We start from the raw sequence: 112731 nt of genomic DNA on the forward strand, positions 1-112731 counted from the left end.
CCAGCCACGCCCGTAGTCCGACCGGCGGGTCTCCGACCAGCCGACCTAACCCAACCCCACCGATGAAAGGGACATCAACTCGCAGAACGCACTCTGAGAGCCCAGGAAGAAGTGGGCCAGCAGCAGACCGGACGCGGTCAACATGACTAGGTTCCCTGCGGCCACGGGACGCCGGGCCAGCACTGCCAGGCGCACCAGCGGCACCATCGTGACGCGCTCGATCAGGACGAACACCACCAACAGCACGACGCCTGCGGCGAGGGCGAGCAGCGTCACCGTGTCGCCCCAGCCGGTGTCGCCTGCCCGCACCAGCCCGTAGATCAGTGAGCCGACGGCGAGGGCGGCGGTCACCGCGCCCGGCACGTCGATCTGGGTCGCGTGGCGGGTGGAACGGCCGGAGGGGACCACCATCGGCAGGGTCACGGCGACCAGGATGCCGACGGGTACGTTGATGAAGAACACCCATTCCCAGCCGGGTCCGGCGGTGAACACCCCGCCGAGCAGCACGCCGATGGCCGCGCCCGCGCCGCCGATGGCCGCCCAGACGCCGAGCGCGCGGTTGCGGTCCGGGCCGTGGAAGGTCGTGGTCACGATCGACAGGGCCGCGGGTGACAACATTGCCGCACCGATGCCCTGCGCGGCACGCGCGGCAACGAGCATGGCCGCATCACCGGCCAGCCCGGAGACGAGCGAGGCGAGGGTGAACACCGCCAGCCCGGCCAGGAACACGCGCCTGCGGCCGAGCGCGTCGGCCATGCGCCCGCCGAGCAGCATCAGCCCGCCGAAGCACAGCGTGTAAGCGGTAATCACCCAGGTCAGCGCGGTCCGGTCCAGGTCGAGCCGGTCGGCGATTACCGGGAGCGCGACGTTCACCACCGTCACGTCCAGGATCACCATGAACTGGGCCAGGCACAGTAGGAGCAGCACCAACCAGCGCCGAGACGTTCGCTGCCCGTCGGCTGCCGCCAGGTGGTACCTGGCATGTGGGGTCTGATTCATCAATCCTCCTAAACTGAACATATGTGTTCGACTTAGGGTATGGTCGAGCTTGCGATAAGTCGAACAGCAGTGTCTAGATAAGGTGTGGTGAGGCAGATGGCCAGCGGACGACGGGCCGACCATGGCATGCGGGAGCTGGCAACCGGCGGTGCTCCAGCAGGATGGGTACTCGCTGCACGACGACGGCCCCGAGGAGGCTCACCCTCTGCTGGCCCGCTCCTGGCGGCCGATCATGCGTAGCGATCCGGCGTTGGGCACGGACACCATCGTCGTGCTGCTGCCGGCAGGGCTGATCTTCCTGGGGGCATTGGTGCTAGGCGTCTGGAAGTACTGGCAGATGGTCCACTCGGAACAGCACGTGGCCCACCCCTATGTGGACATCGCTCACAGGGCTGCGCTGCTCTATTCGTTCGCGACGCTGCTGATCGCGGTGTTCGTCGAGCTGAGTGGCTGGCCGCCGGTGGTGAATCTCGTCGCGGCCGGCGTCGTAATCCTGTTCTTCGTCGCGGCGATCGCGACCTACATCTACCATGGCTGGCGCCAGGACACCGACAACCAGCTTCGCCATCCCGTCCGCGGTACGGCTGCCTTCATGTCCGCACTGATCGTCGGCGAGATCGGCGGCGTCACCGTCCTGTTGGCCGGATTCGTCCAGGCGCAACTGTTGTGAACCACCATGCCGGGAGGTGCTCGATGCTCGACGTGGTGGTCGTTGGAGTCGGGTTGGCGGGCCTCGCGGCAGTTGATGCGCTGAGGCGGATCTACGCCTCCTCTTCGTCGTCGTCCTCGTCGCCTGCGGCGTCCGGGTCGCGCAGCTGCCGGCGCCCGCCCGGCAGCTGCGGCAGCGCGAACGAGTACTTCCCATAGACGTTCTTATCTGGACATTCGCTTGGGATGACCTTGGAGTTTCCCCTCTTTGACGCGTCTTCGTCGCATACGTTGGCCCACATCCCTGCTGCCGCAAGGCGAGGAGGCCGAGATGCGGGTCGTCAAGGAGCGGGATGGCAGGATCGTCCGCCGGGTTCGGCCGGTCAACGATGAGGGAGAGCCGGTGGGGCCGGTCTGCCGGCTTCTGGATCACCTTCGGGACAGGGAGTTCTCGCCGAACACTCTGAGCGCGTACGCGTACGACCTGAAGTACCTGTTCACCTTCCTCGATCAGGGAGCTTGGACTGGCAGGACTTCCGGGCGCCCTCGCGATAGGCCGCATCCAGGCCAGCCAAGTGAGTGGCCAGCAGCGCGCCGGGGTCCTCGGGCAGGCCCCGGGGCGGTCAGCACCGGTGTTTTGACCGCAGCCCACTCCGCACCCTCCAGCAGGTGCGCGTTCAGATTACGCCAGCGCAGCGAGGTCTCCGCGTAGATCTCCCGGCGTTTGAGATGCCGGTGGAACTGCTCCAGTACGCAGAAGGTGTAGGCGTTCTTGTCCACCGCGCCACCCGGATCGGCCGGGTGGCCGAACACCAGGCGTTTCCACGGCCCGGTCACCACCTGCGCGTGCATGGTCTTGGTGGTCCATTTGCGGCTGGAGTCCAGCTGGGCGGCCAGGCAGCGCATCGCCCGTAACACCTCGATCCCCTCGGCGTTCGCGCCGAAGGCGATGATGGTCGGCAGCAGCTTCACAAACCCGCTGACCGTGGCGATCCGCCCGGTTATCTCCGCTCGCCAGCCGCCGTCGTCCTCGGCGTCCGGCGGCGGCACTATGCCGGTCACCGTGGCCACCGCCGCCCGCAACTCCGCGCGGGGAATGACCATGTCGATCGCGTCCCACACCTCGGCCAGCCGGATCTCCTCACCCCAGCCGGTAGCCTCCAGTAACACCTCCACCGCCACCACCAGCCGGGCCGAGGCCTTGGCCAGCTTGGGCGCCCGGCGCACCGTGCCCTTGTCGGCCGCCCGCTGCGCCTTGCCCAGCAGTTCGGTGACCATCAGCAGGTCCAGCAGTTCAAGGCCGTCATCGACCGTCTTGGCCTCCAGATGGCGCACCGTGGCCAGCAGCGTGGCCAGCTTGCGCGCCTCGGGGTGGCGCTTGAGCTGTGAGGGCTTGGCGCCCCTATGCCGTAGCGGGCCGGCTCCGCCAGCCGTCGGCGCGGCATCTGCGTGCCCAGCTCGATTTTCCCGAACCCCGCCTGGCAGATCTCCCTGACCAGCTTCAGCGTCTTGACCATCTCCGGGCCCGAGGCTCGCGCCGGCCTGGTGCGCCAGCGCTCCAGATCCGACATCCGCATCCCCGGTCGGATCTCCGGCACCATCATCAGCACCTGGCGCTGCTCGGGCGTCGGCACCTCGTTCAAGGCGTCCCACAGCCGCGCAATCGCCTGTTCGCGTACGTGGGCGATCAGGCGCGTCAGCGTCGAGATGCCCGGCCGCAGCACATCGCGCTCGGCCAGCCATTTCACCGCCGTGGAAGATCGCGGTGCGCCCTTCCTCGAACATCCACGCCCGCGCGTCCACCCACGCGGTCAGCTCGTCTTCGACCTCGGCGAAGTCCCGCAGTCCAAAGACACGCCGAATCTCCCACGTGTGGTCCAGACGAGTCTTCTCCCGCTCGGTGTAGTGCTTCACGCACAACGGATCGGCGATCTCCAGCTGTTCGGCGACGAAGTCCATGACTTCCGTTGGCACGTCCAGCGGATCGGTGAGAAACGTGCGCAAGAAACGCACCGTCCCGAGCTGCAAGGCAAACCCGAGTTTCAGGTGGCCCCCGCGCCGTTTGGCGATCAGGGCCTTGTCTGCGTCATCGAGGAAGAAGACCCTCTCCAATTCGTCCCGCGACGGAGGACCGTCGAACGGCTACGACGTCGTCATTCAAGAACTCCACAGGCACGGCCCACAAGGTAGGGCCAGACATAATTAATTTTCCGGAGAGTCCTCGAATCGTTACACAGCGTTCAATCGGCGCGCCTGTTGAAGACCAATTTAGGTGTGCGATGGAACGAAATCCGGCGTTACCGCTTCAGGGAACGCAGGCTGTGAGTACGGCCTGGACCAGGTCGACCACTCGCTAACGCCGGATTTCGTTCCACTGTTCTCCGGCCCCCATGTCACGGTGGCGTGCCCGCTGTGCCACTCAATCGTGATCACCCAAGACGGTGCGACGCTCAGGTGCGCCACGGATGCACGATGAGCCGGGTCACGATTGCTGGAACGGGTAGCTGCTGCTCGTGATGCGGTCAGAAGATCAGGTTCAGTGCGGCCTCGCGCCGGAAGGCGGGGGCGGTATGAGGGTTGCCGGCGTTGAACGGCGGTTGGGGGTCGTATTCGATCGCGAGCTGCACGGTCCGCGCCGTCTCCTCATCCTGCGCCTCGGCGAGGAAGGTCAGCGCCATGTCGATGCCGGAGGAGATTCCAGCGGCTGTCACGATCTTGCCGTCGAATACGACGCGTTCCTTGACGTGTTCGGCGCCGACGGCGGGAAGCTGCTCGGCCCAGCCCCAGTGGCTGGTGGCTTTACGACCGGCCAGCACACCGGCCGCGCCGAGGACGAAGGAGCCGCTGCAGACCGAGGTGGTCCATCGGGTGTGCTCGTGCGCGGCGCGGATCCAGGACAACAGTTGCTGGTCGCCCGTGGCGGCCAGGGTCCCGGGGCCTCCGGGTACCAGGATCACGTCCGGCCGGGGCAGGTCGGCGAAGGAGGCGGTAGCGGTGATCGCGAGGCTGGCTTTGTCGTCGATGACTGGGCCGGGTACGGCGGCCACGAAGGTGACCGTCCAGCCCGGCGCGAAGGCCAGAACGGTGTAGGGGCCGACCGCGTCCAGGGCGGTGAACCGGGGGTAGAGAGGGATGGCGACGTGCATGGTCAGTTCTCCTGTGTCTGGAACCGGCGGCGGTAGTCGCCGGGTGAGATCCGCCAGTGTCGGCGGAAGACGCGGTAGAGGGTTTCCGGCGTACCGAGCCCGGATAGGCTCGCGATGCGGTCGAGCGGATGGCCGGTGCTCTCCAGCAGTCGGCGAGCGGCGTCGGCGCGGCTGCGCTCGACGTATCGGCCGGGAGAGACTCCGGTCTGGTTGGTGAAGATCCGCGAGAAGTGGCGCTCGCTCATCCCTGCGCGCCGGGCCAGTGCCGGCACGCTCAGGTCATCGGCGGGGTTGGCGTCGATGAAGGCTTGGAGTTCGCGCAGCGGCTCGGTGCGCGGTGTGCCGGCCCTCATTGGGGTGCTGAACTGGTCTTGCCCGCCCGGCCGGTGCAGGTACACCACGAGCCCGCGGGCGACTTTCCGGGCCAGCGCGTGGCCGTGGTCCTCGGCCACCAGCGCGAGCGTGAGGTCGATTCCGGCGGTGACTCCGGCCGAGGTCCAGACCTCCCCGTCCCGGATGTAGATCGGATTGGCGTCCACCGTGGTAGCCGGGTAACGGCGGCCGAGGTCGGCGGCCGCCATCCAGTGCGTGGTCGCCCGTCGGCCATTCAGCAGCCCGGCCTCAGCCAGCAGGAAGGCTCCGGTGCAGACCGACGCGACCCGGCGGCTCACACGCGCCAGCCGGGCGATCTGCTCAACCAGCTCCCGATCATCCACGCAGTCCGGGACCTTCAGGCCGCCCAGCACCAGCAGCGTGTCGACCGGCCCCTCGACCTCGCGCAGGGCTATTGCCGCGTCGATCACGATCCCGCCGTGAGCCGCCACGGCGCCGGCGCGCACCGCGGCCACCTCCACCCGGTAGCCGCCCTCCGGGGCGAACAAGCTCGCGGTCTCGAACACGTCCACTGGCCCGGCCAGATCAAGGAGCTGGAACCCCTCGAAGATCACCACAACCACTCGTCGCCGCATGACATTCATCCTGGTCAGTGACATGGATGGCGTCAATGACACAGATATTGCAAATTAGGCCATGAACAGGTTGCCGATCGGCGCTCAGGTGACGGCTATCCCGGGAAGTGACAGCTATCCCGGGAAGTGACAGCTACCGCCGAGCGTAAAACGATCATGAAACCTTAAAACGCAAGCACGTACTTGGTCGGGGCCGCATTGGACCCGTTGGTAAGAATCGCGCCACATGACCTAAACGAGAGGCATAGCCGCAGCAGCTCATGATGTGCAGTTGCGGGACGCCGCCAAGAGCGGGTTCGGTCCGGACATTCGGGGTGAGTCTGGCGCGCAGCAACGTGATCACGATGCGTCGTGCGTTTGCGCAGCCGCCTGGGCCGGTTACTGCATCAGCTCGGTATGCGGATGCTCCGGCGCTGCCGGGCAGAGGTAGAGCTGCTGGTTGTAGCCGCGGCCGATCTGGACCGCGGCCGGGTTACTCGGGTCGGGGTAGGCCGGGTTCGCGGCCGAGGGGGAAAGCGCAGGCAGGTGATCGCACGGGAGTGGCCTGCGCCGGATGCGGGGCACCCCTCGTGCTCACGTGCTGCGGTGGTCACAGGGGTGCGCTCGCGCGGAGGCGGGCGTGGCGGGCGGGTGAGTGTCGTGAGTATCCAATCAACGGACCGCCCGGCATCCTGAAGCCCGGCCGACGGGTTTGCCCCGTCGCGCCGGGCATGTCAGACGGTTCGCAGTGCCTCGGTAGGTTGCATGCGGGCCGCGCGGATGGCGGGCAGCAGCCCGGCGGTGGCGCCAATGGCGACGGCCGCGCCCAGCCCGCCGGCCCAGGTCAGCGGGGGTATCACGGTGGCCCAGTTGTTGATGTGGGTGTAGATGGTGGTGGCCAGGGCACCGAGGGCCACGCCGGCGAGGCCGCCGAGCGCGCCCAGCAGGATCGCCTCCGACAGGAACTGCAGGCGAATGTCTGCTCTGGTCGCTCCGAGGGAGCGGCGCAGGCCGATCTCGGAGCGGCGTTCCAGGACCGAGATGACCATGGTGTTGGCGACGCCGATGCCGCCGACGAGCAGTGCGACCGCGCCCAGGCCCAGGAACAGGCCGTTGAACGCGGATTGGGCGGCCGCGCGGGCCACCAGGGCGGCGGAGGGCTGGCTGACGTTGACCTCGCCGGGATTGCGCGGGTTGGTGGTGGCGGCCAGTACCTTCCGCACGCTGGGCACGTGTTCGGTGGCCGCCCGCACGTAGATCGTGGTCGGATGGCCGTCGAAGCGCAGGTATTTTTCGGCGGCCGGATAGCCGACCAGTACCGCGGAGTCGATCTCCGGCGTCAGCTTCGCCGGGTTGAGGATCCCGGCGACGTAGAACCATTGCCCGCCGACCCAGATGCGCATCCCCTGGTGGATCTTCGCGATGCCGAGACGCCGGGCAGCGTCGGCGCCGAGGACGGCGACCGGTTGCCGGGCGGTGGCGGCGTTGAGATAGGCGCCTTGGGCCAGGCTGGTGCGCACCGCGGCGGGCAGGTCCAGGCTGGCCGCGTTGACGCTCAGCGAGTTGGTGTTGAAGGCGGGGATGTAGGGGTTGCGGAAGGCGTTGGCCGTGGTTTTACCGGTGTGTTCGACCTTCTCGACCGGGCCGATTCTGGCGATCATCCCCGGCGCGTCACCGGGCAGCTTCGCATTGTCGCCGCCCATGGTCTGGCCGGGGGTGACGGTGAGCAGGTTGGTGCCCAGCTTGTCGATCTCGGCCAGCAACCCGGCCTGGGAGGAGGCCGACAAGCCCAGCACGGCCACCATCGCCGCGACGCCGATGGCGATGCCGAGCGCCGACAGGGCCGCTCGCATCCGCCGGGTCCGCAGCCCCAGGCTGGCCACCCGCGCCAGGTCGGCCGAATACATCACGGCTCCCGCCCATCGGCGACGAGGTGCCCGTCCAGCATCTCGATGCGGCGGGGCAGCCTCGCGGCCAGCTCCCGGTCATGCGTGATCATGATGATAGTGGCGCCTTCGGCGTTGAGCTTCTTCAGCAGGGTGAAGATCGCGGCTCCGGAAACGCTGTCGAGGTTACCGGTGGGCTCGTCGGCCAGCACGATCGCCGGGTTGCCGACCAGCGCGCGGGCGATCGCGACCCGCTGCCGCTCACCGCCCGACAACTGGGGGGGACGGTGGTCCAAGCGATGCCCCAGCCCGACCCGCTCCAACGCCTCGGACGCCGCCTGCAGCCTGGCGCGATATCTGACACCGGTGTACAGCATGCCGTCGGCCACGTTCTCCACAGCCGTGGCGTGCTGGGCCAGGAAGAACTGCTGGAAGACGAACCCGATCCGCATCGCCCGCAGTCTGGCCAAGGCCCGGTCGGACATGCTCGCCACGTCGTCGCCGACGATGCGCACCGTGCCCAAGGTGGGCCGATCCAGCGTACCCATGATCTGCAGCAGCGTCGATTTGCCCGACCCGGACGGCCCCACGACGCCGACCAGTTCGCCGGCCTCGACGGTGAAGCTGACCTCCTGAAGCGCCACCACCGGTGTCGCGCCAGGATAGACCTTGCTCACCCGGTCCAGTTCCAGAACACTCCTCATGACGCAGGCACCACGATGCGCTGACCTTCGGCCAGGCCGTCGCCGGTGACCTCGACCCTGCCCTCGCTGTCGTCGAACAGCCCCGTCGTCACACCCACCAGCCGATGCTCGCCACCGGCGTCCACGACCTCGACCGCGTAGCCGCCACCGGCCAGCGCGAGCAGCGAATTCACCGGCACCGACAGCACGTCCTCGGCGGTGCCGGTGACGATCGAGACCTGTACCGGCGCCTTATCCAGGCTGCCGGTCTGCTTCGGCCTGGTCGGCCGGATCTTCACCTCGATCGTGGTCCCGCTGTCGGAGGTGGTGGCGACCTTGCCGACCTCGGAGACCACGCCCGGCGCTGTCTTGCCGTCGGGCAGCGTGATGATCACTTTGTCGCCGACGGCCACCTGGCTCTGCCGGCCGGCGTTCAGCTCGACGGTAACCTGCCGTGCCGTCGAGGATGCCTCAAGCACCACGGTCCCGGCCGCCGTCTGCGCGCCGCTGACCGCGTTCACCTTCAGCACCCGGATCGTCTTGGCCGGCACGAACACCGCCTGGCCGAGTGCAAGGTTCCCCGACTCTTCCAGTCCGGCCCTGTCCTGCAGGTCCCGAAGAGCGTTGTAGGTGGCCCTGCCGAAGTAGTCGGATCCGGGGTCGAGCTGGTCCTTGGTGGCGTGGCCGAGCGTCACCAGCGCGGCGTTCAGCTGCTGAACGTCGGCGCCGTCGGCGCCCCACGACAGCGACCGGTAGATGGGAACCGCACCGTGGAGCAGCACCACGGGCTTGCCGTCCACCCGGTAGAGCACATTGCCCGCGGTGACGACCTGGCCCACGGCGGGCAGCTTGGTCACCGTACCGGCAGCCCTGTTGACGATCTGGTGGTTGCCCGCGTAGCCGAGCGTGCCGTTTTGCAGGGTACGGGCCGACAATGTGCCCTTGGTCACCTGTGCCAGCCCGGTCCTGGCCGGGCTCTGGGCGGTGGTGCTCGCAGTGGGCGCGGCGAACGGGTCGGCGCGCAAGACCCAGCCACCCCCGGCCACCAGTGCGCCGGCCGCCACCAGCGCGGCCACCCAGCGCATCGCACTCAACTGCCGCCGCCGGTCTTGCCGGGGGTCATGTTCCGGATGCTCTGCGGCTGGTATTGCTTACAGGATTCCTCGGCCTTCTTGAACTGCGGCGTGTTCGGGTCGTCGTTGAGCTTGAAACCGCCACCTGCGTCAGGGTCGGGGAACGACGGCACGCCGTTGTCACGCATGCACGCGGCGTACTTGAGCTTGTCCGCCGTGGACCACGTCGCGTTGGGGTCGTTCTGCGGGGGCGGAGCGGGCATGAACTCCTTGCAGGCCTCGGCGGCCTTCTTGAACGCCGGGGAGTTGAGATCGATCCCCTCTCCCATGCCCTTGCCCGGCTCCGGGTCCTTGAAGTCCGGCAACCCGTTGTCGCGGACACACTGGGCGAAGGCCACCGGATCGGCCTTGGAACCGCCCTGCGGGGCGGCGGCGGACGCCGGACCGGCCTGCGGCGCTAGGGAGGCCACCGTCCTGCCGGGTTCCTGGCTGTCCCCGCAGGCCACGCCGGCCAGCGCGAGGGCGGCCAGCGCGAGAACCGGTGCGACGGCCCGCGCGGTGCTCTTGCGTGAGCACTTCCGCCTGGCCACGCTCTGGCCGAGAGTGCTTGCCATGTCGTTCTCCATCGTGTGCGGGTGAGTATTGGCCCGGTCGCCGAGACGGCGCGTGCGGTGGCCGTCCCGGCGACCGGGTGAGGGCAGCGTCGGCTACTTCGCGGGTACAGGGGTGCCGTCGCAGCCGCGGTCGATGCGGCCCGTGGTGAAGTACGACACGAGCTCGGCGGCGCAGTCCGGCACGCGCAGGACGGACCCGTGCACGTCGTCGGCGACGGTGAAGACCGTGCCGCCAACGGCGGCGTGCATCTGCTTGGTCCACTCATACAGGGAGACGGCTTCGTAGCGATGTCCGGCCAGCACCAGCGACCCGCCGCGACGCTGCACCTTGATCTTCTGCACCGGCAGCGGCCAGCCCGCGCATTGGGCGGAGAACCTACTGGCCCGCCCGGTGACCGGGTTGCGCTCAAGTCGCCGCTGGTAGGTGGCCCAGGCATCGGAGAAGTTGAGCCGGCTGGGGTCCTCGTTGCAGAAGACGGCCTGGCCCGCGGTCGCGTTGAACCGCTCCGGCGCGCCGGCCGGCGGGCGCTGCAGAGTGCCCTGCCCGAGAAGTCCCCTCAGGGCCGGCGGCGCGGTGTCACTCTCGTCCCGCATCTCCTTGAACGCCTGGGCGACCTGCGGCCAGTCCGGTGCGCTCTGGATGGCCAGCATGGAGACCGTGGCACCATCGGCCACCATCTCCCAGTCGCTATAGCGCCTCGGCTGCTCGTCATAGGCGCGACCGAGCGCCAGCACCGTGGCCCGCACCTGCTTCGCGGTGCTGCCGAGGCCGTAGGTCCCGTTGCGCTCGGCGATCCAGGCCGCCATCCGCGGGAAGTGACGCTCGGTGCCCGCCGCGTGGCCGTCCTCGAAGTCGTCGAGCCGGAAGTTCACCGGCGCCACGCTGTCCAGGAACATGCGTCCGACGCTGTGCGGGAACGTGCTGCGGTAGACCGCGCCCAGCCAGGTGCCCCAGGAGATGCCCAGGAAACTGAGCTTGCGCTCGCCCAGTGCGATCCGCACCCGATCAAGGTCACGGGCCGCGTTCTGGGTGGTGAGCTGGCCGAGGAAGGCGGGATCGAAATCCCCGCACGCCTTGTTCGCCGCGGCCCCGGACTCGTGGACGAGCTTGGCCGTCTCCTCGGGCAGCGGCCCCGGCTGGGGCGGCACGCCCTGGCCCTGGGGGGCCGGGCAGTCGACCTTGGTGCTGTAACCGACCCCGCGGGGATCGAAGCCGATCAGGTCGTAGCGGTCGTTGAGCTTGGCGTTCGTCTGGTTCATCGAGGCGATCTGGAGCGGGAATAGGTAACCGGAGGCGCCTGGCCCGCCCGGGTTGAGCGCCAGGCTGCCCAGCCGGTGCTTGCGGTCGATGGCCTTGACCCGGGTGATCGCGATGGTGATCTGCCGTCCGCCTGGTTTGCGGTAGTCCAGTGGAACGCTGACGGTTCCGCACTCCATCCGGCCCAGCAGCGCACGGAACGTCCGCCGTTGCTCATCAGTGACGGCAAGGCTACGGATCACCTCGTCGGAATAGGCGGGACACGACCGCCACGTGACCGATGCCAGCGCCTGCCCGCTGTCAGCCGTCGCGGCGGGCGAGCCCGCGATCAGCGCGGTCAAGGTGACGGCACTCGCGGCTGCGGCGGCAACCGCGCGGCCGGTCAGAAGTCCATGTTCAGTCATGTGGCCCACCTTGGTGGCGGCGATCGTGCACCCGCGTCCGCCTCCAGCCACACGTGGGCATCTGTCTTGAGACGTATACGGGCGTCGCCGAATCAGACTTGCGGCAGACGCGGGCGCATCGGTCCTGACCATAAGCTCACAGGACTATGACGCCTCTTCGCGCGTGGTCACGCTCACCGATGCTGCAGGACGCGGCGCCGGCCGCGGTGCTGCTCGCGATCTGCGTGCTGGTCAACGCCCCGAACGCGATCGTGGGCAACACGGCGGGTACCCCCGTCGCCGCTGGACAGGACGGACAACTCGCCCTGTGGTGGGCGGCGACGGCGCTCGCCGCCGGCGGCGTCGTGCTGCGCAGGCGCTGGCCGCTGCCGATGCTCGTCGTCTGCGTGCTGTCCGCCGGGGTGCACGTGGCGCAGGCCGCACCTCTCATGATCATCGATCTGAGCGTGCTGGTTCTGCTCTACACGGTGGCCTCCCGTTACGCGTGGGTCATCTCGCTGGCGGCCCTGACTTGCCTGTTGCTTGTGGCCGCCGGATGGAGCCTGTACGGCCCGCTACCCGGCCCATCCGAGGTACTTTCCATGGGCCCCGGCCTTGGCACCCCATCCGGCCCGAAAGAGGTCATGAGGGTCCATCGCCAGGCCTCGGCCGATGCCTGGAGCGGCCTGTCCGTACTCGGCTCGGCCCTGGTCGCCTCCTGGGCCATCGGCTCCGGCGCCCGCAGCCGCCGCGCCTACCTCGACGAGCTGCACGCACACGCCCGAGACCTCGAACGCGAACGCGACCAGCAGGCCGCGCTCGCGGTAGCCGCCGAACGCGCCCGGATTAGCCGCGAACTGCACGACGTCGTGGCCCACGGCCTGTCCCTCATGGTGATCCAGGCCCAAGGCGGCGCCGCCGCGCTCGACAACACCCCGGCCGATACCCGGACCGCGCTGGAGACGATCGTCACCACCGGCCGTGACTCCCTCGCCGACATGCGACACGTGCTCGCCGCGGTCGACGAGGTGGACGATGCCTGGCATCCGCAGCCCGGCCTGGCGCACCTGCCCGCCCTGCTCACGCAGGTCAACAGGGCAGGCACGCCGGTACGGCTGCGCGTCGAGGGCTCCCCCGTGACCCTGCCCGCCACCATGGACCTGTCGGCCTACCGCATCGTGCAGGAAGCCTTGACCAACACCATGAAACACGCCGGAACGGGCGCCGCCGCCAGCGTCGTCCTCACCTACCACTACGCGGAGATCGGCATCGAGATCAGCGACAACGGCCGCGCCCGGACCGGGGACGCTGGCGCAGGTAACACCGGCGCAGGTAACGGGCTGCGAGGCATGCGCGAGCGCGTCAAACTGCTCGGCGGCACGTTCACCGCAGGCCCGAAGCCCCGAGGCGGGTTCACCGTACGGGCGGCGCTCCCGATCCAGGGACACGCCACATGATCGACATACTGCTCGCCGACGACCAAGCCCTCGTCCGTACCGGCTTCCGCATGATCCTCGACAACGCCGACGACATGCAGGTCGTCGGCGAGGCAGGCGACGGCGCGCAGGCCGCGGAGATGGCCGTCCAACTCCAGCCCGACATCGTGCTCATGGACGTCCGGATGCCCGAGGTCGACGGCGTCGAAGCGACCCGCCGCATATGCACCGGCACCAGCCGGATCCGGGTGCTGATCCTGACGACCTTCGACCTCGACGAGTACGTCTACGCCGCCCTCCACGCCGGCGCCAGCGGATTCCTCCTCAAGGACACCCTCGCGCCCGACCTGCTCTCGGCCATCCGCGTGGTCGCACGCGGCGATGCGGTCGTCGCGCCCAGCGTGACCCGCCGGCTCCTCGAACGATATGTCGGCATCGGCGTCGCCCAGGCCATACCCGCTGCCAGCCTCGACGTCCTGACCGAACGCGAACGCGAGGTGCTGAGCCTCATCGCCCGCGGCCTGTCCAACACCGAGATCGCCGAGTGCCTCTTCCTGTCCGAGGGCACCGTCAAAACCCACGTCAGCCGCGTGCTGGCCAAACTCGGCCTACGCGACCGTGTCCAAGCCGTGGTCTTCGCCTACGAAAGCGGCCTGGTACGCACCGGAGCCACCTAACGATCATGGGTCGCGAAGTTCTGGGCGTATGCGACCGGCCCAGTCGGTCAAGCCGCCACACCAAGCGGCCCATTCGCCGGCGGCAACGCCACCATCCTCTGGCTCTACCACGTCCTCAGCCCCCTGCAATGCCTCACCAGCCCCGGCCTGACCAGCCAGAACGGCACCCTGGTCGCCCAGATCACCCTCAGCTGAGGGCCCGCCCACGCGCGCGCCAAGAGCACGTCGCCGCCACCCGACTGTGGCGTGAGTGTGGCTTCGAGGCGGGTGGTGTCTGCGGTGCGCGGGGCCGACGATAACAGGGTGAGCACCGCGAGTGAGGAGCTTCAAGGAGCCGCGACCGCGACCGCCCGGCCCGTTCCGGGCGGGCTGCCGCCGGGACGGGCCGTGGGTCGGCGATGGCCCGCTATGAGCTGCCGGCCCCGCATCTGCATGAGGGCGTGCCGCTGGCCCGGCTGGCGGCGGGGCAGGGCGAGAGCGGTGTCACCTACAGGACGTTGCAGCGCTGGCTGGCGGCCTACCGGCAGGGTGAGCTGTAGGCGCTGGCCGGGCCGGCCGAAAGGACAAGGGGTTGCGCCGGTTCACCTACTGGACGGTGCATAAGATCGTCAGCTCGCTGAACCCGGCGCTGGTCACCCTCGGCGTGCAGGGCGCCAAGAAGTACCGCGAGCCTATGAGCTGGTCTACCGGCGCGAGGCCGCCAAGCCCAACGAGATCTGGCAGGCCGACCACACCGAGCTGGACATCTGGGTGATCGACGACAACAACAGCCCCGCCCGGCCGTGGCTGACCGTGATCGAGGATGACCACTCCCGCGCGATCGCCGGATACGCCGTCAACCTGGAAGCGCCCTCGGCGCTGAGCACCGCGCTGGCCTTGCGGCACGCGATCTGGCGCAAGAACGAACCGTCCTGGCACGTGTGCGGCCCCGTCGGTCCTGCACCTCGACCACGGCGCCGACTTCACCTCCGCCCACCTGCAGCAGGTGATGGCCGACCTGAAGGTCACGCCCGTCTTCAAGGGCCAGCCACACGGCCACGGCAAGATCGAGCGGCTGATCGGCACCGTCAACCAGATGTGCCTGGCCCACCTGCCCGGCTACGCGCCGCGCGGCACCTGCGACCGGGCCGGGCAAGCCACGCTAACCCTGCCCCAACTGGACGCCGCGATCGGCCGGTTCTTCCATCAGGTCTACAACCAGCGGCCCCATTCGGAGACCAAGACAGCGCCGCAGGCACGCTGGGAGGCCGGCGCATTCATCCCGCGCATGCCCGGCTCACTCGAGCAGCTGGACCTGCTGCTGCTCACGGTCGCCAAGCCCCGCAAGATCCACACCGATGGGATCCACTTCCTGTCCTTGCGCTACTGCCGCCCACACCGAACCGCTGCCCGCCGCCTACCCCACGCCAGCGCCGCCAACTGGCACAGCCTGGCCCAGCCCGCCACTGACGACACCGTGGCCGCCGCCCAGCCCGGCGATCCCTGCCCCGAGCCGCCGCCAGGCGCGGACACCACCCCTACCCGCCGTGACGGTCCGCGACTTAAACGCTACTGGAATGAGTGATCCGTTCCCCGCCCGGACACACACCACGCGTGGACTTAACAGAGGACAGCGACTCAGGCGACACCCCCGATCCACCCCCTGATCCCCTCGACCAGCCCTACCCCGAAGACGCCGACCTTCCGCCCGGCCAGCCGCGCGACCAGCCGGCCGGCGAGCCGGCACCCGGCGGCCACGCTTCCCGCCTGGACATCAGCGACCGGCCGCCACCGCCCCACCGGCCCGGCCCGGACGGCAACGGGCACGCGACAGCAGGGGCCGCCGCCGCCCCCATCATGATCACCAAAGAACACCGGATGTTCGTCGAATTCGCCGACGCCGTACGCCGCGGACGCTACGTCGGTCTCTGCTTCGGAGCCCGGGCGTCGGAAAGACACCATCGGCCCGCCACTACTCCCCATGGGATCGGCTCGCCCACCACCTCGACGGCATCCGCCCCGCCGGCTCCGACGACGGCGACACCTCAGCCGCGCACCTTCTGGCAGCCCGCGCCGTCATGTACAAGCCCAAGGTCCACAACACCCCACACCATCTCGACAAAGAGATCTCCTTCCTGTGCTACCGGCTCGGCTGGAACGTGGAGATCATGCTCACTCCGGCCGCGGCGTCGACGAGCACGGCATGCTCAACGCCAGTACTCACGCCGAGCTCCTCATCGTGGACGAAGCCGACAGGCTCCGGGTCGCGCCACTGGAGCAACTACGCGACCACCACGACCGGACCGGCATCGGGCTGATCCTGATCGGGATGCCGGGCATAGAAATACGGCTCTCGCGCTACTCCCGCGTCGGATTCATCCACCGCTACAAGCCCATGTCCGCGAACGAGCAGGCCTTCGTCCTGGGCCGCTCATGGCCTCATCTACGCCTCGACGACATCAACGACTACGCCACCATTGAAGCCGTCACCGCCATCACCCGCATCACCAGCGGCAACTTCCGGCTCACCGTGCGCCTCATCGGGCAGATCGAGCGAATCATGAAGATCAACGATATGTTCGTCGTCACCAAGGAGATCGTCGACGCCGCCCGGCAGAACCTCGTCATCGGCTCGATGTGAGATCACACCAGCCACAAGCGGAGATCCACGACCAACGATCATGAGCTGAGGCTACTGCCTGGCCCCCGTTTCCGGGCCAGGCAGCGGCCTGTTCAGAACACTCAGGACCAACCACCCCAGCCAAGCCGACCACGACAAACACCGATCCAAGAATCACGACCCCAAGCGATCCAAGTCACACGCAGGCGGCCGCCGATCGTCACCGTACTCGTACACCGCCGCGCGCTTCGACCGCGTCCTGCACCCGTCCGCGCCTACCATCGGGGGCGATCGGCGGTCGTCGCGGGACTTTCGTCCCTGACCCGCCGGGCGGGGACGCGGGCAGGCTGAAGACATGAAACTCGACTCGGCCGGCCTGCAGGTGCTCACCCATGAGGAGTGCATGCGCCTGCTGCCCGCACGCCCGATCGGGCGGATCGTCTTCACCGACCGCGCGCTGCCGGCCGTGCAGCCGGTCAACTTCTGCCTGGACGGCCAGGACATCGTCATCCGGGCGGCGGCCGGCTCCAAGCTGGCGGCCGCCACCCGCTGCTCGGTCGTGGCTTTCGAGGTCGACGACTTCGACGCCGACGCGCGCAGCGGCTGGTCGGTCACCGTCGTCGGGTACGCCCGCGTCGCCGACGACCCGGAGGAGATCGCCCGGCTGGAACGACTGCCGCTGACGCCGTGGGCGCCGGGCCGTGACCACTTCATCGTCATCACCGCGGTGGAGGCCACCGGCCGGCGCGTCCAGCAGCCCTTCGCCGGTGCTCCGAGCCCGGTGGACAAGTCACCATCAGCTCATCAGGAGGTGAACCGATCATGACCGGTGGACGCGTGATCATGGAAGCGCCGCTCGTCGACGCCGAACTGCTGACGCTGAAGAAGCGGGTCGACAGCCTCGAGGAGCAGGTACGCACGCTGACGGCCGCGAACCTGGCCCTCGTGCGCAGCATGGAGAATCTGCAGCGGATCTCACCGGCCGCGGCCGGTTGAGCGTCTACGTGGTGCCGGCGAGCTCGTCTCACACCTACACGACGAGCTCGCCAAGGTCTGGAATGCTGCCGAGGTCGGTGATTAGGGTGATGGCGACGTCCGGCGGACTCGCCCGATCGATCAGCCCCTGTCATCGGCGGCCGGGGACGACACGCGCGTCCGGCCCGGGATAGACAAGAGACTCGTGCCCGTTGTCCAGCCAGCGCACCTGGTAGGGGGGCGAGCCGTCGGCGTGCTCCACGCCCACGACGAAGCCCTCCCGACGGACGTTGGCGCCGTACGTACCCTCCACGATCAGCCGATCCCCCACAGTCGCTTTCATGACGACCCCTCATCTCCTCGTTCAGGTGAGTCGGCGGGCGCGGACAGGCCGCAGCCGCCCGCGCCCGTCAGGCGTCAGTGCTCGACGGTGATCCGCCGGCCCTCGGCCTTCTTCTCCTCGGTCAGCCCCACGCTGACCTCCAGGACGCCGCCCTGGTAGACGGCCTTGACGTCATCGGTCTTGGCCGTGGCGGGCAGCGTCACCGTCCGCGACAGCGCCCCGTAGGCGAACTCGGAGCGGTGCGGCTCGGCCGACTGGCGGGTCTTCTCCGCCCGGATGTGGAGCATGCCGCCGTCCACGGTGACCTCGACGTCCTTGTCGGGGTCGATCCCGGGCAGCTCGGCACGCAGCACGTACCGGCCGTCGGCGATGTAGTCCTCGACCCGGACGATCTGGCCGAAGGGGCGGAACCCGAACATCGGGCTCTCCATCCACTCCAGCAGCTCCGGGAACGGGAACCTGATGTCCCTCCGCTCAGGCAGGTTCATCGCAGCCTCCTTCCGTGGGACCCCGGTCCCACACCTCCAGGCCACACCCGGGGGAATCCCGTCCCCAGAGGAGAAGGCCCTCGTACCGGCGGGACCATCGTCACTTTCGCCGGGGGCCGGGCGCGGGACTTTCGTCCCTGGTGCCCGCGACGGCGATGACCTGGGCTTGAGGTGTGGAACCGGCGGAAGGGAGGCCACCATGGACTGGCCCCTCGCGATCGTCCTCGTAGCGGTGATCATCGCCGTCATGATGATCATCACCTCGCTCATCGCCCGGCCGAAGCAGTAGCCCCATGGCCGGACGGGCGCACGGGAGCTCCGGCTCCCGCGCGCCCCCTCTTCCGGACTCTCCGCACACACCACCGCCGGCGCGCCCGCGCCGCGACGACCCCGAAGGAGGAGCGCGATGTACGTCACCGTCAACGAGGTCATGACCCGCGAGGTCGTCTCGGTCCACGAGCACACGCCGTTCAAGGACATCGCCGAAGCGCTCATCGAACGCGGCATCGGCTCCGTCCCGGTGGTCGACGACGCCGGCCGCGTCCTCGGCGTCGTCTCCGAGGCCGACCTGCTGTGCAAGGAGCAGTTCCGGGAGCTCTACTACCAGGAGGGCTACCGGCCACCCCTGAAGACCCGGCTGCGCCACCGCCTGTCCCCGGACAGCGCCGGCCGGCGCCGCAAGGCCGCCGGCGACACCGCCTCCGAGCTGATGACCGCCCCCGCCGTCACCGTCCCCGCCACCACCTCGGTCGTACGGGCCGCCCGGACGATGGACGAGCACGGCGTCAAGCGTCTCGTCGTCACCGGCGAAGACGGCGCCCTGCGCGGCATCGTAAGCCGCCGTGACCTGCTGAAGGTCTTCGCCCGCTCCGACGAGGACATCGCCCGCACCATCCGCGAGGACGTGCTGGAACGTTCGCTCTGGATCGAGACCCTCGGCATCAGGGTGACGGTCGTCGGCGGCGTCGTGACGCTCACCGGCTGGATGGACCGCCGCAGCGACGCCAGGATCGCCGTCCGGATGACCGGCCGGGTGGACGGCGTGGTCGACGTCATCGACCAGCTCAGCTGGAAGCACGACGACACACGTTGAGGCACGCGACGAAACGGAAGCCGGCACCGTCCCGTTCCTGCGCGAGCTCGCGAACGTCCGGTGCACCTGTGACCTTCGGCCCGCCCGCGACGACCTTCGTCCCTCCCCCAGCCACCGCCCCTCGCGTGAGGCTGGAGTCAGGACGACAAGAGAGGGGCGTCACCATGACCGTCACCAAGGAAGACGTCAAGGTCCGCGGCACCGAGCTCGCCCGCAAGCTCAAGACGGCCCTGCACGAAGGCAACGTGCACCGGATCATCATCAAGGACTCGCACGGGCACACCGTGATGGAGATCCCGCTGACGGCGGGGGCCGTGGCGTTCGTCGCCGCCCCGTTCCTCACCGTGCTCGCCGGCCTGGCCGCCGTCGCCGCCGAGTGGACCTTCCGCATCGAACGGCAGCTCCAGGACGCGGAGAACACCGGCGCCTCCCCCACCATCGAGTCCGTCCCGAACGACGCGAGCAAGGCGCCGGCGGCCTGAGCCCCCCATCCTGATCCTCAGCGGCCATCCGTCACGTCGGGCACCAGCGTCTCCACCCGCGGCAGCCGCCGGTAGCCGCTGGACTCGGGCCGCGCCGGGATCTCCAGCGGCGGGCGCCGCACCTCCCGGTACGGGATCGTGGACAGCAGGTGGGAGATCATGTTGATCCTGGCCCGCCGCTTGTCCTCGCTCTCCACCTCGTACCAGGGCGCCTCGGGGATGTGGGTGTGGATCATCATCTCGTCCTTGGCGCGGGAGTACTCCTCCCAGCGGGTGATCGACTCCAGATCCATCGCGGACAACTTCCAGCGCCGCATCGGATCGTCCAGCCGGGCCCGGAAGCGGCGTTCCTGCTCGGCGTCGCTGACCGAGAACCAGTACTTGCGCAGCAGGATCCCGTCCTCCACGAGCAGCCGCTCGAAGATCGGGCACTGGTGCAGGAACCGGGTGTGCTCCTCCTGCGTGCAGAACCCCATCACCCGCTCGACCCCGGCCCGGTTGTACCAGCTCCGGTCGAACAGCACGATCTCCCCCGCGGCCGGCAGGTGCTCGACGTACCGCTGGAAGTACCACTGCGTCCGCTCCCGCTCGGTCGGCGCGGGCAGGGCGACGATCCTGGCCATGCGCGGATTGAGGTATTCGGCCACCCGTTTGATCGTGCTGCCCTTGCCCGCCGCGTCCCGTCCCTCGAAGACGATCACCACGCGGCGGCCCTCCGCCCGCACCCACTCCTGGACCTTCACCAGCTCCGCCTGCAAGCGGAACAGCCGCTTCTCGTACGGCTTGCGCCGCAGCCTGTCAGCGCCCACCACACCACCTCCCTCCCCTCCAGTGTGACGCCGGCCGACCAGCAGGAGAACGATCGATCGCCCCGTTGATCCCGCTCACTCCAGCAGATCGGTCAGCGGACGCCGGGGCAGGCCCCGGCCGTCGTCGAAGGCGACGCCGAACCGCATGAGCATCTGGGGATACCGGCCGGAGAAGAGCTCCTGGCGCAGGAACTCGCGCAGCAGGTCCGTCTCCAATGCCTGCGTGTGGAAGGCGGCGCTGACCCCGTGCGCGGACGCGTGCAGCAAGACCCGCTGCAGCGCCTGTCCCGTGGCGATCCACTCCTCGCGGCTGTCACCCGGCGTGGTCAGGACGGCGACGACGCCGGTCGCCGTCTCGCCGGCCTCACCCTCGACGCCCCAGTCGTGCCGCCAGGAGTAGTGACGCTGGGGGAAGTCCGGCTCCGTCGGCACGTGCTCGCGGGGATAGCTCCGCGCGGGCACCCCGTCGGCACGGGTGCTGCCCGGCGGCCGGGCCCATCGGATGAGCTCCAGGCTGAACCGCTCGTCCTGCGCCTGCACGCCCTGCGCGGCCTGGGTCAGCGCGGCCAGGACGTTCACCGCCGCGGACGAGCGGACCGGCGTCAACGTGGCGCCTTCGGCCATGGCCGCCTTGGCCAGCGACTCGACGAACCGGTCGGGCAGCGGCACGTCGGCGAACCCGGCCCGGTGGGTGTGACGCCGCTCGATCTCGCCGCCGAGCACCCAGGTCGGCTCGTCGGCCTCGGCCTCCACGCCCGGCCTGATCGTCGCCAGCAGCCCCGGACGGTCGGGATCGGGCAGGATCCGCACCACGGGCTCGTAGCCTTCACAACGCATCGCGGTGCGCATGGTGAACAGGGCGGCGCCGCAACTGATCAGCAGTTCCCGGCCGGCGGCGTCGCCGATCGGCAGTTTCCTGGCGGTGTCGGCTCTCAGGCCGATCTCCTCCCCGGAGACGGCGAAGGTCCAGGGCTGGGTGTTGTGCACGGACGGAGCCCAGCGGGCGGCCTCCACCGCCGCGTCCAGTGCCTGCTTGGGCGAGCGGGTGCTCATGGGCCACCTCCAGAAGGCGATGCCTCCAGCGCATCACATCGCGGGCGTCCGGTGAAGCACCCCGCTCCTGCGCTTGCCAAGCCTTGTCCGGCCGTGACGAAGGACGTCGGTCGTCGGGGAAGAGGACCTTAGCCCCTGCCCGATCACCGCCCCACGAGGGAGCCTGTGAACTGGACGGATAAGGAGGAGACGCCATGAAGGCACTCGTCTATCACGGACCTGGCCACCGCTCCTGGCAGGACGTTCCAGACCCGCGAATCACCGCCTCCACGGACGCGATCGTCCGCGTGGACGCGGTCACGATCTGCGGCACCGACCTGCACATCCTCAAGGGAGACGTGCCGGCCGTGGAGCCGGGCCGGATCCTCGGGCACGAGGCGGTCGGCACGGTGACCGCCGTGGGCAGCGCGGTCGGCACGGTCAAGGAGGGCGACCGGGTGCTCGTGTCCTGCATCACCGCCTGCGGGCGCTGCCGCTACTGCCGCACCGGCATGTACGGCCAGTGCCTGGGCGGCGGCGGCTGGATCCTCGGTCACCGCATCGACGGCACCCAGGCCGAGTACGTACGGGTGCCGTTCGCCGACACCTCCGTGCACCCGCTGCCCGACGCCGTGCCGGATGAGACGGCCCTCATGCTGGCCGACATCCTGCCCACCGCGTACGAGGTCGGCGTGCTGAACGGCCGCGTCCGGCCCGGCGACACCGTCGTGGTCGTGGGCGCGGGCCCGATCGGGCTGGCCGCGATCACGACGGCGCGGTTGTTCACGCCGAGCCACATCGTCGCCGTCGACCCCGCGCCGGCCCGGCTGGAGGCCGCCAAGCGGCTGGGCGCGGACGTGCTCGTCGGTGCCGGGGACGATCCCGCCGCCGCGATCGCCGAGCTCACCCGCGACCTGGGGGCCGACGTCGCCATCGAGGCGGTCGGCGTCCCGGAGACCTTCGAGCTGTGCACCCGCCTGGTACGCCCGGGAGGGCACGTGGCGAACGTCGGCGTGCACGGGGCACCCGCGACGCTGCATCTCGAGGACCTGTGGATCCGCAACGTGACCATCACCACGGGCTTGGTCGACACCCACTCCACACCGGCCCTCCTGGACATGATCGCCGCCGGACGGCTCGACCCGGCCGCCTTCATCACGCACCGCTTCGACCTGGACCACATGGACGAGGCCTACCGGACGTTCTCCGACCCGGTGGCGACCGGAGCGCTCAAGGTCGTCCTGACCAGACAGTGAGCCGGGCGGCGCGCAGGGCGGGCCCGCCGGCGCCGACCACGAACGGGAGCCGCACCATGCCCGAGGGATACGACGTACTGCTGCGCGACGGCGGCATGGCCCATGTCCGCCCGTTGCGTCCCGACGATCGCGACGCGTTGCACGAGCTGGTGGACCGCTCGTCGGAGCGCTCGGCCTACCTGCGCTTCTTCACCGGCGGCCGGAGCACCGCCCACACCTACATGAACCGCGTCACCAGCCCCGCCTACCACGGCCACGCGCTCGTCGCCGTCATGCGCGAGCGGCTGGTCGCGGTCGCGGAGTACATCCCGATCGACGGCGGCCGCGCCGACCTGGCCATCCTCATCGACGACGCCGTGCACGGCCACGGGCTCGGCACGCTGCTGCTGGAGCACGTCGCCCTGGACGCGGCCGAGCACGGCGTGCGCGAGCTGGTGGCCGACGTGCTGGCCGAGAACCGCCCGATGCTGCGGGTGCTGCGCGATCTCGGCCTGGACGTCACCCAGCGCAACGAGGGCGGCACGCTGCACGTCACCATCTCCGCCGAGCCGACGGCCAGGCTGCGGGAGGTCATCGAGGCCCGCGACCACGAAGCCGGGCGCGCCTCCCTCGCCCGCGTGCTCACCCCGCGCTCGGTGGCGGTCATCGGCGCCTCCCGCGACGCACGCGCCGTCGGGCACCAGGTGCTGCGCAACCTGATCGACGGGGGCTTCCCCGGGCCGATCCATCCGGTCAACCCCAAGGCCGCCGAGGTGGCCGGCCTGGCCTGCCACGACAAGGTGCCCAGCGGGGTGGATCTGGCCGTCGTGGCGGTGCCCGCCCGGCACGTGCCGGCCGTGGCCCGCGACTGCGCGGACGCGGGCGTGGCCGGGCTCGTAGTCCTGACGTCGGGGTTCGCCGAGACCGGGCGGCGCGACGCGGAGGCGGAGCTGCTGAAGATCTGCCGTACGGCCGGGATGCGGCTCATCGGCCCGAACTGCCTGGGCGTGGTCAACACCGGGGCCCGGCTGAACGCCAGCTTCCTGCCGCACCGACCCGTCCAAGGCCGGGTGGCGCTGATGTCGCAGTCGGGCGCCGTGGCCGCCGCGCTGCTGGACCGGCTGGAGGTCTCCTCGTTCGTCTCGGTCGGCAACAAGGCCGACGTCAGCGGCAACGACCTGCTCGAATACTGGGAGGACGACCCGGGCACCGACGTGATCGCCCTGTATCTCGAGTCGTTCGGCAATCCGCGCAAGTTCGCCAGGATCGCCCGCCGGGTGGCCGCGCGTAAACCGGTCCTGCTGGTCAAGAGCGGCCGCGGTGACGCCGGCGGCCGGGCCGTGCGCTCGCACACCGCCGCCGCGGCCACCCCCGACGTGGCGGTGGACGCGCTCACCCGCGCGGCCGGGGTCATCCGGCTCGACAGCGTGCACGAGCTCATCGACGCCGCCAAACTCCTGGCCGCCCAGCCGCTGCCCGAGGGCCCCCGGGTCGCCGTCGTCGGCAACTCGGGCGGGCCCCAGGCGATGGCCGCCGACGCCTGCGAGAGCCACGGCCTGAGCGTTCCCGAACTGCCACCCGGCCTGCTCGACGCCCGCGCCGCCGCCGCTCTGGGCAACCCGGTCGATCTCACCGCGGACGCCACCGCCGCCGAGATCGGCGCCGCCGTACGGGCGCTCGCCGGCTCGTCCGAGGTGGACGCGGTGCTCGTCGTCTACACGCCGCCGTTCGGCTCCGGGCTGGAGGAGACCCGCCGAGCCATCGCGGAGGCGGCGAAGGGGGCGCCCAAGCCGGTGCTGGCCTGCGTCGCCGGGCATGACGGGCTGATCGACGGGCGCGTCCCCAGCTACGCCTTCCCCGAGCAGGCTGTCCAGGCTCTCGCGCACGCCGTACGGGACGCGGCGTGGCGGCGCTCGGCGGCCCGGCCGGCGGCCGTCTCCGTACCGGCGGATGCCGAGGCGGCACGGCAGATCGTCCGGGATGCGCTGAAGGAGCAGCCGGACGGCGGCTGGCTCCCCCCAGAAGCGGCCGTCTCTCTGCTGCGCTGCTACGGCGTGAACGTGACCGAGTCGATCGAGGCGCACAGCGCCGAGGCCGCCGCCGAGGCGGCCGCGCGCGTCGGGCTGCCGGCCGTGCTCAAGGCCGTCGGTCCCGTGCACAAGAGCGAGGTCGGCGGCGTCCGGCTCGGCCTGCAGACCACCGACGAGGTACGCCAGGCTTATCACGACATGTCAGCCCGCATCGGCGCGGAGATGACCGGCGCCCTCGTCCAGCGCCTGGCGCCCGGCGGCGTCGAGATCATCGTCGGCGGCGTCAACTACCCGGCCTTCGGGCCGCTGGTCATGGTCGGCATGGGCGGCGTGCTGGCCGACCTGCTGGCCGACCGCGCCTTCCGGGTCCCGCCGATCGCCGACCCGGCCGCGATGCTCGCCGAACTGCGGTGCGCGCCGCTGCTGCACGGCTACCGCGGCGCACCCGCCGTGGACGCCGAGGCCCTCCAGGACCAGCTCGTCCGCGTCGGGCAACTGCTCGACGACCTGCCGCAGGTGGCCGAACTGGACCTCAACCCCGTCATCGTCTCCCCGGACGGCGCGCTCGCGGTGGACGCCCGTATCAGGGTCCTCTCCTGTCAACCGCCGCCGTCGCCCCTGCTGCGGCGCCTGCGCTGACGGCCCCGCCACCGACCATGAAGACCGACGACAGCACTCAGGAAGCCCGATCACCATGCTCGTACGCGAAGTCATGACCAGCCCGGCCGTCACCGTCCGCGACACCGACCCGGTGCGGCGAGCGGTGCGGGTCCTGCACGGCCACAACATCACCGCGGCTCCCGTCGTGGACGGCTCCGGCCGCCTCGCCGGTGTCGTCAGCGAGCTGGACCTGCTGCGCGGCGAGTTCGAGCCCGATCCCCGCGCCACAGTACGCCCCGTACCGGCGGCCGAGGCGCCGCTGCCCCGGCGGGTCATGGAGGTCATGACCAGGGGCGTCGCCACGGTCACCGAGACCACGGACGTCACCGCCGCCATCGACCTCATGGTGGGCAAGCGGATCAAGAGCCTGCCCGTGCTGCGCGGCCACGAGATCGTCGGCATGATCAGCCGCCGCGACCTGCTGGCCATGCTCGCCCGTCCCGACGAGGACCTGCGTCAGGCGGTCGTGGACGCGCTGCGCGAGCACTACCCCGCCGGGCCCGGCTGGGACGTCGCCGTCCACGACGGCGTGGCCGAGCTGAGCGGACCGTCCGACGAGCACGCGGGCCGCGTCGCCGACGTGCTCACCCGCACGGTGCCCGGCATCGTCCGGGTGCGGCACGTCAGGAGGACGCCGTGACGACCGCCGCCGGGAGGAAGCCCGGCGACCTCGCCGATCCGCCCCTGTGGGGCGGCGCCTGATCCTTTGCCGAACGCAAAGCCGCCGCCACGATCGATCAGACCTCGACCTGCACAGATATGAGTGCAGCAGGTAAGGGGAGGTGGGCCGCGATGGCCGGACCGATCGTGGTGGGGGTGGACGGCTCGGATCCGTCCCACGCGGCAGTGGAGTGGGCCGCCGCCGATGCCAGGGACAGACGGCTGCCCCTGAAGATCCTGCATGTGTGCGAGCAGTGGCGGGACGACCTCGACGGCAGGAAGTACTGCGCCGGCGTGCTGGAGGCGGCCGCCGGCCGGGCCCGGGAGATCGACGCCGGTATCGCGGTGGAAACGGAGTTGACCGGGGGCAACGTCGTGGACACCCTGATCGCCCGGTCGGCGTCCGCCGACTCGACGGTGCTCGGGAGCCGGGGCATGGGCGGGTTCGCGGGGCTGCTGCTCGGCTCGGTGACCATGGGGGTCGCGGGGCACGCCCAAGGCCCGGTCGTCGTCGTCCGCTCCCCCACCGCCACCAGGCACGATCAGATCGTGGTCGGCGACGACGGCTCCGACACCGCGCGGGAGGCGATGCTCTACTCCGTCGAGCAGGCCCGTGCCCGCCGGGCGCGGATCGTCGCCCTGCACGCCTGGCAGCAGCCGCTCGTCTCCGCCTACGGAGTCGAGATCGCCGGCCTGCTCGCGGAGGCCTTCGAGGAGGAGTGCCACGCCGCGCGGGAGCGGGTCGCCGCCTGGCGCGAGCAGCACCCCGACGTCGAGATCACCGGCCGGCAGGTCGCCGAGCATCCGGTTCCTGCCCTCGCCGACGCCTCCGCCTCGGCCGACCTGGTCGTGGTGGGATCGCGCGGGCTGGGCGGGTTCGCCTCCGCCGTACTCGGGTCGGTCGGTCACGGTCTGCTGCACCACGCCGAATGTCCGGTCGCCGTGGTCCGGCCGCGACAGGCTCGGTGAACGGTGGCGTGCTCGGAAGGACGTGCTCTTGTGTGCCCCGCGGCCTGTGCTCCCGCTGCCTGTGCCCCCGCGGCGTATGCCTCCGCGGCGGGTGCCCCGCGGCCGTCCTAGGCGCGCACCACCGCGACCGGGCAGGCGGCGTGGTGCAGCGTGCCGCGGCTGACCGAGCCGAGCAGGGCCGAGCCCAGTGTGCCGCGCCCGTGCGAGCCCACCACCACCAGGTCCGCCCGCTCGGACGCCTCGGTCAGGGCCTGCACCGGGTGCGCCTGGGGGACGTCCTCGACGACCGTCACCTGCGGATAGTCCTGCGCGAAGATCGCCACCCGGTCGCGGACGACCTGACGCCGCGCCGCGCGGATCTCGTCCAGGTCGTACGTGACCCCCGGGACGTACGCGTGCACAGGAAGCTGCCAGCCGTGCACCACCCGCAGCCTGGCGCCGCGCAGTTTCGCCTGTTCGAAGGCGTAGGCCAGCGCGGGCTCGCACTCCGGTGAGTCGTCCACGCCCACCACGATCTCCCCGTACGGCGCGGGCCGGCGCTCGCCGCGCACCACGACGACGGGACAGTGGACGTGTCCGGCCACGTGCGTGCTCACCGAGCCCAGCAGCGTGCCGGCGAAGCCGCCCAGTCCGCGGCTGCCGACGACGACCTCGGTGGCGTCCTTCGCCTGGTCCTCCAGGACCACGGCCGGGACGCCCTCGACGTCGAGCGTGGTGACCTCCACACCCGGCTGGCGGTCGTGGGCGACTTCCCGCGCGTCGCGCAGCACCTGCCGTCCGTTCCGCAGCAGGGTGTCGGGCATGTCCTCGATGGGGAACTTGCCGACCTGGTACCAGGAGCGGTCCACGGCGTGCATCACCCGCAGCGGCTCCCGCATCCGCAGGGCGTCGTCTGCGGCCCACTCGACGGCGGCCCGCGAGGGCACGGAGCCGTCCACACCCACGATGATCATTTCTCCTCCTTCGCACGTGCTCTTCACGTCGCAGGTGGTCACGCCATCCGCTGGGCCATCTCGGCCAGCCGGTTGGCGTAGCCCCACTCGTTGTCGTACCAGCCGAAGACCTTGACCAGGTCGCCGCTCGCCTGGGTGAGGGCGGAGTCGAACACGCACGAGGCCGGGTTGCCGATGATGTCGCGCGAGACCAGCGGGTCGGTGCTGTAACGCAGGATGTCCCGCAAGCCGCCCGCGGCAGCCGCGGCGAAGGCGTCGTTGACCTCCTCTACGGTGGCGGGGCGGCCGAGCCGGACGGACAGATCGGTGATCGAGCCGTCCTCCACCGGCACCCGGATGGCGACGCCGTCCAGGCGTCCGTCCAGCTCGGGCAGGACCTGGCCGACCATGCGGGCGGCACCGGTCGTGGTGGGCACGATGTTGACGGCGGCCGAACGGGCCCGGCGCGGGTCCTTGTGCGGGGCGTCCAGCAACATCTGGTCGCCGGTGTAGGCGTGGATGGTCGTCATGAAGCCGCGTACCAGGCCGAACCGCTCGTGCAGCACCTTGACCATCGGAGCCACGCAGTTCGTGGTGCAGGAGGCGAGCGAGACGATCTCGTACCGGGCCGGGTCGTGGACCGCGTCGTTGACACCGGGCACGATCGTGGCGTCCAGTCCCTTGCCCGGAGCCGACAGCAGCACCCGGCGCGCGCCGGCCTTCAGGTGCGCGGCCAGCGCCTCCCGCGTACGGAAGCGGCCGGTGGCGTCGATGACCAGCTCCACGCCGTGGCCCGCCCAGTCGATCTCGGCGGGGTCGCGGTGCGCGGTGACGGCGATGGTCCTGCCGCCGACCTCCAGCGCGCCCGGGGAGGCGGTGACGGGCAGGTCCAGCGGCCCGTACGTGGAGTCGTACTTGAGCAGGTGGGCCAGTGCGGCCGCGTCGGTGATGTCGTTGACGGCGACGATCTCCAGGCCGCTTTCAGAGCCGGCTTGGAGCGTACGGCGCAGGACGGCCCGGCCGATCCTGCCGAAACCATTGATACCGATTCTCATGCCCTCATCGTCCGGCGGCACCGGCGGGCCCGGCAGAGTCGAGCGTCCCCACCGGAGAGGACCTTCGGCCCGCCGAGTGAGCGCGCCAGGTGAGCCCGCCGGATGAGCGGGCCTGGGTGAGCGGCGAGCCGCTCAGGGCCGGAGGTCGGCTGGGCGAAGGTCGAAAGGCCCTGTCTGCGGTCGTCTGCGCTGGGTAGCGTCACCGACATGGCCGCTCTCGACCTGACCAGGCTGCGGGCCGTGATCTTCGACACCGATGGCGTCGTCACCGACACGGCCCGGGTGCACGCCGCCGCGTGGAAGCACGTGTTCGACCGTTTCCTGCGCGGCCGTTCCGCCCCGTTCGACATCCGTGAGGACTACCTGCGCCATGTGGACGGCCGGCCGCGGCTCGACGGGATCCGCACCTTCCTGGCCTCGCGTGGCATCACGCTGCCCGAGGGCGGTCCCGGCGACGAGCCGGGCGCGCCCACCGTGCACGGGCTGAGCATCGCCAAGGACTCGCTGTTCGTCCGGCAGGTCACCGAGGACGGCGTCGCCGCCTTCCCCTCGACCGTCGCCCTGGTGCACGAGCTGCGGCGGCGCGGCTGCCGGACCGCGGTGGTGTCGGCCAGCCGCCACTGCCGCCTGGTCGTCGGCTCCGCGGCCCTGATCCACCTGTTCGACGTCGTGGTCGACGGCGAAGACTCGGCGCGACTCGGCCTGCCGGGCAAGCCCGACCCGGCCCTGTTCCTCGAGGCCGCGCGACGGCTGGAGGTGCCCCCGTCCGAGGCGGTGGTCGTGGAGGACGCACTCCCCGGTGTGGAGGCCGGGCGCAGGGGCGGGTTCGGGCTGGTCGTCGGAGTCGACCGGACCGAATCGCAGGCGGCGGAGCTGCGACACGCGGGAGCCGACTTCGTGGTGCCGGACCTGGCCGACCTGGACGTGGCCGGACGTGTTCCGGTGGGTTCACGGTGAACGCCTGGACGCTCGTCTACGAGGGGTTCGACCCCGCCTCGGAGGGCCTGCGCGAGGCGCTGTGCACGCTCGGGAACGGCCGCTGGGCCACGCGCGGCGCCACGCCCGACGGCCTGGCCCGCACGCCCGGCACCTATCGGGCGGGCTGCTACGACCGGCTTGCCTCGCAGGTGGCGGGCCGGACGGTGGAGAACGAGGACCTGGTCAACCTGCCCGACTGGCTGCCGCTGACCTTCGCCACGCCGGGTTCGGACTGGTTCCGCCCGGACACAGCCGACCTGCCGGACTACCGTCAGGAGCTCGACCTGCGGCGCGGCCTGCTGCTGCGTACGCTGAGCTGGCGTGACGACGCCGGCCGCGTCACCCTGGTCCGGCAGCGCCGCCTGGTGTCCATGGCCGATCCTGCGCTGGCCGCGCTGGAGACCACGTTCACCGCCGAGAACTGGTCCGGCCCGCTCCGCGTCCGGGCCGGCCTGGACGGCCGGGTGACCAACCGCGGCGTCGCCCGCTACCGTGACCTGCGCGGCGACCACCTGACCCGCCACACCACCGGCACCGCGACCGGCGCCGACGCCGACGCCGACGCCGACGCCGACGCGGGCGCGGGCGCGGGCGCCGAGCTGACCTGGCTGACGGCGGAGACCCGCTCGTCCCGCATCACGGTGGCGCTGGCGGCGCGCGTGACCGCCCCGGTCCCCGGCTCGGTGTCGGCCGAGCCCGACCGGATCCACACCGATCTGGAGCTGGAACTGGCCGTGGGCGAGCCGGCGACGGTCTCGAAGATCGTCGCGCTGGTGACGTCCCGCGATCCGGCCATCCACGACCCGCTCACGACCGCCCGGCGGCGCGTCCAGGTGGCGCCCGGCTTCGATGAGCTGCTGGCCGCGCACGAGGCGGCGTGGGAGCGGCTGTGGGAGCGGGCCCGGCTGGACGTGGACGGGCCCGAACTGTCGCGGATCGTACATTGGCACGTCTTCCACCTGCTGCAGACGCTCAGCCCGCACACCGCCGACCTGGACGCCGGCGTACCCGCCCGCGGCCTGCACGGCGAGGCGTACCGAGGTCACGTGTTCTGGGACGAGCTGTTCGTGCTGCCCTGGCTGAACCTGCGCTTCCCCGAGATCTCGCTCGGCTCGCTGCGCTACCGCTGGCGGCGCCTGCCGGAGGCACGGGCGGCGGCGCGGGAGGCCGGGTTCGAGGGGGCGATGTTCCCCTGGCAGAGCGGCAGCGACGGCCGCGAGGAGACGCAGACGTTCCACCTCAACCCGGAGTCGGGCCGCTGGCTGCCGGACGTCTCCCACCTGCAGCGCCACGCCGGGCTGGCCATCGCCTACAACGTGTGGCAGTACCACCTGGTCACCGGCTCCATGCCGCCGTGGTGCGCCGAACTGCTCACCGACATCGCCCGCTTCTTCGCCTCACTGACCGTGCTCGACCCGCGCTCCGGCCGGTACGAGATCCGCGGCGTCATGGGCCCGGACGAATACCACACCGCCTACCCCGGCGCGCCGGCCCCCGGCCTGGACAACAACGCCTACACCAACGTCATGACCGTGTGGCTGCTCTCCCGCGCCCTCGACCTCGGCGTGGCCGGCCCTCAGGAGGCGACCCGCTGGACGGACATCACCCGGCGCATGCGGGTCGACTTCCACGACGGCGTCATCAGCCAGTTCACCGGCTACGCCGGCCTCGAAGAACTCGACTGGGGCCGCTACCGGGGCGTGCGCCGCCTGGATCGGGCGCTGGAGGCGGACGGCGACGACGTCAACCGGTACAAGGCCTCCAAGCAGGCCGACACGCTGATGCTGTTCTACCTGCTGACCGCCGGCGAGCTCACCGACATCCTGCACCGGCTCGGCTACTCCGCCGACGCCGGGCTGATCCCCCGTACGATCTCCTACTACCTGGACCGCACCAGTCACGGCTCCACCCTCAGCGCCGTCGTGCACGCCTGGGTCCTGGCCCGCTCCGACCGGGCCCGCTCCTGGCAGTTCTTCCGCGAGGCGCTGCTCAGCGACGTCCGCGACGTCCAGGGCGGCACCACCGCCGAGGGCATCCACCTGGGCGCCATGGCCGGCACGCTGGACATGCTGCAGCGCTGCTACCTGGGCCTGGAGCCACGGCCTGACGGCCTGCGCCTCGACCCGCTCCTGCCCGAGCGGCTCGGGTCGCTGTCCTTGACGATCCTCTTCCGTGGCCGCCGGCTCGCCATCGAGACCGGCCACGAACATACCCGCGTCGACGGCATCGTCCTGCCGCGCGGCGCCGACACCACGATTCCTTGGAGGACAACGCCCATGACCGGCGGCAACGGCGACTTCGCACGTCGCATCCACCACCTCCGCGACCGGCTCGGCCTCACGCTCGACCAGGTCGCGGACCGCGCCGACATGTCGTCGGGATACATCCATCATCTGGAGACCCACCTGGGCACTCCCGACCGGGGCACGGTGACCAGGCTGGCCAGGGCGCTGGAGACCACCGTCGAGGACCTGCTGGGCGGAGGGCACGACCGTCCTCCGGGCCAGGGCCCGGCGATGGACGAACCCGTCCTGGAGGTGCTGCCGACCGAGGAGTGCCTGCGCCTGATCGCGCCGGGCGGAATCGGCCGGGTGGCGTTCAGCGGCTCGCACGGGCCGACGGTGCTGCCCGTCAACTACAAGTACCATGACGGCGCCGTCGTCTTCCGCACCGCCCGCGGCGGCCCGATGGACCAGGACCTGCGCACCGGCCTGGAAGGGGTGGACGTCAAGATCGCCTTCCAGGTGGACCGGATCGACGAGGTCCGGCGAGCCGGCTGGAGCGTCCTCATCCAGGGGGCCGCCCATCACCTGCCGGACGACGAGGTGGCCAAGGTGGCGGAGGCCGGCGTCACCCCGTGGGCGGGCGGCGAACGCCACCTGTACATCCGCATCGTCCCGCAGCAGGTGACCGGCCGCCGCATCCACGGCCTGTGATGGAAGCAGCGAAGCCGACTGCCCGGGCTCAGTTTTCGCCGCTCGTCTCGCTTCGTACCACGACCAAGGGACATGGGGATCGGTGCAGCAGCGCATGGCTGACCGAGCCGAGCAGCATCCCGGTGAAGGTGCCGTGCCCGTGCGAGCCCACCATGAGCAGGTCGGCGCCTGCGGCCGCTTCGCGCAACACCGCCACCGGGTGGCCGTGGACGACGTCCGCGGTGACCGGTATATGGGGGTGATGCTCTCGATGTTCTGCGAGGATCTCCTTCAGGACGTGCGACTGATCGTGTTCTTCCTCGGGCACGGTGGGTTCGAACCCGCTCAGGTGGGGCCAGTTCCAGGCGAGCACCGCGTGCAACACCGTGCCGCGCAGCTCGGCCTCGGTGAAGGCCGCCTCCAGCACGCGATGTGCTTGTGGTGAGCTGTCCACGCCCACAACGATCTCGGGCCTTTCCCAGGGCAGGGCCCGAAGGACCACGAAGCCGCGCAGGTCATCGCTGCGCCGCACGATCGACACGTCCAGGCCCAGGACCTGCCCGGCCCAGGTGACCAGCCGTCCGGCGTAGCCGCCGTCGGCCCAGACCAGAGCGATCGTGGAGAACTTCTGGCGCAGCAGCGCCAGCACCGGAGGCGCGCCGTCGCGGTCCTGCACCGACGCGGCGGTGACCATCACGCACAACAGCAGCCCGAGCGTGTCGACCACGACGTGCCGTTTCTGCCCCTTCAGTTTCTTGCCCGCGTCGTAGCCGCGGCCGCCGCGCCGACGGTCTCGGCCGCCCGGACCGTCTGGGAGTCCACGCAGCCGGCAGCCGGCAGCTCACTGCGTCCGGCCAGAACGCGCAGACGACCACGCAGCCGCCCGGCCAGCCGTTCGGGCAGACCACACCGGGACCAACGCAGGAAGAACGCATAGATCGCCTTGTGCGGCGGGAAGTCGACCGGCAGGGCCCGCCACTCGAACCCGTACCGGGTCACGTAGTCGATCGCGTCCAGTGTCGCGCGCAGGTCATGCACCATCGGCCGGCCTGTCACCGTGACCAGCTCGGCCATCATGCCTCGCGCCTCGGGCTCCAGCACCTGCCCTTCGATGTCGGTGAGATCCGACGGGTATGCCGGTTTCCGATCGCGACATGCGCATCCCGATGAGGCACAACCGCTGGCGTTCACGGCTGCGGACGTGTAGACAGACAACCACGGGCTCCTGGCCGCTGAGCTGCTTAGACAACACCTCAGCTACCGGGAGCCCGCTCCCGTTCACCGGTCAACGGCCCAATGATGACCGCACCCCAACACTCTCCTGACTCGAGCCTCACCACCAAAGTCCTTCGTCAGCAGGCTCTGAGACCTTGTGCGCCAATGTCTGTTCTCCCAACCGGCAGCGGGACGACCGCTCGGCCGCGCACTTGTCCTCCCGCCGTGGCTCTATCGCCCGCGCCAACTGCCGAACTGGACCGGCTGCGCCATCAGGTGCTCCAAGAAGCCCGGATCGAGGCCGCCGCGATCCTCGCCCAGGCCCGCATCGACGCCGAGCAGCTCATCGCCTCTGCGCAGCTCATCGCCTCGGACACGCTGCAGCGTGCGCGGAGCCGGCAATTGCCGCGGCAGCAGGCCATAACAGGCCGGCCGGGCCAGAGCACGCAGTCGGCACCCGCACCCGCTGGCGGTGACGGCGGTGACGGCCCCGCGGCTATCATGGTGCTCAACGACCGCTGGCGCATCTACGCCCCCTTGAACGCCGACGCCAGCGCCATGGCCACCCTGTACAAGGCCTACGACCTCGCCGACCCCGCCACCACCGTCGTCGCCAAGGTGTTCCACCAGGCCAACAACGACCCCCAACGATTCCGCACCTTCCTGCGGGAAGTGCGCGGGATGCGCCTGCACCACCCGCACGTCGGACGGACCCTCGACTCCGGCCAGGACCGCAGATCCCAGGCGGTCTACCTCATCTCGCCCCTCTACCAGCCAGGCAGTCTCCACCTCCACCTCCACGGCAGGCCAAGCGCCGAGGTCTCGCTGACATGGAGCCTGCAGATCCTGGACCAGGTATTGGCCGGGCTGCAGGCCGCCGCCGCGAGCGACATCATCCACCTGGACATCAAGCCGCAGAACATCGTCCTGGACGGCCCCGCCACCATCAGGATCATCGACTGGGGCATGTCCCAGCTGCACCAGGCCGGCAAGAGCGTCTCCACGGTGTCCCCCGGCGGCACCAAGTGGTTCGCCAGCCCCGAGCAACTCGGCGTCACCGACGCCGCCCCCAGCACCCTGTCCGACCTGTACGGCGTCGGCGCCCTGACCTACTGGCTGCTGACAGGCCTGGCGCCGCTGCGACGCGAGCTCGAAACCGCCGTCGGCACCGACGCCGACCTGCTGCAGGTCCGCCACCTGATGCAAGCCGGAACCCGCCCTGAACGCGCCGACCGCCTCACCCCGGACGTGCCCGAACACCTGGGCCGGCTCATCGACCAGTGGCTCAGCTACACCCCTGCCGACCGCATCCCGCACGGACTGGATCCGACCGCAGCGCTCGACTGGGCGCGCACGGCCTTGGGCTCCTTGAGCGTGCAGAGATATCAGCGCTAGGAGGCGGACCGGCGCAGGTCTGCTCTGGCGATCCGCTCGACGAAGATCGGAACGAAGTCACGGATCGGCCGCCCATCGAAACGGTGGTGGGCCGCCACCACCGCAGAACGTACCCGTTCAGCCGAATGGCTGAGGGCGAAGGCTCCGGCCAACCGCGCCTCGAGTTCATCCACCGCCAGGAGTTCACGTCCGGCGACATCGATATCCATGTGCTCTCCCACGAAGGTGGCTGGAGGTCGTATCTTGCCGAGCACCGCGGAGCGGAGCCTGCTCACCGCCGTCTGACTAATCCTCGTTGTGTGTCGTCCGCGGCGGGTTGGCCGTGGCCTGCCGGCGCAGGTCGATGATCGGTTGCAGGAGCCACAGCCAGCAGGTCGCCAGCGCCGCCGCGGCGCCGAACACGATGGCCAGCCAGTTGCCGAGCACGACCTCGGCCACCAGGGCCATCGCGGCGGTGATCGCGACCGCCAAGGCTACGGCGCCGGCCAGGCCCAGCTCGTTGGCGCGATGCACGATCTTCTCCTTCAGCCCGGTACGAAACAGCAACCGGTGCTGAACAGCGGGCGTGATGAAACAGACCGAGGCGGTCGCCGCCCCCGTCAACGCGATGAAGAACAGCCAATGGCCCGAGGTGTCCACCTTGGCGAAGCCACTCTGAAACGGCATCGCCAGCAAAAAGGCGAACAGCACCTGCACCCCGGTCACCATGACCCGCAGCCCCTGCAGGAGTTCGGACAATTCCCGGTCGATGCGTTCCTTGTGGCTCTCGTCGGCGCTGCTCTCCTCGGCCGTCCCGGCCGAGGAGCCGCCATCGGTGGGAAGGCGACTTTGGCTCTCCTGATGAGGTAACGCCATCGGTCTGATACCTCCGTGAGTTATCGTGGCACGGCCACAGGGGGTGGATCCATCGCTCGTGTTCCCGCTCGCAGCCTCCTGAGCGCCTGTGGCCTACCGGCGGGAACCCGCGCCTCCGTGTGGGAGTGTCAGGGGTGGTCGAGCGGCTGCCCGAGCCCGGAGGGACCACTGATCACCGCCGATGAGGTCGTCGAACAAGGCGTGATAGTGCGTCATGGCCTGCCGCAGTTCCTTGATCGACACCCAACCGTTCATGGCGCGCCCGCTGACCTCGTGGGCTTGGCGGTAATGCTCCAGGGTGTGGCTGTGTCGCAGCGACAGGTCGGACGCCTGCTGCGCGAAGTCCTCAGTGCTGTATCCGCACTTGGCCATGACGGCTCTTACCAGTAGATCGGCCTCGTTGACAGCGGGACTCGGCTCGTTCACGAAACGCTCCTGCACCGCGGCCCACCTGTCGGCATAGCCGCGGCGCGATTCGGGATCGAGCGGCTGGATGTCGAGTGGGCCTGATCGCGTTCGATGGGCTCGCAGCTCACGCTCGGCCGCCCTGCGCTCGCCCGCGGCGGCAACCGTGCGCTCGTAGGCGGGGCCGAACCGCTCGCGAAGGCGACCCCGACGCCTCCGCAACAAGAAGAAACCCACGGTCGGCACCACCACCATCACCCCGACGATGACGGCCACCCACATCACGACCTCGGTAGACACGACCGCCTCCGCCCGATATTGCCAGCGCATCCCCATCCGAAGACAGGTAACCGGATACCGCCAGTCAACGCCGCCTGCCCGCAGACGGCCAGAGGCGTTCGCAGCAAAGCTCATCGCGGGAACTGATCGCCGCTCACGATCCTCGAGAGGATGAACCACTGCCCGCCTGGTTCATCAACCACACGTTCAGCCGTCGGCGGCGCCGGTCTGCTCGGGCGGCCCAGGCTTGTGCAGGCGCAAGCGGGAGTGGCCGTCGGGATGATCGAGCAGGACCTCGCCGCACAACCGGCGGACCACGCACAGGCCGAACCCGCGCGGCCTGCCAGGGGTTCCCGGTTCAGATGGTCGGCGGTCAGGGTGCCGGCGTCGCCAGGTCCTGTTCGGGGGTCAGTGCGATGGAACGGGGAGATCATAAAGAACGGGTCGCTCACCAGGCCGACTTCCCAGCCGACTTCGAGCGCGATGCTCAGCGCCAAAGCGGTCCATCCCACGGCCGCTCCGGCCCGCCGGAACAGTCCGAATGCCGCCACGGTGAGCCCTGCCATCACCCAGATGCCGGGCAGGATGACCGTGGTGAGGGCCAGGCCGCCGGCGAAGTCCCCGTCGCCGAGGCCCAGCGCGAGACCGGCGATCACCAGCACGGCGACGGGCACCGTGACGGCGAACACCAGGTGGCTGAGCGCCCAGCGCGCCCTGCTCACCGGACCGGACAGGAAGAGTTCGGTGGCCTCCGCACCACGCAGGCGCAGCACCGTCATGATCGCGTACATGGAGACCGAGTACACCGCCAGCTCGTACACGACGAGCTTGAAAAAGATCTCCGCGGGATCACCGGTTCCGGTTCGTCCGGCCCAGAAGTCCAGCGCTCCGCTCTGACCGAACGTCTCGACGGCGCTCTGCCCGCCCAGCCCGATCCCGGCGCCGATATCCCGGCGCGCTGACAGCGCGTAAGCGACCCAGACCAGGGCTGCGACGAACGCCGCCACCGGCAGGAACACCTACCACTGCTCGCCGCCGAAGGCGCGAGCGCGCAAGAACCAGCCGTTCGGCACCAGCCGGCCCAGCCAGTGCAGGCTCGGACCGCCCAGGTCGCTGAGGCCACGGATGAGGTACGCCGCGAAGAACACGGTGAAGGACACGGCGCCGGCCATCCGGGCACTCTGGCTCACCTGGACGGCGACCGCGGCCATGGCAGCTGCCACCCAGCCGCCCGAGGCGGCCGTCAGACCCCAGGCGAGTGACCCGGCCAGGGGAAGCGCGGCGCTCAGCCCGACCAGGGTGATCAGCACGGCCAGGACGGCATTGGCGGCCAGCACGACCGTGAGGGCGGCGCTCAGCGGTGCCTGCCGCGCCACGGCGGCCGAGCCGACGAGCTCACGCCGCCCTTGCTCCTCGTCGGAGCGAGTGTGCTTGACCAGGAGGATCACGCTGGCCAGGGCGGCGAAGATCGTGGTGGCGGCGCCCTGGTGCAGGTGCCCGCCACCTGGGTCCTGGCGGGGATGGGTGTCCTGACCTTCGGCCTGCTCCCGCGTGCCGCGGCGGCGATCTCCTGGGTGGCCTTCCTGTTCCTCAACCTTTTCGGCGAGGTGCTGGGGCCGATCCTCGACATTGACTACTGGATCGCCAAGTACGCCGTGCTCTATCCGAACCTGCCCATGGTCATCTCCGGTGAGCCCTTCACCGCCACCGCCGTCCTGATCATGATCGGCATCGCCGCCGTCCTCGTCACGGCCGGCCTCGCCGCTATCAGGCGATGGGCGCTCACCTAAGCCTCAGCGGCGGATGGCCGCCGATTCGAAAGGACAGGACGTCATGACCAGGGGAACCAAGCCCTTCGCCGGGTCGTTCAGATGGACGAGTGCTCGATTCCTGCAAGGCGGGAGATCGCTGTGGCCTTTGTGCGGCTGTCCGATGCCGGTGGGGCGAGCGCGCCCTCCGTCAGCACGATCCTCGCCACACCGCGAACGCAGCCCGGTGGTGTGCTGTCCGGCGAAGTGCGTCTGAGGGGCGGTGACGCCGGCGTCACGATCGACCGGATCTGCCTCGGCCTGGTCACCTCGCCATACGCGGCGCACGAAGCCGGCAGTCACCACACAATCGAGGAATTCTCGCAGGCTCAGGTCTCGGGCCATGCCGTTCTCCGGCCAGGTGAGGAAAAGGTGATCGCCTTTCAGGCCGCGATCCCATGGTGGACTCCCCTCAGCGAGATCGGCGGCCGGCATCTGCCGGGCATGGCGCTGGGCGTAAGAACCGAAGTCGCGATCGCCACGATCGTGGGCAGCAGCGATCTCGACCTGGTCACCGTCAAGCCGGCGCCTTCGCAGTCACGGGTACTGCAGGCATTCGCGCGACTCGGCTTTCCCTTCAAGTCCGCTGTCCTGCAGTCGAGCTCAGGAAAGGACCCACTACACGGACCACAGCTCCTCCAGAAGATCAAATTTCATCCCCCGAGCCATCACGCCGGAGTGGTGCACGAGGTCGGCGTGACGTTCGTGCCAAGTTCGTGCGACTTGGTGGTGGAGTTGCAGGGGGAGCACTCCAGATGCCAACGCCCTCATACCGAACGTTTCCAGATGACTCATGAGGAAGCGCTGCATACCGACTGGCCCAGTGAGATCGACCGCTGGCTCGTGACTCGCCCGGGGCGGGGCGGCCGGTAGACGCATCGCTTGGCGCCATGGCGCGTCACGGCTGTGGCGTCTGCCGGCGGACGTCGAGCCGGCCGTGCCGCATCCGGCCTGTCAGACGGATGTGCAACCTCTCCGCCGTTCCCCCGTCGGTGTCCCCGCTGATCGCCAATGTGCTGTGCCGTACCGAAAGCTCGTTGGCGTCCACCACCATGCCGGGCGCGAGCACCAGTTCTACGTTGCCGCCGCTCACCCGCAGCTCGATGACCAGCTCGGGCGCGCTGTGCGCGGCGCTGGTCAGGTCCAGCAGCACCTCGCACCACGCGGTGCGCAGCGCCAGCCGGTGCGGCAGCGTCCAGCGGCCGGCGCGGCGCACCGTACCGTGCCGCTCCTTGATGGTGAGCAGTTCGGCAGGTGGCTCGGCAGACGGCAGCATGAGTGCGCCACCGTTCCCTGGCACCGGGATCAAGTCGGTGACGAGCGGCGCCAGGGCGTCGAGGGTGCGGGCGGTCAGCGCCGCGTCCAACCGCTCGTCGAACTCGACCGGGTCGAGCCGGCCGTCGGCGACGGCGGCGCGCAGCAGCTCGGTGACCCGGTCGCGGTCCGCGTCGGACGCGCGCAGCGCCCGCGGGGAAGTCTTCTCCAGACCCCACACGGGGAACTCTTGCGTCATCAGGTTCTCCTTCCGCCGGCCCGGAGCGACACCTCGGGCCAGCCATGCCCGATCTCGACCGGGTGCCGGGCCGCCGTCAGCCGAGGCAGGCGCGGACGGCCGTGGCCAGATTTGCCGCGCGCGGGTCGTCGGGCCGGTAGTTCCAGAGGTTCGTGACGTAGGCGAAGCCGACTCCGGCGTCGGGGTCGGCGAAGCCGATCGAGCCGCCGGAGCCCGGGTGCCCGAACGACGCAGGCCCGGTCATCGGCATCGGCTGGCAGGCCCGCCAGAAGCCGAGCGACATCCAGAAGGAGCGGTCGGCCGGGACGTTCAGGCCGGGCGGCAGCCCGTGCATCGGTGTCGTGTCGGTCTGCACGTCCGTCATCCGCTCGACGGTCGATGGGTTGAGCAGTCGTACCCCGTCGACGTCGCTGACGGTGGCGGCGTACATGCGCGCCACCGACCGGGCGTCGGCGAGCATGTTCGCGGCCGGGAACTCGGCGGCGCGCCAGGCACGCGTGAGGTGATAGTCGGGAGTGGTCAGGGCGCCGCCGAGCTCGCCGGCGCGGGCCTGGACCGAGCCCGGCGCCCACACGGCGTTCACCCAGGCGGTGACCGTGTCCGCGTCGAGGCCGGTGGTCGCGATCAGCCCGGCCAGCAACTCCTCGTAGCTGAACGGGGCTGCCTCGTGCAGCCGGGCCACCCGCTTCTCCTGCTTCTCCGGCAGCCCGATCCAGGCGCTCAGCCCGAGCGGGGCGGCCACCTCCTCGGCGAAGAAGGTGCCAAGCGACTTGCCGGTGATCCGGCGAACGACCTCGCCGACCAGGAACCCGTAGGTGACGCTGTGGTAGACGTGCTCGGCGCCCGGCTGCCACAGCGGCTCCTGCGCCTCGAGCGCGCGGATGACCGGGTGCCAGGCGCACGCCTGCTCGAACGTCAGCGGCCCGTCCACGATCGGCAGGCCAGCCTGGTGCGACAGTAACCAGCGCACCGGGATCTGCTGCTTGCCGGCGGCGGCGAACTCCGGCCAGTAGCGCGCCACCGGGGCGTCCAGGTCCAGCAGGCCGCGCTGGACCAGCAGGTGGGCGCAGATGGCGGTGGCGCCCTTCGTGGTGGAGGCGACCTGGACGATGGTGTTCTTGCGCCATGGCCGCCGCGCCTCGCGATCGGCCAGGCCGCCCCACAGGTTGACGACGGGACGGCCGCCGACGTAGACACTGCACGCCGCGCCGACCTCGCCAGGATTCTGGAAGTTCTTGCGGAACGCGTCGGCGACCTTTCCCCAGCCGTGCTCGACGCCGCGCTCGCCGTCGTCCACGGAGGCGCCGGCGGGGCCGGTGAGGGCAGCGTGCGTGCCGGCGAGCGCGCCGGCGCCCAGCACGCCCTTCAGCACGGTCCGGCGCCCGATGTTTCCCTGCTCGGGTGTTCCGTTAGGCATGATGTCATTCCTCTCGATTGGTCCGAGATTTCGGGATCACCTGGTGTGACGGTGCAAGCGCCGGCTTCGCGGCTCTGGTGACTGAGCCGTCCACGTCCGGTTCGTGGTTACGCGTCCCAGGTGACCGGCAGGCTCTTGACGCCGTAGATGTCGGCGATCTCCGGGCGCAGGGCGACCTGTTCGGCCGGTACGGCCAGGCGGAGGGTCGGGAAGCGGTTGAGCAGGGCCGGGAAGGCCACGCGCATCTCGACGCGGGCGAGCTGCTGGCCCAGGCACTGGTGGATGCCGTGGCTGAAGGCCAGGTGGCCGCCGTCCTGCCGGTGGATGTCGAGGGTGTGGGGGTCGGTGAAGCGGGCGGGGTCGCGGTTGGCGGCGTTCAGGGCCAGGACGACCGTCGAGCCGGCGGTGATGGTGTGGCCGCCCAGCTCGACGTCCTCCAGCGCGACCCGGAAGAACTGCTTGGCGACCGTCAGGTAACGCAGCAGTTCTTCCACCGCCTGGTCGGTGAGCGACGGGTCGGCGCGCAGCGCGGCCGGCTGGTCGGGGTTCTGCAGCAGGGCGAAGGTGCCCAGAGCGAGCATGTTGGCGGTGGTGTCGAAGCCGGCCGACAGCAGGATCAGGGCCATGCCCTGCAGCTCCTCGTCGGTGAGGTCGCTGTCGAGCAGGTCGCTGAGCACGTCGTCGGTGGGGTTGGCGCGCTTGGCGGCGACCAGCTCGGCGAGGTACTGCTGGACTGCGACGTAGGCGGTGCCCACCTCCTCGTCGCTGGCCTCGCCGCCGAGGAACTTGTCGATGTTGTCCTGGAAGAAACCCCGGTCCTCGTACGGCACGCCGAGCAGCTCGCAGATCACGATGGCCGGGATCGGCTTGGCGAACGCCGTCACCAGGTCCACGGTCGGCCCGGCCTTCTCCATGGCGTCCAGGTGCTCGGCGGTGATCTGCTCGACCCGCTCGGTGAGCAGCCGCATCCGGCGGACGGTGAACTTGCCGACCAGCGGCTTGCGATAGCGGCCGTGTTGTGGCTCGTCCATCAGCAGGAACTCACCGGGCGGCGCCGGGGGCACCTCGATGTCGCCGTAGTCGATGACCGGGTGGTGGCGCATCAGCTCCCGGCGGGAGCTGAAGCGGGGGTCGGCCAGGATCGAGCGGGTCAGGTCGTAGCCGGTGACCACCCAGCCCTGGTGGCCGTCGGGGAAGGTGAAACGGCTGATCGGGCTCTGCTCCCGGGCGTCGACCAGCTCCTTGGGCGGGTCGAAGGGGCAGCCGGAGGAGCGGCTGGTGGGCATCGAGGGGAGGGTGTGGGTCATGGCCTGTCCCTTTCAGGAGATCTTGCGGCGGTAGGTGTTCATGGCGAAGGCGTAGGCGACGACGAGGATGCCGACGCACCAGGCCAGCGCGACCCAGATGTCGTTGCCGACAGGCTGCTCGGCGAACAGGGCGCGGATGGCGTTGACGATGGAGGTCACCGGCTGGTTGTCGGCGAAGACGCGCAGCGGAGTGGGCATGGTGTCGGTGGGCACGAAGGCGGAGCTGAGGAAGGGCAGGAAGATGAGCGGGTAGGAGAACGCGCTCGCCCCCTCCATGGTCTTGGCCGACAGGCCGGGGATGACGGCGATCCAGGTCAGCGCCAGGGTGAACAGGACCAGGATGCCGGCCACCGACAGCCACCCCAGCACTCCGGCCCCTGAGCGGAAGCCCATGAGCAGAGCCACCAGCATGACGACCACGAGCGAGACCAGGTTGGCGACCAGCGAGGTCAGCACATGCGCCCACAACACCGACGAGCGCGCGGTCGGCATCGACTGGAAACGCTCGAAGATGCCGCCCTGCATGTCCATGAACAGGCGGTAGGCGGTGTAGGCGATGCCGGAGGCGACCGTGATGAGCAGGATGCCGGGCAGCATGTAGTTCACGTACGACGTGCCTGAGCCGGTGCTGATCGCGCCGCCGAACACGTAGACGAACATCAGCATCATGGCGATCGGCATGATCGCGGTCGTGATGATGGTGTCGGGGCTGCGCGTGATGTGGCGCAGGGACCGTCCCAGCAGGACGGCGGTGTCACCGAAGAAATGCTTGCTCATTGTCGTGTCCTCTTAGGATTTCGTGCCGACGAGGGAGAGGAAGACGTCCTCAAGGGTGGGCTGCTTCTCGACATACTCGACCTTGGCGGGCGGGAGCAGCTGCTTGAGCTCGTCCAGCGTGCCGTTGACGAGGATCCGGCCCTCGTGCAGGATCGCGATCCGGTCGGCGAGCTGTTCGGCCTCGTCCAGGTACTGGGTGGTGAGCAGCACGGTGGTGCCGCCCGCGGCCAGCTCCCTGACGGCCTGCCAGACCTCGATGCGGGCCTGGGGGTCGAGCCCGGTGGTGGGCTCGTCGAGGAAGATGACGGGCGGGTCGCCGATCAGGCTCATCGCGATGTCGAGGCGGCGGCGCATGCCGCCGGAGTAGGTGGCCACCTTGCGGGCGCCGGCGTCGGTGAGCGAGAAGCGGGCGAGCAGGTCGTCGGCGACCTGGCCGGGGTTTCTGAGGTGGCGCAGGCGGGCGACCAGCACCAGGTTCTCCCGCCCGCTGAGGATCTCGTCCACGGCGGCGAACTGGCCGGTGAGGCTGATGGACTCGCGGACGTCGGCCGCCTGCGTGACCACGTCGAAGCCGTTGACGCGGGCGGTGCCGGCGTCGGGCTTGAGCAGCGTGCAAAGGATCTTCACTGCCGTGGTCTTGCCGGCTCCGTTGGAGCCGAGCAGGGCGAAGATGCTGCCGCTCGCGACCTCGAAGTTCACGCCGCGCAGCACGTGCAGGTCCTTGTAGGACTTCTCCAGGCCGTGCACCTGGATCGCCGGAGCTTGCCGGATCGTCATCACTGTTTCCTGTCTTCCTGTGCGGCGCGCTCGATGGCGCTGGTGAAGCGGTTGCGCTCGCGGGTCCGGTACTGTCCGAGGGGGTAGTTGGCCATGAACGCCTCGACGAACTCCACGGGGTCGTTGCCGAAGATGTCGCGGATCGGGGTGCCGTCCGCCGCGCTCCGCTCGAACAGTTCGATGAGGTCTTCGTACATCGTCATCGCGCCGGCGCCGTCGGCCGGCCCGAAGTGCATCAGGTACCGCTCCAGCGCTTCGACCGCCGTGCGGTAGTTGTCGGGGAGCCCCTTGACGCGGGCCTTGTACTGCCGCCAGCGCTTCTTCTCCTCCAGGGGCCCGGTGACGAGCTCCAGGTACTGCAGGTACCGGCTCTTGGATTCGTCAGCCATGTCTACTTGTCTCCTTTGCGAAGTCGTTGGAGCCGTTCGGCCAGGAAGGCCCAGGTCTTCCAGAATTCGTCGAGGTCCTTGCGTCCCTGGGCGCTGAGGGAGTACACCTTGCGCGGCGGCCCCTTCTCCGACGGCACCTTCCGCACGTCGACCAGGCCACGCCGCTCGACGCGGACCAGGAGGGCGTAGACGGTGCCCTCGGCGATGTCGGCGAAGCCCTGCGCCCGCAGCCACGCCGTGATCTCGTAGCCGTGGGCGGGCCGGCCGGACAGGATCGCGAGAACGACGCCCTCCAGCGTTCCCTTGAGCATCTCCGTCAGCTGCCTGCTCATCGCCGTCCTCCTTCTGCCGCTATCCGGTGTCGCTGAGTACCGGTACAAAGTAACACCTACTACTGGTACCTAGCAACACCGAATAGTTTCACCGCCCTCTCGCCCGTGACGCGGTCCCGTGCGCCGCAGGCTGCCCCTTCAAGAGCGTCAAGATCCCGACGGGGTGTCGCCTGGTTCGCGTAGGGGTTGTGGCTCTTCGCCCCCGACTCGGACGGGACTGGCGCAGGTCGCGGGTGCCAAGGCGGCCTATGACGTCAGCACCGGCAACCAGGCGATCACCGGCCGTTTCGTGCCCGAGCAGGACGCTGGCGGCTCATACTCGTTCCCCTGGGAGTAGTTCATGAACGATTTCGAGCAGGCGCTCGGCATCGACCCGAACGCCTCGCGGCCGACGCCGACCGCTTCTTCACGCGGCTCACCGGCCTGCCCGACACCACCGTGACCGTACACGCCGAGTCCAAGGACGGCTGGGTGAGCGTGGAGTACGACTCAGTCGCAGGCGTACGCGACCTGCGGCTGAAGCCGTGGGCCATGCGCATGGACGCGGATCGGCTCGCCGAGACCATTCTCACGCTGATCCGTCAGGCGAAGGAGCAGGCCGAAGCCGACGAACGTAGAAGGGTTGACGAGCAGCTGGACGCCGGCAACCTGCTCGTCGGCGACCGGCAGTTCATCGGTGATCGCCTCCGCCAGCCCACCGGCCCGCTCCAGGAGAATCTGGAGCGGGCGAACACGACGATCGACCGGCTGCGCGCCCTGCTGCGTCCCTGACACAACGGACTGGACCGCCGCGTGTTCGCGCTGATCGTATGAGCGGCGCCGCGTCACCCGCCGACGTGGATGCCCGGGCGACGGGCCGGATCGGACTCGCATCGATGGATGATCTTCCGCACCACGGGCGGGGTGTCGCCCCGGCCCAGCAGCAGGTAATGCAGCAGGTGAGTCAGCGGGCTGCCTTCCGACCACTCGAAGTAGCAGTGCGGCCGCACGCCGGTCGCGTCGCGCAGCGCCAGCAGAATGGCGGCGATGGCATTGGGCGCGGCGGGGCCCTCGGCTCGCAGCACCCGATGGCCGTCCACCTCGATCCCCCGTACGCGCAGCACATCGCTGAAGTCGGACGGGTCGATCACGTCGATCTCCAGGAACAGCACTTCGGCCGGGCCCGGTACGGGAGTCATGCCGCGCTGCTCGGCCTCCTTGGCCGCGTATTCGGCGGCGTCGCCACCTTGGCGGCAGTTGGCGATGAGGTAGAGCGCGCCGTCGTATTCCAGGGAGTCGGTGACGAACCGGCGGGCCGCGGGGGCGAACTCGATGTGATCGGTCCGCCGTTCGGTGGTCCGCGATACGCGGGAAACCAGGGAGATGGCGATGATCCCGACGATGAAGAACGCCGAGATGGTGATGCCGTCAGGCTTCTCCCTGATGTTCTCGACCAGCGCGTACAGCAGCACAAGGGTGAGCACGGTGAAGCCCACCGCAGCGCGGCGCTGCCTCTTCCGGATCGCGGAGACGGTGACGGCGAACGCGCCGGAGACCATCATGGCGAGGAATCCGGTGGCGTACGCGCCGGCCTGGGCGTCGACGTCGGCGTTGAAGACGATGGCCAGGACCACGCAGACCAACGTGTAGACCAGCACCACCGGCCGCACGGCGTGCCCCCACTCCGGCGCCATGCCGTAGCCGGGCAGGTAGCGCGGCACGATGTTGATCAGCCCGGCCATGGCGGAGGCCGCTGGACCGGGACGGCCGGCTCGCCTCTGACCGGCCCCACGACGATCACCAGCAGGATCGCGCCCACGTAGATCACGGTCGGGACGATGAACGCGCGGGCGCTGTGCGCGATCCCGCGCAGGTTCACCACGGTCACCAGGCCAGCACCATCAGGCACAGCCACACCGTGTACGGCAGCAGCCCGGGAAGGCCGACGTCAGCGCGGCCACCCGGCGGCGACCGAGACGACCACGTTCAGCACGTAGTCGATCACCAGGGATGCCCCGCCACCAGGCCGGCCCGCCGTCCGAGGTGGGTCCTGGCCTCCCCGTACGCGCCGCCGCCGTCGGGGAAGGCGGCGATGACCTGCCGATAGGAGAAGGTGAGCACGGCCAGCAGGGGCCGCGATCGTGAACGTGACCGGGATGGTGAACCCGAGCCCCGCGCCACCCGCCAGGGCGAGCACCAGCACGATCGCCTCGGGCCGGTACGCGACTGATGCCATCGCGTCCAGCACCAGTGCGGCCAGCCCGTCTACGACGAAAATGTACGTCGGTTCAGCCGACCGAGTGGCCGTGGGCGGCGGCGAGTTCGCGTACGACCTGGGCGACGGCGGGAGAGTCGTTGCGAAGGATCTTACTGTGGTTGCTCGCGACCTTCGCGCTCACCTTGATGTTCGGGTTATGGGCGAGCACCGGATCGAGCACCTTCCGCCCCTGTTCCATCTCCCCTTCCTGGCTCCCGAGGCTGCCACCCGTGGCCAGGACGAACCGCACCGGGCAGATCAGCCGTTCGAGGACCGGCACGCTGGCGGCGGCGATCTCGTTGAGCTCGAGGTTGACCTCAGCGTGCTCGTCGGCGCTCATCCGCGCGGCCAGGCCCACCCTGGCGGCGATTGGGATGAACAACCGCATGCGCCGGAACAGCTTGCGGTTTAGCTCCGCGCCGACCCCGCCGGTCGGACCGACCGGGAAGGCGTCGACCTTGACCAGGCCGGCGAGGCGGTCCGGGTTCCGGTCCGCCCAGTGCCATCCCAGGACCCCGCCGTAGGACCAGGCCACCACGATGGGCCGGTCCACGCCCCTCGCCTTGAGGACCGCGTCGAGGTCACGGAGGCAGGCCTCGAACGAGTAGTCCGCCGGTAGCCGTCAGTGCCGAGATCAGCGATGACGCGCCGCCAGTGTGACTGGTCGGCGTAAGCGCCGTTGAGCTAGACGACCGGGGTGCCGGAGCCGCCGGTGTCGGTCACGGCCAGCGCCATGTCATCGACGGGCATCATACCGGTCCACTTCGCAGGGTCATGGGTCCTCATCTGTGTCTTCGTGTCTTGTGGGTTCGTCTTGTGGTGCGACATGCGTACGCTCGACAGCGAACTCGCCGATTCGGGGTATGCGCCCAAGTTCATCGATGCCCTCGCGAGCGCTCGCCGCGCGGACGGGAGACTGGCCACTGCCGGCGAAGACGTCCACCGGGACGCGGCGGTGACGGGGCTGAAATGGAGGGTTCATGAGGCCCCAGAACGGGCTGGAGGCGCCGATCGCGACGGCCGGGACCTCGTCGGCTCCGCGGTGCATCAGTCGACTACCGCACGGACCGATTCAAATCATCGAGGCGCCGGTGTTCTGGTCGGCCAACATGTGCAGTCGCCGATCAAGAAGGAGAGAGTGTCACTTCTCGGCAGTGCCGGGCTCCCCGCTGATGGACTCCTGGTAGACCTCAGCGAAGGTGCGCGAGTCCTTGATCAGCTCGTCGGCGAAGGCAGCGACGTCATCGCCGATGAGCTCCAGGACTCCCGTGCCGGCTGCGACACCCTCCTCAAAGAACTCGAGGAGGCCCGTGAGCAGGGACCCGTCGGCCAGGCCGATCGGGCCGACCTTGAAGTAGTACCTCTGGATCTCCTTGTAGACGATCTCGTAGTCGGGCGGAAGCGCCTTGACCCGGGCCATGTGCGCCCGCCACTGCTTCTTGCCTTCGATGATGTCTTGGATGCCCATGTCAGCCTCCCAGCCGGCCCAGTTTCCTCGCGACGTTCCTGTTCAACTGCCGGCGCCACCGGTCGCGGAAGGTGCGGGCGCCTTCCGCGCCGGCCAGCGCCGCGCAGAACCCCGCGATGTCGTCACCCAGCACGTCCTCGATGCTCTGCCCGTCGGCCGCCGTCTCCTCCAGCAGCCCCAGAGCGCCGTCGAGGATCGGCATCAGGTTGCGGCCCGTGAAGTCCCCGTAGAGGAATAGGTGGCCGACAATCTGCCCCCACGCCGCCCGGTAGTCGTCCGGCAGCGTCGCCGCCCGGGCCTCGAACGCCTTCCATTCCCTGTTGAGATCGTTGCCAGTCACGGTGTCCCAGAACTTCATCTCCCTCCCTCCCTGAGCTTGTCGAGCCGTGACGTGATGTAGTTCCACTTCGCCCAGAACGTCGCGAGCTCCGCGCGCCCCGCGTCATTGAGCGCGTAGAACTTGCGCGGCGGACCCTGCTCGGACGGTCGTCTCGTCACCTGGACGAGGCTCTTCTTCTCCAGGCGCAGCAAGATGGTGTAGACCGTCCCCTCGACGACGTCGGCGAAGCCGAGCTCGTTCAGCCGGCGCGTGATGGCGTACCCGTAGGTCTCCTCGCTGCCAATGATTTCGAGCACGCAGCCTTCGAGCGTGCCCTTCAGCATCTCCGTCAGGTCGTCCATCACAGGTCCTTCTCGGTCCACCCGGTACTCTGTACCCCCGAGTTCCACTACACAGTATCACAGAGTAGCGAAGCGCGTCCCACATCAATGATCTGGATCTGGGCGTCTGGGGCGGTTGAATCGCTGCTCGCCCGGCGCTACCACTTCACCCACCAGGAAGGTTGGCGGGCGAACACCGCGCCAGGCAAGGCGTCGGGCGGTTCCCACACGAGGGCGTCATGCGAAATAGCCGCTGACGGCAGGCAGGGCCAACGCGACGATGACCAGAAGCGAGCCAACCGTCGCCAGGATGAGGCGCGCGGCGATCACCCCCCGGAACCAGGAAGGGTACGCCCCCGCAGCGGCATCGACGAATGCTTCGACGTCCAGGCCGCGCAGGCCGGGGTCATCCGACTTGTGGAAGGCCGCCTTGATGTATCGCGTCGTGAACACCTCACCGGGCATGATCACGCACCCGAGTACGAAGATGACCGCCTGGAAGATCCAGGACAGGATCCGGCCGGTGCCACTTCCGCTCAGGTTGAGCAAGGCGAGCGCCGCCAGGCACACCCCGATGGACATCGCGAGGACGACGCTGGCCCGGCTCGCTCCGAAGTCGATCCGGTGCCGGGCCAATAGGGCGGCCGGTAGCCCCTGTCTGGCAATGTCCGCCTCGGCCGCCCTTTGTGCGTCAGGACCGAGGCGGCGACCGACGACGGGGATGACGAAGAAGGTGCCCGCGAGCAGGAGCTGCAGGATGGCCGCGGACAGGACGGCGATCGGCATCACGGTGATCTCCTCACAACTTGCACACTGTTCAAGTGGGAGCGTACGACCGCACTTGAACAGTGTGCAAGTCCTCGGCTCGAACACCGTGCAAGAGCGCCCTATCCTGGGCAGGTGCCCCGCGAGACGTTGACCCAGGACCAGATCGTCCGAACGGCCGTCGAGCTGCTGGACAACGAGGGCATCGAGGGCCTGAGCATGCGGCAGCTCGGCGCCCGCCTGAACTCGGCGGCGACGGCCGTCTACTGGCACGTCAAGAGCAAGGACAATCTCCTGGTGCTCGCCGCCGACGCGGTCTGGGCGGAGATCGAGCTACCGGACCTGGAGGAGGTCACCTGGCAGGCGGCGGCCACGGCCATGGCCAGGGGACTGTTCGCGATGATTCTCCGGCACCCGTGGCTCGTCCCCGCCATGAGCACCCACCTCCTGTACGGCCCCGGCAAAGCCCGCCACGACGACCACCTGCTCGCGGTCTACCAAGCGGCCGGCTTCACCGGACGGGACGCCGAGCAGGCCATGAAGACCGTCTTCACCTTCGTCCTGGGTAACGCCCTCGGCGTGGCCTCCGAAGCGGCATGGAGAGCGCGCCTGCGCCGCACCGGCGGCGACGAGCAGGAACAGATCCGCACCATGGTGGCGCAGGCGACCGAGATCGCGATGCGGTTCCCGCGACTCCGCGCCCACAGCACGACGCAGGAGGACGACGCCCCCTCACCGGCCTCCGACCAGGAGCTCGAGTTCGGTCTACGCACGATCCTGACCGGCCTCCAGGCCGAGCTCGGCGCTCGGCCGTCGTGAACCGGGCGAACAGTCCCTGCCACGTCACCCGACGATGACCCGCTCCTCGGCTACCTGGTAGCGGCGAGTGCGGTCCTTCAACGCCAAGGCCGAGCCCAAGGTGAGCGGTCCCGTCCTGCCGATGAACATGAGCAGCACCAGCAGGATCTGGCCGGCCGGTGTGGTGTCGGCGGTGATGCCGGTCGAGAGGCCGACCGTGCCGTCGGACCAGACGACGAAGGCCGGCATGCCGGGCGTGGTGACCTTGATGCCGCCCGCCGTGCCGCGGCTGCCGCCGCCGATGAACATCAGCAGGTCGGTGGCCAACCAACTCGTGGAATACGTGCCGGCGACGTCGATGCTGTTGAAGCCCGCCGTCCGCGGCATGACGGCGGCGAAGAACGCGGCCAGCAGCTTGCCCGGGTCGTCAAGCCGGCCGAGTGTCTTCGGGTTGTGCCATTCGGTGATCAGAAAGACCATGATGCCGATGACCAGCAGGGCCGCGGTGACTGCGACGGTGATTCTGGTCAGCACCGACCAGCGGCTGGGCCGGCGCCAGGTACGCAGCAGCTCCAACACGACGGGGAAACCGAGCCCGCCCGCGATCACCGCGGCGGCGATGGTCAGGCAGATCCACGGGTCGGTGACGAAGCGCATCAGGTTGTCGGGCCACAGCGCGAAACCCGCGTTGTTGAAGGCCGAGATCGCATGGAACACGCCCAGATACAAGGCGCGGCCGGACGGCTCGTCGTAGCCGAGCAGGAAACGGCCGGTCATGATCACCGCCGCGATCGACTCACAGGTCAGGTTGAAGACGACCAGTGCGACTCGGTGTCCACGGCCGCCAGGCCGGTGACGCACACGGCGGACGTCGCGGTGAACAACGCCGTGAGCCAGCCCGCCGCTCCCCCGGCTCGGTGGAGATCGGCAGGGCGAGCAGAGCGGTGCCGAGCAGGACGGCCGCTCCGAAACCGGTGACGATGACGTTGCGCATCAATGGCTCCTACGGGGGATTTCTTCTCATCCGCACCCCGACGACGGGCTCTCCCCCGCCATCCCCAGGGAAGCCAGACGCAAATTTCCCGCATCACTACGCGGAACATATGGTCCCGCCTCCGCACCGGGGCAGACCTGCGTCAAGGCACGGCAAGCCAGCGTGCGGGGCCGAGCGTAGAGGGGGCATCAATATCCGGGCATCGGCCGTATGAATACCGTCAAAAACAACCAAAACCCCTCAATCTCACGGTTCGCTGATTTCCTGGCCGTCCAGTAGGTACGGCAGAACACCCTGTCCAGATTGAGCAGTGGGGATGACCGACGTCATCTTCGTCGCCCTGACGATCACGGTCTTCGTGGTGCTGGGGTAGGTCGTGAAGGCGGTGGAGCGGCTTTGAGCGCCGTCAACGCCGTGGGGCTCGTCGTGGTCGTCGGCCTGGTGATCTTCGTGGTCGCGGCCCTGTTGTTCCCGGAGCGTTTCTGATGTCATCGACCATGGCGGGGATCCTGTTCATCGGGTCTCTCCTTCTCGCTCTTGCCCTCTGCTACAAGCCGCTGGGCGACTACATGTTCCGCGTCTACACCGGAACCAGGCACAACGCCGTGGAGCGGCTCACCTACCGGCTGCTCGGCGTCAACGCCGACAGCGAGCAGCGGTGGGGCTTCTACGCGCGCGGCGTGCTGGCGTTCTCAGTGCTGTCGATCCTGTTCCTGTACGGGTTGCAGCGGCTGCAGGACCACCTGTTCCTGTCCCTCGGGATGGAGGCGGTGGAGCCGTCGCTGGCCTGGAACACCGCGGTCAGCTTCGTCACCAACACCAACTGGCAGGCCTACTCCGGCGAGGCCACGATGGGCCACGTGGTGCAGACCGCGGGCCTGGCGGTGCAGAACTTCGTCTCCGCCGCGGTCGGCATGGCGGTGGCCATCGCCCTGGTGCGCGGCTTCGCCCGCAACAAGACCGACACGCTCGGCAACTTCTGGGTGGACCTGGTCCGCGGCACGATCCGCATCCTGCTGCCGATCGCGTTCGTGGCCGCGCTGCTGCTGGTGGCCGGCGGCGCGATCCAGACGTTCGCCGACCACAGCACGTGGACGACGCTGACCGGCGGCGAGCAGACCTTCACCCCGGCCGCGGCGGCCTCCCAGGAGGCGATCAAGGACCTGGGCACGAACGGCGGCGGCATCTTCAACGTCAACTCGGCCCACCCTTTCGAGAACCCCACGTCGTGGACGAACTGGCTGACGATCTTTCTGCTGACGGTGATCGCGTCCTGCCTGCCGCGCACGTTCGGCCGGATGGTCGGTGACAACCGGCAGGGCTACGCGATCGTCAGCGTGATGGCGATCATCAGCTTCGGCGTCACCCAGTGGGCCGAGCTGAGCGCGAGCGGCACCGTGCCGCAGGCGATCGGCCAGGCTCTCGAAGGGCGCGAGACCCGCTTCGGCGTCTCGAACTCCGGCATGTTCGCCACCGCCACCACGCTCACCAGCACGGGCTCGGTGAACTCCTTCCATGACTCCTACACGGCTGTCGGCGGCGGCATGCTGATCTTCAACATGCTGCTCGGCGAGGTCGCTCCCGGCGGCGTCGGCGCGGGCCTGTACGGCATGCTCATCCTGGCCGTCATCACGGTGTTCGTCGCCGGCCTGATGGTCGGCCGCACCCCCGAATACCTCGGCAAGAAGATCGGCCCGCTGACCAGCGAGGTGCTCCGAGCCCGAGGGTGACGAACCGTGGGCCGGGCTCGTCCTGGCAGTCTGAACCAAGTATGGCTCGTCAGCGGCTGGGCGGTCGGTGGTGTGGTGCGGGACCTCACGGACGGGACGTGGCATCGCGACCCTAGCTCCAGTGCTCTGATCGCCGCGATCGCCTCCGACGTGGAGTTCCTGCTGCTGGACGAACCGACGTCCGGACTCGGCCCGCTGATGGAGGCGGTCTTCCGCGAGGTCATCACCGAGGAACGGCGCGCGAGCCGCACGGTCCTGCTCTCCAGCCACATCCGCGCCGAAGTCGAGATGCTGTGTGTCAGCATCATCCGGGACGGCAGGTACTCATCGGCTCGGCCGCCGTGGCCAGGCAGGCCCCGCTGGCCGCCGCCCTCATCGTCGTGCTGACCGCCAACGCCGTCCTGGCCGTACTCATCACCGTCGTCTGCGCCGCGCCGCTTTCATCAGCGTGGGCGATCGGGCTGGGCGGGCACAGCGCCATCGCTGCAGCGGCATTCGGGTTGTTGCGGCGGGCCGGAACGGTCGTGGCATGGATCGCCCTGGCGCTGGCCATCGCCGTGGAAGTCGGCTGGGAGATCGGCCTGGTCGACGACACGTTCTTCTTGATCTCCCCGTTCGCGCACGTCCATTGCTCGCCCGATTTCAGGCGCAGCACCACAACGCCGACTCTTACACCCCGCTGACGGTCATTCGGGTTCCACGCGCACGGTGCCCGCTGCGCCGTCGATCGTGATCAACTGCCCGGTCTTGATCTCATGTGTGGCGTCGCGGACGCAGATGACGGCGGGGATCCCGTACTCGCGGGCCACCGTAGGGCCGTGCGCCACCGGGGAACCGGTTTCGGTCACCAGGCCGGCCGCGGTCATGAACAGCGGGGTCCACCCAGGATCGGTGGTGGGTGCGACCAGGATCTCCCCCGGCTCGATGCGCGCGCCGGCCGGGTCACGGATCACCCGCGCCCTGCCGGTCGCCTGCCCGGCGGCTCCGGACATGCCGGTCAGCACGCCGTCCTGGGCCGGCTCGGCGGGGGCGAGTGCCTCCAGGTCGGTCCCGTCGGACAGAAGCGCGCCGGGTACGGTGCGCCGGCGCAGTTCCCGTCTATACTCGGCGCGCCGCATCGCGGCAAGTCCCCGGTGGTCCGCGTCGTGAGCGGCGGCTCGTGCCTCCTCCAGAGTCAGGAACATGATGTCGTCGGCGCGCTCCAGCCGGCCGCGGTCGGCCAGGTCCGCGCCGGCCAGGAGGAGTTGGCGCCGGCACGCCTGGATCACGGGCAGCCAGGCGAATTTCGCGATCTCCCGCAGGCCGGTGAGCTGTCGCGAGCGGCGCATGAAGAACGCCGCCAGCCGGCCGCGGATGGGGCGCCTGCGTCGCGCCCGCCGCGACAACGTCTCTACCATTCGCTCCGCCCGGGCCGCCGCCGCCTTGAACCGCACGTCGGGCGCCTGCTCGGGGTCTTCGACGCGCAGATAGTTGGCGATGGTGGCGAACAGCGGCGCGGGGTCGTCGGCCCAGCGGGGCACGCCGACGTCGATCTCGGCCGCCGCGCGCATGCCGTACGCGGCCAGAAAGCCGCCCATCCCGATGTCGGGAAGCTCGCCGGCGAAGTACATGGCGGCGAGATCCTCCGGTGGGGTGCCGAGGAACAGGTCGCGGTGCTCGCGTGCCCGCACCGCCAGGCCCCACAGCTTGAGGTCCATCTGCGTGGTCACGTTGTACGGCATGCCGCCGAGGACCGTGTCGAGTTCCTCGTCCGTGGCGACGCCTTTGAGCAGCGCGGCCGGGAGCGTCCCGACGATCATGCCTGCCGTCAGCGGCCACACGATCCCGTGCATGTCGATGCTCATGACCGCCTTGTGGGAGTCCTCGACGACCCAGCGCAGCCGTTCGGCGGCCGTCGCGGACTCGTCGGGCGGGACGATCATCCGCTTGATCTCCGCGACGCCGCGGTGGGCGCGGGCTCGCGCGAGAGCCGGGTTGGACAGACTCGACACCACTCCGGCCAGCCCGGCGGGCACCATCCGCACCATGCCCTTGACCACGCTGCCGAGATGCAAGGGCAGGCCGGGCCGCGGCGCGAACCGCGGGTCGTCGAGCATGCGCAGCACGGCGCCCTGCACCCTCGGTCCGTAGACCTCCAGGGAGGTCCCGAGGCGTTCGCGCATGGCTTTGCTGCGCAGGAAGTCGGTCACGTCGAAGTAGAGCCGGCCACCGATCGGCACCATTCGGGGCAGCGGGTCACGCCGGTCGACCTTGGCGCCCGCGGCCTGGAACCACACGCTTCCGCCGGTCTTGAGCAGCGACACGCCCATCGGGGTGCACGGGCGGAGCATGCCTTGAATATGGCCGAACTCCAGGTAGAGCCGCGTGTCGCCGGTGTCGGGCGGCAGCGGGAAGAGCGTCGTGATCGGCCGCGACTGCAGCAGCCACAGCGTGCCTTCGGCGTCGATCGCCCACTCGATGTCCTGCGGCGAGCCGAGATGCTCCTGCAGCCGCTGCCCGGCCGCACGCAACCGGCCGAGCTGCTCCGCGTTCAAGCACCCATCGTCATCCGGTACGGCCGGTATCCGCTGATCGAGCACGTAGTGGTCGGGCACGACGGTGCCCTCGACGATGGCGGTGCCCAGGCCAGGAGCCGCGTCGACGACCATCTCGGAGCGGCAGCCGGTGATCGGGTTGGCGGTGAACAGCACCCCGGCCGTGACCGGGTCGATCATCCGCTGCACCACCACGGCCATGGCCGTCTCGCCGATGCCCGCGGCGGCGCGGTAGGCGACGGCCCGCTCGGTGAACAACGAGTCCCAGCAGCGACGTACCGCGTCGATCAGGTCGCTGGGGCCTTCGACGTTGAGAAAGGTGTCCTGCTGGCCGGCGAAGCTGGCCTCCGGCAGGTCCTCGGCGGTGGCGCTGGAGCGCACCGCCACCCGGCCCTCGCCGAGCCGCTCGTACGCCTCGACCAGCTCCTCCTCGGGCAGTTGGCCCGCCCGGTAGGCGTCGGCGGTCAGGCAGAAGCCGTCCGGGACGCGCTCCCCCGCTCTGATCATCTTCCCGAGCCCGGCGGCCTTACCGCCTACAAGGTCGAGCATGGAGCCATCTATGTCGGACAACCGGATCAGTTCCATCGCGCCTTCTCCCCCGCAGCTGACATCGTTCACGAACCATGCCGACCAGGCTTCCCGGCGCTCCATTGCGGACGCTAGCACCGCCGAGGTTCGCGCACCAGAGCAGCGCCGCCCTCCACGGCCACAGCCCGCGTTCAGGCGGCGATCCGTGACGGACGGCCCAACGGGTTCACGGTGTGACCCATGCCACACGGCGTTCCTGTCAGCAATCGTGGCGCTGTTCCGCTCAACTCACGAGCAAGTGACGCGAGAGGAGCAACACATGAAGCACCACATCGTGATCCTCGGTGCCGGTTACGCCGGGGTCTACGTGGCCGGGAACCTGGCCCGCCGGCTGTCCGCGGCGGACGTGCGGATCACCGTGGTCAACGCCGTGCCGGACTTCGTCGAGCGGCTGCGGCTGCACCAAGTGGCAGCCGGCCGGACAGTTGCGGCCCAGAGGCTCGACGACGTCTTCGCGGGCACGGGGATCCGGCTGCGCGTGGCCCGGGTGAGCGCCGTCGACCCCGAACGCCAGGTCGTCGCCGTGGCCGACGCCGAGGGCGGCGGCGAGCTCGGCTACGACACGCTGGTCTACGCGCTCGGCAGCCACGGTGACGTCGGGAGTGTCCCCGGCGTGGCCGAGTACGCCTTCGACGTGGCCGCCCGGCCCTCGGCGCTGCGGCTGCGCGAGCGCCTGGACAGCCTGGGCAGGCGGGGCGGCGGGAGCGTGGTGGTCGTCGGCGACGGGCTGACCGGCATCGAGTCCGCCACCGAGATCGCCGAAGGCCGACCCGGCCTGCCGGTGACGCTCATCGCCCGCGGCGAGCTGGGCGCCCGGCTCTCCGCGGGAGCCCGCGGCCACCTGCGCCGGGCCTGCGACCGGCTCGGCGTCACCGTCCTGGAGCACACCAGTGTCGAGGCCGTCGAGGCGACGCGCGTGCGGTGCGCCGAGGGCACCGCGCCGGCCTCCGACGCGACCGTGTGGACGGCCGGGTTCGCGGTCAGCCCCATCGCCGCCGCCGCTGGGCTGGAGGTCACCGAGCACGGCCGGATCGTCGTCGATCGCACCATGCGGTCGATCTCGCACCCGAACGTCTACGCCGCCGGCGACAGCGCCTACGCCATCGGCGACCACGGCCTGCCACTGCCGATGTCCTGCGCCTCGGCCGGCTTCACCGGCGGGCAGGCGATCCACGCCATCGTGGGACGGCTGACCGGCGGCAAGGTCGCGAAGACCAAGCTGGTCTACTCCTACAACCACGTCAGCCTGGGAAGGCGGGACGGGATCCTGCAAATGGTCGACGACGAAGGGCATGCGAAGCCGGCATACCTGGGCGGCCGGAAGGCCGCGCGGATCAAGGCGGGCATTCTCACGATGTCGCTGTGGGCCAACTCGCACCCGACCTTCGGCGTGCCGAAGCGCAGGCGCCGCCTGGCCGCTGTGCCGGATGCGCGCACCGGGAGCGTAATGGCGTAGCGGCCTAGGGTGGTCCGCGTGGACAGTACCGCCACTGATCGGTTCGACGCCGATCGGTTCGAGGCCGGCCGGGACCGGCTGGCCTCGCTGGCGTACCGGCTGCTGGGCTCCGCCGCCGACGCCGAGGACGTCGTGCAGGACGCCTTCCTGCACTGGCAGGCCGCCGACCGGCAGCGGATCAGGGTGCCGGAGGCCTGGCTGACCAAGGTGGTCACCAACCTGTGCCTCGACCTGCTCCGCTCGGCGCGGGCGCGCCGCGAACGCTCCGCCGGTGCCTGGCTGCCCGAACCGCTTCTCGACGGCGACCCGATGCTCGGCCCGGCCGACACTTTCGAGCAGCGCGAATCGGTCTCCCTGGCCGTGCTGACCCTCATGGAGCGCCTGTCACCCTTCGAGCGGGCCGTCTACCTCCTGCGGGAAGCGTTCGCCTACAGCCACGCCGAGATCGCCGAGATGCTCGGCATCACCGAATCCGCCAGCCAGCAGCACCTTCACCGGGCCAGGCGCCGCGTCACCGCGGCGCGCCGCCGGGGTGGCGAGGTCGACCCGGAATCCGCCCGCAGGATCGTCGAGGAGTTCCTCGCCGCCGCTTTCTCCGGCCACACCGAACGGCTGGTGGCGCTGCTCACCGACGACGCGACCGCCGTCTCCGACGGCGCCGGCCTGACCGGGACGCTGCTGCGGTACGACACTCCGGAGCGGATCGCCGCCGTCGCACGGGCCGGGTTCAAACCCACACCCGCCAAGCGGCGGTTGGCCGGCGGTACGTCCGCCGTCCACTACGCGCGCGTCAACGGCGCCCCAGCCCTCGTCTTCGTGGTCGGCGACCGCGTCGTCGGCGCCGCGACGTTCGACATCGCCGGCGGCCGGATCGCGACCGTGCGAGGCATCGCCGCGCCCGCCCGGCTGACCCGCCTCGCCGAGACCTGGCAGCAGCACGAACCAGAAGGATCACCGCTCATCGCCCGATGGTGAACCGGCGCCGACCGCGCCTCTGTAACGCTCAGGTAGCGGGAGACAGCCCTGACCTCACCTGAACCGCAGGTCGAGCAGATCCCCGCGTCCCATTTGAAAACAAATTTACTATCTGTTTTTATGGACACAACGGAAGGGGGTACGCGACATGCGTGCCATCATCATCGGAGCGGGAATCGCCGGACTCGCCGCGGCGCTGCGCCTGCACCAGGCGGGCTGGGACAGCCTGGTGGTCGAGCGGGCCCCGGCGCGGCGCGGTGGCGGTTACGGGGTGACGTTCGGCGGCATCGGTCATGACGGGGCCGAGCGGATGGGCGTCCTGCCGGAGCTGAGGCGGCGCGCCTTCGTGACGCGCGAGCTGGTTTACCGCAAGCCCAGCGGCGAGCGCCGCTTCGCGCTCAGCGGCGAGACGATCGCGGCCACCATGGGCAAGAAGTCGTTCAACATCCTGCGCGGTGACATCGAGGCGGTGCTGTACGAGGCCGTCGCCGATCACGTGACCATCCGGTTCGGCACCACGATCACGGCCGTCGAGCAGGACGCGGACACGGTGCGAGTCTCGCTCAGCGATGGCGGCACCGAACGTGCCGACCTTCTCATCGGCGCCGACGGGCTGCACTCGGCGACGCGGGCCCTGGCGTTCGGCCCGGAGGAGGACTACCGGCTCGACCTGGGGCACCGGGTGGCGGTCTACATGCTGAAGGAGCGACCCGAGGGTCTGCCTGCCGAGACGACCGGCTCGATCAGCGCGGGCGGCCGTACGTTCGCGATGATGAGCGTCGGCGACGGCCGTACGGCCGCCTTCTTCGGCTACCGCACCGATGGCGGCCGGGCGGGAGCGTCGCTGGAGGAGCTGCGCACCATCTACGGCGACATGGGATGGCTCGTCCCCCAGGCGCTGGAAGGGCTTGAGACGGCCGAATCGGTCTACTTCGACAGCATCAGCCAGATGGTGGTGGATCGGTGGAGCAAGGGCAGGGTCGTGCTGCTCGGTGACGCGGCCTGGTGCGTGACACTGTTCGCCGGCTATGGCTCCTCGCTGGCTGTCGGCGGTGCCGACCGGCTGGGCGCGGCCCTGGCGCGGCACGGCGACGACGTCCTGTCCGCGCTGGCGGAGTGGGAGGCGGAGCTGAGGCCGGAGGCGGAGAAGAAGCAGCGGCTCGGCCGCCGGGTGAAGGGGGTCTACGCCCCACGCAACCCGCTGGTGCTGGAGCTGACCCAGCTTCCGCTGCGGCTGTCGTCGTGGGGGCCGGTGCGCCGGCTGGTCGAGCGCAAGTTCCAGCTGGCGGGCTGAACGGAGATGGCGATGCGCGTACTGGTCATGGGCGGCACCCACCATGTGGGCCGCTCACTGGTAGAGGTGGCGCTGCGGCGCGGCGACACCGTCACCACACTCAACCGCGGGCTGTCGCGCCCGCCGGCGCCGGGCGTCGAAGCGCTGGTCGCCGATCGCACCGCCCCCGATACGGTATGGCGGGCGCTCGGCGAGCGTTCCTGGGACGCGGTGATCGACACCTGGGCGTGGGCGCCGAACGCGGTCCGGGACAGCGCCCGGCTGCTGGCCGACCGTGCACGACACTACGGTTACGTCTCCAGCCGCGGCGGGTACGCCTGGCCCTGGCCGGCCGGAGCCGACGAGAGCGCACCGCTCGTGGCGGGCGATCCCGGCAGTCAGGACGGCAGCGACTACGCCGCGGCCAAGCGCGGTGGCGAGCTGGCCGTGCTGGAGGCGTTCGGCGAGCGTGCCCTGCTGGCCAGGGCGGGCATGATCCTCGGCCCGTACGAGGACGTCGGCCGCATCCCTGGTGGCTGCGGCGGCTCGAACGCGGCGGTCCCGTGCTCGCCCCCGGACCGGCCGGCGCGGCCCTGCAGTACATCGACGCCATCGACCTGGCGGCCTGGATGCTGGCGGCGGCAGAACGTGGCATCGGCGGGACGTTCAACGTCGCCGGGCCGGCCGGGCACACCACGATCGGCGACCTGCTCACCACGGCCTCGCAGGTGATCGGCTCTGACGCCGAGCTGGTGTGGGCGCCCGCGGAGCTGCTGGAACGGGAGGGCTTCCCGCTCGGCATGGAGTTCGGGCTGCGCTACCCCGGCAACCCCTGCCCGACGGGCATCCACGACGCCGACGTCTCCGCCGCCCTGGCGGCGGGGCTCATCCTCCGGCCGCTGCGCGAGACCCTGGCCGACACATGGGCCTGGCTGCGGCGCGAAGGCGATCCCGCCCCTCGCTCTGACGCTCCGTCCCCGGCCCAGTGGTTCGACCCGGCTCAGGAGCAGCGCGTCCTGGAGCTGGTCCGTCCTCGCCGCACATCGTGAAAACATCTGATCGACGTGTTTCCACCTTCGGAAGGTGAACCTCATGCCTCCCGCCTTCTCGGCCGCGGAAAAGGCGCACATCACGCGGCTGCTCCTGGACAACGGCCTGCGCCTGTTCACCACGCAAGGGCTGCGCAAGACTTCCCTGGAGGACCTGGTCGCCGGGACCGGCATCGCCAAAAGCACCTTCTACGTCTTCTTCGACTCCAAGGAGGCGCTCTATCTGGAGCTGATGCTCGCCCAGATGGCCGAGGTCAAGAGCAGGGTCATCGACGGAGCATTGCGCAAGGAGGCCGGCACTCGCGCCGGGCTGCGCGCCTTCCTGCACGCCACGCTGGCCGAGCTGGACGGCAACCCCCTCTACGGCAGACTGATGACCCACCCCGAGGAGATGGCGGCGGTGGCCAGGAAACTGGACCTCGAACGCGTCACCTCCGCCCCGGACAACCCGGTCACCGCCCTGGCGGCCTACCTGACCGAGCACAGCGACGACCTCGCCGGCGACGACCCGGAGGTGATCGTCGGCGTGTTGCAGGCCGTCCTCATGATGCCGCTGTACCGGGACCGGCTGGCCAGCCTCGAGCTGTACCCGAAGATCCTCGACCGGCTCGTCGACCTCGTCGCCACCGGCCTCACCCAGGCGAAGCAGTGACGAGGCCGTCGCCCACCTCTGACAGTGATGATGGAGGTGAGCGTCTCCCGGCAGGGTTTGACCCAGCCTCCGACTGACTTCGGGTCCTTGAAGGGGACCTGTCGGCTCTGTCAGGAGACGCTCATGCACGCGTCACGGGCGCGCCGCACAGGTGCCCGGCGACACGTACGCCATGCGGACTCTGCGCCCAGGGGTTCCCAAGGCACTCGAAACCGCCTCGTCGTACCCCTCCCGAACCACTGCCGGTGCCACGTGCCCGATCCCCGACGTACAGCTATCAGCCAAGCTGCTACGCAAGCGGGTGATCGATCCGTGCACGCGCTCGGCACGGGCCGGCTTGTTCCGCTCGTGCGCCGCACTGCGCTACGGTATGGCCCGGAGTGCCGGGAAGTCTGGTCGGCGACGTCTATGGCCGCGCGACCGAACGGAACCTCCGCGATGGATGACGGCGTTGTCAGCATGTCCGGCAAGCCGCAGCGCCGGGCGATCTCATGACGCGGCGCCGCCCGGCTGTGCCGGGGCGTGGCCGGCATCCGACCGTGGTCATCGCGGCCGGGTTCGGCTCGGCGGTGCTGCTCGGGACACTCCTGCTCGGCACCCCGCTGGCCACCGCGGAAGGGGACAGCTCCCACTGGCTCACCGCGTTGTTCACCGCCACCTCCGCCGTCTGCGTGACCGGCCTGGTCGTGGTCGACACCGGGACGCACTGGTCGGTGTTCGGTGAAGTAGTGATCGTCCTGCTCATCCAAGCCGGCGGGCTGGGCATCATGACGCTCGCCACGCTGATCATGGTCATCGTCGCCCACCGCATCGGCCTGCGGGCCAGGCTGTCCGCCCAGTTAGAGACCAAGTCGGTGGTCGCCGCCGATCTGCGGCACGTGCTGCGCAAGGTCGTGACGTTCAGCCTGATCTGCGAGGCGGCCATCGCCGTCGTTCTCGCCGTACGGTTCATCACCGGGTACGGCGAGCCGCTGGGCCGAGCCGTCTATCTCGGCATCTTCCATGGGGTATCGGCGTTCAACAATGCCGGCTTCGCGCTCTGGCCGGACAACCTGATGCGCTTCGTCACCGACCCGTGGATCTGCCTGACCATCGCCCTGGCGGTCATCGTCGGCGGCCTCGGCTATCCGGTCGTCTTCGAGCTGTTGCGCACCTGGCGACACCCGTGGCGCTGGTCTGTACTGACCCGCGTCACCGTCGGACTGAGCGCCCTGCTCCTCGGCGTCGGCACCCTCGCGTTCCTGATGACCGAGTGGCGCAATCCGGGCACGATGGGCCCGCTGGACGACTCCGGCAAGCTGCTGGCCGCCTTCTTCGCCGCCGTCATGCCGCGCTCCGGCGGCTTCAACACCCTCGACATCAGCCAGATGTATCCCTCCTCCTGGCTGGTCACCGACGTGCTGATGTTCATCGGCGGCGGCAGCGCCGGCACTGCGGGCGGCATCAAGGTCACCACATTCGGCTTCCTGCTCTTCATCATCTGGTCCGAACTGCGCGGCGAGCATCAGGTCAACATCGGCCACCGGCGGCTGCCCTCCGCGACTCAACGCCAGGCACTGTCCATCGGCCTGCTGGGCGTCATCCTGGTCGCCCTCTCCACCTGGCTGCTGCTCATCATGACTCCACACGGCCTCGACCAGGTGCTGTTCGAGGTCATCTCCGCCTTCGCCACCAACGGCCTGTCCACCGGCATCACCGCTCACACCTCCCTGGCCGGGCACGTGCTGCTCAGTGTGCTGATGTACATCGGCCGCATCGGCCCGCTCACGCTGGGGTCGGCACTCGCGCTGAAACAGCGCACCCGCCGTTACGAACTGCCAGAGGAAAAGGTGATACTCGGCTGACAGCCGGGCAGCGACCGGCCGATCATCCTGCTGCCCGTGACCGGGGGCCACAGAGGGAGACCTGCAGACCGACAAACAGGGATATTCGCGTACATAAGTGAAAGGCGGGTAGATTAGGGGGTGGTGTGCCGGGAAGCCTGGTCGGCTGTTCTGTCGCCGACCCTTCCTGGAGTCCGCCTTGACCCAAGCACCGCCACGTGGCTTTCGCCTGTTCAGCCCCGGTTCCTGGAGTGAAGCCCGACGTGTCGTCGACATCCTGCGCACCGAAACCGTCGGGGGCGCGCTGCTGCTCGCGGGCGCGGTGCTCGGCATGCTCTGGGCGAACTCGCCTTGGGCCGAATCCTACGAAGGGCTGCGCGCCGTCAAGATCGGCCCCGCCGCCCTGCACCTGGATCTAAGCCTGGCCACCTGGGCCGCGGACGGGCTGCTGGCCGTCTTCTTCTTCGTGGCCGGCCTGGAGCTCAAGCGCGAGTTCGTCGCCGGAGACCTGCGCGATCCCCGGCGCGCCGCCATCCCGATCGCGGCCGCGGTCGCCGGAGTGCTCGTGCCCGCCGCCGTCTACCTGCTCATCACGAGCGGCGCCGGCGCGGAGGCCGCCAAGGGGTGGGCGGTGCCCACCGCCACCGACATCGCGTTCGCGCTGGCGGTGCTCGCGGTCATCGGCCGCCACCTGCCGGCCGCGTTGCGCACGTTCCTGCTCACTCTGGCCGTCGTCGACGACGTGCTCGCCATCGTGATCATCGCTCTCTTCTACACCGAGCATCTAGCGCCGCTCCCCCTGCTGGCCGCGTCGGCTCCGCTGGCCGTCTTCGCCTTCCTCGTACGGCGCGGGGTTCGTTCCTGGTGGCTCCTGCTGCCGCTGGCCGCGCTGGCATGGGGTCTGGTTCACGCGTCCGGCGTCCACGCCACCGTCGCCGGAGTCCTGCTCGCCTTCACCGTTCCCGTCGTGGGCAGGCGACCGGGTCCGGGCCTGGCCGAGCATTTCGAGCACCGGTTCCGGCCTCTGTCGGCGGGCGTGGCCGTGCCGGTGTTCGCGTTCCTGTCGGCGGGCGTGCCGCTCGGCGGGCTCGACGGCCTGGCCGAGGCGCTGACCGACCCCGTGGCCCTCGCCGTCGTGGCCGGCCTCGTCATCGGCAAGCCCGTGGGGGTCATGGCGGCCACCTGGCTGATGGCCCGCTTCACCCGGGCCGACCTCGACGAGAACCTGGCCTGGGTGGACGTGCTCGGGCTGTCGGTCCTGGCCGGCATCGGTTTCACCGTCTCCCTGCTGATCGGCGAGCTGGCCTTCGGCATCGGCAGCGAACGCGACGGCCTGACCAAGATCGCGGTGCTGACCGGCTCCCTCGCCGCGGCCCTCCTCGCCGCCGCGATCCTCCGCCTGCGCAACAACGCGTACCGCCGCATCGAGCAAGCCTCCTTCGCGGAAGAATGACCGGGACGGCCGGTGACGGACGACGCCTTCTCTTCTGGTGGAGAGCCGACGACGCCGTACGGACCGGCGAGGTGCACGGCTTCCTCGGCCCGAACGGCTCGGGCAAGACCACCACTCTGCGCATCCTCCTCGGTCTACTGCGCGCCGACTCCGGTCACGCCGAACTGCTCGGCGGCCATCCGTGGCGGGACGCTGTCGAGTTGCGCCGGCGGCTGGCGTACGTGCCAGGCGACGTCGTCCTGTGGCCCGCGCTGTCCGGCGGGGAGGCCATCGACCTGCTCGGCCGGTTGCGCGGCGGGCTCGACCCACGGCGCAAGGCGGCGCTGCTGGACCGCTTCGACCTCGATCCCAGCGGGAAGGGCCGCGCCTGCTCGAGGGGCAGCCGGCAGAAGGTGGCCCTGATCGCCGCGCTCGCATCGGACGTCGAACTGCTGCTGCTCGACGAGCCCACCTCGGGCCTGGATCCGCTGATGGAGGCCGCGTTCCGTGAGGTCGTCGGCGAGGAACGCGCCCGCGGCCGCACCGTGCTGCTGTCCAGCCATGTCCTGTCGGAGGTGGAGGCGCTCTGCGACCAGGTCACGATCATCCGCGAGGGGCGGACGGTACAGACCGGCACCCTGGCCGAGCTGCGTCAGCTCACCCGTATCACCATCAGCGCCGAACTGGAGCGCACCCCCGACGGCCTGGCCGGCGTGCACGACCTGATCGCCGACGGCCCGCGCGTACGTTTTCAGGCGGATGGCGAGCACCTGCAGGCGGTGCTCGCCATGCTCACCGCCGCGGGCGTGCGCACGCTGACCTGCCAGCCGGCCATTTGGAGGAGCTGTTCCTGCGGCACAACCAGGTCGCGGCCTGACCGGCACGCCGACGTTGTTGCGGCTGATGCTGCACCGCGACCGGGTCGCGCTGCCCGGCTGGATCGTCGTGATCGTCGGCGTCATCGTGGCCAGCGCCGCGGCCAGCGCCGAGTTGTATCCGCAGGAGGGTCAGCGCATCGCCCTGGGGGTCACGATCGGCGCGGCGCCCGCGCTGCAAGCGCTCACCGGGCCGGTCTTCGACGCGACCTCGGTAGGCGGGCTGACCGCGTGGCGGGCCACCACCATGACAGCGGTCCTGGCCGCCTTGATGAGCATGCTGACGGTGATCCGGCACACGCGGGCCGAGGAGGAGGCCGGCCGGGCCGAACTGGTCGGCGCGTGCGCGGTCGGCCGCCATGCCGTCGCGGTCTCGGCGGTGCTCCTGGCCGCGGGCGCGAACCTGCTCATCGTCTTGCTGATCACCGGGGGCCTGGCCGGTCAGGGACTCCCCCTGGCGGGTGCGCTCGCCTTCGGCCTGGCGGTGGGCGGCACGGTGATGGACCGGGCTCAGGCGCCGGCCACCACGTCGCGAGCCAACTTCGTCCACGCACGCGGCTCGGAGGTGCTCGACCGGCTGGATGCGCTCAGTGGCCTGCCCGAGGAATCAGTACGGGCCATGACCATCACCAACTACGCCGGCGACCGCCCGATGATGCGCATTCGCTTCGGCGATCCCGGCCTGCACACCGCCGCTCCCCCGATGGTGATCTCCCAGGCCCGCGTCGAGGCGCGGTTGCGCGACCGGCTGGCCGAGCTGGGCGGGTGGCCGGAATGGGGCTCCGCCCTGGTGGGCGCCGGCCAGGACGCCGACGGCGTCACCGCCGCGCTGGGCGACGGCCGCACCGTGCGAGCGCGCTGGCTGGTCGGCTGCGACGGGACCGGCAGCACCGTACGCAAGCTCGCCGGCATCGGCTTCCCCGGCGTCAAGGTCAGCGAGCGTTTCCTGATCGTGGACGCCCGCCTCGACACCACCCTCGACCACTCCGGCACGAGCGGCTGAGTGCACCCGGAGGGCATGCTGGGCGCCATGCCGATGCCCGGCGGCCAGTGGCGGCTGCTCGCCTACGACCCCGCCTTCCGCCAGGACAAACCCACCGAGGAGCAGATCGTCGAGCGGATGCGCCACATCCTGCCCGAACGTACCCACGGCCTCGGCGGCCGGCTGCTGGACGCGTCCTGGGCGTCGTTGTTCAGCGTGCGCCGCCGCCTGGCCGACACCTACCGTCAGGGCCGGATCCTCCTGGCCGGTGACTTCGCGCACGCGCACGCCCCCTTCGGCGGGCAAGGCATGCTGACCGGCATCGGCGACGCCGAGAACCTCGCCTGGAAACTGGCCCTCATCATCGGCGGCCTGGCAGGCGAGCGGCTCCTGCACACCTACGAGGCCGAGCGCCGCCCGCTGGCCACCCAGGTTCTGCGTGGCAGCACCGCCGCCACCAGGATGAACATCGCCGCAGGGCCCGTCGGCCGGTTCCTGCGCGACCGCGTCATGGTGCCGGCGTTCGACCTGCCCGTGCTGCAGCACTGGACCACGTACACCACCTCACAGCTCTGGGTGAGCTACCGGCGCGGTCCACTCGGCGGGCGCGGCTCCCGGCCGCGCTCCGGCGACCGGATCGCCGATGTGGCCTGCGTGCGCGCCGACGGCATCCGTACCCGGCTGCACGCCGAACTGCGCGGACGCTGGGCCGTCCTCGGCGAAGCGTCCCTGTTCGAGGCGGCCCGGCGGCTCGGCGAGCACGTCGTCCACCTCCGCCCGGTGGGTCCGCTGCCCGCTATGCTCGACGCCCGGACGCCCACTTGGCCTGCAAGGGCGACCCCACCCGTTGGCTGGACGGAGCACTCGCTCGACGGACCGCCGAGGACGCGGACGCCCCCGCGACCTCGAGACCGACATCGCCATCCTGCGCCGCCCTTGACCTGTTCATCGAACGCGGCGTCGAAGGCACCGGCATGGAGCAGATCGCCAAACGGGCCGACGTCGGCAAGCTCACCGTCTACCGCCGCTGGAGCATCAAGGAGGAGCTGATCGCTCAGGCGGTCGAGCAGACGGTCAGCGCCGACCTGGTCCCCTCCCCCGACGACATCCAGGCACTCGACCCGCAGCAGATCATCGAAGGCGTCATCCAGGCGGCGGCGGAGATGACCGCGAGCCCGGCAGTCGGGATCAAGGGGGTGGCCGACGGCGTGGCCGCGGCCGCGCTGCCGAGCGGGCATGTCGCAGTGTCGGCTCGTGGTCAGGCGAGGTGAGCCCGAACGGGGAATCTCGCGGGGCCGCCTGGCCCTCACCTCACCGATCGAGCCCGAAGGAACGCCTCATGCATCCCACCCTGAACACCATCGACATCGTGGTGTCCGACCTGGACGCCTCGATCGCCTTCTACGCCTGCCTGGGCGTGGAGTTCAAGCTTGACGAGCACTCGCCCGAGCACGCCGGCTGTGATCTGCCGAACGGGCTGCACGCCATGCTGGACACCGAGGGCTTCCGCACGCCGTTCCTGCCCGGCTGGAGCGCGCCGACCAGCGGGCCGCGTACCCTGCCGTGCTTCGAGTTCCACACCCCGTCCGGGGTGGACGCCACGTACGCCGAGCTCGTCGCGGCGGGCCACCGGGGGATCGCCGAGCCGTTCGACGCGTTCTTCGCCGACCAGGCCGACAAGATCACCCACCATACGCATCTGGCGCCGGTGCACACCGCCACCACAGTGCGCCTGGGCCACTGCCGCCCTCTTCGTCACCACGGGGATCCTGCTGGTCGCCGGGGTCGTCCTGATTCTGGTGGGAGTACGCCTCGCCACCGCGCCCGGTGACCATCCGAGACAACCCGAGCCGGTCCCGTGACCGTGCTCGACCCGGCGGCTCCAGCGGCCGAATACCACCTCGCCACGTGGGGAGGAGTCCCTTCGGTAGGTACGTCGGGACATTCGCCTCTGCCGTCCCGACGTACCGGGCGGTGCGATGAAAGCACGTGAACCATCGTGAAGGGGGAAATGATCATGGAAGCCAAGGAATGGACCGTACAGATCAACCTGGCCGAGGTCGGCGACGACACGCACGCCCGCGCGGTGCTGACCACCGGGGACGGGCGGGATCGCCTGACCGGCATCGGTCACGCCCGCCGCAACCCGACGGACCCGGCGGTGCCGGAGATCGGCGACGAGCTGGCGGCCTCACGCGCGCTGGCCGACCTCGCCGACAAGCTGGCGGTCGTCACACAACGCGACATCGCCGAGATCGCCGAGATCGCCGGCTCACCGGTCGCGAGCCGTTCGTGGTGAAACCGCGAGGCAGCTCAGGAACGATGGGCCCATCGGCACGCCTGCCAGGGCCGAAAGGCCCTGGCAGGCGGCACCGGAACAGGCGATCATGACAGTACGACACCCGCTGCGGCGGGGACGGCGGGCGGCCCGGAGCTCTGCCTCCGGGGAAAGCCCCGAACCGGACAACAGGAATGCCCACAGAGTGGCTGCCAAGCCGCCGAGTCCCCATCCCGATGATGGCAGCGTCCTCATGACGGCGGCCCTGTTGGACGGCGGGTCACCCGCGCCGGACTCCCCGCCAGGCGGGTGCCGCCATGTCCCGTCAGGCCATGGGCTGGGCGACGTGCGACTGCGGCCGCGCGTCGGCGCCCGCCCGGCCGAGTCATAGCCGGCACCTATCAGACGATAGAAACAAACGCTTTGACCTGCGCAAACTCGTCGGCGGAGAGTGTGATCACCACCCCGAGACGACGAGGAGCGGAAACCATGGCCAAGGTGCTGTGCGTGCTGTACGACGACCCGATCGAGGGATACCCCACCTCCTACGCCCGCGACGGCCTGCCCGAGCTGACCGGCTATCCGGGCGGCCAGACGCTGCCCAGCCCCAAGGGCATCGACTTCACCCCCGGCACCCTGCTCGGCAGCGTCTCGGGCGAGCTGGGGCTGCGCCGCTTCCTCGAAGAGCGCGGGCACACCCTGGTGGTCACCTCCGACAAGGACGGCGACGACTCGGCCTTCGACCGCGAACTGGCCGAAGCCGACGTGGTGATCTCGCAGCCGTTCTGGCCCGCGTACCTGACCGCCGAGCGCATCGCCCGCGCCCCCAGGCTGAAGCTGGCCGTCACCGCCGGCATCGGCTCCGACCACGTGGACCTGGACGCCGCCATCGCCCGCGGCATCACGGTCGCCGAGGTCACCTACTGCAACAGCATCAGCGTCGCCGAGCACGTCGTGATGATGATCCTGTCCCTGGTCCGCAACTATCTGCCGTCCCATCGGACGGTGCTGGACGGCGGCTGGAACATCGCCGACTGCGTCGCCCGCTCCTACGACGTGGAGGGCATGCACATCGGCACCGTCGCGGCCGGCCGCATCGGCACGGCGGTGCTGCGCCGGCTCAAGCCGTTCGGCGTGCACCTGCACTACACCGACCGGCACCGGCTGCCGGCCGAGGTCGAGGAGGAGCTCGGGCTCACCTTCCACCCGGACGCCGCCGCCATGGTCCCGCACTGCGACGTGGTGACCGTCAACGCGCCGCTGCACCCGGAGACGGAGGGCCTGTTCGGCGACGAGCTGATCGCGTCGATGAGGCGCGGCGCGTACCTGATCAACACCGCCCGCGCGAAGATCGCCGATCGGGACGCGATCGTCCGCGCGCTGGAGAGCGGGCAGCTCGCCGGGTACGCCGGCGACGTCTGGTACCCGCAGCCCGCCCCCGCCGACCACCCGTGGCGGACGATGCCGCACCACGGCATGACCCCGCACATCTCCGGCTCCTCGCTGTCGGCGCAGGCCCGCTACGCCGCCGGCACCCGCGAGATCCTGGAGGCGTGGCTGGACGGCACGGCGATCCGCGAGGAGTACCTGATCGTCGAGGGCGGCGCACTGGCCGGCACCGGCGCCCGCTCCTACTCCACGCGGACCTGACCCGTCCCGTCCCTTCGGCCCCGGCCCTCGCCTCCGGGACCGAAGGGATCGGTCGAGCACGTCCGGGTCGACTTGAGCACGTCCGCGAGCAGGGGCCGGCGAAGACGCGCTCCCTCTCGTGGATGCCATGCCATTACCCTCGATCAGGCTGCTAATACAACGGAAAACAGGCATTCAATCTTGCAAGTGCGCCAGGTAAGGTGAGGGCTTGTGGCCACGTTTCGGATCAGTGGGACCGCGGCGCTGCTCGGGGTCGGCGGCCACCAGCGCGTGGCCAGTTACCTGTAAGGAGCCCCTTTGGTGTTCAGGCGTATGTCCCGATGGGCGACCGCCCTGCCCGTCGCGCTGGCGCTCGCGGGCCTGTCCGGTTGCGGCTCCGGCGAACCGGCCGCGTCCACGACGTCCGGATCCGCCTCCGCCTCCGCTCCCGCGGCGGCGAAGGAGGTGACGGTGTTCGCGGCGGCCTCGCTGACCGGCACGTTCACCGAGCTCGGTATGGCGTACGAGGCCGCGCATCCGGGCACGACGGTGAAGTTCAACTTCGGCTCCAGCGCGACTCTGGCGCAGCAGATCGTCCAGGGCGCCCCGGCCGACGTGTTCGCCGCCGCCAGCCCGGCCACCATGAAGACCGTCACGGACGCGTCCCTGGCGAGCGCGCCGACCACGTTCGTGCAGAACAAGCTGCAGATCGCCGTGCCCGCCGACAACCCGGCCAAGGTGGACGAGCTGAAGGACCTCACCGACCCCAAGGTGAAGGTGGCGCTCTGCGCCGAGCAGGTGCCGTGCGGCGCGGCGGCCGTCAAGGCCCTCGACGCGGCCAAGCTGCAGGTCAAGCCGGTCACCCTGGAGCAGGACGTCAAGGCCACGCTGACCAAGGTGGAGCTGGGCGAGGTGGACGCGGCGCTGGTCTACAAGACCGACGTCATCGCCTCCGCCGGGAAGGTGCGGGGCATCGAGTTCCCCGAGGCCGGCCAGGCGATCAACGACTACCCGATCGCCATCCTGGCCAAGGCTCCGGCCGGTGACGCGGCCAAGCGGTTCGTGGACCTCGTGCTGTCGCAGCAGGGCAAGGACGTACTGACCAAGGCCGGCTTCGAAGCCCCCTGACGAGCTCACCCGAGAGCGAAAGGCGAACGGGAACCGAGGGGTGGGCGCGGGCGGCACGTGCCAGGCGGGAACCTGCACACCTCCGCCCGCGCTCACCCTGGCGCCGATGCCACCAGGCCACAGCACGGCACTGTCACCGCCAGCGCGGACCCAGCCCATCATCGCCAAATGTCACCGGAGTACTCGGCGGCCCGTCCATGGGTTCCACCGCCGGAATCCGTCCTAGGTCTGGGCGAACATCCGGGGGCGAGCGTGCAGGACCACGACGTTCGGCCCAGGTTCGTCCAGTGCGTCCGTGAGCTGCCCGGCCAGAGTGGCGGGGGTGGCGGTCCGGGCGGGGATGCCGAACGAGGCGGCCAGGGCGGTGAAGTCCGGCCTGACCAGTTCGGTACCGGTAGGAGCGCCGAACGCGTCCGTCATGTACTCGCGCAGGATCCCGTAACCCCCGTCGTCGACGATCAGCCACGTGACGTCCAGGTCGTGCTGGCGCATGGTGGCGAGTTCGGCCAGGCCGTACATCGCCCCGCCGTCGCCGGAGATCGCGAGCGCGCGCCGGCCCGAGGCGGCCGCGCCGAGTGCGGCGGGCAGCGCGTAGCCGAGGCCGCCCGCGCCCTGCGCCGACCACATGGGTCCGGGGAAGGCCGACCATGCCCAGTAGGTCAGGATCGTCATGTCCCAGAACGACAGCACGCCGGTGGGGATGGCCTCCAGGAGCGCGAACTCCTGCTCGTGGCCGCTGAGCCGATCACGCACCCGCCGCAGTACGCCGGCCACGGCCGCTTCCGCGCGCCCGTCGGCTTCCCTCGGCCGCACCGCCGAGGCGAGCGCGCCCAGCGTCACCTTGGCGTCGGCGTGCACGGCGAGCGAACCGCTCGTGTTGGCCTCCAGCTTTCCCACATCGGCCTCGATGTGGATGACGCGGCCCCTCGGGCGCATCGTGTGGTAGTTGCTGGACAGCTCCCCCAGCCCCGTGCCCGCGACCAGCAGCACGTCCGCCTGCTCCAGGAAGTCCGTGACGTACCGGTCCTCCAGCCACGACCGCAGCGACAGCGGGTGCTCGTGGGGGAAGACGCCCTTCGCGGCGAACGTGGTGGCCACCGGCGAGCGCAGCTTCTCGGCCAGGGCGAGGAGCTCCGGCCCCGCCCCGGACAGGGACGCCCCGCCGCCTGCCAGGATGACGGGGTTCGAGGCGGAGTCGAGCGCCTGCACGGCCTGCCGTACCAGCTCGGCGCGGGGAAGGGGCGTGCGCGGACGCACGCTCAGGTCGGCCGGAGGCGGGACGTCCGTGGGCGCGAGCAGGACGTCCTGCGGGATCTCCACCCACGCGGGCCCCTGCGGCACACTGAGCGCCGCCTCCCATGCCTGGGCCAGGGCGGAGGGAATCTGCGCGGCCGCCCGCACGACCTGGACCGAGGTGGCCACGCCGCGGAAGGAGGCCGCCTGGTCGGGGAGCTCGTGGAGGTAGCCCTTCCTGCGGCCGCCCAGCCCGTCGGACGGGATCTGACTGGAGATCCCGACGACGGGCGCGCAGGCCAGGCGCGACTCCATCAGGGCGGGCAGGGTCGCCAGCGCGCCGGGTCCCGTGGAGACCATGAACGGGGTCACCGTCCCGGTGGCCCGCGCGTGTCCGTCGGCGGCGAAGGCGACGCCCAGTTCGGTACGGCAGCCGACATAGCGCAGCGGCGAGCGGCGCAACGCGTCGAACAGGGCGAGCGCGTGCTGGCCCGGCTCGCCGAACACGGTCCTGGCGCCGAGCGCGGCCAGCGTCTCGGCGACCAGGTCGCCCCCGGTCCTCACGCCCGCCTCCCCAACGCGACCCGGTCGCCCGCCGCCCTCATACCCGGCTCCGCAGCGCGAACAGGCTGATCAGGTCGTACGCGACGTGCGCGGCGGCGACGGCGGTGATCTCGGCGTGGTCGTATGCGGGTGACACCTCCACCACGTCGGCGCCGACAAGGTTGCAGCCCGCCAGCCCGCGCAGGATCTCCAGCAGCTCGCGGCTGGTCAGGCCGCCCGCCTCCGGAGTGCCCGTGCCCGGGGCGTGGGCGGGGTCGAGCGCGTCGATGTCGACGGAGATGTAGAGCGGGCGCTCGCCGATCCGCTGCCGCAGGGCCTCGGCGATCTCGTCGGGGCCGCGGCGCATGACGTCGGCCGAGGTGACGATGCCGAAGCCGAGCCTGCGGTCCTCCTTCAGGTCGGCCTTGCCGTACAGAGGGCCCCTGATGCCGACGTGGCTGAGCGCCTCGGTGTCGAGGATGCCCTCCTCCACCGCGCGGCGGAAGGGCGTGCCATGGGTGTACTCGGCGCCGAAGTAGGTGTCCCAGGTGTCCAGGTGGGCGTCGAAGTGCAGCAGCGCCAGCGGCCCGTGCGCGCGGTGCGCCGCACGCAGCAGCGGCAGCGCGATGGTGTGGTCGCCCCCGATGGTGACGAGCCCGGCGTCGAACTCCCCGGCCGCCTGCTCGATCGTCTCGATGGCCGCGCCGATGTCGAACGGGTTGCAGACGATGTCCCCGGCGTCGGCGACCTGCAGATCGGCGAACGGCGAGACGTCCAGGGCCGGGTTGTAGGGCCGGATCAGCTTGCTGCCCTGACGCACCGCGGCCGGGCCGAAGCGGGCGCCGGGACGGTAGGAGACCCCGCTGTCGAACGGCACGCCCACGATCGCGACGTCGGCCCGCTCCACCTGATCGATACGGGGCAGTCTGGCGTAGGTGTCGGGCCCTGCGAAGCGTGGCACCTGCGAGGCGTCGACGGGTCCCTGAGACATGAATCTCCCTCGTAAACAGCATATTTCGGCGTAAAAGGCGCTATTGACACCCATGGCAACGCAGACCACTATGTCGGAAAACCTCGTTTACCGGAAGGCAACCGCGTTGTCCGATCAGCTCTGGGGTGGACGCTTCCGCTCGCCGGCCGACCCGTCCCTGCTCGCCCTCTCCCGGGCGCCCGACAGCTACTTCCGCATGTCCCCGTACGACCTGGCGGGCTCGCGCTCCCACGTCCGCGAGCTGCTCAGAGCCGAGATCCTCGACGAGGAAGAGGCGGAGCGGCTGCTGGCGGCGATCGACACGCTGGACGAGGACGTCCGCGCCGGGCGCGTCGGCCCGAACGACTCCGACGAGGACGTGCACACGTTCCTGGAACGGGTGCTGGTCGAGCGGCTGGGCGAGATCGGCGGCAAGCTGCGCGCCGGCCGCTCGCGCAACGACCAGACGGCCAACGACCTGCGGCTCTACCTGCGCGATCACGCCAGGAAGCTGGTGCTGGCCCTGGCCGAGCTGCAGGACGCGCTGGTGACACAGGCCCGCGCGCACGTCCGTACGGCGGCACCCGGCTTCACCCATCTGCAGCCCGCCCAGCCGATCGTGTTCGGGCACCAGGTGCTGGCCCACGCGCAGGCGTTCGCCCGCGACGCCGACCGGCTGCGGGACTGGGACCGGCGCACCGCCCTGTCCCCGCTGGGCTCGGCCGCGCTGGCGGGGTCGGCGATAGCCGTCCATCCGGAGTTGTCGGCGGCGGAGCTGGGCTATGACGGGCCGTGCGAGAACTCCATCGACGCCGTCGCCGCGCGCGACCACGTGGCCGAGTTCCTCTTCGCCGCCTCGATGCTCGCCGTGAACCTGTCGCGGCTGGCCGAGGAGGTCTGCCTGTGGGCGGCCCGCCAGTTCGGCTGGGTGGAGCTGCACGACTCCTTCGCCACCGGCAGCTCCATCATGCCGCAGAAGAAGAACCCCGACATCGCCGAGCTGACCAGGGGCAAGGCGGGCCGCCTGCTCGGCAACCTCAACGGCCTGATGGCGACGCTGAAGGCGATGCCGCTGGCCTACAACCGGGACCTGGCCGAGGACAAGGCCGCCGTCTTCGACACGGTGGACACGCTGGCGATCGTGCTGCCGGCCATGGCCGGGCTGGTGCGCACGCTGTCGGTGAACGTCGATGAGCTGCGCAGGCAGGCCACCGTGGGCTTCACGCTGGCCACCGAGGTGGCGGACTGGCTCTCGCGGCGCGGCGTGCCGTTCAGCCAGGCCCACGAGATCACCGGCGCGCTCGTGCGTACGTGCGAGGACAAGGGCCTGGACCTGCACGAGCTGTCGGACGCGGACCTGGCCGCGGTGGACGCGCGGCTGACACCGGAGGTGCGCCCGCACCTCACGGTCGAAGCGGCGCTCGCCGCGCGCGCCGGCCACGGCGCCACCGCGCCGGAACGGGTCCTTGAGCAGATCGACCGCCTCGCCGCGCTGCTGGAGCGGCAGCGCGCCTGGGCGCGCGACTACGCGGGCCCCACGACGTGATCTCGATTCCGGACTCCCCGGGCCTCGGCCCGCGGGCCCGCGAGCTGCGGCGCCGGCGCCGGCTCAGCCTGACCGAGGTGGCCGAGCGGGCCGGGCTCACCAAGGGCTTCCTGTCCAGGTTCGAGCGCGGCCAGGTGTCCATCTCGGTCGCCTCCCTGCTCCGCCTGTGCTCGGCGCTCGACCTGGACGTGGCCGACTTGTTCGACGGATCGAGCGGGCGGCTGGTCAGGGCCGGGAACCGGGGCAGGCTCGAGTTCGGCGGCACCGGCATGACCGAGTACCAGCTCACGCCGAAAGACGAGAGCAGGCTGCTGGTCCTGCTCAGTGAGATCGAGCCGGGCGGCGGGTCGGGCCACGAGCCGTACGCGCTTCCCGTCGACATCGAGTTCGTGCACGTCCTCAAGGGGCTGTTCACGATCGACGCCTCGGGCGAGCGGGTCGAGATGCGCGAGGGCGACTCGTTCCTGTTCCCCGGCGACACCCCCCACACCTTCACCAACCCCGGCGATGAGGTCACCCGAGTCCTGTGGGTGCTGGCGCCCGCGCTGACCTCTCGCTCATGAGGAGATCCCCATGTCCCTAGATGTCGCCCACCTGCCCCGGGTGGCGCGCAAACACTACGGCCGGTACGTGGCCGCGATCGTCGTGGTGGCCGTTCTCGTGGCGATCGTCGTCTCCTTCGCCGGCGGGCAGATCGAGTGGAGCGTGGTCGGGCAGTATCTGACCGCGCAGGCCATCCTGACCGGCGTGGTCAACACCATCGTCATGGCCGTGCTCGCCATGATCGTCGGTTTGGCCCTGGGTGTGCTGTTCGCGGTGATGCGGATGTCGCAGAACCCGGTCACCCGCGGCGTCTCCTACCTCTACACCTGGATCTTCCGCGGCACGCCGCAACTGCTGCAGCTCTTCCTCTGGTTCAACCTGGCGCTCGTCTTCCCCTACTTCGTCATCCCCGGCATCGTCGAGGCGCGCACGGTCGACCTGATGACCCCGTTCGTCGCCGCGCTGCTCGGGCTGGGCATCTGCCAGGGCGCCTACACCTCGGAGGTGGTGCGCGGCGGCATCCTCTCGGTCGACCACGGGCAGACCGAGGCCGCGCAGGCGATCGGGATGACGCGCTTCCAGACGCTGCGCAGGATCGTGCTGCCGCAGGCGATGCGGGTCATCCTGCCGCCGATCGGCAACGAGTTCATCAGCATGGTGAAGCTCACGTCCCTGGCCAGCGCGATCCAGTACCAGGAGGTGCTGCACAGCGCCCAGAACATCTACTACGCCAACAACCGCGTCATGGAGCTGCTGTTCGTGGCGACGTTCTGGTACCTGATCGTGGTCAGCCTCCTCAGCCTGGGCCAGCTGGTCGTCGAGCGCCGTTTCTCCCGGGGAGTGAAGCGATGATCAAGGCGGTCGACGTTCACAAGCGCTTCGGCGCCAACCACGTGCTCAAGGGCATCTCGCTGGAGGTGGCCGCGGGCGAGGTGCTGTGCGTCATCGGGCCGTCCGGCTCGGGCAAGAGCACGTTCCTGCGCTGCATCAACCAGCTGGAGACGATCGACGAGGGCGCCGTCTGGATCGACGGCGAGCTGCTCGGGTACGTGGAGCGCGACGGGAAGCTGCACCAGCTCAGCGACGCCCAGATCGCCCGGCAGCGGCGCCCCATCGGGATGGTGTTCCAGCGCTTCAACCTGTTCCCGCACATGACCGCGCTGGAGAACGTGGTCGAGGGCCCGATCAGGGTGCTGCGCGAATCGCGCGACACCGCCCGCGACCGCGGCCTGGAGCTGCTGGAACGGGTGGGGCTGAAGCACAAGGGCGACGCCTACCCCTCGACCCTGTCGGGCGGCCAGCAGCAGCGGGTGGCGATCGCCCGCGCCCTGGCGATGCGGCCGCGGCTGATGTTGTTCGACGAGCCCACCTCGGCACTCGACCCCGAGCTGGTCGGCGAGGTGCTGGCGGTCATGCGCGACCTGGCCGGCTCCGGCATGACCATGATCGTCGTCACCCACGAGCTGGGGTTCGCCAAGGAGGTCGCGAACCAGGTCGTGTTCATGGACGACGGCCGCGTCGTCGAGACGGGCACGCCCGACCAGGTCCTGGTCAACCCCGCCCACGAGCGTACGAAGACCTTCCTCTCAGCAGTCCTCTAGGAGTCACCTTGTCTCGTCCCGTCCTGCTGCTCGCCTGCCTCGCCCTGGCCGCGACCGCCTGCACCGCCAAAGCGCCCGAAAACCTCAAGGCCACCTCGGACGGCGGCCTGCCGCCGAAGATCGCCGAATCCCGGACCCTGGTGGTCGGGAACGTGCCCAACTACCCGCCGCTGGAGTTCAAGGACCCCAAGACCAACCAGCTCACCGGCTTCGACATCGACCTCGGCGACGCCGTCGGCAAGCAGCTCGGCGTCACGGTCAAGTGGCAGGAGACCTCCTTCGAGCAGCTGCAGAGCGCGGTCACCACCGGGCGGATCGACATGATCCTCTCCGGGATGAGCGACCTGCCCGAGCGCCGCGAGACGCTCGACCTCGTCGGCTACATGAGCTCGGGCGCGCAGTTCTTCTCCACCTCCAAGATCGCCGCTCCGAAGGACCTGTGCGGCAGGACCGTGGGCGCCAGCCGCCGTACCTCCTTCCCCGGCGAGATCAAGAAGTGGAGCGAGCAGAACTGCTCCGCCAAGCCGATCAAGGTCGTCGGCACGGAGGGCTCCGCGGACGCGCGCACCCAGCTCACCCAGGGCAGACTCGACGCGGCGGTCCAGGGCAGCGAGACCCTTCCGTACATCTCCAAGCAGGACCCCGGCAAGTTCAACGTCATCGGCGAGCCGTTCACCCAGGTCAACCAGGCCATGGGCTTCGGCAAGCAGGACCCGCGCCTGCGCGACGCGGTCATCAAGGCGCTGCGCGCCCTGCAGCAGGACGGCACCTACGCGCGCCTGCTCGACAAGTGGGGCCTGCAGGGCAACGCCATCAAGCAGGTCACCCTCAACGGGGCGGCCGCGTGAGAGCCCGCTCGTGAGCCGCTGGCCGCACGGGAAGAGGTCGTGCGTGTCGCTGGCCTTCGACCTCGACGGGCCGACGGGCGGCGCGATGCTGGACGGCAGCATCTGGGCCAAGCCCGAGTACTTCACGCTCGGTTCGTACGGGCCGTGGCGGGCGCTGCCCAGGATCCTCGACCTGCTGGACGCCTTCGAGCTGCCCGCCACGTTCTACACCCCCGCCTGGATCGTGGAGACGTGGCCGCAGCGGTGCCGGGCGATCGTGGAGCGCGGGCACGAGGTGGCCCACCACGGCTACCGGCACGAGCCGTACTTCGGCAAGTCTGAAGCCGAGCAGCGCGACATCCTCACGCGCAGCCAGGCGATCTTCAGGGACGTGCTCGGCGTCGAGGCGACCGGCTTCCGCACGCCCTCGGGTGACTGGTCGCCGGTGACGGCGCGGATCCTGGCCGAGGAGGGGTTCCTCTACTCCAGCTCGATGCGCGGCGACGACCGCCCCTACCTGCATCCCGGCGGGCTGGTGGAGATCCCGGTCCGCTGGGACATGGACGACTACGCCTACCTCGCCTACACCCGCCGCCCCGACTACCCCGCCGGGCTGGACCGCATCGCGGGGTACGACTCGACACTCGACAACTTCAAGCGGGAGTTCGACGGCTACCACGCCGAGGGGTTGTGCCTGAGCACGTTGTGGCATCCCAAGGTGTCCGGCAAGCCGGGCCGGATCCTGCTGCTGGAGCGGCTGTTCGAGCACATGCGCGGGCACGACGACGTCTGGTTCGCCACGGGTCACGACGTGGCCGCCTGGTGGAAGGAGCGACATGGCCCTCTGGCCGGATGAGGCGCGCTGCGCCGTACTGATCACCGTCGACCTCGACGCCGACCTGGCGATCCTGGCCGCCGACCCGAGCACCCGCGACCGCGTCAAAACCCTCTCCGTCGGCCGGTACGGCGCCACCCGCGGCGTCGAACGGCTGCTCGGGGCGCTGGACGGGGTGCCGTCGACCTGGTTCACGCCCGGCATGAACGCGGGCCTCATCCGCGAGGCGCACCAGGCCGGCCACGAGATCGCCAACCACGGCCACGCGCACGAGGACTTCGACCCGCTCGACCTCGCCGGACAGCTCGACGCGGTCAGGCGCGGCCAGGACGCGCTGGCCGAGGCGACCGGCTCGCTCCCGCGCGGCTTCCGCACCCCGGCCGGCGAATGGAAGCCGGGGCTCGCGGCCGGGCTGCCCGCGCTGGGCATCGACTGGTCCTCCTCGTGGCGGGGCGACGACCTGCCCTACTTCCATCCCTCGGGCCTGGTGGAGATCCCCCTCCACCACGAGCTGGAGGACCACCCCGCCTTCATGTTCAACCTCGACCCGCCCTTCCCCGCCGGGCAGTCACGCATCGCCCCCTATGCCGCGGTGCTGGAGAACTGGATCCAGGAGTTCGACGCCTACCACCGCTTCGGCCTCTGCTACGTGCTGCGCCTGCAGCCCGAGGTGATCGGGACGCCGGGGCGCATCGGGCTCCTGCGGTCGTTGCTGGGGGTCATGCGCGAACGGCCGGGAGTGTGGTTCGCGACCGGCAGCCAGGTGGCGGATCACTGGCGCGCCACCCGCACGGGCAACGAACCCGGCCATCCCGCCGACGTCTTCGCGGAGCTGACCTCTTGACATCCTCCCCCTTCTGAAGGAAGGGGATTCCCACGGTCGCCCATGGGCCTTCCTGCTTCACCGCCGGTCGCCCGCCCGAGAGGAGTCTCGTTGAGGTCTTACACCGGCTCCACAGGCGTTTCAGCTCTCCGCCAGCCCGGCGGCGAGCACGTTCTGGGCCGCGTTGACGTCCCGGTCATGGACCGCGCCGCAGGCGCATTCCCATTCCCGGATGTTCAGCGGCATCTTCTCATGCACGGAGCCGCACACGGAGCACCGTTTGCTGGAGGGGAACCAGCGGTCCACCGCCACCAGCGTGCGCCCGTACCAGCGTGCTTTGTACTCCAGCATCGAGCGCAACTCTCGCCAAGCCGCATCCGAGATGGCGCGGGCCAGACGGCGGTTCTTCACCAGGTTGCGGACGGACAGGTCCTCCACGGCGATCGCTTGATTCTCGCGGACAAGCCGTGTCGTGACCTTGTGCAGATGATCCCTTCTCCGATCGGCGATCCGGGCGTACACCCGGGCCACCTTCAGGCGAGCCTTGGCCCGATTGGCGCTGCCTTTCTCCTTGCGGGCCAGTGCCCGCTGGGCTTTGGCGAGTTTGCGCCGGTCGCGGCGTTCATGCCGGGGATTGTCGATCTTCTCGCCGGTGGACAGGGTGGCCAGCACGGTGATGCCTGCATCCACGCCCACCGCCTGCTCTGCCGGAGCGAGCGGGGCGATCGTCTCCTCCACCAGGATCGACACGAACCAGCGCCCGGCCGTGTCCCGGCTCACGGTCACCGTGGACGGCTGCGCACCCTCGGGAAGCGGACGCGACCACACGATCGCCAGCGGGGCGTCCATCTTCGCCAGTGTCAACTCCCCGTCCCGCCAGCGGAACGCCGAGCGGGTGTACTCCGCCGACGCCCGCGACTTCTTACGGGACTTGAACGCCGGGTATTTAGCGCGCTTGGCGAAGAAGTTCGCGAACCCCGCCTGCAGATGGCGCAACGTCTGCTGCAAGGGCACACACGATACCTCGCACAGGAAGGCGAACTCGCCGCTGCTCTTCCACTCGGTGAGCATCGCCGACGACTCGCCATAGGAGACCCGTTTGCCTTCCTGGGTGTAGGCGCGGGTGCGCTCTTCGAGCGCTCTGTTGTAGACGAGGCGGACGCAGCCGAACGTCCGGGCAAGCTCTTCGGCCTGCTCGGGGGTCGGGTAGAAGCGGTACTTGTAGGCCCGCTTCACGATCTGCGCCACGCCTGGCATCCTACCGAACGATCAAGGAAAATTAGCGTGCTTGTTCGATACGGTGGTTCGGCTGTCGGTGATTCGCCTGTTCCTGCCCTGCTGCGCAGGGGGCCGATTCCTCCCCCGCCTGAAGGCCGGGGGGTTTCCTTGGAGATTTCTGATGACACGCCATCACTCGCCCGAAACCCCCGACACCCCCGGCGAACTCGGCACCCCCGACGCTCCCGGCACCCTCGACGTCGCCCGCGAGCTGGCCGGTCTTGTCGCCGCGCCCGCGCCGTTCCCGGCTGAGGTGATCGAACGGGCCAAGCGGCACCTGCTCGACACCCTGGGCGCCGCCCTGGCCGGGACCACCACTCCGGCTCCCGGCCTGGCCGCGCCCGGGAACGCACCCATCTGGGGCACCGGGCTCACCGCAGCCCCCCGGGACGCGGCGCTGCTCAACGGCATCGCGGCACACGCGCTGGAGCTGGACGACACCGGCGGCTGCGATCATTCGGGAGCCGTCGTGGTGCCCGCCGCACTCGCCTGCCTCAGCCTCGCCGACCGCCCGATCCCCGGCACCGAACTGCTGGCGGCGATCGTCCTGGGCTACGAGGTGGCCCGCCGCGTGCTGGAGGCGTGCGGCGGCTACGCCGCGCACAACGAGGCCGGATGGCACTCGACGGGCACCTGCGGCACGTTCGGCGCGGCAGCGGCGAGCGCGCGGCTGCTCGGGCTGGACGGCGCGCGGACCGCCGACGCGCTAGGCCTGGCGGCCGGATTCTCCGGCGGCCTGTGGGCCTTCGTACACGACGGCGCACCGAGCAAACGACTGCACGCGGGCCGCGCCGCCGAGGGCGGCCTGACCGCCGCGCTGCTGGCCGCCTCCGGCACGAACGGCCCCCGCCGCGTCTTCGACGACGTATGGGGCGGCTTCCTGCGCACCTACGCGGGCCCCGACGCCGACCCCGGCGCGCTGACCCGCGAGCTCGGCAAGGAGTGGCGGATCTCCCGCTGCTCGATCAAGCCGTACGCGTCCTGCCGCAGCACCCACTCCTCCATCGACGCCATCGGCAGCCTCGACCTGCACCCCGGCGAGATCGCCCGCATCCACGTACGCCTGAGCCCCCTCGTGGCCGGCATGTGCGGCGGACGCGACGTCTCCACCCTCCCCCACGCCCAGCTCAGCCTCCCGTACGCCATCGCCGCCAGAGTCCTGTACGGCGACGCCGACCTGGCCGCCTACTCCCCCCAACGACGCGCTGACCCCCGGGCCGCCGAACTCATGAACCTCATCGACCTGGAAGCGGACCCGGAGATGGGCGGCATCGACGAGCCGACCCTGACCGTCACCACGACCTCGGGCGCCGTCCGGCGCGCCAGGGTGAAGCACCCACTCGGCTCCCCCGCCAACCCCCTCTCCGACGAACGACTCCTGACCAAATTCCACGGCCTCGCACCGAGCCGGGAGCGCCTGGCGGAGCACGTCATGACCCTCGACACCCGCTCCGACGCACGAGACCTGCTCCCCCTTCTGTCCGGCGCGCGCCAGGACGTACGGGCTTGATCCGGTTCGGCGGACGGTCTGCGTGCCGGCGCCTCAGCGTGCCTCAAGGCGCCGCTGCTTACGGCGTTCCCAGGAGTTGGGATGCCGGATGACCACTCCTCCGGCGCCGCCGGTGCCGGAGAGGCGGACCAGCGGCGTCCTGGGGAGCCGCTGCGACGTCGTCTTGTCCCTGAACCCCCCGAGGCCCTCGGTCATCCGGGAGGTCTCCGCGGCCCAGCCGTCGGGGATGACGATCGTGACGCCGCCCATCTGACCTTCCGCCTCGATCTGAATCTCGGGCAGCCGGCATTCGGCCTGGGTGAAGTCGAGCTTGACGGCGCCCATCCCGCCGTACACGACAATGCGCCCGGACACCTCCCAGGGCCCGGAACGGGTCAGGCCGTTCATGCCGCCCCTGAGGACCAGCGGCTCTTGGTTCACCGGGACGTCCGGCGGCAGATCGGCGGTGAGGGGCGCCAGGTCGGCGTACGTCTTGGCGTTCAGCGCCAGGCCAAGCCGCGTGTCCAGCTCGCCGAGGTCGATCCGGCCCTCGGCGGCCGCCCGGTTCAGCTGTTCCACCACCGCTTCGCGCTCGTCATGCGAGACGCGCCACTCGTCACGCCCGGCGGGTTCCTGAGGGCCAGCAGTCATGTCCCAATAATACGGACAGGTCGCTTCCCGTGGCGCGGTCGAAAAGCCTTTCACCGAGCGTCGCACCCGGGCGGCCACCGTCCCTCTCCTGACCGTCCGGCCCACCGGCGTCCGGTCAGCCTTGCCCGCGCAGGTCCAGCATGAGGACCTCGACACCCGCCTCCCGGGCGTCGGCGAGCAGGGCGGCGGTCAGCGCCCGGCCGACACCACGACCATGGGCGGCGGCGTCCACCGCGAGCTTCTCCACTCCGCAGCGTCGAGTATGGCGGGCTCAGTGGTCATTCCGCTGGTCAGGGCAGGATCCATGACGGGCAGCCTAACCGGCCGAGCCCGCCATCGAGACCGGCCCCGTCCGCTGCTCAGAACGCCCTGCTGATCACGCCCGGCGGGTGCTGGGCAGCGGGAACCAGCGCAGGCGTTCGAAGCCGGCCGGCAGGTCCGGCGGGGGCGGGCCGAGCTCGTCGCGGCGGGACGCCAGGATGGCGCGCGCCTGCTCCAGATACCCGGGCAGAGCGTCCTCGCCGGCCCGCGCCCTCGCCGCCGGCGGGACGGGGATGTCGAAGGGCAGGTCGTCGAGGTGGATCGGCGGCTCGGCGGCGGCGTCGTGATGGCGCCACAGGCCGGTCGCCGGGTCGAAGCGGTAGTCGGGCAGCAGCCGGTGCCCGTGGCGGGCGATCAGGTCCACGGCGTCGATGAGGTAGTCGCAGACCGTGTCGGAGATGAAGTAGTTGAAGTTGACCCGCACCCAGCCGGGCTTGATGCCCTCGCCGCTCGCCTCGATCTCCCGTCCGAAGGCGTGCGAGTGCGCGGCGTCGATGCCGAGCAGGCGGTGCCCGTACGGTCCCGCACAGGAGCAGCCGCCGCGCGCCTGGATGCCGAACAGGTCGTTCAGCAGCGCCACCACGTAGTTGTGGTGCAGGTACAGCCCGCCGGACGCGCGGATCCTGATCGAGACGATGGGCAGGCGGCGGGCACGCAGGTCGCCGAGGATCTCGATGCCCGGGTTGCGTCCCCAGCGCCGCAGGGCGCGCTGCCAGAAGCGTTCCTCGCGCGCCTGGATGAGGCCGGTGCCGACCGCCTGCTTCAGCCGGAACACCAGCCCGGCGCGGATCGACTCGACGATCGCCGGCGTGCCGCCCTCCTCCCTGGCGACCGGGTCGTCGAGGTAGCGGTGCCCGTCCGGACCCACGAACAGCACCGTGCCGCCACCCGGGGCGGTGGGCACCCGGTTGCGGATCAGGTCCCGGCGCACCACCAGGACGCCGGGCGTCTGCGGGCCGCCGATGAACTTGTGCGGCGACAGGAAGAGCGCGTCCTTGCCACCGTCCGCCATGCGGATCGGCACGTACGGGGCGGCCGCGGCGTAGTCCCAGAACGACAGCGCGCCGTGCTCGTGCAGCAGCCCCGTGACGCGGTCGGTGTCGGTCAGGATGCCGGTGACGTTGGAGGCGGCCGAGAAGCTGCCGATGAGCAGCGGCCGGCCGGCGTACTGGACGAGCCGGCGGCGCAGGTCCGCCAGGTCGATGTGTCCGGAGGAGTCCGCGCCGATCGCGACGGTCTCGGCGATCGACTCGCGCCAGGGCAGCTCGTTCGAGTGATGCTCGTACGGGCCGACGAACACCACCGGGCGCCCCTCGTACCGGCCGGGGGTGCGCAGCTCCAGGATCCCGATCAGCTTGTTGACCGCTGCGGTTGCTCCCGAACCGCAGAAGATCACCATGTCGTCGGGCCCGGCGCCGACGCCCTCGCGCACGGCCTCGCGGGCCTCCTCGCGTAAGCGGCTGGTCTGCAGGCCGGTGCCGGAACTCTCGGTGTGGGTGTTGGCGTACCGGGGCAGGACCTGGTCGCGGATGAAGTCCTCGACGAAGGTCAGCGACCTGCCCGAGGCGGTGTGGTCGGCGTAGACGAGGCGGCGTGGGCCGTACGGGCCGTTCAGCACCTCGTCGTCGCCGATGACGGCGGCCCGGATGCGCTCCAGCAGCGGCGGCGTCGGCGCCGCGGGTTGTCTCATCACCGTTCCAGTCTCGCCGCGAGACGGAGCCGGTGTGCGGTGACCGTCTGAACAGGCACAATTACGCACTTCCGGTCGCCGTACGACCGGCCCCTGTCACGGGCCCGGCAGGCCCGCTGCGATCAGCCGGCGGCCAGCCAAAGGTCAGGGCCGAAGACCTCGTAGTGGATGTCGCGGGGCGCCACACCGGCCTTCAGCAACTGACCGCGGACGCGGCGCATGAACGGCACCGGGCCACACAGGTAAGCGATCGCGCCCACCGGGATCTCGACGCCTTCCAGGTCCATCAGGCCGTCGCGGTCCGGCGCGGTCGCGCCGCTCTCGTACCAGAAGACCCGCTCGGCGGCCGGCCTGAGCATGTCCTCCCGCAACGCGTGCTCGGCTGGGGAGCGGTCGGCGTGCAGCAGCAGGACGCGGCGGTGCGAGCCGGTGGCGGCCAGATGATCGAGCATCGCCACGATCGGCGTGCAGCCGATGCCCGCCGACACGAGCACCAGCGGCGCGTCCCCGTCCTCCAGCGTCACGTCGCCGAACGGCGCCGACAGGGTCAGCTCGTCGCCCGCCCACACGGTGGCGTGCAGCAGCGTGGACACCTCCCCGGCGGGATCACCGTCGACCCGCTTGACCGTGATCCGGCGCGACCCGTCCCCGCCCGCGCCGGACAGCGTGTACTGGCGCAGCTGGTGGACCCCGTCCGGCATGCGAACCCGGACGCTGACGTACTGGCCGGGACGGGCCGGTAGCGCCGGGCCGTCGTCCGCCGGGCGGAGCAGGAAGGAGACCACGTGCGGCGTCTCTTCTTTCCGGCCGACCACCCGCCACTGCCGCCATGTGGCGCCGTTGCGCGCGCCGGCCTCGGCGTAGACTCGCGCCTCCTGGGCGATCAACGCCCCTGCCATCAGCCAGTACACCTCGTCCCAGGCTGCGGCGACCTCCGGGGTGACGGCCTCGCCCAGCACATGGGCGATCGCCCCGAACAGGTACTTGTGCACGATCACGTACTGGTCGTCGGTGACGCCGACGGCGGTGTGCTTGTGGACGATGCGGGCGAGCAGCTCGTCGGGGCGCTCGTCCGGACGCTCGAGGAGCCTCGTGGCGAACGCGGCGATGGATCCGGCCAGTGCCCGGCGCTGCTCGCCATTGGCCTGATTGCCGCGGTTGAACAGACCGTCGAGCAACTCGGGCCGCTCGGCGAACATCGTCTCGTAGAAACGCGCGGTGATGGCGTCGAGCGAGGCGCCGACGACCGGCAGCGTGGCCCGGACGATCGCGGCTGAATCCGCGGACAGCATGGAGAACCCCCTGGACAGGCGATGGACATGAGGCCCACGGAACTAGGCGGGCCGCGCATCAGGCTAGAAGCAGGAGCATGCCCGTTCACCGGGCCGAACGTCAGTAACTGCAGGGCCGAAAGTCCCTTATCGGACGAAGCCCCTATCGGCGGCCAGGATCCGGCCGTAGCCGGACCCACGACGCCGCCCCGATGACGTGCGGGAACCGCACCACCGACCACCACGTCATGGCGCGCTCACCTGGAACAGACCGTGCGCGCCTGCCTCGGCCTGGCGCATCGTATGGTCCACGACCGGATACATGCCCGGCTCCGGGAAGACCAGCTCAGCGAACCCGCCCTGCGCCGGAGCCAGGTCGAGCGCCTGCGCCCCGCCTGGGTCATCGGCCCGCAGCAGGTATGCGCCTTCCTTGTAGACGGTGTCGAACGGCGCCCCGACCACGTGCAGCGCCGTGCCCGAACTCGGGCCGGCGGCCACCGCCCAGATGCGGACCCGCTCCCCCGGCTCGGCCCGCAGCGGGGCGTGGTCGTAGCCGCTAGCGGTGCCGTTGAACATCCAGCCGTCCGGCTCGCCCTCCCGGATCTTGGCGACCTGGGCGTCGCCGCCGGGCTCGCCGAGGTACAGCTCACCCTGCACCAGAACGTATTCACGGTCCGCCGTTGGCAGCTTCGGCGGGTCGATGATGACCGCGCCGTACATGCCGTTGGCGATGTGCTGGGTCATCGGCGTTGAACGTCCACACGCGCTGCCGCATCCCGGGAGCGACCTCCTGGACGACGGTGTCGTCCGCGCGGATCTCGATGTGGTGTTCCATGCCGCCGGGCGCGGGCTTCAGGGCCGCGTCGTACGGCTTCCAACCCGGTGACATGGGGGCGGCCGGATCCAGGCGGGTGGATTCGCCCGCTTGCGGGGCGGCGTTCGTGCCGTGGCCGTTGTGGCCGGCGCCCGGCCGGGGCCGGGACGCCGCGGCAAGGACGGTCGGGATGATGCGCATGCTCATGCCCGCCGCGCGGTGCCCGGCCACGATGCACCAGCCGTCCACCGGCTCACCGAGCGGCTGCAGCTTCAGCGTGGCGCTCTGGCCGGTGACCAGCATCGGGGTACGCTCTCCGGTCGCCAGGCGCAAGTCGTGGCGCTTGGCGTCGGCGTTGGTGACGCGCAACGTCAGCACGGCGCCCACGGGCGCCTCGATCTCCGAGGGGCGGGTGCTCCCGCCGCGTACGCCGCCAGCCCGGCCAGGGCCACCCACTGCCGGTCCGCCAGCAGCCCGGCGACGGCCACCGCCAGCCCGGGCGCGGCCAGCCGGAGCCCCACGCGCGACGCCCGCCGGGTCTCGTCCGGCATGCGGGTGCGCAGGACCGTCGGCCAGAGCGTGAACAGGGTGCCGAGCACGGTCAGGCCGACCCAGCCGAACACGTTCACCTCGGCATGCGCGGCATGCAACCGCTCGTGCGCCGCCCCGTGCCCGACGTGCGCGGCCAGCAGCCCGCCCAGGACGGCACCGGCGGCGAGTGCGCCGGCGGCGGAGACGTACCAGCCGATGACGTGCCCGAACCGGCCGGGCAGCGCCTGCCGCACCAGCAGGACCAGGACGGCGGCGTGCCACACCACCACCCCTGCCACCAGCGCCGCCCCGGCGGCGGCCACCTGCCACGGTCCCGCCGAAACCCCGGCCAGCACCGCCACCGTCGCCGCGTTGAGCACACCGAGCCTGGCCAGGCTGCCGCGCCGCGGCGGCGTGCGGACGCGCAGAAGCGCCACGGTGAAGTGCTCACTCCAGATCAGGATGGCTGTGCTGACCGCGCCCAGCAGGAACACGTGGATCAGCAACCAGCGCGACGCCGGCAGCACGTCACCCGCGAGAGCCACCACGACGGTCAGGGCGAGCCAGCCGACGACGATCGCGTTCGCCCGCAGGTGCCACGAAGCGCGGGAACGCTGCGCCGGCTGGACGGTCTCCGGTCGCTCGGTCATACCCTGGCTCCCAGCAGGATGTGGGCCACCACGTCGGCAGCCGAGTGGTCGTCCGGCAGGCCGTCGAGGAAGCCGGCGTCCTGGCCGAGCGTGAGCAGCGGCGGCTCGTCGTAGCCGCCGGCGCGATGCTGCCCGAGCCCGATCGCGGCGAGCAGGCCGTTGCACAGGCAGCGGCGGCCGGCCGCCTCCTCGGCCGAGCGTCCCTTGCGCACATAGGTGTCCACCGGCTCGGCCGGGCAGCGGTAGCCGATCGCGCCGTCCGGCTTCGCGTACGGGGTGCGCAGGTAGCCCAGGTCGCACAGCCGCGGGCGTGCCTCGTACACCTCCTGCTCCGACAGCGTCCCGGCCACGGCGGCGACCTTGAACGGGAACCCGGTGGGCGAAGCGCGCGGGTCGTTGCGCACCTGGAGGGCGCCGCTCACGGCCTGCTCGCGCAGGCGTCCGCGCAGGCCGGGTTCGAGCCCGGACTCCCGGCACAGCGCGAACGCCGACCCCACCTGAATCCCCTGCGCGCCCGCCGCCCAGGCCCGCTCCAGCCCGCCGGGCGTGCCGTACCCGCCCGCCAGCCAGAACGGCAGCCCCAACGCGGCCACCTTGCCCAGGTCGGCCTCGTCGCGGGGCCCGTACACCGGCTCGCCCGCCGCATCGAGCGTCATCCGGCCTCGGGGCGGCGCGCTGTGCCCGCCCGCCACCGGCGTCTCGATCACGAACCCGTCCGGCCGGGTCGCCGGCGAACGAGCCAGGTAGGCGGCCAGCACGTGGGCCGACACGATCGCCAGCAACCTGGGCCGGGCCTGCGGCGTCAGCCGGTGTCCGAGCAGCCCGGCCGGTTCGAACCCGATCGTGTGCCCGTCGCCGCCCGCCACGGCGACCGAGATCCGGGCGGGGCGGTGCTCGGACAGGTCGTCGAGCAGGCGCGGGATCTCCACCGGGATGCCGGCGCCGACCAACACGTAGTCGGCGCCGGCCAGCATCGCGCCGTACACGGCCGCCGGGGTGGCGAGCTGGATCTTCTCCAAGTAGTTCACCCCGACAGGGCCGTCATGACCCTCCTTGGCCAGGAAGACCTCGGCGAAGTTGGCCACCACGGCCAATTCGTCACGAGCCCGGTTCGGCCGCACTCCCAGCCGGGGCACCGGCCGATAGGGCACGTCCCTGCCGGTACCGCCGGGCACGAAGTAGCGGCCGAGCACGCGCTCGGCGACCTCGGGAACCGGGAAGCAGGCCAGTGCGCGGCGCAGGTGGCCGCCGGGGTCGCCGCGCTGTAGCCGGCGGGCGATGGTGACGTCCAGCGCCGTACCCGACACCACGCCGAGTTGTCCGGTTTCGGCGACCGCTCGGGCCAGCCGCCAGCCCGACACGCCGACGCCCATGCCGCCTTGGATCAGGACGGGGCGTATCGGCTCAGCCACGATGGGCCTCCCATGTGCGCAGGTCGACGACCTCGAACACGGGGCGGCGGGGCACGCGCGGGACCGGCGGTCCGTACCCGAACCTGACCAGCATCTGCACGTGCCCGAACGGCCTTTCCCTGTCGCTTCGGTACGGTGCCGGGCGCAGGTCGAGGGGCTGGCTGAACATCGACGCCGCCACACCGTGCGCGGTCGCCGTGAGCAACACCCGCTGCAACGCCTGACCGGCGCGTAGCCAGTCCCGCGGCCCGTCACCCCTGGTGAAAAGGGCGGCGAGCTGCGGATCCGGTTCGAAGTCCGCCTGTTCCCGCACAGGCTCGCCTGCCGCGCCCGAGCGAAGGTCGCGGCCGGCGTACGGGTCGCCGAGGGTGAAGTCGCGCATGGGAAGCTCACCGTGTCTCGGACGAGGACCGAAAGCGTGTTCGGGCACGCCGTCGCAGCGCGTCCGCGAGCCGGTCCAGCGGGCCAGTTCGGCGCGGTAGGTCTCCTCGGCGGCCAGCGTGTCCTCAGCCATGGCGACCAGGTCGAGCACGCGCCGCGCCGTGCGTCCTTTCACCAGGACCAGCGAGGCGCCCTCCTCGTGGGCGGCATGCACGAGGTTGGCGAAGACGTCCCTGGGCAACCGGCGGTCATCGAAGGGGAAGCGGTTGGTACGCCGGTGCGGGATCATGGCATGCAGCAGCCGCTCGTCCTGATCGGGCGGGCTGCCCGGGATGGCGCGCACGGTGGCCAGCAGATCGGGCCGCTCCTCGGAGTCGGGCAGCAGCAGTATCTGAGGGTCGTGCACGGTCATCCGGATCGCCAGCCGCAGGTTGAACAGCGCCGCCCCACAGCTGATGCCCAGACCGCGCCCCATGGGATCGGTGACGGCCAGCAACCGGTCGAGGTCGGCGTACAGGTCCATGGTGGTGTCATCGACGTGACGAAAGCGCCACGGCTGGGTGTTGTGCACCGATGGCGCCGCGACGGCGGCGCTGACCAGCCTGCGCACGCCGACGCGCGTGGCGAAAGGCTTCTCCGCGCAGGCGGGCTGGCCCTCGATGAACGTGCGGGTGCAAGAGGGATCGATGCCGGGGATTCCGGCCTCAGGGATCGCGCCGGTTCCCGTCATAGGGCCATTCCCGACGCAGAGCTAACAGCGTGCATGGACCTAAAATTTCGCGCCTTACCGTGTTCACGGCAGGGACCAAAGTCCCTCGCAGCGCGTCCGATGGACCGTTTCGCCAAGCCACTTCCACCACTTCGGCCACCCGCCGAACCAGACGTCGTCCAGCACCAGCAGCCGCCGCGACCGCACCGCTTGTCTCCCTCCGACGAGGTTCACCTCCCGCGTGGGGTCATCGGCGGCATCCCCGGCGTGTCGGCTACAGCCGCGTGGTGTGCACCTCCTCCACCTTTGTTTTCAGCCGTTCGGCGTGGGTCTGGTCGGCCGTCTCGACCTGGTTGGGGAGCCTCGTGGACGATGTGGAACAGGGCCTGGAGCTGGCGGCCGAGCTGCTGCAGCAGCTCGGCCAGCCGCGCCGCAGCTCTGGGGCCGGCGCGCTCGGCCGGCGTGCGATACAACCGGGCGTGCTCAGCCCGGCGCACCTCGCTGATCAGCCGGGTCAGTGTGGTGATCCCGAGGGCAGCAGGAGGTTCTCACGCAGCATCTGCACCACTGCGCGGTCGAATAACACCCGCGGACCTCAATCGGTGACCACACTCGCGCGGCCATTGGAGGCACCATGGCTGCTGGAAAGCCGCCCGCTGCACCCCCAACACATTGTGAGCTTGACCAGCTCGCCTTCTGCCGCAACGCCGCCAATCTACTGATCGCGGTACCGGACCGGGCCACGCCGGACGTCGCGCCGCACATCGATCCGGACGCCTCGCCGTACACAACCGACCAAGGCGTCCTGGCCGTCCCGCTGTGGCCGTTTCGGGCGCTGTCGGCGACGCGCGCGGGCGCCGACCCGGCCACCGCCCTGCTGCTCCTGGCCGGCACTGCGGTGGCCGACTTCGCCGTGCACGAGGCGCTGGAGACCTACCAGAAAGTGTCGGGCCGCCCGGTCTGGGACCCGCACGACAGCCCGTACGAGCTGACGCCGTGTGTCGGCTCGCCGGCCGAGAGACGCCTGCCCCGGGCCCTGCGCGCCAGCTCGTCAGCACGCTGCTACAGCGGCTAGACGCGACAGAGCCTGGAGCGCTGCAGACGCCACACGATCTGCCGGACGCGGCCGAGCTGTCTCAACCGCACTTTCGCCGATCGTGACTGGGAGAACGCCGAGGGGAGCGTCGACCTCGTTGACCCGCAGGCGTGGGAGCGGGACGAGGCCGAAACTCTCGTCGCGCAGGACTGGTGCCGGGTGCCGGAGGGACCGCAGCCTCTCCAGGTTCGGATCACCTGCGACGCCCTCGGCCCGGACGACAGCAGGGCGGACGTGCTGGCCGACGACGGCACAGAACCGCTTATCGCTATTGGCTGTTCAGATTGCCCCGAGGCCGGAGAGGGCGCGTACGGCCACGGCCTGCAAGGGCACATCGCGGCCCAGGATCCTGCGGATGGCGCACTGGACGCCGGGTCCTGGATGTCGTGATGAGATCCGCAGGGAGGCCGCAGGCGTGTTCGAGGTCAACAGTGAGGTCGACAACAACGGCAGAGGCACGCTCGCCGGGCATGCTGGGCCCCGCTCGATGCTCTCCGCGACACCCGGGCTGGAAGTGCCTGCATGCCACCTCAAGCGGCCTGATCAATCACAGGGCTGAATGGATACGTCAGCACCATCATGGGTTGCCTTTTGACGCGGAACTCGGGGGCACATCATCACTGCGCCCGCCGCATCAGCATCCATGCACATCGAGAACAAAACTTACAGCCGAGGCGTCCGCAGCCTCAGGAGAGCCGACGCCGAGCCAGGATCGCCATGCGTTCGCCCGCGAAGAAGGCCCGCGCGAGGCTGCCACGAACCGCCGCTCCGGCGCCCACGCACTTGGAGATGTAATGTACGCCCACCGTGACCACGACGGCGATGAACACGTACGCCCAGATGTCCACCAAGAGGCCGGCGGTGTAGCCGGAGGCGAGAATGATGATGAGCACGGCGTAGATGAGCATCGTCCACCACCACTGCTCGAACCCGCGGGCGAAGACCTTTCCGCGCTCGGGAATGGTGGAGAACTCCTTGCGCGAGTCGCGAATGGTCCGCGTCGCCAGCATGAGCGTGACGCCGTTGCACGCCGTCACCGCGAGGGCGCCCGCCGCGGAAGTCCACGGCCAGGTCCAGTACAGCTCCTTCGAGAACGTCGAGAGAATCGTCGTGGGAACCGCCACCATCGCCATCGAGCGCATGAGGACTTCCGCCGTCGTCGCCAGCCCTCCGGGGACGACCCTGACGGAGAGCCTCGCGAAAATGGTCTGATAGTACTTGGCTGCCGCCAAGCCCTGGCAGAACGCGATGATGTTGGCCGCGAGCCCGGCGTCGGCGGTGAACTCCGCCATGTCCAGCTCGCCCGTGAGAAGGTCGTCGAGCTTCAGCAGCGCGGTCTTCGCCGCGATGAACCACCAGGACACGGTGGCCAGCACCGAGAAGAGCAGAAGGTATTCCTCGCGCCGCGGTCGCCGCTCCCCCAGGTTCCGCCACGCCAGCACCTGCTTGAACTGCGTGGCCACTTCGCGCGAGGTGGGGGCGTATTTCGCGAACGGGCGGGCGAAGTCGTTCTCCTGCACCTCGGATTCCTGCTGTACCAGTTCGAAGTGGAAATCCAGGTGCTCGCCGAGGGCGGCGAACGAGAACTCCTCGCCATCGGGCAGCAGCAACAGCCGTCGTTCGGGGCGCTCGTCTATCAGGTCTTCCAGTACGCGGCCCAGAATGGGGCTCGTCGTCCAGATCTCGTCGGGAGTCCTGCCGTCCCTCGGCGGACTGCCGGTCAGGATCTCCATCAGGATGATGCCCAGCGAATAGGCGTCCGCGGTGACGGATTCCGGCCGCCTGTTCTTGATCTCGGGCGCGATGTAGACCGAGTCGTCATGCTCGGCGATGCCCACCTGACGGCTGTAGAGGTGATTGATCCCGAGGTCGATAAGGCGTATCTCGGCCGTCTCCCTGTCGAGTATGACGTTGTTGGGGGACAGGTCGAGGTGCTGGCCGCGCGGATTCTTCGCGTCCACCGGGGCGCCGCCGGCCAGCAGGTGGAGGGCGGTCGTCAGTTTCGCGGCGATCTGCTGGGCCTTCCTGAGCCGGGACGCGATGCCGGGCCCTTCGGCCTCGAAGGCCGCCAGGTGCTCGCCCAGCGTCTCCCCTTGCTGGAACGGCATGACGACCCAGCGGTCAGAGGAGGAGATGGGCTTCACCACGACGGAGGTCATCTCGTCGGCGCCGTACGTGGCCGCGTACGTGTCGGTGGCCCTGGCGATGGCGGCGAGTTTGTTCCACGGGAAAAGCACGCACTTTATGGCCAGGAGCGGCCTGACTCCCGCCTCGTTCACCGCCCGGCTGCTGCGGCCTTTCACAATGAACGAGGTGGTGCCCGCTTTGTGGTACTCGACGCTGCCGAAGTCAATGTCGTCCCACGTGCGCGCCTCGGCGGAATGTTCCGGGCGGCTCACCGGCCGGTAAACGACCCGGATCGCCTCCTTCAGCCGCGGGTCGGCGAACAACTCCGCACAGTATTCGTCGGTCTCGCGTTGCGCTCCCAGGTCCGGCGACTTGAAACGGCGGTCCAGCAGCTTGACCGTCACGCACACGAGTGCCATGACGCCGTGGAGCAGCGAGCCGGGCATGGCGGAGATCCTGCGCCGCGCTTCCTCGCAGGCGGTCATGAAATCGGTGCGCTGCTCCATCTCGTAATTGGAGATGTGGTCGAGGATGTCGTTGAGAAAGGCCTCGGCGCCCTTTTGCGTGGTCGCCTCGTCCTGCTCCATGAGGCGGCGCGCGCGCCGCTCGGGGCCGGGCCCCTCGATCTCCTGGAGCAGGGCTTTCGCGTACGTTCTCGCAGACATCCGCGCCATGAGCCGTCCCAGATCCGCGAAATGTGCGTTCGATGAGTCAAGCCCTGACACGGAGAATACGCGGCTCGGCCGGTCGCCATCAATCGGTTCGGATGGACTTCACTGAGGTGATCTCAGCGCGATAATTCGGGTGATTGGGGACGTTCTGGACGACCGTGAGGGCGTTTCGGGGCTTTCGGGAGAAGTCGTCGAGGGTCTGAGATGGATGTGAAGCCTCCGGCAGATGAGTGGCTCGGTCCATGATCTGACCGCTGCCCGCGTGCACGTGCTGGGCGCGTTGTACGCCGCAGCCGAGGCGGGCCTGCCGACCCTCGCCGACAGCGGCTACGACGGCGCCGGAATCGGTATCCACACCCCGATCAAGCAGCCCGACGGTAACCAGATTCGCAGCCCGGACAACCGCACCTGCAGCCGGTTCCTCCGCGCCCTGCGTTGTCTCGGCGAACGCGGGTTCGCCCTGCTCAAAGGCCGCCGGCGGATCCGCCGGCACATCACACTCAGCCCCGGCACCATCGGCGACATCGCCCGCGCGGCGCTTGTCCGCACCCATTTCGAGCGCGACTGTCTACCGGAGGAGAAGACCTGCAACGACATGGTCCGGGCGGATGTATTTTTGGGCAGGCGCACTCCCCGAAAGCCTGTCTGCATACGAGAATAGATTTCATGGAGGTCGTCGGTGACGGAATGATTGCCCGGGCTTTCGTCAATTCAGGGATGAGGATGGACGTGGTGGTGTTCGCCGCCGGAGTGTCGCGGTCGACCATCACCGAAGCGACGGAGTTCGGCCGGGAAGCCGATCTGCTCCATGAGACGATAGGCAATGCCCGAGCCGGGCGGCGCCGGCTCCTCTACTTCTCCACCGCGTCGGCGCATCTTTACGGGAACGGCGACGGGTCGCCCCGTTCGGAAGAGGACCCGGTTCACCCCACCACCGCGTACGGGCGCCACAAGGTGGCGATGGAGCACATGATAAGGACCTCGGGGGTGGACCATCTCATCCTCCGGGTGACGGAGGTCGTCGGGCCGCACCAGCGGCGGCACCAGCTGCTGCCCGCGCTGTTCTACCAGGTGAACGAGGGTGTGGTGACCGTCTACCGGGGCGCGCGCCGCGATCTCATCGACGTCGCGGACCTCGTGACCATCGCCGCGGAAATCCTTTGCAGCGACCTCCGTCACGCGACGGTCAATATCGCCTCAGGCCATCCGGTGACCGCCGATGAAATCGTCTCCCATCTGCTGGAGATATCCGGCCGGGCCGCTACCAAGGTCTACGTGGACATCCCGGCCAACGACTACAATGTGTCGACGAAGAGAATGACACGGCACGCGCCCTCGACCGCCCGGATGGGTTTCTCGCCGACCTACTACAGAAACGTCATCGACCGCTATTACCGCCGCTGAGGGAATTCAGGCGTGCGCGGCCGCGTGAATGCCGTAGAGGTCCGCGTACATGCCGTTCCGGGTGAGCAGTTCGTCATGTCTGCCGGACTCCACCAGCTTTCCCGCGGCCATCACGAGAATGAGGTCGGCGTCGGCCACGGTGGAGAAACGGTGGGAGACGATGACGCTGATCGCTCCGTTCAAGGCCGCGAGTTCGCGGGACCGCCGCGCATAGCGGGTGAAGATGGCGTGCTCGCTCGGAGCGTCCAGGGAGGCGGTGGGCTCGTCCAGGACGAACAGCAGGGGGCGCGGCCGTGCGCCGGAGCGGGCCAGCGCCACCTTCTGCCACTGGCCCTCCGACAGCTCGATCCCGCCGAAACGGCGGCCGAGCTCGGTGGCGAGACCGTCGGGCAGGCGGGAGACCAGCGCTTCGGCGTCGGCGTCGCGGACCGTGGAGTTCAGGTCGCCCCGGGCGCCCATCATGACGGAGTCCTCGAAGGTGGTGCAGTAGCGGCCGAAGTCCTGGAAGGCGGCGCTCATCGAGGCCCGCCAGCCGGCGGTGTCCAGGGCCGACAGCTCCACGTCGTCGACGAGGATGCTGCCCGAGTCCGGGGCATACATCTTCGCCAGAAGCTTGACCAACGTGGTCTTGCCGGAACCGTACTCGCCGACCACCGCGACCACCGCTCCGGCGGGCAGGTGCACGGACAGATCCTCCAGGACGGGCGTGGTGGTCCCCGGGTAGGTGAAGGACACGTTCCGCAGCTCGATCCCGCGCCGCAGCCGGACGGGCGGGGTCGCGTCGGCGGTGTCGCGGTGCGTCCGGGCGTACTCCATGAGCCACAGGTAGGGCCGCAGCAGCCGGCGGTACCCGCCGACCTGCATCGATCGGTGCAGCGCGTGCTCGACGACATTGCGGAACTGGACGCCCATGGACACGGCCAGGATGATGTCCCCCGGCTGGCCGGCCGCGGTGACCAGGAAGATCGCCAGGGTGAACCCGGCGCCGAAGACCAGCCAGCCCGCCGACGACCAGCCGGCGGCGATCAGGGCGGCGCGGGCGCGGGAGCGCGTCACCCGTTCCCAGGCTTCGCCCTGCAGCTTGAGCGCTTGCGCCGCGGCGCCGTAGACGCGCAGCTCCTTCAGGGCGGCCGGGTTCACGCAGATGTCGTCGTACAGCTCCCGGTGGAGGCGCAGGTCCTCGGCCGAGGCCAGGTCCTCTTGGGCGATCTTCTTGCGGCCTAGCCGTTCCATGGCCAGCTGTACGGCCGCGCACGGCAGCAGCGCGAGCAGCCAGGGGTTCACTCCGCCGAGCACCGCGAGCGCCACCAGCAGTCCGATCGTGGCGGCGATGGCCTGAAGGACCGCCCACGCCCAGTCCACCACCGCGCCGGACTGGCCGCGCAACGTGGTGACCCGGTCCAGGAACTCCGGGTCCTCCAGGTGCCGCACCTGCGGCAGCTCCGCGCAGGCGCGCAGGATCCGGGGTTCGACCTCGGTGAGGCTGATCCGCTCCACCAGGTGGATGGTCCGCAAGTAGGCGATGTGCTCGACGCCGAGGTTGAGGGTGAGCACCAGCGCGGCGCCCAGCGCCGCCACCCCTATCGCGGTGGCGGTGCCCGCCTGGGTGGCCTCCACCAGCGCGCGCAGCGTGAGCCCCACCGCCGCGAACATGACCGTCGAGACCACGTGCCAGCCGATCAGGAAGGCGGTCGACCCGGGATAGCGCCGCAGGCACAGCACGATCAGCTCGCGCCACAAGCGCGCGTACTTCCTCACGCGAGGTCTCCTTCGTCCAGCCGGTCCTCGTATCCCTGGCTGAAGCGCCGGGCTTGAAGCGCGTACATGGTGGCGTACTGCCCGCCCCCAGCCATGAGCTCCTCGTGCGTTCCGGACTCGGTGATCCGGCCGCCGTCGAGCAGCACGATCCGGTCCGCCTGCCGTACCGTCGAGAGGCGATGCGAGATCAGCACCATGCTGATCTCCTCGGTGATGTCCGGCAGCCGCTGGAAGAGGTCGTGCTCGGTGCGGACGTCCAGGTGGGCGGTGGGCTCGTCCAGCACCAGGATCCTGGCACCCCGGCGGGTGGCGTAGAGGGCGCGGGCGAGCGCGACCTGCTGCCACTGCCCGCCCGACAGGTCCACCCCTGCGGTACGGCTGCGCGACAGCGGCGTGTCGTACCCGCCGGGCAGCCGGCTCACCACGGGGGCCAGCCCGGCGTCCCGGACGACGCCGGTGAGCAGGCCGGGGTCGGCGGCTCCGAGGGCGATGTTGTCGCGCAGGGAGAGGGGGTATTTCAGGAAGTCCTGGAATACCACGCTCAGCCGGGACTGCCAGCCGGGGATGTCGGCGATGTCCGTCCCATCGGCGAGGATCCTGCCCGAGTCGGGCCGGTACAGCCCGGCCAGGAGCTTGGTCAGCGTCGACTTGCCCGCGCCGTTGAGCCCGACCAGCGCCAGCGACTCCCCCGGCCTGATCTCCAGGTCGACGCCGTTGAGCACCTGCCGGCCCGGATAGCTGAAGCACACGTTCTCGAAGCGCACCAGCGGCGGTGCAGCCGCGGCTGTCCCGGCGTGCGCGCGCAGCGGGATCGGCGCGGGGTTGATCCGCTCCAGCTCACCGGCGGCCCGCCTGACCGGCCGAGCCCCTTCCAGGGAGATCACGTCGTCGGTCCTGATGGCCACGCTGAACACCGACCAGGCCGCGGTCACCACGGCCACTTCCAGCGCGATGGTGCCCTGACCGGCCGCCGTGCCGAGGGCCACCCAGGTGAAGGCCACGGTGCATCCGGCCAGCGGGAGGAGCAGTGCCAGCCACAGCCCACGCAGCACCCGCCGGTCGTCCTCCCACACGGGGTCCACGTGGGTGCGCATGTCACGCGTGTAGTGCCCGAGCAGCCATTCGCCCGCTCCGAAGACGCGCAGCTCCCGGCCTGCCGCCGGCGTGGTGGCGACCTCGCCCCAGTACTTCCACCGCCGGTGGTACAGGACTCCCTCCACCCAGATCCGGAAATGCCGGACCCACTGGCGGCCGTGCATCGTGCGGAAGCACACCGCCGGGATGACCGTCGCCGGCACCAGCCACCACGACCACCAGGACAGCACCACCGAGGACGACACCAGCGCGACGGCGTGGCCCACCAGCTCCAGCTGGCTCACGGCGCCGTCGCCCGAGGTCCTGTCGACCCAGTCCCGCGGCTCCGCCGTGGTGGTCTTCACCCGGTCCTGGACGTCCTGCCGCTCGGCCACGTCCACGGTCGGCACGCCCATCACCAGGGCGGCGATCCGCGTACGGTGCGCGCCGTCGATGCGGTCGGCCGCCAGCCGTCCCACGGGGAACCGGAAGGCCAGCGCCAGCTGCCCGGCCAGTACCACGCCGCTCATGAGCAGCACCGGCGCGAGCGCGGATCGGCCGTCCGCCGCCACCAGCTCCTGGACGGCGATCGCGATGCCCGCGGGCACCACCGCGTCGATGAGGACCATCGCGGTCAACGCGATGGACACCGCCGGGCCCGCATAGCGGAAGAGCCCCAGCAGGTCCAGCCTTTCTCGCATGGGCATCCCTCAGGCAAGGCCGACGAAACTTTCCATTCCCTCGCGAAATCTTGCGCAGCGTATGTCCGGTTCTGCGAATCGGTCAATACACCTTTCCCCCGCGGCAGACGCCCGCTCAATGCCGCGATTGCCGATAACACGGCTCTTGACGACCAGAAAGTGCTCACATACGCTCCGGCTAGCTTATCGGGGGTAGTCCGAAACTTTCGGCAGCTTGGCTCCGCGATGGGCTGAGTGCAGGTGAGCAAGGTCCTTCAGTCCACGCGAAGCACGTGTCTGCGAGGGTGATCTGCATCGATGCCGAACGTCTCCACCGCGCTCGCTCACGAGCTCACGCTGACGGAGTGCGAACCGATCGTCGTTCCCTTCCAGGGCGATCGCGCCGGTGACGGGCCCCTGACCCTCGGCCAGCTCAACATCCTCCGCTGGCTGGACGCTTTCCCCGACTCGCACGGCTGGATGCGGTGGGCGCTGGAACTGCCCGAGGGCACCGACCTGAGCGACGTCACCGAGACCTTCGCCGTTCTGCTGGCCCGCCATGAAGGGCTGCGCTCCACCTACGCGGCCGGCCCTCCCCCGGCCCAGCGGGTCGCCGCGGCAGGCGAGCTGGTCATCCACCGCTTCGACGCCGGCACACGACCGGTCGAGGCGGCGGAGCTCGGGCACCTCCTGGACACGCGCGCGCCGTACAGTCCCAAGACGCATCCGCTGCGCGTCGCCGTGGCCACGCGTGGCGGCAAGGTCCTCGCCGGCGTCATGGACCTCTCCCACCTGACCGCGGACTTCCTCGGCCTGGCCGTCTTCGGCCGCGAGTTCGCGCACCTGTTGCGTCACCCCGCGGACCGCGAGGGCGGGCAGGCCCGCCATCAGCCGCTGGACCAGGCCTGGGCCGAGCGGCGTGCGCCGTTGGCACGCCGTACGGCGAGCGCTCTGACGCTGTGGGAGAGCGTGCTGAACCGGGCGCCGCACCACCTCTACACGGCCGCCTCCACGGGCGCGCCGCGCGACTCGGTCGCCGCCGAGCTGTGCTCGCCGACCGCGGCGACGGCCCTGGCCACGATAGAGGCGCGTACCGGGTCCGGCCGCCCGGCGATCGTCCTGGCCGCGGTCTGCATCGTGCTCTCCCAGCGCACCGGCCAGAGTGCCGGTGACTTCCTGACGCTCTCCAGCAACCGGTACGACAGCCGGTCGGCGGACTACCTCGGGACCCTCGTCCAGTCGGCCCCCATGCGCGTCGACCTGGCGGCCATGAGTTTCGACAGCTGTGTCCATCAGGCCTGGCTGGCGACCGTGAAGGCGGGCAGGAACGGGATCTACGACGTCGAGAAACGCTCGCGCCTCGCCGCGCAGGCCGAGCGTCGGCGAGGTGTCCGCTTCTGCTTCGAGCCCCTGTTCAACAATCTCGTGGTGGGCAGGATCGACTCCCCGCCTCAGGAAGCACCGGCCGGGACCACTCTGACCTGGACACCGATGGTGGAGACCGACGTCATGCTCAGGTTCGACCTGTTCGCCGCGGAGGAAACGCTCCGCCTGCGGCTGTGGACCGGCCACCTGGACCGGGTCCCCAAGGGCGAGCTCGAACGGATCCTGCTGGCGATCGAGACCCTCCTCCTGTCGGCGGCCTCGGAGGATCTGAGCCGTCCGAGGATGGACGAGGTCACCGGGCTGGGCCCGCTCCCACGGGACGGCGACTGGCTGCTGGTCGACTCGTGCTGGATCCAGGTCGGCGACGTGCAGCGGCTCCTGGACGAGGTGCTCGCGCCGCTGCCCGCCCGGGTCTTCCCCGAGGTCCGGGGCGAGCCGCTGGTGGCCTTCCTCGCCCGCGGCCCGCGGGTCCGATCCGCCGAGGAGGCGCACACGCTCTGCATGGAGGGCCTGTCCCACCGGCCCACCGCGATGACACCCCGCCGCTACGTGCTCTGCGATCACGCCCCGGACGACGTGACCGACCTGGACGCCTGGTTGAGCCGGCCCGTGGTGGCGGAGGGCGCGGGCCGTACGACGGGGCACCCGGGATGACCGGCGTCGCCGGCCGGTGGATGCGCCACGTACAGACCCATCCCGGAGACGTCGCGATCCACGGCAGGAGCCGGATCGCCACCTACCACGACCTCGCCACCCGGGCATCGGGGTACCTGGCGGAACTCGATGCCGTCCCAGGCGGCGATCCCGTGCTCATCGTGTGCGCCGATCCGGTGGAGACCGTCGCCGCGATGCTCGCGGCCATGGCCTGCGGGCGCGTGTTCGCCCCCGCGGACGTACGGACGCCGCCCGCGCGGCTGGCCATGGCCATCGACGACCTGCGGCCGGGAGCGGTCGTCGTCGACCGGACCGGATCGCCGGTCGTGGCCGCGACCGGCAGGGAGGGGTTCCGGACCCTGGACGCCCGGGACGTACGGGACCACGCGGTGGATCCGGCACGATGGCACCGCGGCGAGCCGGACGGCCCCGGCTACGTCTATTTCACCTCGGGAACCACGGGCCGGCCGAAGGGGGTCATAGGCAGCCTCCCGGCGATCACGCACTTCGTCACCTGGGAGATCGACCTCTTGGGCGTGGACAGGGGCACGCGCGTCTCCTCGCTCACCTCCGCCGGATTCGATGCCTTCCTGCGCGACGCCTTCGTCCCGCTGTGCTCAGGCGGGACGATGGTCGTGGCTCCGCACAGCGCCCGCGGTGGCCAGGGGCTCGCCCGCTGGCTGGAGAGCGACCGCGTCCAGATCCTCCACTGCGTTCCCACGGTGTTCCGCACTCTCCGGGCGGCGGGCCTGGTACCCGGGTCGCTGCCGGAGCTGCGCACCGTCCTGCTGGCAGGAGAACCGGTACGCCCCTCCGACGTCCGCTCCTGGCAGGAGCTCTTCGGGACGGAGAAGGAGCTGATCAACCTCTACGGCCCTACCGAGACCACGATGACCAAGCTCTTCCACCGCATAACCGCCGCTGACGCGACCGCGGACTCGGTCCCCGTCGGCCGACCGCTCCCCGACGTGGCGGTGCGGCTCCTGGAGTCGGGCGAGGTCGAGCTGCGCACGCCCTTCCCGCTCCACGGCTACCTCGGGGAACGGCAGGGCGGCTTCGACCCGTCCGATCCGCACCTGTTCCGGACGGGCGACCTCGGCCGGTTCCGCCCGGACGGCTCCCTGGAGCTCCTGGGCAGACTCGACCGGCAGGTCAAGGTGAACGGCGTGCGCGTCGAGCTCGACGACGTCGCGAACGTGCTCATGCGCTGTCCCGGGGTCCACGACGCCCACGTCGTCCTCACGGGTGAAAAGCTCTGCGCGTACGTGGTCGCCAAGGACGGTCACCACGAGCAGCGGGTGCTGCGCCATCTGCGCGAGCAGCTCCCGCCCGGCGTCATTCCCGCCGTGTTCGTCTGGCTCGACGAGCTGCCACGTACCTTGAGCGGGAAGGTCGACCGCCCCCGGCTGCCCCAGCCTCCGGACAAGCCCCGCGGAAGAGAAAGAGCCGATGCGTTTTAGCCTGTTCTACTTCGCCGACGACAGCACGCAGCCTTCCGCCGACCGCTACGAGCTGCTCCTGGAGGGAGCACGCTACGCGGACGCGCACGGTTTCACGGCCGTGTGGACGCCGGAGCGCCACTTCCACGCCTTCGGCGGGCTCTATCCGAACTCAGCGGTGACCGGCGCGGCCGTCGCCGCGGTCACCGAACGCGTGGCCGTCCGTGCCGGCAGCGTGGTCGCCCCGCTGCATCACCCGATCCGCATCGCGGAGGACTGGGCCGTGGTCGACAACCTGTCCGGCGGGCGGGTGGGCGTGTCCTTCGCCTCCGGGTGGCACGCAGTGGACTTCGCCTTCAACCCCGGCGGGTACGCCGACAGGACCCGTATCACCGTCGAGACGCTGGAACAGGTCCGCCGGCTGTGGCGGGGGGAGGAAGTGAGCGTCGTCACCGGGGTGGGCGAGGAGCAACGGGTCCGCATCTTCCCGCCGCCCGTCCAGCCGGAGCTCCCGGTCTGGCTGACGAGCTCCGGCAGCGTCGAGACGTTCCGTACGGCCGGCGCCCTCGGCGTCGGCGTCCTGACCAACCTGCTCAACCAGAGCGTCGACGAGCTGGCACTCAAGATCAAGGAGTACCGTGCGGGACTCGCCGGCCGGCCCGGCGACGTCACGGTGATGCTGCACACCTACCTCGGGCCGACGACCGACGCGGTGCGGGAGGCGCTGACGGCGTACGTACGGAGCTCGGTCGGCCTGCACCTCGGTTCGAGCGCGGGCTCGGCGCGCGGCGTCGACCCCGCCGCGCTCGGGCGCAAGGGCGTCGAGTTCATGACGCGCAGAGCCGTCAAACGGTTCTTCGACGAGGCGGGCCTGCTGGGCGAACTGGACGTCGCGGCGGAACGCGTCCGCCGGCTGGCCGAGATCGGGGTGGACGAGATCGCCTGCCTCATCGACTTCGGCCTGGAGACGTCCGCGGTCCTCGGGAGCCTGGACCAGCTGGGCAAGCTGCTGGACAGCGGTGATCGCTGATGGACGCGCACACCAAGAGGCGCCTGCCCGAGGCCGAGGTCAACGGACTCGTCCACCGCGCGCTGGGGCGGCGCGCCGTCGCCGCGCGGGAGCTGGGAGCGGGCACGTTCGCCGCGCTGTGGCGGGTCCGGCTGGACGACGGCTGCGACGTGGTTCTCAAGCTGAGCCCTCCCGCCGATGCCACGCTCCTCGCCTACGAGCGGGACATCATCCGGACGGAGGCGATGTTCTACCCCCTCGCCGAGGGGACCGGCGTGCCGCAGCCCCGGTTGCTCCACGCCTGCCTCGACGACCCCGTACCGCACCTGATCATGACCGCGGTCGAGGGAATCCCGTGGTCGGAGGTGGCCGAACGGCTGGCCGAGGAAGAGTCCCGGCAGTTGCGCGCCACACTCGGGCAGTACGTCGCCGCGCTCCATCGCGTCAGGGGGACCGAGTTCGGCTACCCGCACCTGCCCGGGATGAGGGCCGCCACCTGGAAGGATGCCTTCCTGGCCATGGTCGACGGCCTCCTCGCCGACGCCGTCCGGTTCGACGCCGACCTGCCCTGGCCGGCCGGCGAGATCGCGCGTGCCGTACGGGCCGGCGCCGGCGCGCTCGACGAGGTCACCGAGCCGGCCCTGGTCCACTTCGACCTGTGGCCCGGCAACATCCTGCTGGACCTCGACCGCCGGCCGCCGCGCCTCGCCGCGCTGATCGACCACGAGCGCGCGTTCTGGGGGGACCCGCTGGCCGACTTCGTCTCCCTCGACGTGTACGGCAGGGCCGAGCACGACCCGGACCTGCTCCGGGGCTACCGGCAGGCCGGCGGCCGCCTGGAGCTCACCGAGGGCGCGCTCACCCGGCTCGCCCTCTACCGGACCTACCTCTATCTGATCATGATCATCGAGGAGAAGCCCCGGGGATTCGATGACGCCGACCGCCATGACCGCATCGTGAAAGGGCTCCTCGAACAGCTGATCCGCTGAAACCGCGTAGGGAGATGACCAAGATGGAGAGAAGGTTTACGGAGAATCGGTCCAGCAGGACGCTGACCCCGACCGAGTTCGCCGACGTCCGGCGCAAGCTCACGGTGCGGTCGCGGACCAAGAGAGGGGTCGGAGCCGATCCCGGCTACGCCACCGATCTGCCCAGTGAGCTCAGCCTGCAGCTCACCTACTCCTGCAACCTGCGCTGCGACCACTGTTTCCAGTGGAACGACCAGGGCTTCCTGCGCGACTACCGCAGAGACCGGGTGACCGCCGAGCTGGACATCGAGGTGCTCGAACGGCTGCTCCGCGAGACGGACGAGACCAGGCCCAAGACCTGGTTGTGGGGCGGCGAGCCGCTGATGTACCGCCGCCTGCCCGAACTGGCCGAGCTCCTGCTCCGTTACCCGCGCAAGGTCAACATCTGCACGAACGGCCTGCTCATCGAGCGCAACCTGGAGCATCTGCTCAAGCTCGGCAGCAACCTCAACCTGACGGTCAGCCTCGACGGGCTCGAAGCCGACCACGAGGCGCTGCGCGGACCGAGATCGTTCTCCCGGACGGAACGCAACCTCAAGACCCTGCTCGACCTGCGCAGGAGCGGAGAGTATCGGGGCGAGGTTACCGTCAACTCCATGGTCAGCAACGCGACGGCAGGCCGCCTGTACGAGTTCATGGAGTGGGCCGAGGAGCTCGAACTCCACTCGGTCTTCTTCCAGCTGCCCTGGTGGATCACTCCCGAGGCCGCCGCGCGGATGGACGACGTGTACGCGCGTGACTTCGCCTGGCTCAACCCGCCGCCCCCGCCTGGCCAGGCCACCTGGCACTCCTACACCTACCACCTCGAACCGGACAACATCCCCGTCCTGCGGGAGTCGATGAGGAGACTGGCCGGACGCGTGTGGCGGCCCTGGATCCGCTACACGCCCGAAGTGACGCTCGACGACGTCACCGACTTCGCCCTCGGCCGCAGCCGGCTGGTCGCGGGCAAGTCCACCTGCCTGGCGGTCTCCAGCCGGTTGGAGGTGCACGCCGACGGCAAGGTCAGCTCGTGCAAGTTCTTCCCCGAGTTCATCGTCGGGGACATCAGGGACGGGACGCTGGCGGAGGTCTGGCACAGCCCCGCCTTCCGCCGGGTGCGCACCACGCTGCGCGCGACGGGCCTGATGCCCGTCTGCTCCAAGTGCTCGTCGCTCTACGAGAACGGAGTGTGAACGAGATGGACGACCTCCTGCCGCAGATCAAGTCGATGCTGGCCGAGGCCCTGGGCGACGACTGGACCGCGGAGGAGCTCGGCGACGACGCGGACATCATCCGCGAGCTGGGCATGGACTCCATCCAGTTGATCAGCTTCCTGTTCATGGTCGAGGAGAGGTTCGACGTGGAGCTCGACTTCGACCGGCTGGACATCGAGGGGCTCTACTCCATCCGCGCCTTCTGCGGTTTCGTCCTGTCGCACGTCAACGCCCTGGCATGATCGCGATTCTGACCGGCGGCCCGGGGCTGGGCGCCCACGTCACCGGCCTGCTGCTCAGGCGACGACTGAAGGAGCTCGGGGCAACCGGCGAGGTCTTCCTGGCGGAGGCGTTCTGGCAGCCCGAACGGCGCGAAAGGATCTCCGCCAGCAAGGAGGCGTACCAGCGCGACTTCCGTCTCGCCCGGGTCGGCCAGCGCCTCTTCCGCAACCTGTCGGACGCCTTCGACCCGATGCTGATCGCATCGGTGCAGAAGCGCTGGCATGACGACGAGGTCCGCCGTTTCGTCGTCTTCAGCGGTCTCTGGCTGCCCGTCGTGGAGCGTTACGCGGAGGAGTTCGGGGCGGTGCCCGTTGACGTGTGCCACGCCGACTCGGCCAACTCGCCGTCCTTCGCCCGCCGGGCCGGGTCGCTGGACAGGCATCGGGAGGTGTGGCTGTTCGACTCCGCCGGCAACGACATCCCCTGGACGATCAGGGCCACCACCGAGCCGCCGCTGCGCTGGGAGGATCGGGACAGGCGCGTCATGGCGCACGGCGGCGGCTGGTCGATGGGCACGTACCTGGAGCGGGCCGCGGAGCTGAGCGCCGCGGGACTGCCGCTCGACCTCGTGGTGCGCGACGCCGGCGAGGCCCCCGACCTGGCTCCCGGGTCGCGCCGCTTCATGATGGACCCCTCCTGGAACCCCTGGCACGACGACGGCTTCCCGCCCTTCGGCGAGATCGTCGCCGCAGCGCCGCCCGTATATGAGCAGGCCGAGGACCACCACCAGGCACTCGACCTGACCAGGCACGCCGTGGCGGTTATGGCCAAGCTGGGCGGAGGCACGATCCTCGACGCGTTCACCGCGGCGACGCCGATCATCGGCCTGGAGGGGTACGGCGAGCACGAGGATCGCAACGTGCGGTTCTGCGTTGATCTGGGGATCGGCATCACGTTCGAGACGTGGCGGGACACCGGCTTCTCGCTGGAGCCGCTCGCGCGGATGCACCGGCGCCTGCTCGACCTGCGGGACCGGCCCCGCGACTACGCACGGGAGCTGGCCACCACGTAGATCACCCGGCACGTCGGCGACCCGGGCGTTCTCGCCGTGGTGCCCCTGGCGCCGGCACCGCTCGTCGGCCTGAAACTTTCAGTTTGTTTCCGGGTGAACGCCGCGAAACCTGCCAGCAAGAGGGGCATGGGCCGCCGCTTGTCCGGGGCGGAGAGCGGGCCGCGCCTTGACGGCACCTGGCCGCCTCGGATTTGCTCCGTCGCACCACCACCATGACGGAGGACAGGCAGGTGAGTGATGTTACGGGGTAGATCCATCTTCGCCGCTGTCGCGGTCACGGCGCTTCTCGTGACGGCCACCGGTGGTGCGGCGCTGAGCAGCAGCGCGACCACGTCACGCGGAGCGAGCGCCGCCGCACCGACGCAGGGCTGTGGAAAGACTCCGACGCTCAGAAGCGGCACGCAGTCGATGCAGAGCGGTGGCCGGACTCGCTCCTTCATCTTGAGAATTCCCGACAACTACCGCAACGACAATCCCTACCAGTTGATCTTCGGGTTCCACTGGAGAGGGGGCACCGCCAACGACGTCGACTCGGGCGGGACCAGCGGATTCACCTGGTCTTACTACGGGCTCAGGCAACTGGCGAACAACACCGCGATCTTCGTCGCCCCCCAGGGCCTGAACAACGGCTGGGCCAATTCCGGCGGCGAAGACCTGACCTTCGTCGACGACCTGATCAGGCTGATCGAAGCAGACCTGTGTGTCGACACCACGCAGCGGTTCGCCGGAGGTTTCAGCTACGGCGGCGGCATGAGCTACGCCCTGGCCTGCGCCCGGGCGACGGTCTTCCGCGCGGTCGCCGTCTACTCCGGCGCGCAGCTCAGCGGCTGCGCCGGCGGCACCCAGCCCATCGCCTACCTCGGGCTGCACGGTCTCAGGGACGACGTGCTCAACATCTCGCTGGGCCGGTCCCTGCGCGACACGTTCGCCAGGAACAACGGTTGCACTTCCCAGAACCCTCCTGAGCCGGCACAGGGCAGCCTGAGTCACATCGTCACCGCCTACTCGGGATGCCGAGCCGGGTACCCGGTCGTATGGGCGGCGTTCGACGGGGGTCATACCCCCGGCCCCGTGGACGGGTCCACCGCCGACGACGGCGCACGGACCTGGACCAAGGCAGTGGTGTGGAACTTCTTCAACCAGTTCCAGGGGGGCACGAACGACACCACACCACCCACCGCCCCTGCCGGGCTGACGGCCTCCGGCACCACCGCCGGCGGCACCAACCTGTCCTGGACCGCCTCCACCGACGACGTCGGGGTGAGCGGCTATGACATCCTGCGCGCACCCGGAGCCACCGGCGGCACCTTCGCCCAGGCCGGCACCTCGGCCACGACCTCGTTCAGCGACACGGGCCTGACACCGAGCACCACCTACCGTTATCAGGTCCGCGCGCGGGACGCCGCCGGCAACCTCTCGCCGGTGTCCGACACCGTCCAGGTCACCACCAGCGGCGGCGGCACCACCGGAGCCTGCACAGCCACGCCGACCGTGCAGACCCAGTGGGGTACCGGGTACGTGATCCAGCCGCTGACGGTCACCAACACCAGTACCTCGACGATCAACGGTTGGACGGTCACCTTCACGCTCCCGGCCGGGCACACGCTGACCGGCTCGTGGAACGCCACCGTCACCACCAGCGGGCAGACCGTCACGGCCAGGAGCATGAGCTTCAACGGCACGCTGGCCCCCGGAGCCGGCACCACCAGCCTCGGCTTCCAGGCCGGCCGTCCCGGCGGCGACACGGCCCTGCCGTCCGGATACGCCTGCACCAGCCCGTGAACGACATCCAGACGATTTCCGATATGGGAAAGGCCGTCACCATCTCTGCTCTGGAGTCAGGACGTGCCGGGTCCGGTCCCCGAGCCAGGCCGCTTCGAGGATCGCGGTCAAGCTGGCGGTGTCGGTCGGGCCCGGATGGTTCTGGATCAGGCGGGTGACACCGCCGGCCATCTCCGCGAAGCGCGGGAGGTCGGCGCGTGCCACGCCGATGTCCGCCAAGGTAGGAGGAATGCCGATGCCGGCGAGGAGCCCGTCGAGCCAGGTGAGGAACGTCTCCGCGGCCTCGGCCTCCGAGGCGCCGGTCACGTCGAGCCCGCACACCCCGGCCAGGATGGCCAGCCGGTCACCGATGGCGTCCCTGGCCGCGTCCAGCGCGTAGGGCAGCAGCAGCCCGACGCCCAGGCCGTGCGGTGTGTGGGTGGCTGCGCCGATGGGGTACTGGAGGGCGTGCGGAGCCGCGTTGCCCGCGTGGGCGAAGGCGAGCCCGGCCAGCATGGACCCGTAGGACATGTCCGCGCGCGCGTCCTTGTCGCCTCCGTCCCTGACGACCTGGGGCAGGCTGCGGGCGATCCGCTCCGCGGCCAGGAGCGCGTAGTGATCGGTGATCGGGTTGCGGCCGAGGAAGACCTGCTCCACCGGATCGCGCGGTCCGTGGGGCCGGGGCCGCGCGGTGTAGCTCTCCACCGCGTGGCAGAACGCGTCGATGCCGGAGTGGGCGGTGACGGTCGCCGGGCAGGTGTAGGTGAGCTCGGGGTCGACGATGGCGAAGTCGGGCACGATGTGGACGCTGGAGACCCCCACCTTCAGCTCGCGGTCCGGGTCGGTCAGCACCGAGACGGGCGTGAGCTCGGAGCCGGTGCCCGACGTCGTCGGGATCGCGACGAGAGGAATCGTCGGCCCCGGCACCTTCGACTCGCCGTAGAAGTCGCGCGGCGTCCCACCGTGGCATCGGATGACGCCGACGATCTTGGCGAGGTCGATCACCGTGCCGCCTCCGATGGCGAGGATGACGTCGGCGTCCACCTCTGCGGCGGCCGAGACGGCCAGGGCGACGTCGGTGAGCGGCACGTCCGGAGTCGCGTCGGCGAACACCTCGACGGCTTCGACCTTCTCCCGTACGGCGGCCACGATCTCGGCCACGCCCGGCTGCCCCAGAAGAACCCGGTCGGTCACGATGAGGACGCGCGAGCCGCACTCGGCCACCACGCGTGGAATG

At 70.2% G+C, this 112731-nt stretch carries 110 protein-coding genes and 5 pseudogenes (1 of these 115 only partly in view); 59 read left to right on the forward strand and 56 right to left on the reverse strand.

Annotated features, from left to right (window positions below):
• Positions 1 to 45 precede the first annotated feature (45 nt).
• Positions 46 to 1122 carry an MFS transporter gene (locus tag AB0C27_RS27400; protein ID WP_357848915.1) on the reverse strand — a complete coding sequence of 359 codons (1077 nt, stop codon included), beginning with the start codon at positions 1120 to 1122 and terminating at the stop codon, positions 46 to 48.
• Between the two features lie 25 nt (positions 1123 to 1147).
• Here AB0C27_RS27400 and AB0C27_RS27405 point away from each other — a divergent pair, with 25 nt between their 5' ends.
• On the forward strand, positions 1148 to 1669 hold the full coding sequence (locus AB0C27_RS27405) for a hypothetical protein (RefSeq protein ID WP_357848918.1): 522 nt from the start codon (positions 1148 to 1150) through the stop codon (positions 1667 to 1669).
• A 488-nt stretch (positions 1670 to 2157) separates the two neighbouring features.
• Here the strand turns inward: AB0C27_RS27405 and AB0C27_RS27410 are convergent, their stop codons facing one another.
• From AB0C27_RS27410 to AB0C27_RS27445, 8 genes are all read right to left on the reverse strand, one after another.
• Positions 2158 to 3759 (reverse strand): DUF4158 domain-containing protein, encoded by a 1602-nt coding sequence (locus AB0C27_RS27410; protein WP_357848921.1) that lies wholly within the window; start codon positions 3757 to 3759, stop codon positions 2158 to 2160.
• Positions 3760 to 4169: 410 nt separating this feature from the next.
• Complete coding sequence (locus tag AB0C27_RS27415; protein WP_357848924.1) at positions 4170 to 4793, reverse strand: DJ-1/PfpI family protein; 624 nt, start codon at positions 4791 to 4793, stop codon at positions 4170 to 4172.
• Positions 4794 to 4795: 2 nt separating this feature from the next.
• Positions 4796 to 5761, reverse strand: coding sequence for a GlxA family transcriptional regulator (locus AB0C27_RS27420; protein WP_357848927.1), 966 nt, complete (start codon positions 5759 to 5761; stop codon positions 4796 to 4798).
• 713 nt (positions 5762 to 6474) lie between these two features.
• A complete protein-coding gene (locus AB0C27_RS27425) occupies positions 6475 to 7647 on the reverse strand; it encodes an ABC transporter permease (protein WP_357848930.1) in 1173 nt (390 codons plus the stop codon).
• Positions 7647 to 8330, reverse strand: coding sequence for an ABC transporter ATP-binding protein (locus tag AB0C27_RS27430; RefSeq protein ID WP_357848933.1), 684 nt, complete (start codon positions 8328 to 8330; stop codon positions 7647 to 7649). Before AB0C27_RS27430 ends, AB0C27_RS27425 begins: the two co-directional genes overlap by 1 nt.
• Positions 8327 to 9394, reverse strand: coding sequence for an HlyD family efflux transporter periplasmic adaptor subunit (locus tag AB0C27_RS27435; RefSeq protein WP_357848935.1), 1068 nt, complete (start codon positions 9392 to 9394; stop codon positions 8327 to 8329). Before AB0C27_RS27435 ends, AB0C27_RS27430 begins: the two co-directional genes overlap by 4 nt.
• A 5-nt stretch (positions 9395 to 9399) precedes the next feature.
• Positions 9400 to 9996 (reverse strand): hypothetical protein, encoded by a 597-nt coding sequence (locus tag AB0C27_RS27440; protein ID WP_357848940.1) that lies wholly within the window; start codon positions 9994 to 9996, stop codon positions 9400 to 9402.
• A gap of 93 nt (positions 9997 to 10089) precedes the next feature.
• Positions 10090 to 11658, reverse strand: coding sequence for an alpha/beta fold hydrolase (locus AB0C27_RS27445; protein ID WP_357848943.1), 1569 nt, complete (start codon positions 11656 to 11658; stop codon positions 10090 to 10092).
• 179 nt (positions 11659 to 11837) lie between these two features.
• Here AB0C27_RS27445 and AB0C27_RS27450 point away from each other — a divergent pair, with 179 nt between their 5' ends.
• From AB0C27_RS27450 to AB0C27_RS27460, 3 genes are all read left to right on the forward strand, one after another.
• Positions 11838 to 13094: a histidine kinase gene (locus AB0C27_RS27450; protein WP_357848946.1), complete on the forward strand. Its 1257-nt coding sequence runs from the start codon at positions 11838 to 11840 to the stop codon at positions 13092 to 13094.
• A complete protein-coding gene (locus AB0C27_RS27455; protein ID WP_357848949.1) occupies positions 13091 to 13750 on the forward strand; it encodes a response regulator transcription factor in 660 nt (219 codons plus the stop codon). Before AB0C27_RS27450 ends, AB0C27_RS27455 begins: the two co-directional genes overlap by 4 nt.
• Before the next feature lie 398 nt (positions 13751 to 14148).
• On the forward strand, positions 14149 to 14289 hold the full coding sequence (locus AB0C27_RS27460) for a hypothetical protein (protein ID WP_357848952.1): 141 nt from the start codon (positions 14149 to 14151) through the stop codon (positions 14287 to 14289).
• 144 nt (positions 14290 to 14433) lie between these two features.
• Here AB0C27_RS27460 and AB0C27_RS27465 read toward each other — a convergent pair whose 3' ends face one another.
• The gene (locus AB0C27_RS27465) at positions 14434 to 14649 is read right to left on the reverse strand and encodes a hypothetical protein (protein ID WP_357848955.1); all 216 of its coding nucleotides are present in this window, start codon (positions 14647 to 14649) and stop codon (positions 14434 to 14436) included.
• 89 nt (positions 14650 to 14738) lie between these two features.
• Between AB0C27_RS27465 and AB0C27_RS27470 the strand changes: the two genes are divergently transcribed.
• Positions 14739 to 15314, forward strand: a complete 576-nt coding sequence (locus AB0C27_RS27470; protein ID WP_357848957.1) for a hypothetical protein — start codon at positions 14739 to 14741, stop codon at positions 15312 to 15314.
• A 53-nt stretch (positions 15315 to 15367) separates the two neighbouring features.
• Here AB0C27_RS27470 and AB0C27_RS27475 read toward each other — a convergent pair whose 3' ends face one another.
• A complete protein-coding gene (locus AB0C27_RS27475) occupies positions 15368 to 15556 on the reverse strand; it encodes a hypothetical protein (RefSeq protein ID WP_357848960.1) in 189 nt (62 codons plus the stop codon).
• Between the two features lie 154 nt (positions 15557 to 15710).
• Here AB0C27_RS27475 and AB0C27_RS27480 point away from each other — a divergent pair, with 154 nt between their 5' ends.
• The 3 genes from AB0C27_RS27480 to AB0C27_RS27490 all read left to right on the forward strand — a co-directional run bounded on the left by AB0C27_RS27480 (position 15711) and on the right by AB0C27_RS27490 (position 17345).
• Positions 15711 to 16370 carry an AAA family ATPase gene (locus AB0C27_RS27480; protein WP_357848963.1) on the forward strand — a complete coding sequence of 220 codons (660 nt, stop codon included), beginning with the start codon at positions 15711 to 15713 and terminating at the stop codon, positions 16368 to 16370.
• Between the two features lie 334 nt (positions 16371 to 16704).
• Entirely contained in the window at positions 16705 to 17175 is a 471-nt protein-coding gene (locus tag AB0C27_RS27485; RefSeq protein WP_357848966.1) for a pyridoxamine 5'-phosphate oxidase family protein, read from the forward strand.
• Positions 17172 to 17345, forward strand: a complete 174-nt coding sequence (locus AB0C27_RS27490; protein WP_357848969.1) for a hypothetical protein — start codon at positions 17172 to 17174, stop codon at positions 17343 to 17345. The genes AB0C27_RS27485 and AB0C27_RS27490 overlap by 4 nt, the downstream gene beginning before the upstream one ends.
• Before the next feature lie 130 nt (positions 17346 to 17475).
• On the opposite strand, the gene AB0C27_RS27495 is transcribed toward AB0C27_RS27490, so the two are convergent.
• The gene (locus AB0C27_RS27495; protein ID WP_357848972.1) at positions 17476 to 17667 is read right to left on the reverse strand and encodes a DUF1918 domain-containing protein; all 192 of its coding nucleotides are present in this window, start codon (positions 17665 to 17667) and stop codon (positions 17476 to 17478) included.
• Between the two features lie 74 nt (positions 17668 to 17741).
• Positions 17742 to 18155 carry an Hsp20/alpha crystallin family protein gene (locus tag AB0C27_RS27500; protein WP_357848975.1) on the reverse strand — a complete coding sequence of 138 codons (414 nt, stop codon included), beginning with the start codon at positions 18153 to 18155 and terminating at the stop codon, positions 17742 to 17744.
• Positions 18156 to 18561: 406 nt separating this feature from the next.
• On the opposite strand from AB0C27_RS27500, the gene AB0C27_RS27505 reads away from it, so the two are divergent.
• Together AB0C27_RS27505 and AB0C27_RS27510 are read left to right on the forward strand one after the other, a co-directional pair.
• Positions 18562 to 19248, forward strand: a complete 687-nt coding sequence (locus AB0C27_RS27505) for a CBS domain-containing protein (RefSeq protein ID WP_357848978.1) — start codon at positions 18562 to 18564, stop codon at positions 19246 to 19248.
• 164 nt (positions 19249 to 19412) lie between these two features.
• Entirely contained in the window at positions 19413 to 19730 is a 318-nt protein-coding gene (locus AB0C27_RS27510) for a DUF4342 domain-containing protein (RefSeq protein WP_357848980.1), read from the forward strand.
• 17 nt (positions 19731 to 19747) lie between these two features.
• Here AB0C27_RS27510 and ppk2 read toward each other — a convergent pair whose 3' ends face one another.
• Complete coding sequence (gene ppk2, locus AB0C27_RS27515; protein WP_357848983.1) at positions 19748 to 20539, reverse strand: polyphosphate kinase 2; 792 nt, start codon at positions 20537 to 20539, stop codon at positions 19748 to 19750.
• Positions 20540 to 20614: 75 nt separating this feature from the next.
• Positions 20615 to 21592: a nitroreductase family protein gene (locus AB0C27_RS27520; RefSeq protein WP_357848986.1), complete on the reverse strand. Its 978-nt coding sequence runs from the start codon at positions 21590 to 21592 to the stop codon at positions 20615 to 20617.
• A 194-nt stretch (positions 21593 to 21786) separates the two neighbouring features.
• On the opposite strand from AB0C27_RS27520, the gene AB0C27_RS27525 reads away from it, so the two are divergent.
• From AB0C27_RS27525 to AB0C27_RS27540, 4 genes are all read left to right on the forward strand, one after another.
• Positions 21787 to 22827 (forward strand): zinc-dependent alcohol dehydrogenase family protein, encoded by a 1041-nt coding sequence (locus tag AB0C27_RS27525; RefSeq protein WP_357848989.1) that lies wholly within the window; start codon positions 21787 to 21789, stop codon positions 22825 to 22827.
• 56 nt (positions 22828 to 22883) lie between these two features.
• The gene (locus AB0C27_RS27530) at positions 22884 to 25475 is read left to right on the forward strand and encodes a GNAT family N-acetyltransferase (RefSeq protein ID WP_357848992.1); all 2592 of its coding nucleotides are present in this window, start codon (positions 22884 to 22886) and stop codon (positions 25473 to 25475) included.
• Between the two features lie 55 nt (positions 25476 to 25530).
• Positions 25531 to 26136 carry a CBS domain-containing protein gene (locus tag AB0C27_RS27535; protein WP_357848995.1) on the forward strand — a complete coding sequence of 202 codons (606 nt, stop codon included), beginning with the start codon at positions 25531 to 25533 and terminating at the stop codon, positions 26134 to 26136.
• Between the two features lie 152 nt (positions 26137 to 26288).
• A complete protein-coding gene (locus tag AB0C27_RS27540) occupies positions 26289 to 27125 on the forward strand; it encodes a universal stress protein (protein WP_357848998.1) in 837 nt (278 codons plus the stop codon).
• A 107-nt stretch (positions 27126 to 27232) separates the two neighbouring features.
• On the opposite strand, the gene AB0C27_RS27545 is transcribed toward AB0C27_RS27540, so the two are convergent.
• Complete coding sequence (locus AB0C27_RS27545; protein ID WP_357849001.1) at positions 27233 to 28078, reverse strand: universal stress protein; 846 nt, start codon at positions 28076 to 28078, stop codon at positions 27233 to 27235.
• A gap of 38 nt (positions 28079 to 28116) precedes the next feature.
• Positions 28117 to 29112 carry a type I glyceraldehyde-3-phosphate dehydrogenase gene (gene gap, locus AB0C27_RS27550; RefSeq protein WP_357849004.1) on the reverse strand — a complete coding sequence of 332 codons (996 nt, stop codon included), beginning with the start codon at positions 29110 to 29112 and terminating at the stop codon, positions 28117 to 28119.
• A gap of 207 nt (positions 29113 to 29319) precedes the next feature.
• Here gap and AB0C27_RS27555 point away from each other — a divergent pair, with 207 nt between their 5' ends.
• The gene (locus tag AB0C27_RS27555) at positions 29320 to 30069 is read left to right on the forward strand and encodes an HAD-IA family hydrolase (RefSeq protein ID WP_357849007.1); all 750 of its coding nucleotides are present in this window, start codon (positions 29320 to 29322) and stop codon (positions 30067 to 30069) included.
• Positions 30066 to 33026, forward strand: a complete 2961-nt coding sequence (locus AB0C27_RS27560) for a pyridoxamine 5'-phosphate oxidase family protein (protein ID WP_357849010.1) — start codon at positions 30066 to 30068, stop codon at positions 33024 to 33026. The genes AB0C27_RS27555 and AB0C27_RS27560 overlap by 4 nt, the downstream gene beginning before the upstream one ends.
• Before the next feature lie 28 nt (positions 33027 to 33054).
• On the opposite strand, the gene AB0C27_RS27565 is transcribed toward AB0C27_RS27560, so the two are convergent.
• Positions 33055 to 33732 carry a universal stress protein gene (locus AB0C27_RS27565; protein WP_357849013.1) on the reverse strand — a complete coding sequence of 226 codons (678 nt, stop codon included), beginning with the start codon at positions 33730 to 33732 and terminating at the stop codon, positions 33055 to 33057.
• A gap of 20 nt (positions 33733 to 33752) precedes the next feature.
• The gene (locus AB0C27_RS27570; RefSeq protein WP_357849016.1) at positions 33753 to 34106 is read right to left on the reverse strand and encodes a transposase; all 354 of its coding nucleotides are present in this window, start codon (positions 34104 to 34106) and stop codon (positions 33753 to 33755) included.
• Between the two features lie 339 nt (positions 34107 to 34445).
• Here AB0C27_RS27570 and AB0C27_RS27575 point away from each other — a divergent pair, with 339 nt between their 5' ends.
• Positions 34446 to 35615 carry a protein kinase gene (locus AB0C27_RS27575; RefSeq protein WP_357849019.1) on the forward strand — a complete coding sequence of 390 codons (1170 nt, stop codon included), beginning with the start codon at positions 34446 to 34448 and terminating at the stop codon, positions 35613 to 35615.
• Here the strand turns inward: AB0C27_RS27575 and AB0C27_RS27580 are convergent.
• The 5 genes from AB0C27_RS27580 to AB0C27_RS27600 all read right to left on the reverse strand — a co-directional run bounded on the left by AB0C27_RS27580 (position 35612) and on the right by AB0C27_RS27600 (position 38602).
• Positions 35612 to 35824, reverse strand: a complete 213-nt coding sequence (locus tag AB0C27_RS27580; RefSeq protein WP_357849022.1) for a three-helix bundle dimerization domain-containing protein — start codon at positions 35822 to 35824, stop codon at positions 35612 to 35614. The genes AB0C27_RS27575 and AB0C27_RS27580 overlap by 4 nt on opposite strands.
• Positions 35825 to 35900: 76 nt before the next feature.
• On the reverse strand, positions 35901 to 36470 hold the full coding sequence (locus AB0C27_RS27585) for a DUF6328 family protein (RefSeq protein WP_357849025.1): 570 nt from the start codon (positions 36468 to 36470) through the stop codon (positions 35901 to 35903).
• A gap of 93 nt (positions 36471 to 36563) precedes the next feature.
• Positions 36564 to 37175 (reverse strand): hypothetical protein, encoded by a 612-nt coding sequence (locus AB0C27_RS27590; RefSeq protein WP_357849028.1) that lies wholly within the window; start codon positions 37173 to 37175, stop codon positions 36564 to 36566.
• A 110-nt stretch (positions 37176 to 37285) separates the two neighbouring features.
• Positions 37286 to 38173, reverse strand: coding sequence for a hypothetical protein (locus AB0C27_RS27595; RefSeq protein WP_357849031.1), 888 nt, complete (start codon positions 38171 to 38173; stop codon positions 37286 to 37288).
• Positions 38174 to 38602: a hypothetical protein gene (locus tag AB0C27_RS27600; RefSeq protein ID WP_357849034.1), complete on the reverse strand. Its 429-nt coding sequence runs from the start codon at positions 38600 to 38602 to the stop codon at positions 38174 to 38176.
• Between AB0C27_RS27600 and AB0C27_RS27605 the strand changes: the two genes are divergently transcribed.
• A complete protein-coding gene (locus AB0C27_RS27605; RefSeq protein ID WP_357849036.1) occupies positions 38582 to 38944 on the forward strand; it encodes a hypothetical protein in 363 nt (120 codons plus the stop codon). The two genes, AB0C27_RS27600 and AB0C27_RS27605, sit on opposite strands and share 21 nt — an antisense overlap.
• A gap of 120 nt (positions 38945 to 39064) precedes the next feature.
• Positions 39065 to 39835, forward strand: a complete 771-nt coding sequence (locus AB0C27_RS27610; RefSeq protein WP_357849039.1) for a sporulation protein — start codon at positions 39065 to 39067, stop codon at positions 39833 to 39835.
• Between the two features lie 25 nt (positions 39836 to 39860).
• On the opposite strand, the gene AB0C27_RS27615 is transcribed toward AB0C27_RS27610, so the two are convergent.
• The 7 genes from AB0C27_RS27615 to AB0C27_RS27645 all read right to left on the reverse strand — a co-directional run bounded on the left by AB0C27_RS27615 (position 39861) and on the right by AB0C27_RS27645 (position 45474).
• Positions 39861 to 40475: a DUF1707 domain-containing protein gene (locus AB0C27_RS27615; protein ID WP_357849042.1), complete on the reverse strand. Its 615-nt coding sequence runs from the start codon at positions 40473 to 40475 to the stop codon at positions 39861 to 39863.
• Positions 40476 to 40551: 76 nt separating this feature from the next.
• A complete protein-coding gene (locus AB0C27_RS27620; RefSeq protein WP_357849045.1) occupies positions 40552 to 41892 on the reverse strand; it encodes a serine hydrolase domain-containing protein in 1341 nt (446 codons plus the stop codon).
• Positions 41893 to 41999: 107 nt separating this feature from the next.
• On the reverse strand, positions 42000 to 43199 hold the full coding sequence (locus AB0C27_RS27625) for a cytochrome P450 (RefSeq protein WP_357849048.1): 1200 nt from the start codon (positions 43197 to 43199) through the stop codon (positions 42000 to 42002).
• A 12-nt stretch (positions 43200 to 43211) separates the two neighbouring features.
• Positions 43212 to 43976, reverse strand: a complete 765-nt coding sequence (locus AB0C27_RS27630) for an ABC transporter permease (RefSeq protein WP_357849051.1) — start codon at positions 43974 to 43976, stop codon at positions 43212 to 43214.
• Between the two features lie 12 nt (positions 43977 to 43988).
• The gene (locus AB0C27_RS27635; RefSeq protein ID WP_357849054.1) at positions 43989 to 44753 is read right to left on the reverse strand and encodes an ATP-binding cassette domain-containing protein; all 765 of its coding nucleotides are present in this window, start codon (positions 44751 to 44753) and stop codon (positions 43989 to 43991) included.
• Entirely contained in the window at positions 44753 to 45142 is a 390-nt protein-coding gene (locus AB0C27_RS27640) for a DUF1048 domain-containing protein (RefSeq protein WP_357849057.1), read from the reverse strand. Before AB0C27_RS27640 ends, AB0C27_RS27635 begins: the two co-directional genes overlap by 1 nt.
• 2 nt (positions 45143 to 45144) lie before the next feature.
• On the reverse strand, positions 45145 to 45474 hold the full coding sequence (locus AB0C27_RS27645; RefSeq protein WP_357849060.1) for a PadR family transcriptional regulator: 330 nt from the start codon (positions 45472 to 45474) through the stop codon (positions 45145 to 45147).
• A 438-nt stretch (positions 45475 to 45912) separates the two neighbouring features.
• Between AB0C27_RS27645 and AB0C27_RS27650 the strand changes: the two genes are divergently transcribed.
• Positions 45913 to 46245 (forward strand): YbaB/EbfC family nucleoid-associated protein, encoded by a 333-nt coding sequence (locus AB0C27_RS27650; RefSeq protein ID WP_357849063.1) that lies wholly within the window; start codon positions 45913 to 45915, stop codon positions 46243 to 46245.
• A gap of 53 nt (positions 46246 to 46298) precedes the next feature.
• Here the strand turns inward: AB0C27_RS27650 and AB0C27_RS27655 are convergent, their stop codons facing one another.
• From AB0C27_RS27655 to AB0C27_RS27685, 7 genes and pseudogenes are all read right to left on the reverse strand, one after another.
• A complete protein-coding gene (locus tag AB0C27_RS27655; RefSeq protein WP_357849066.1) occupies positions 46299 to 47195 on the reverse strand; it encodes a hypothetical protein in 897 nt (298 codons plus the stop codon).
• Positions 47183 to 47362 (reverse strand): hypothetical protein, encoded by a 180-nt coding sequence (locus AB0C27_RS27660; protein ID WP_357849069.1) that lies wholly within the window; start codon positions 47360 to 47362, stop codon positions 47183 to 47185. The genes AB0C27_RS27655 and AB0C27_RS27660 overlap by 13 nt, the downstream gene beginning before the upstream one ends.
• A 379-nt stretch (positions 47363 to 47741) precedes the next feature.
• A pseudogene (locus tag AB0C27_RS27665) lies at positions 47742 to 48266 on the reverse strand (alpha/beta hydrolase); the annotation flags it as partial.
• A gap of 585 nt (positions 48267 to 48851) precedes the next feature.
• Positions 48852 to 49178, reverse strand: coding sequence for a DUF1048 domain-containing protein (locus AB0C27_RS27670; protein ID WP_357849071.1), 327 nt, complete (start codon positions 49176 to 49178; stop codon positions 48852 to 48854).
• 1 nt (position 49179) lies between these two features.
• Positions 49180 to 49536 carry a DUF1048 domain-containing protein gene (locus tag AB0C27_RS27675; protein WP_357849074.1) on the reverse strand — a complete coding sequence of 119 codons (357 nt, stop codon included), beginning with the start codon at positions 49534 to 49536 and terminating at the stop codon, positions 49180 to 49182.
• On the reverse strand, positions 49533 to 49859 hold the full coding sequence (locus tag AB0C27_RS27680; RefSeq protein WP_357849077.1) for a PadR family transcriptional regulator: 327 nt from the start codon (positions 49857 to 49859) through the stop codon (positions 49533 to 49535). The genes AB0C27_RS27675 and AB0C27_RS27680 overlap by 4 nt, the downstream gene beginning before the upstream one ends.
• A 216-nt stretch (positions 49860 to 50075) precedes the next feature.
• A complete protein-coding gene (locus AB0C27_RS27685; protein ID WP_357849080.1) occupies positions 50076 to 50627 on the reverse strand; it encodes a hypothetical protein in 552 nt (183 codons plus the stop codon).
• A 111-nt stretch (positions 50628 to 50738) separates the two neighbouring features.
• Here AB0C27_RS27685 and AB0C27_RS27690 point away from each other — a divergent pair, with 111 nt between their 5' ends.
• Entirely contained in the window at positions 50739 to 51422 is a 684-nt protein-coding gene (locus AB0C27_RS27690; protein ID WP_357849083.1) for a TetR/AcrR family transcriptional regulator, read from the forward strand.
• A gap of 24 nt (positions 51423 to 51446) precedes the next feature.
• Here AB0C27_RS27690 and AB0C27_RS27695 read toward each other — a convergent pair whose 3' ends face one another.
• Positions 51447 to 52178, reverse strand: coding sequence for a potassium transporter TrkG (locus tag AB0C27_RS27695; RefSeq protein WP_357849086.1), 732 nt, complete (start codon positions 52176 to 52178; stop codon positions 51447 to 51449).
• A 613-nt stretch (positions 52179 to 52791) separates the two neighbouring features.
• Here AB0C27_RS27695 and kdpF point away from each other — a divergent pair.
• From kdpF to AB0C27_RS27715, 4 genes and pseudogenes are all read left to right on the forward strand, one after another.
• The gene (gene kdpF / locus AB0C27_RS27700) at positions 52792 to 52881 is read left to right on the forward strand and encodes a K(+)-transporting ATPase subunit F (RefSeq protein WP_148433700.1); all 90 of its coding nucleotides are present in this window, start codon (positions 52792 to 52794) and stop codon (positions 52879 to 52881) included.
• Positions 52881 to 54125 (forward strand): potassium-transporting ATPase subunit KdpA, encoded by a 1245-nt coding sequence (kdpA, locus tag AB0C27_RS27705; protein WP_357849090.1) that lies wholly within the window; start codon positions 52881 to 52883, stop codon positions 54123 to 54125. The genes kdpF and kdpA overlap by 1 nt, the downstream gene beginning before the upstream one ends.
• A 123-nt stretch (positions 54126 to 54248) precedes the next feature.
• Positions 54249 to 54446: pseudogene (locus AB0C27_RS27710) on the forward strand (ABC transporter ATP-binding protein); the annotation flags it as partial.
• Positions 54447 to 54466: 20 nt separating this feature from the next.
• Positions 54467 to 54808 (forward strand): hypothetical protein, encoded by a 342-nt coding sequence (locus AB0C27_RS27715; protein WP_357850266.1) that lies wholly within the window; start codon positions 54467 to 54469, stop codon positions 54806 to 54808.
• A gap of 3 nt (positions 54809 to 54811) precedes the next feature.
• Here the strand turns inward: AB0C27_RS27715 and AB0C27_RS27720 are convergent, their stop codons facing one another.
• Positions 54812 to 57244: a PEP/pyruvate-binding domain-containing protein gene (locus AB0C27_RS27720; RefSeq protein WP_357849093.1), complete on the reverse strand. Its 2433-nt coding sequence runs from the start codon at positions 57242 to 57244 to the stop codon at positions 54812 to 54814.
• A 262-nt stretch (positions 57245 to 57506) separates the two neighbouring features.
• On the opposite strand from AB0C27_RS27720, the gene AB0C27_RS27725 reads away from it, so the two are divergent.
• The 15 genes and pseudogenes from AB0C27_RS27725 to modA all read left to right on the forward strand — a co-directional run bounded on the left by AB0C27_RS27725 (position 57507) and on the right by modA (position 72799).
• Positions 57507 to 58703, forward strand: coding sequence for an FAD-dependent oxidoreductase (locus tag AB0C27_RS27725; protein WP_357849096.1), 1197 nt, complete (start codon positions 57507 to 57509; stop codon positions 58701 to 58703).
• Between the two features lie 18 nt (positions 58704 to 58721).
• On the forward strand, positions 58722 to 59678 hold the full coding sequence (locus AB0C27_RS27730; RefSeq protein ID WP_357849099.1) for a sigma-70 family RNA polymerase sigma factor: 957 nt from the start codon (positions 58722 to 58724) through the stop codon (positions 59676 to 59678).
• Between the two features lie 148 nt (positions 59679 to 59826).
• On the forward strand, positions 59827 to 60972 hold the full coding sequence (locus AB0C27_RS27735; RefSeq protein WP_357849102.1) for an FAD-dependent oxidoreductase: 1146 nt from the start codon (positions 59827 to 59829) through the stop codon (positions 60970 to 60972).
• A 12-nt stretch (positions 60973 to 60984) separates the two neighbouring features.
• Positions 60985 to 61683 carry a hypothetical protein gene (locus AB0C27_RS27740; protein ID WP_357849105.1) on the forward strand — a complete coding sequence of 233 codons (699 nt, stop codon included), beginning with the start codon at positions 60985 to 60987 and terminating at the stop codon, positions 61681 to 61683.
• The gene (locus AB0C27_RS27745; RefSeq protein WP_357849108.1) at positions 61680 to 62000 is read left to right on the forward strand and encodes a hypothetical protein; all 321 of its coding nucleotides are present in this window, start codon (positions 61680 to 61682) and stop codon (positions 61998 to 62000) included. The genes AB0C27_RS27740 and AB0C27_RS27745 overlap by 4 nt, the downstream gene beginning before the upstream one ends.
• A gap of 43 nt (positions 62001 to 62043) precedes the next feature.
• Entirely contained in the window at positions 62044 to 62652 is a 609-nt protein-coding gene (locus AB0C27_RS27750) for a TetR/AcrR family transcriptional regulator (protein ID WP_357849111.1), read from the forward strand.
• A gap of 491 nt (positions 62653 to 63143) precedes the next feature.
• Entirely contained in the window at positions 63144 to 64496 is a 1353-nt protein-coding gene (locus AB0C27_RS27755; RefSeq protein ID WP_357849114.1) for a potassium transporter TrkG, read from the forward strand.
• A 178-nt stretch (positions 64497 to 64674) separates the two neighbouring features.
• Positions 64675 to 65928, forward strand: coding sequence for a Na+/H+ antiporter NhaA (gene nhaA / locus AB0C27_RS27760; protein ID WP_357849117.1), 1254 nt, complete (start codon positions 64675 to 64677; stop codon positions 65926 to 65928).
• Positions 65925 to 66784: pseudogene (locus AB0C27_RS27765) on the forward strand (ABC transporter ATP-binding protein). Before nhaA ends, AB0C27_RS27765 begins: the two are co-directional and overlap by 4 nt.
• 275 nt (positions 66785 to 67059) lie before the next feature.
• Positions 67060 to 68814 (forward strand): annotated as a pseudogene (locus AB0C27_RS27770) (FAD-dependent monooxygenase).
• Positions 68739 to 69035, forward strand: coding sequence for a TetR family transcriptional regulator (locus AB0C27_RS27775; RefSeq protein WP_357849120.1), 297 nt, complete (start codon positions 68739 to 68741; stop codon positions 69033 to 69035). The pseudogene AB0C27_RS27770 and the gene AB0C27_RS27775 overlap by 76 nt, the downstream one beginning before the upstream one ends.
• A 68-nt stretch (positions 69036 to 69103) precedes the next feature.
• Positions 69104 to 69595 carry a VOC family protein gene (locus tag AB0C27_RS27780; protein WP_357849123.1) on the forward strand — a complete coding sequence of 164 codons (492 nt, stop codon included), beginning with the start codon at positions 69104 to 69106 and terminating at the stop codon, positions 69593 to 69595.
• Positions 69596 to 69781: 186 nt separating this feature from the next.
• Positions 69782 to 70063, forward strand: coding sequence for a DUF1876 domain-containing protein (locus AB0C27_RS27785; RefSeq protein WP_357849126.1), 282 nt, complete (start codon positions 69782 to 69784; stop codon positions 70061 to 70063).
• A gap of 468 nt (positions 70064 to 70531) precedes the next feature.
• Positions 70532 to 71692, forward strand: coding sequence for an NAD-dependent formate dehydrogenase (locus AB0C27_RS27790; RefSeq protein ID WP_357849129.1), 1161 nt, complete (start codon positions 70532 to 70534; stop codon positions 71690 to 71692).
• A gap of 297 nt (positions 71693 to 71989) precedes the next feature.
• Positions 71990 to 72799 carry a molybdate ABC transporter substrate-binding protein gene (gene modA, locus AB0C27_RS27795; protein ID WP_357849132.1) on the forward strand — a complete coding sequence of 270 codons (810 nt, stop codon included), beginning with the start codon at positions 71990 to 71992 and terminating at the stop codon, positions 72797 to 72799.
• Positions 72800 to 73021: 222 nt separating this feature from the next.
• Here the strand turns inward: modA and AB0C27_RS27800 are convergent, their stop codons facing one another.
• A complete protein-coding gene (locus tag AB0C27_RS27800) occupies positions 73022 to 74596 on the reverse strand; it encodes a thiamine pyrophosphate-binding protein (protein ID WP_357849135.1) in 1575 nt (524 codons plus the stop codon).
• A 37-nt stretch (positions 74597 to 74633) separates the two neighbouring features.
• On the reverse strand, positions 74634 to 75566 hold the full coding sequence (gene speB / locus AB0C27_RS27805; RefSeq protein WP_357849138.1) for an agmatinase: 933 nt from the start codon (positions 75564 to 75566) through the stop codon (positions 74634 to 74636).
• 106 nt (positions 75567 to 75672) lie between these two features.
• Between speB and argH the strand changes: the two genes are divergently transcribed.
• From argH to AB0C27_RS27840, 7 genes are read left to right on the forward strand one after another with little or no spacing between them, the layout of a single operon-like run.
• On the forward strand, positions 75673 to 77091 hold the full coding sequence (gene argH / locus AB0C27_RS27810; protein ID WP_357849140.1) for an argininosuccinate lyase: 1419 nt from the start codon (positions 75673 to 75675) through the stop codon (positions 77089 to 77091).
• Positions 77088 to 77654 carry an XRE family transcriptional regulator gene (locus AB0C27_RS27815; RefSeq protein WP_357849143.1) on the forward strand — a complete coding sequence of 189 codons (567 nt, stop codon included), beginning with the start codon at positions 77088 to 77090 and terminating at the stop codon, positions 77652 to 77654. Before argH ends, AB0C27_RS27815 begins: the two co-directional genes overlap by 4 nt.
• A 10-nt stretch (positions 77655 to 77664) precedes the next feature.
• Entirely contained in the window at positions 77665 to 78486 is an 822-nt protein-coding gene (locus tag AB0C27_RS27820; RefSeq protein ID WP_346112122.1) for an amino acid ABC transporter permease, read from the forward strand.
• On the forward strand, positions 78483 to 79235 hold the full coding sequence (locus AB0C27_RS27825; RefSeq protein ID WP_357849146.1) for an amino acid ABC transporter ATP-binding protein: 753 nt from the start codon (positions 78483 to 78485) through the stop codon (positions 79233 to 79235). The genes AB0C27_RS27820 and AB0C27_RS27825 overlap by 4 nt, the downstream gene beginning before the upstream one ends.
• 8 nt (positions 79236 to 79243) lie before the next feature.
• On the forward strand, positions 79244 to 80083 hold the full coding sequence (locus AB0C27_RS27830; RefSeq protein WP_357849149.1) for an ABC transporter substrate-binding protein: 840 nt from the start codon (positions 79244 to 79246) through the stop codon (positions 80081 to 80083).
• Between the two features lie 43 nt (positions 80084 to 80126).
• Positions 80127 to 80918 (forward strand): polysaccharide deacetylase, encoded by a 792-nt coding sequence (locus AB0C27_RS27835; protein WP_357849152.1) that lies wholly within the window; start codon positions 80127 to 80129, stop codon positions 80916 to 80918.
• A complete protein-coding gene (locus AB0C27_RS27840) occupies positions 80899 to 81741 on the forward strand; it encodes a polysaccharide deacetylase (protein WP_357849155.1) in 843 nt (280 codons plus the stop codon). Before AB0C27_RS27835 ends, AB0C27_RS27840 begins: the two co-directional genes overlap by 20 nt.
• A 120-nt stretch (positions 81742 to 81861) precedes the next feature.
• Here AB0C27_RS27840 and AB0C27_RS27845 read toward each other — a convergent pair whose 3' ends face one another.
• Complete coding sequence (locus AB0C27_RS27845) at positions 81862 to 82968, reverse strand: RNA-guided endonuclease TnpB family protein (protein WP_357849158.1); 1107 nt, start codon at positions 82966 to 82968, stop codon at positions 81862 to 81864.
• A gap of 151 nt (positions 82969 to 83119) precedes the next feature.
• Between AB0C27_RS27845 and AB0C27_RS27850 the strand changes: the two genes are divergently transcribed.
• Entirely contained in the window at positions 83120 to 84508 is a 1389-nt protein-coding gene (locus tag AB0C27_RS27850; protein WP_357849160.1) for an MmgE/PrpD family protein, read from the forward strand.
• A 33-nt stretch (positions 84509 to 84541) separates the two neighbouring features.
• On the opposite strand, the gene AB0C27_RS27855 is transcribed toward AB0C27_RS27850, so the two are convergent.
• From AB0C27_RS27855 to AB0C27_RS27895, 9 genes and pseudogenes are all read right to left on the reverse strand, one after another.
• Positions 84542 to 85138, reverse strand: a complete 597-nt coding sequence (locus AB0C27_RS27855; RefSeq protein WP_357849163.1) for a DUF1707 domain-containing protein — start codon at positions 85136 to 85138, stop codon at positions 84542 to 84544.
• A 115-nt stretch (positions 85139 to 85253) separates the two neighbouring features.
• A pseudogene (locus AB0C27_RS27860) lies at positions 85254 to 85388 on the reverse strand (GNAT family N-acetyltransferase); the annotation flags it as partial.
• Positions 85389 to 85514: 126 nt separating this feature from the next.
• Entirely contained in the window at positions 85515 to 87149 is a 1635-nt protein-coding gene (locus AB0C27_RS27865; RefSeq protein WP_357849166.1) for an aminotransferase class V-fold PLP-dependent enzyme, read from the reverse strand.
• 122 nt (positions 87150 to 87271) lie between these two features.
• The gene (locus AB0C27_RS27870; protein WP_357849169.1) at positions 87272 to 88441 is read right to left on the reverse strand and encodes a globin domain-containing protein; all 1170 of its coding nucleotides are present in this window, start codon (positions 88439 to 88441) and stop codon (positions 87272 to 87274) included.
• A gap of 225 nt (positions 88442 to 88666) precedes the next feature.
• Positions 88667 to 89164, reverse strand: coding sequence for a hypothetical protein (locus AB0C27_RS27875; protein WP_357849172.1), 498 nt, complete (start codon positions 89162 to 89164; stop codon positions 88667 to 88669).
• Entirely contained in the window at positions 89088 to 89621 is a 534-nt protein-coding gene (locus tag AB0C27_RS27880; RefSeq protein ID WP_357849175.1) for a hypothetical protein, read from the reverse strand. The genes AB0C27_RS27875 and AB0C27_RS27880 overlap by 77 nt, the downstream gene beginning before the upstream one ends.
• A complete protein-coding gene (locus tag AB0C27_RS27885; RefSeq protein ID WP_357849178.1) occupies positions 89606 to 90415 on the reverse strand; it encodes a hypothetical protein in 810 nt (269 codons plus the stop codon). Before AB0C27_RS27885 ends, AB0C27_RS27880 begins: the two co-directional genes overlap by 16 nt.
• The gene (locus AB0C27_RS27890) at positions 90412 to 91827 is read right to left on the reverse strand and encodes a nitronate monooxygenase (protein WP_357849180.1); all 1416 of its coding nucleotides are present in this window, start codon (positions 91825 to 91827) and stop codon (positions 90412 to 90414) included. The genes AB0C27_RS27885 and AB0C27_RS27890 overlap by 4 nt, the downstream gene beginning before the upstream one ends.
• A complete protein-coding gene (locus AB0C27_RS27895) occupies positions 91820 to 92938 on the reverse strand; it encodes a hypothetical protein (RefSeq protein ID WP_357849183.1) in 1119 nt (372 codons plus the stop codon). Before AB0C27_RS27895 ends, AB0C27_RS27890 begins: the two co-directional genes overlap by 8 nt.
• A gap of 613 nt (positions 92939 to 93551) precedes the next feature.
• On the opposite strand from AB0C27_RS27895, the gene AB0C27_RS27900 reads away from it, so the two are divergent.
• A complete protein-coding gene (locus AB0C27_RS27900) occupies positions 93552 to 93992 on the forward strand; it encodes a hypothetical protein (protein ID WP_357849186.1) in 441 nt (146 codons plus the stop codon).
• 707 nt (positions 93993 to 94699) lie between these two features.
• On the opposite strand, the gene AB0C27_RS27905 is transcribed toward AB0C27_RS27900, so the two are convergent.
• Positions 94700 to 96805, reverse strand: a complete 2106-nt coding sequence (locus AB0C27_RS27905; protein ID WP_357849189.1) for a protein kinase — start codon at positions 96803 to 96805, stop codon at positions 94700 to 94702.
• A 232-nt stretch (positions 96806 to 97037) separates the two neighbouring features.
• Between AB0C27_RS27905 and AB0C27_RS27910 the strand changes: the two genes are divergently transcribed.
• The gene (locus tag AB0C27_RS27910; protein WP_357849192.1) at positions 97038 to 97472 is read left to right on the forward strand and encodes a transposase family protein; all 435 of its coding nucleotides are present in this window, start codon (positions 97038 to 97040) and stop codon (positions 97470 to 97472) included.
• Between the two features lie 5 nt (positions 97473 to 97477).
• Positions 97478 to 98215, forward strand: coding sequence for an NAD-dependent epimerase/dehydratase family protein (locus AB0C27_RS27915; protein ID WP_357849194.1), 738 nt, complete (start codon positions 97478 to 97480; stop codon positions 98213 to 98215).
• Between the two features lie 6 nt (positions 98216 to 98221).
• On the opposite strand, the gene AB0C27_RS27920 is transcribed toward AB0C27_RS27915, so the two are convergent.
• Both AB0C27_RS27920 and AB0C27_RS27925 read right to left on the reverse strand, forming a co-directional pair.
• Positions 98222 to 99973, reverse strand: a complete 1752-nt coding sequence (locus AB0C27_RS27920; protein ID WP_357849197.1) for an ABC transporter ATP-binding protein — start codon at positions 99971 to 99973, stop codon at positions 98222 to 98224.
• Positions 99970 to 101748, reverse strand: coding sequence for an ATP-binding cassette domain-containing protein (locus tag AB0C27_RS27925; RefSeq protein WP_357849200.1), 1779 nt, complete (start codon positions 101746 to 101748; stop codon positions 99970 to 99972). The genes AB0C27_RS27920 and AB0C27_RS27925 overlap by 4 nt, the downstream gene beginning before the upstream one ends.
• A gap of 297 nt (positions 101749 to 102045) precedes the next feature.
• Here AB0C27_RS27925 and AB0C27_RS27930 point away from each other — a divergent pair, with 297 nt between their 5' ends.
• The 8 genes from AB0C27_RS27930 to AB0C27_RS27965 all read left to right on the forward strand — a co-directional run bounded on the left by AB0C27_RS27930 (position 102046) and on the right by AB0C27_RS27965 (position 111515).
• Positions 102046 to 103767: a condensation domain-containing protein gene (locus AB0C27_RS27930; RefSeq protein ID WP_357849203.1), complete on the forward strand. Its 1722-nt coding sequence runs from the start codon at positions 102046 to 102048 to the stop codon at positions 103765 to 103767.
• Positions 103764 to 105227, forward strand: a complete 1464-nt coding sequence (locus AB0C27_RS27935; RefSeq protein ID WP_357849206.1) for an AMP-binding protein — start codon at positions 103764 to 103766, stop codon at positions 105225 to 105227. Before AB0C27_RS27930 ends, AB0C27_RS27935 begins: the two co-directional genes overlap by 4 nt.
• The gene (locus tag AB0C27_RS27940) at positions 105217 to 106236 is read left to right on the forward strand and encodes a MupA/Atu3671 family FMN-dependent luciferase-like monooxygenase (protein WP_357849209.1); all 1020 of its coding nucleotides are present in this window, start codon (positions 105217 to 105219) and stop codon (positions 106234 to 106236) included. The genes AB0C27_RS27935 and AB0C27_RS27940 overlap by 11 nt, the downstream gene beginning before the upstream one ends.
• The gene (locus AB0C27_RS27945; RefSeq protein WP_357849212.1) at positions 106236 to 107204 is read left to right on the forward strand and encodes a phosphotransferase; all 969 of its coding nucleotides are present in this window, start codon (positions 106236 to 106238) and stop codon (positions 107202 to 107204) included. Before AB0C27_RS27940 ends, AB0C27_RS27945 begins: the two co-directional genes overlap by 1 nt.
• 23 nt (positions 107205 to 107227) lie before the next feature.
• Complete coding sequence (locus AB0C27_RS27950) at positions 107228 to 108418, forward strand: radical SAM protein (protein WP_357849215.1); 1191 nt, start codon at positions 107228 to 107230, stop codon at positions 108416 to 108418.
• A 5-nt stretch (positions 108419 to 108423) separates the two neighbouring features.
• Positions 108424 to 108681 (forward strand): acyl carrier protein, encoded by a 258-nt coding sequence (locus AB0C27_RS27955; RefSeq protein ID WP_357850245.1) that lies wholly within the window; start codon positions 108424 to 108426, stop codon positions 108679 to 108681.
• A complete protein-coding gene (locus AB0C27_RS27960) occupies positions 108678 to 109733 on the forward strand; it encodes a hypothetical protein (RefSeq protein WP_357849218.1) in 1056 nt (351 codons plus the stop codon). Before AB0C27_RS27955 ends, AB0C27_RS27960 begins: the two co-directional genes overlap by 4 nt.
• 441 nt (positions 109734 to 110174) lie before the next feature.
• On the forward strand, positions 110175 to 111515 hold the full coding sequence (locus tag AB0C27_RS27965; RefSeq protein WP_357849220.1) for a cellulose binding domain-containing protein: 1341 nt from the start codon (positions 110175 to 110177) through the stop codon (positions 111513 to 111515).
• Between the two features lie 36 nt (positions 111516 to 111551).
• Here AB0C27_RS27965 and AB0C27_RS27970 read toward each other — a convergent pair whose 3' ends face one another.
• Positions 111552 to 112731 carry the 3' portion of an iron-containing alcohol dehydrogenase gene (locus AB0C27_RS27970; protein ID WP_357849223.1) on the reverse strand. The gene runs 59 nt beyond the window's last position, so 1180 of the gene's 1239 nt are visible here — the last part of the coding sequence; the start codon falls outside the window, past its right edge; it ends in the stop codon at positions 111552 to 111554.

Origin of the sequence: Nonomuraea sp. NPDC048882, from assembly GCF_040649755.1 — a bacterium.
Classification (GTDB): domain Bacteria; phylum Actinomycetota; class Actinomycetes; order Streptosporangiales; family Streptosporangiaceae; genus Nonomuraea; species Nonomuraea maheshkhaliensis.

Excerpts from the sequence above, each read along its gene's own strand:
- AB0C27_RS27400 (WP_357848915.1), bottom strand. The coding sequence starts at position 1,122 with ATGGTCGGCCCGTCGTCCGCTGGCCATCTGCCTCACCACACCTTATCT.
- AB0C27_RS27415 (WP_357848924.1), bottom strand. The coding sequence starts at position 4,793 with ATGCACGTCGCCATCCCTCTCTACCCCCGGTTCACCGCCCTGGACGCG.
- AB0C27_RS27420 (WP_357848927.1), bottom strand. The coding sequence starts at position 5,761 with ATGCGGCGACGAGTGGTTGTGGTGATCTTCGAGGGGTTCCAGCTCCTT.
- AB0C27_RS27425 (WP_357848930.1), bottom strand. The coding sequence starts at position 7,647 with ATGTATTCGGCCGACCTGGCGCGGGTGGCCAGCCTGGGGCTGCGGACC.
- AB0C27_RS27430 (WP_357848933.1), bottom strand. The coding sequence starts at position 8,330 with ATGAGGAGTGTTCTGGAACTGGACCGGGTGAGCAAGGTCTATCCTGGC.
- AB0C27_RS27435 (WP_357848935.1), bottom strand. The coding sequence starts at position 9,394 with ATGCGCTGGGTGGCCGCGCTGGTGGCGGCCGGCGCACTGGTGGCCGGG.
- AB0C27_RS27440 (WP_357848940.1), bottom strand. The coding sequence starts at position 9,996 with ATGGCAAGCACTCTCGGCCAGAGCGTGGCCAGGCGGAAGTGCTCACGC.
- AB0C27_RS27445 (WP_357848943.1), bottom strand. The coding sequence starts at position 11,658 with ATGACTGAACATGGACTTCTGACCGGCCGCGCGGTTGCCGCCGCAGCC.
- AB0C27_RS27450 (WP_357848946.1), top strand. The coding sequence starts at position 11,838 with ATGCTGCAGGACGCGGCGCCGGCCGCGGTGCTGCTCGCGATCTGCGTG.
- AB0C27_RS27455 (WP_357848949.1), top strand. The coding sequence starts at position 13,091 with ATGATCGACATACTGCTCGCCGACGACCAAGCCCTCGTCCGTACCGGC.
- AB0C27_RS27460 (WP_357848952.1), top strand. The coding sequence starts at position 14,149 with ATGGCCCGCTATGAGCTGCCGGCCCCGCATCTGCATGAGGGCGTGCCG.
- AB0C27_RS27470 (WP_357848957.1), top strand. The coding sequence starts at position 14,739 with ATGGCCGACCTGAAGGTCACGCCCGTCTTCAAGGGCCAGCCACACGGC.
- AB0C27_RS27480 (WP_357848963.1), top strand. The coding sequence starts at position 15,711 with ATGGGATCGGCTCGCCCACCACCTCGACGGCATCCGCCCCGCCGGCTC.
- AB0C27_RS27485 (WP_357848966.1), top strand. The coding sequence starts at position 16,705 with ATGAAACTCGACTCGGCCGGCCTGCAGGTGCTCACCCATGAGGAGTGC.
- AB0C27_RS27490 (WP_357848969.1), top strand. The coding sequence starts at position 17,172 with ATGACCGGTGGACGCGTGATCATGGAAGCGCCGCTCGTCGACGCCGAA.
- AB0C27_RS27495 (WP_357848972.1), bottom strand. The coding sequence starts at position 17,667 with ATGAAAGCGACTGTGGGGGATCGGCTGATCGTGGAGGGTACGTACGGC.
- AB0C27_RS27500 (WP_357848975.1), bottom strand. The coding sequence starts at position 18,155 with ATGAACCTGCCTGAGCGGAGGGACATCAGGTTCCCGTTCCCGGAGCTG.
- AB0C27_RS27505 (WP_357848978.1), top strand. The coding sequence starts at position 18,562 with ATGTACGTCACCGTCAACGAGGTCATGACCCGCGAGGTCGTCTCGGTC.
- AB0C27_RS27510 (WP_357848980.1), top strand. The coding sequence starts at position 19,413 with ATGACCGTCACCAAGGAAGACGTCAAGGTCCGCGGCACCGAGCTCGCC.
- AB0C27_RS27520 (WP_357848986.1), bottom strand. The coding sequence starts at position 21,592 with ATGAGCACCCGCTCGCCCAAGCAGGCACTGGACGCGGCGGTGGAGGCC.
- AB0C27_RS27525 (WP_357848989.1), top strand. The coding sequence starts at position 21,787 with ATGAAGGCACTCGTCTATCACGGACCTGGCCACCGCTCCTGGCAGGAC.
- AB0C27_RS27530 (WP_357848992.1), top strand. The coding sequence starts at position 22,884 with ATGCCCGAGGGATACGACGTACTGCTGCGCGACGGCGGCATGGCCCAT.
- AB0C27_RS27535 (WP_357848995.1), top strand. The coding sequence starts at position 25,531 with ATGCTCGTACGCGAAGTCATGACCAGCCCGGCCGTCACCGTCCGCGAC.
- AB0C27_RS27540 (WP_357848998.1), top strand. The coding sequence starts at position 26,289 with ATGGCCGGACCGATCGTGGTGGGGGTGGACGGCTCGGATCCGTCCCAC.
- AB0C27_RS27545 (WP_357849001.1), bottom strand. The coding sequence starts at position 28,078 with ATGATCATCGTGGGTGTGGACGGCTCCGTGCCCTCGCGGGCCGCCGTC.
- gap (WP_357849004.1), bottom strand. The coding sequence starts at position 29,112 with ATGAGAATCGGTATCAATGGTTTCGGCAGGATCGGCCGGGCCGTCCTG.
- AB0C27_RS27555 (WP_357849007.1), top strand. The coding sequence starts at position 29,320 with ATGGCCGCTCTCGACCTGACCAGGCTGCGGGCCGTGATCTTCGACACC.
- AB0C27_RS27580 (WP_357849022.1), bottom strand. The coding sequence starts at position 35,824 with ATGGATATCGATGTCGCCGGACGTGAACTCCTGGCGGTGGATGAACTC.
- AB0C27_RS27585 (WP_357849025.1), bottom strand. The coding sequence starts at position 36,470 with ATGGCGTTACCTCATCAGGAGAGCCAAAGTCGCCTTCCCACCGATGGC.
- AB0C27_RS27615 (WP_357849042.1), bottom strand. The coding sequence starts at position 40,475 with ATGACGCAAGAGTTCCCCGTGTGGGGTCTGGAGAAGACTTCCCCGCGG.
- AB0C27_RS27620 (WP_357849045.1), bottom strand. The coding sequence starts at position 41,892 with ATGCCTAACGGAACACCCGAGCAGGGAAACATCGGGCGCCGGACCGTG.
- AB0C27_RS27625 (WP_357849048.1), bottom strand. The coding sequence starts at position 43,199 with ATGACCCACACCCTCCCCTCGATGCCCACCAGCCGCTCCTCCGGCTGC.
- AB0C27_RS27630 (WP_357849051.1), bottom strand. The coding sequence starts at position 43,976 with ATGAGCAAGCATTTCTTCGGTGACACCGCCGTCCTGCTGGGACGGTCC.
- AB0C27_RS27635 (WP_357849054.1), bottom strand. The coding sequence starts at position 44,753 with ATGACGATCCGGCAAGCTCCGGCGATCCAGGTGCACGGCCTGGAGAAG.
- AB0C27_RS27640 (WP_357849057.1), bottom strand. The coding sequence starts at position 45,142 with ATGGCTGACGAATCCAAGAGCCGGTACCTGCAGTACCTGGAGCTCGTC.
- AB0C27_RS27645 (WP_357849060.1), bottom strand. The coding sequence starts at position 45,474 with ATGAGCAGGCAGCTGACGGAGATGCTCAAGGGAACGCTGGAGGGCGTC.
- AB0C27_RS27655 (WP_357849066.1), bottom strand. The coding sequence starts at position 47,195 with ATGGCCGGGCTGATCAACATCGTGCCGCGCTACCTGCCCGGCTACGGC.
- AB0C27_RS27670 (WP_357849071.1), bottom strand. The coding sequence starts at position 49,178 with ATGGGCATCCAAGACATCATCGAAGGCAAGAAGCAGTGGCGGGCGCAC.
- AB0C27_RS27675 (WP_357849074.1), bottom strand. The coding sequence starts at position 49,536 with ATGAAGTTCTGGGACACCGTGACTGGCAACGATCTCAACAGGGAATGG.
- AB0C27_RS27680 (WP_357849077.1), bottom strand. The coding sequence starts at position 49,859 with ATGGACGACCTGACGGAGATGCTGAAGGGCACGCTCGAAGGCTGCGTG.
- AB0C27_RS27695 (WP_357849086.1), bottom strand. The coding sequence starts at position 52,178 with ATGACCGGCCGTTTCCTGCTCGGCTACGACGAGCCGTCCGGCCGCGCC.
- kdpA (WP_357849090.1), top strand. The coding sequence starts at position 52,881 with ATGTCATCGACCATGGCGGGGATCCTGTTCATCGGGTCTCTCCTTCTC.
- AB0C27_RS27720 (WP_357849093.1), bottom strand. The coding sequence starts at position 57,244 with ATGGAACTGATCCGGTTGTCCGACATAGATGGCTCCATGCTCGACCTT.
- AB0C27_RS27725 (WP_357849096.1), top strand. The coding sequence starts at position 57,507 with ATGAAGCACCACATCGTGATCCTCGGTGCCGGTTACGCCGGGGTCTAC.
- AB0C27_RS27735 (WP_357849102.1), top strand. The coding sequence starts at position 59,827 with ATGCGTGCCATCATCATCGGAGCGGGAATCGCCGGACTCGCCGCGGCG.
- AB0C27_RS27740 (WP_357849105.1), top strand. The coding sequence starts at position 60,985 with ATGCGCGTACTGGTCATGGGCGGCACCCACCATGTGGGCCGCTCACTG.
- AB0C27_RS27750 (WP_357849111.1), top strand. The coding sequence starts at position 62,044 with ATGCCTCCCGCCTTCTCGGCCGCGGAAAAGGCGCACATCACGCGGCTG.
- AB0C27_RS27755 (WP_357849114.1), top strand. The coding sequence starts at position 63,144 with ATGACGCGGCGCCGCCCGGCTGTGCCGGGGCGTGGCCGGCATCCGACC.
- AB0C27_RS27775 (WP_357849120.1), top strand. The coding sequence starts at position 68,739 with ATGGAGCAGATCGCCAAACGGGCCGACGTCGGCAAGCTCACCGTCTAC.
- AB0C27_RS27780 (WP_357849123.1), top strand. The coding sequence starts at position 69,104 with ATGCATCCCACCCTGAACACCATCGACATCGTGGTGTCCGACCTGGAC.
- AB0C27_RS27785 (WP_357849126.1), top strand. The coding sequence starts at position 69,782 with ATGGAAGCCAAGGAATGGACCGTACAGATCAACCTGGCCGAGGTCGGC.
- AB0C27_RS27790 (WP_357849129.1), top strand. The coding sequence starts at position 70,532 with ATGGCCAAGGTGCTGTGCGTGCTGTACGACGACCCGATCGAGGGATAC.
- speB (WP_357849138.1), bottom strand. The coding sequence starts at position 75,566 with ATGTCTCAGGGACCCGTCGACGCCTCGCAGGTGCCACGCTTCGCAGGG.
- AB0C27_RS27820 (WP_346112122.1), top strand. The coding sequence starts at position 77,665 with ATGTCCCTAGATGTCGCCCACCTGCCCCGGGTGGCGCGCAAACACTAC.
- AB0C27_RS27825 (WP_357849146.1), top strand. The coding sequence starts at position 78,483 with ATGATCAAGGCGGTCGACGTTCACAAGCGCTTCGGCGCCAACCACGTG.
- AB0C27_RS27840 (WP_357849155.1), top strand. The coding sequence starts at position 80,899 with ATGGCCCTCTGGCCGGATGAGGCGCGCTGCGCCGTACTGATCACCGTC.
- AB0C27_RS27850 (WP_357849160.1), top strand. The coding sequence starts at position 83,120 with ATGACACGCCATCACTCGCCCGAAACCCCCGACACCCCCGGCGAACTC.
- AB0C27_RS27855 (WP_357849163.1), bottom strand. The coding sequence starts at position 85,138 with ATGACTGCTGGCCCTCAGGAACCCGCCGGGCGTGACGAGTGGCGCGTC.
- AB0C27_RS27865 (WP_357849166.1), bottom strand. The coding sequence starts at position 87,149 with ATGAGACAACCCGCGGCGCCGACGCCGCCGCTGCTGGAGCGCATCCGG.
- AB0C27_RS27870 (WP_357849169.1), bottom strand. The coding sequence starts at position 88,441 with ATGCTGTCCGCGGATTCAGCCGCGATCGTCCGGGCCACGCTGCCGGTC.
- AB0C27_RS27875 (WP_357849172.1), bottom strand. The coding sequence starts at position 89,164 with ATGACCCAGCACATCGCCAACGGCATGTACGGCGCGGTCATCATCGAC.
- AB0C27_RS27885 (WP_357849178.1), bottom strand. The coding sequence starts at position 90,415 with ATGACCGAGCGACCGGAGACCGTCCAGCCGGCGCAGCGTTCCCGCGCT.
- AB0C27_RS27895 (WP_357849183.1), bottom strand. The coding sequence starts at position 92,938 with ATGACGGGAACCGGCGCGATCCCTGAGGCCGGAATCCCCGGCATCGAT.
- AB0C27_RS27900 (WP_357849186.1), top strand. The coding sequence starts at position 93,552 with ATGGCTGCTGGAAAGCCGCCCGCTGCACCCCCAACACATTGTGAGCTT.
- AB0C27_RS27905 (WP_357849189.1), bottom strand. The coding sequence starts at position 96,805 with ATGTCTGCGAGAACGTACGCGAAAGCCCTGCTCCAGGAGATCGAGGGG.
- AB0C27_RS27910 (WP_357849192.1), top strand. The coding sequence starts at position 97,038 with ATGAGTGGCTCGGTCCATGATCTGACCGCTGCCCGCGTGCACGTGCTG.
- AB0C27_RS27915 (WP_357849194.1), top strand. The coding sequence starts at position 97,478 with ATGGAGGTCGTCGGTGACGGAATGATTGCCCGGGCTTTCGTCAATTCA.
- AB0C27_RS27925 (WP_357849200.1), bottom strand. The coding sequence starts at position 101,748 with ATGCGAGAAAGGCTGGACCTGCTGGGGCTCTTCCGCTATGCGGGCCCG.
- AB0C27_RS27930 (WP_357849203.1), top strand. The coding sequence starts at position 102,046 with ATGCCGAACGTCTCCACCGCGCTCGCTCACGAGCTCACGCTGACGGAG.
- AB0C27_RS27935 (WP_357849206.1), top strand. The coding sequence starts at position 103,764 with ATGACCGGCGTCGCCGGCCGGTGGATGCGCCACGTACAGACCCATCCC.
- AB0C27_RS27940 (WP_357849209.1), top strand. The coding sequence starts at position 105,217 with ATGCGTTTTAGCCTGTTCTACTTCGCCGACGACAGCACGCAGCCTTCC.
- AB0C27_RS27945 (WP_357849212.1), top strand. The coding sequence starts at position 106,236 with ATGGACGCGCACACCAAGAGGCGCCTGCCCGAGGCCGAGGTCAACGGA.
- AB0C27_RS27950 (WP_357849215.1), top strand. The coding sequence starts at position 107,228 with ATGGAGAGAAGGTTTACGGAGAATCGGTCCAGCAGGACGCTGACCCCG.
- AB0C27_RS27955 (WP_357850245.1), top strand. The coding sequence starts at position 108,424 with ATGGACGACCTCCTGCCGCAGATCAAGTCGATGCTGGCCGAGGCCCTG.
- AB0C27_RS27960 (WP_357849218.1), top strand. The coding sequence starts at position 108,678 with ATGATCGCGATTCTGACCGGCGGCCCGGGGCTGGGCGCCCACGTCACC.